Origin of the sequence: Mesorhizobium sp. L-8-10 (genome assembly GCF_016756635.1) — a bacterium.
Taxonomy (GTDB): Bacteria; Pseudomonadota; Alphaproteobacteria; order Rhizobiales; family Rhizobiaceae.
In genome coordinates this window covers 229269-342594 of the sequence record NZ_AP023263.1, presented here as the reverse complement: position 1 = coordinate 342594, position 113326 = coordinate 229269, and the positions used below count along the sequence as shown (strand labels likewise).

The window sequence follows — 113326 nt, the reverse complement described above, 5'->3', positions numbered from 1 at the left end:
TGCCGGTCGCTCATCGCCCCCGTGCCGCTGTCGGTCAGGAGGTCGATGGTGACGTCCTCGCTCCTGAGCAGGAAAGGATTGAGCCCGGCCGCGTCGAGCGCGGCCTCGCGATAGGGCCGGTCGGTCATCCGGATCGGCTCGATCATCTTGATGCGGAACGGTTCGGCAATGCGCCTGGTCATCGGACATGCTCCATGGTTGCGGCGCAGCGGCCGCCTGGTTTGATACAGAGGTGAAGATCTTGCGGCCGGCCGCGGCCTAGTGCCTGACGTCCCGTCCGGCGAAGGCCGCCCGGAAGGCGCCCGGCGTCACGCCGACACGCGCCTTGAAGATCCGGTTGAGATGCGCCTGGTCGCTGAAGCCCGTGGTCATGGCGACGGACAGGGGATCGGCCCCGCGCCGCAGCATATCTTTCGCGGCATCGACGCGGCGGTTCACGAGAAAGGCGTGCGGCGTGAAACCGGTTGCCCGCCGGAAGGCCCGGATCAGGCGCTGACGGGGCAGGCCGGCAGCCCGCGCGAGATCGTCGAGCGTCCGCCTCTCGGCGAAACCGTCCGACAGGAGAGCCACGGCCTTCCCTACGGGTCCGGCTTCGCTGCCGGCGACCGGAAAGCGGATCCCGGCATGCCGCGAGAGGCAATAGGCATAGGCGTGAACGAGGGCTTCTTCCGCCTCGAGCGCGCTGCAGCCGGCTTCCCAGCGGCGATGTGCGTCAAGGAAGAGGGCTGCGCCGGCGGGATCGTGCACGATCGGAGCAGCGAAACTCGGCGTGCTGGCGCGGTCGAAACCCAGTCCTTCGGAAGCGATTTCGCGTATCAGCGACACCGAGGGGTAGCTGACGCGATAGCTGAAACCGTCGCGCCGCGGGCTGCCGTCATGGACGTCGTGCGGATTGTAGAGTGTCAGGTCGTCGGCACGGGCCTCGTGCTGGCGGCCCCGGATGAAGATCCCGCCGGTCCCGTGCGCCAGCGCGCCGATGACGAACGTGTCATGTGCGTGCGGCGCGTAGTGGTAGCTGTGGAAGGTCGCAGACAGACATTCGACCGCCCCGACGGGAGCGGTGAAATATCTGGCTTCTTCGCACCGGTTCGGCTGCATCGATGGCTCCCAGTCTGATTTCGGGAGAGACTATCATGCGCGCCGGGCAGGGTATTGAACAAAGGTATCGGCCACCAGAGTGCTGCGTGTCCGAATGGACGCGCAAGGGTCTGCCGCTATTAGGTGCCGCATCACGCTTTCCGAAAATCGAGACGATTTTCGGGCCGATGCAGCAGCGCGAAAGCCACGCGGCCCGGAGGGGCCGCGCCGGCGATTGAGGTCGCGTGATACTACAGCTTTCCCAGCCGCTCCACCAGCAGCGCGAAGAACCCGTCGTGATCTATGTCGCGCATGACGAGGGCGTTCTTCGGCCGCTTGGTGACGCCCCACCAGTCGACGACGGTCATGCCCATGGTCAGTTCGGACGCGGTCTCCACCATGACGTTGCATTCGCGGCCCTTGAACAGTTCCGGCTTCAGCAGATAGGCGATGACGCAAGGGTCGTGCAGGGGGCCGCCGTCCGTGCCGTATTTACCCTCGTCGAAGCGCTCGAAGAACTCCAGCATTTCGGCCGTGGCGGTGCCGACGCGGGTGCCGAGCGCGCGGAAGGCGGCGATGCGCTTGGCGGTCGTCAGGGCCTTGTGGGTGACGTCGAGCGGCATCACAACTGTCGGCACCCCCGACGTGAAGACCACATCGGCCGCGTGCGGGTCGACATAGATGTTGAACTCGGCGGCGGGCGTCACGTTGCCGCCCTCGAAGAAGCCGCCGCCCATCAGCACGATCCGCTTGATGCGCGGCGCGATCCTCGGCTCCCGGATCATCGCCAGCGCGATGTTGGTGAGCGGGCCGAGCGGGCAGAGCGTTACCGTACCGGGCGCTTCGGCCATCAGCGTCCGCACGATGAAGTCGACGGCATGTTCGTCCACGAGCTGCATCGTCGGTTCAGGCAGTTCGGGGCCGTTGAGGCCGGTCTTGCCGTGAACTTCCTCGGCGGTCACGAGTGGGCGCACCAGAGGCCGGATGGCCCCGGCGAAGACCCTGGTTTGCGGCTTGCCGGCCAGTTCGCAGATCTTTCGGGCGTTCTTCTCGGTCAGCGCCAGCGGCACGTTTCCGGCGACCGCCGTGATGCCGAGAACCTCGATCTCGGGGCTTGCCAGCGCCAGCAGGATCGCCACGGCGTCGTCCTGGCCGGGGTCCGTATCGATGATGATCTTATGGCTGGTCGGCATGCTTGTCCTCTCTGTGGGGTGGCGCGGTTCCGTCTTGAACTTCGCGGCGCGGCGGACCATATCAGCAGTAACGGGAAGAATGCCATCCGGGTTTTTCCCTTCTGTCGCTCTTCTGGAGGACTGTAATGTCGCGTATGACGCCGTTTTCGAGCCCGCTTCTTCTGGGCTTCGACGCCATGGAAAAGACGCTGGAGCGCCTGGCGAAAACCGGCGATACCTATCCGCCCTACAATATCGAGCGGCTTCGGGCCGGCGAAGGCAAGGGCGAAAGGCTGCGCATCACGCTGGCGGTCGCCGGCTTCTGCGATGACGATCTTGAGGTCGTCACCGAGGAAAACCAGTTGGTCGTGCGTGGTCGCCAGAGCGATGACACCGAGCGCGAATATCTGCATCGCGGCATTGCCGCGCGGCAGTTCCAGCGGACCTTCGTGCTCGCCGACGGCATGCGTGTGCTTGCCGCCGAGCTGAAGAACGGCCTCCTGTCGATTGACCTCGACCGGCCGGAGCCGGAAAGACTGGTACGGAAAATAAACATATCGGTGAAAGACTGATCCGGTCCTGGACCGGAACCGATTGGCTCTATTGCGGGTTGGTTTAGGACGCCCCGCGTGAAGGAGGCTGAAATGACTGGCAGCGAAACAAGATTGACGGTGACCGAGGCGCAACTCGCCCATCTGGGCGAGGGTCAGGTCGCTTATCTCCGCAAGGTTTCCAGCGACGACCTGCGCGGGCGTTTCCCGGGGCTGACCAACATTGCGCCGGGGCTCGAAGTCTGGGCGCTGTTCGCGGCGAATGGGCAGCCGATCCTGCTCTCCGATGAGCGCGACCGCGCTCTGGCAGGTGCTTTCGAGAACGAACTGGTCCCGGTCAGCATCCACTGATACCAACTGCCGGCAGTTGGTATCAAACGACGAAGGGCGGCATCGCTGCCGCCCCCGAACGGTTTATCCTACACGATCCGTTTCAGGCCGCGTGTGAAGCCGGCGTTTCCGACAGGAGCGCATGGATCGCCGCGGCGTCGCGCGTGCCGCGGATCTTCGCCACCGTATCGCCGTCGCGAAGGACGCGCGCAATGCGCGACAGCGCCTTGAGGTGATCGGCGCCGGCACCCTCCGGCGCCAGCAGCAGGAACACGAGATCGACCGGCTGGTCGTCCAGAGCTTCGAAATCGACCGGCTGGTCGAGCCGCGCGAAGACCCCGGTGATGCGTTTCACGCCAGGCAGCTTCCCGTGCGGTATGGCGATGCCGTTTCCGACGCCGGTCGAGCCCAGCCTTTCGCGCTGCAGGATCGTGTCGAACACCTCCCGCTCCGGAATGCCGGTGATGCCGGCGGCCTTTTCGGCGAGGAGTTGCAGGAGCTGCTTCTTGGAATTGGCTTTCAAGGCCGGCATGATCGCCGAAACCTCGATCAGGTCGCTGAGATCCATTTTTGTGGCATCCTTTGACTTCCCGGCGGGCCGGATGGCCCCACGCCCGCGGCCCGCCCGGGATTGTTCTCGCTATCCGTTGGCGGTCTTGGCCGATGAAGGATCGATCCAGCCGATATTGCCGTCGGAACGACGGTAGACGATGTTGACCTCGTCACTGCCGGCATTGCGAAACACCAGGACGGGGCTGTCCTTGGCGTCGAGTTCGATCACCGCGTTGGCGACCGACATGGTTTTGAGCGTCAGCGTCGATTCGGCGACGACGGCCGGCGCATAGTCCTCCGGCACTTCCTCGTCTTCCTCTGCGACCGGCGCCATGACCGTATAGGCTATGGGCGTGTTGTTCTGGCCGTTGGGATGGGAGCGCAGCCGGCGCTTGTAGCGCCGCAGCCGCTTTTCGAAGCGGTCGGCGGCAGTATCGAAGGCAAGGGTCGGCTCTTGCGCTTCGCCGGTCGCCTGTAGCTCCATGCCGGAATCGAGGTGGATCATGCAGTCGGCAGAAAACCTGAAGCCGGACTTCTCCACGGTGACGCGGCCGGAGTAGCCGCCATCGAAATATTTGCTCACGAGTTCGGCGATTCGTCCTTCGATGCGGCCGCGGAAGGCGTCGCCGATCTCCATCTGTTTTCCGGAAACACGCAGGCTCATCTGAAAACCGACCTTCCCTGTCCAGACTTCGAACTGTTGCGAGTTTATACCTGTGGCCGGGGCGCACAAGGTTTGCGGCGACGACAGCGCCGATTTCAAGCCCGAACGTTCTGGTTGATGACAACCCTTCTCGAGGGGATGTTGTTTCGCATGGGCTCGTCTCGCCCGTCTCTTGCGGGCGGGCTTCTAGTCACTTCACGCGAAATTGTCAACGAAGCCGGTTTTCTGCGGGTTCCGGCCATATCCGACGGCCGGGCCGCCCTTGAGTTGTCCCCTTGCAGGCGTGCTGGCGTCCACCGGAGATCGTACTGGGCGCGGCGTTCTCGCGCGATCTCGATCTTCGCTGGAAACGTGTCCGACGTTTTCCGACAAGAACCTGCGTCAATGGAAGCTGACGGGCAGGTCAAGCGTGGGCGAAGCCACGCGAGCCTGCTCGGGGAAATCCGATGCGCGATCAAGGAGATGGGGCGGCGGCTGTGATCGCATTTCAGCGGCCGGCGGCGGCCGTCGCGCGCTTTTCACGTCGCCGCTGCACGGAGGACGGGATGTTCATGGCTTCGCGGTACTTGGCCACGGTGCGACGGGCGATGTCGACGCCGCTTTTCCTCAGGATATCCACAATCGTGTCGTCGGACAGGACATCGGCCGGCTTCTCATCCTCTATCAGCCGGCGGATCCTGTCCCGCACCGCTTCCGAGGAATGCGCCTCGCCGCCTTCGGCCGACGCGATTGCGGCGGTGAAGAAATAGCGCAGTTCGAAGACACCGCGCGGGGTGAGCATGTATTTGTTGGCCGTGACCCGGCTCACGGTCGATTCGTGCATGCCGATCGCATCCGCGACGGTGCGCAGGTTGAGAGGCCTGAGATGGCGCACGCCGTGCACCAGGAAGGCATCCTGCTGCTTCACGATCTCGGAGGCGACCTTCAGGATGGTCTTGGCGCGCTGGTCGAGGCTGCGGGTCAGCCAGTTGGCGCTCTGCAGGCACTCGCCCAGGAAGTCCTTCTCGGCCTGGTCCCTGGCCCTTGCGCTGACCTTGGCGAAATAGGCCTGGTCGACCAGAACGCGCGGCAGGGTGTCGGGATTGAGCTCGATCGCCCAGCTTCCGTCGCTGGCCGGGCGGACAAGCACATCGGGCACGATCGTGTCCGCCGCGCCGCTCGTAAAAGCCTGACCGGGACGCGGGTCGAGGGACCGGATCTCGGCGAGCATGTCGACGAGGTCCTCCTCGTCGACGCCGCAGATCCGTTTCAGCGACTGGAAGTCGCGCCGGGCGAGCAGGTCGAGATTGCCGATGAGCGCCTCCATGGCCGGGTCGAAACGGTCGCGTGCGGCGAGCTGTATCGCCAGGCATTCGGCGAGGTCGCGCGCGAAGATCCCGGGGGGATCGAAGGTCCGGCACGTCGCCAGCACGGCTGCGACGGCGGTGCCGTCCGCCCCGAGCCGTTCGGCCACCTCATCCAGATCGGCCCGCAAATAGCCTGCCTCGTCCAGTTCGTCGGCGAGTTCCGCCGCGATCAGCCGCGATGCCAGGTCGGCGAAGGCGAAGGAGATCTGCTCGCAGACATGATCCCTGAGCGTGACGGCGGCCGCTGCCATGTCCTCCGGATCGAAGCCGTTCTCGGCCGATCCCGTGCCGCTTGCCGATTTCCACTGAGCCGACAGATCGGGGCCGAGCCGGTCGGTGGTGCCGGGATCGTCCGGAAAAATGTTCTCCAAAGAAGCGTCGAACTTGTCGGCCATGGCCTCGGCGCTCAGTCCCGTCTCGGTCCCGGCGAACCAGTCGGCCTCGGGCGAAGGGGCTTCGTCGCCGCCGAGGGGCTCGGCAGGAGCATCGTCGCGCTCCGCGCGCTCCAGAAGGGGGTTACGTTCGATCTCTTCGTCGACGAAACGCTCGAGCTCGATATGGGTGAGCTGCAGCAGCCGGATCGACTGCATCAGCTGCGGGGTCATCACCAGCGACTGCGACTGGCGAAGCTGCAACCTGCCCGCAAGCGAGATCATCTCGGCTCGTTTCTCCCCGAATAGCCTCCGTGACCGCAAAGGCGACCGCGGTCACGGTATTTTTTGCCCCGAGGGATGAAACTGGCCCAGCTCTTGCTTGTCAAGCAGATTGCCTTGCCCGTTCGGATATACGCGCCTTGCTCGCGGGCAAGACGGTCATTGAGTCGTGGCCAACTGTCCGACGACGCACCCAAAGGTCAGCGCCGGCCCGGGCGTGATGCCTGGACCCGGATAGGCGCCGGCCATGGAAGCCACGCTGCCACAGGGGTGACACGCGATCCTTCGGCAGACGAATCCCCGTCAAGCCGCACTAAAGCGTGAAAGCCTCGCCGAGATAGAGCCGGCGCACGTCGGCATTGGCGACGATGTCGGACGGATGGCCGTGCGTGAGAACCTCGCCGGCGTGGATGATATAGGCCCGGTCGATAAGGCCAAGCGTCTCGCGCACATTGTGGTCGGTGATCAGGACGCCGATGCCGCGCGCGGTCAGATGCCTGACCAGTTGCTGGATGTCGGCCACAGCGATCGGATCGATGCCAGCGAAGGGCTCGTCGAGCAGCATGTAATGCGGCTTGCTGGCAAGGGCCCGGGCGATCTCCAGGCGTCGTCTTTCGCCACCCGACAGCGCGATGGCCGGTGACTTTCTGAGATGCGAGATGTGGAACTCGTCGAGTAGCGCGTCGAGCTCCTTTTCGCGCTCCTTGCGGCTCTTCTGAACCACCTCCAGCACCGCGCGGATGTTGTTCTCCACGGTCAGCCCGCGGAAGATGGACGCTTCCTGGGGCAGATAGCCGATGCCGAGCCGCGCCCGTCGATACATCGGCATCGAGGTGACATCGAAGCCGTCGATCTCGATCGTGCCCTGATCGACCGGCACCAGGCCCGTGACCATGTAGAAGCAGGTGGTCTTGCCGGCGCCGTTGGGACCGAGCAGCCCGACGGCCTCGCCGGCACGCACGCCGAGCGACACGCCGCTCACCACCTGGCGGCCCTTATAGGCCTTGGTCAGGCCGCGCGCGATCAGTGTGCCCTTCAACTGCTCGGCGTTCTTCGCCAGGGCGGGGCCGGAACGCGTCTTTGCGGACCGGCCTCTCAGCCGGGCGAGAAACGAGTGTGTTGTCGCCATTTACTGGCCTTGGGCCGCGGGCTGCTTCTGCGGGGTGAGCGACATGATCACCCGGCCGGTGCCGCCGCCTGGCTTGTCGCAGCCGTCGAAATTGGCCTCGCCGGACTTCATGTGCACCGTCAGCTTGCAGCCGACCAGAACATTGGGGCCATCGGTCAGAACCACCTTGTCGCCGGTGAGAGTAAGGATTTCCTTCTTCATGTCGAAGGTGCCGTGGTCGCCGGTGGCTTCCTGCGTCTCCGACTTCACATAGACCTTGTCGTCGACCTCCAGCTTGTCGATGTTGGCCGAGCCGGTCGCCGCCGAACCGGTGCCTTTTGCATAGAACACGGTCATCTTGCCGGCCTTCAGGAGGGTCTTGCCCTGCACGACGGTGACGTCGCCGCTGAACACCGCCATGTTCTCGTTCTGGCGCACCTCCAGCTTGTTGCTCTCGATCTGGATCGGCTGGTTGCCTGAGAGCTGCAGCCCCGGCACCTGTGTCTGCGTCGTCTGGGCGTACGCAGCGCCCGCCGCTGCCGTCGTCAATGCCAGCCCGGCCGCCCCGCCGACCCACAAAGATGTCCTACCCGCCATTGGTCTCTCCGGTGGTTCCCTGGCTGGTCTGCAGCCGCCCCGGCGCAATCTCCATGCGCACTCTTTTCTCGAATATCAAAACCTTGCCGTTTTCAAGCACGGTCATCGAATCGGCCGCAATTTGTGTGCCGTTGGTTTCGATGTCCACGGGGGCGTTGGTCTTCAGGTTGCCTTTTCCGATATCGAACAAGGCCTTGCTGAATTTGGCGGTCATGCCGTCCGTGGTCTTTATCAGCACGTCGGTCGTGAAGTGGATCGTGTTCTTGTCGCGGTTGTAGACACCGCGCGGCGCCTCGATCGTGGCCCAGCTGTCGGCGTCGAGCGGCAGCTTCGCCTTGATCGTGTCGAGTTCGAAGACGCCCGACGACTTCGCATTCTGCACGGCGCGCGCCGCCGTCATCAGATAAGGCAGCTCGCCCTTGGTGAAGCCTTCCAGCTTGGGGTTGGCCATCACCAGCTTGCCGTCGGCGAAGGAGCTCTTCGTCACGTCGAAGCTCACCTGGGCGGGCGTGGACCACCATGAATAGGCGACGAATCCTCCGGCGAGGGCCAGCGCCAGCACCGGCAGGACGAATTTCAGGAATCGGACCCGGCGCGAATGGTGCTGCGCCTTGCGGAACACGTCGGGCCGATGGCCCGTGCCGCCTTTCGTTCGTTCCGCTGCCGGATCGCTCGGTCGCCCCGTCATGGCCGAAGCCCTTCCGGCCGGGGTGTTCATCGTCGCCGCTGCCATGCGTTCAGATCCGTATTGTGCGCGAGGCCCCTCACCTGGAAATTTTCGGGCCCGATAGTCCGTGCAATTTCGCTCGATGGTTGCCGGCGTGTTCGCCGTGCCCGCCGAGGCTGCCTGCCGCAACTGGAACTCCAATATGGTTATTTTGCGAAGGATTGTAAGCCCTGGGCGGCAGCAAGTCCGAAAATAGCCGATTGCGCGAGCGAATGCGAGCAGCCGAGCAGGATCTCATCGGCGAATTGCCGAAGAATACCTTTCCTGCCGGCCTCGGATCTGAAGGTTCCAACCACCGATAAAGGCCGAAAGACAGGCACTCCGGCATGGACGGCCTGTCTATTCATCATCAATTCTGCCGGTCGGAGGGACTGCGAAAAGGCGTCGCGGCCCCGAACGCGACGGAACAGCTTCCATCCCGGCGGGAACCGCTCTAAAACGCCAGCTTCCGCCGGCGTCCGGCGCGCCATTTCCTGGCGCGCCGGACGCTTCGGTACCCTACCGGCGCACGCGCCTGTCCTGTCGGCAGGCCCGTATGCCAGGCTCGCAAGCGAGGCATCGATGGCCATACGCGCCGACGACATGATCGACCGCCGCCGGCTGCGGCGCAAGCTGACCTTCTGGCGGGTCCTGGCGATCCTGGTCGCCGCGCTCGCCATCGGCATCGGATCGTTGTGGCTTGCGGGCGACGACCTCGCAGGCGTCGCCGGGGATCATATCGCCAGGGTCAGGATCGAGGGCACGATCACCGAGGACGATGAGCTGATCGAGCGGCTGGACAAGGTTCGTACATCGTCCGCGGTCAAGGGCGTCATTCTGTCGATCGATTCGCCCGGCGGCACCACCGCCGGCGGCGAGGCCATATTCGACGCGGTGCGCCGGCTCGCCGCCGACAAGCCGGTCGTGGCCCAGGTCGGTACGCTCGCCGCCTCGGCCGGCTACATGATCGCCAGCGCGACCGACCACATCGTGGCCCGCAAGTCTTCGATTATCGGCTCCATCGGCGTCCTGGTGCAGTTCCCCAATCTTACGGGGCTGATGGACAAGCTGGGCATCACGCTCGAGGAGGTGAAGTCCTCGCCGCTCAAGGCCGAGCCCTCGCCCTTCAATCCCACCACCGAGCCTGAGCGCGCCATGATCCGTTCCATGATCATGGACAGCTACGACTGGTTCGTGGGCCTGGTCGTCGAGCGCCGCCCCCTGACGCATGCCGAGGTCATGGTGCTGGCGGATGGCTCCGTGTTCACCGGCCGCCAGGCCCTCACGAAGAAGCTGGTGGATGCGCTCGGCGGCGAGGAGCAGGCCATCAAGTGGCTTGCCACCAAGGGGGTCGATGCGAAGCTGAAAGTGATCGAATGGAAGCCGAAGAGCAAGAGCGCTTCGAGTTTCCTGTTCGCCGATGCTGCGGCGCGACAGCTCGCGCGCCTGCTCGGACTGCCCGACTATAGCGCCGACATCGTCCGGGAACTCGGCGGCGACCGTATCTTCCTTGACGGGCTATTGTCGGTCTGGCACCCTGAAAACGCCGTGTCAGGTCACTGAAAATTCAGCAAAATCATACCGGTAACAAGACCATAACAATCGGAGGGGACTGCGCGCATGATCAAGTCGGAACTCGTGCAAATCATTGCCAATCGCAATCCGCATCTCTTTCTGCGTGACGTCGAGAACATCGTGAATGCGATCTTCGAGGAGATCACCGATGCGCTGGCGGAGGGAAATCGCGTCGAATTGCGCGGCTTCGGCGCGTTCTCGGTCAAGAACCGGCCGGCGCGCACCGGCCGCAATCCGCGCACGGGCGAATCGGTCGAGGTCGAGGAGAAATGGGTGCCGTTCTTCAAGACCGGCAAGGAATTGCGCGAAAGGCTCAATGCCGACGGATGACCGCCCCCTGCGGGCCGCAGGACTGGCCCGGCGAAAGGCGCACGATCCGTCGAACTGGATCACGATATGCTCAATCGTTTCATACTCATCGTCGTTTTCGTGCCGCTGGCGATCATCCTGATCGCGCTGGCCGTCGCCAACCGCGGTCTCGTCGCCTTCACGCTCGATCCGTTCAATCCCGGCAATCCGGCGTTGACGGTGCAACTGCCTCTGTTCGTGCTGCTCTTTGCAGCCGTTCTTGCGGGTCTGCTCATCGGAAGCTCAGTCACCTGGTGGCGGCAGGGCCGGTACCGCAAGCTGGCGCGCCGGCGCGACCAGGAACTGCAGAGCCTGCGAGCCGTCGCGCCCGCCGGCCAGCAGTCGACGGCCGTGTCCAGGACTGCTGCCTGAAGCATGTCTTCCTGATGCGGGAACCGGTTTCGGGACAAAGACAGTGCGCAAAGCACAGACACCTGAAGCGCGCAAAGCGGATCTGAAAGGTTGCGACGTGTCTTAAGCGGAAAGGCCCGCGCCGTTTGAAGGGAGAAGCTTATCCATGCTGATGATTTCGGCCGACGGCGTCGACCGGGCGCTGAGTTTCGCCGGCCTGGTCGAGGCGCTGCGCGTCATGTTTCGCGAGGGCGCGATCCAGCCGGTGCGCCACCACCACACGATCGAACGACCCGACGGGGCGGCCTCCACCCTGCTGCTCATGCCTGCCTGGGGCGACTTCGGTGCTGCCGGCACCTCGGCGGGAGGCCATGTCGGCGTCAAGATCGTCACCGTGTCGCCAGACAACAATACTGTCGGGAAGTCGGCCGTCATGGGCGTCTATCTCCTGCTCGACGGCAAGACGGGCGAACCGCAGGCGCTGATCGACGGTCAGCGGCTGACATTGTGGCGCACGGCTTGCGCCTCCGCGCTGGCGGCGACCTATCTGGCCCGCGAGGACGCCTCCAGGCTGCTCGTCGTCGGCGCCGGCGCGCTCTGCCCCTTTCTCGTCAAGGCGCATTCGTCCGTGCGCCCGATCAAGCAGATCCGCATCTGGAACCGGACGCCCGCAAATGGCGAAAAGGCGGCCGAAGCCCTGCGCCGCGACGGATTCGAGGCGTCGACCGTTACCGACCTCGACGATGCGCTCGGCTGGGCCGACATCGTCTCCTGCGCCACCATTTCGAGCGAGCCGCTTGTCAAAGGGGCCCGGCTGAAGGCCGGCACGCATGTCGACCTCGTCGGCGGCTTCACGCCGCAGATGCGCGAGGCCGACGACGAAGCGATCCGCAGGGCCCGGGTGTTCGTCGACACGCGCGCGGGCGCCGGCAAGGAAGCGGGCGACATCGTCCAGCCGCTCGCGTCAGGGGTGCTCGCGGCCGATCGCGTGCTGGCCGACCTTTTCGAACTGACGCGCGGCGACAAGACCGGCCGGGCTTCGGCCGAGGAGATCACGCTCTTCAAGTCGGTGGGTGCCGCGCTCGAGGATCTCGCCGCGGGGATTGCCGTCTACACGGCGTCGCGGACATAATCGACCGAATCGAGAAAGCCGTCTCGTCGCCCGAGATTCGATGGCGTGTCGGCCGGGCCGCGCCGGCCAGCCGATTGGCGTGCCGCTCGGCGTCGCGGTCGGTGCAGACCAACAACGGCCGTGCGGTACGTTTCACCCGCGCCCGCGCCAAGCCGATTCCGGATCGGGGCTGATGTCGCAAACGATTGAGGGCGTCGTCAGGCTGGGCAATTGGCCCGCGGAACGATCGCGTGGAGAAAGCGTTGGACCCGCTCATGAAGACGAGCGGATCAATGGCCGCCTTGGTCATCCTCACCGCGACCGTGGCAGCTCTCAGTCTCGGTCCTTCATTCGCGCATGTCCTTGAGGCGATGCCGCGCCTTGCTGTCTGGTCGCCGGAACTCTGGCGCGAGGCCACGGTCTTCAACGGCCAGTTCCAGTTGTTCGCACCGGTTGGCGCAGTGCTGGACATTGCGGCCATACTCTGCCCGGCAGTTCTCGCCTTCCTCATCTGGGGCGACAGACCTGCATCCACCTTCGCGCTCGCCGCTGCAGTGCTTTATGCAGCGGCACTCGCGACCTGGTTTGCATGGGTACGGCCGGCCAACAACCTGTTGGCGACATGGCAACCCGGCCCCATACCGGCGGACTTCGAAGAAATCCGCCTGCGCTGGGAGACTGGTCACATGGCGGTGGCCGCTTTGAAGCTCGGCGGTTTCGTATCGATCGCCCTCTCCATGGCGTCGGCCACGCGTCGTGCCGCAGGCTGAAGGAACGCCGTCCTCGCGCCCATCGCCTTGCGATACGCGAACAGCCGATTCCGGGCCGTCATCGGTGTAGAACCGGCCGTGATCCGCCATTGGTTGCGCGGCGCATGGCGCTATGCCAAAAGCGGCCGATGCTTTCCGGAGGCTCCCCGATTTGAAACCGTCGCGTGACAAGCGACAACACCGCTCGCGGCCCGGCGCCAGGCCCGGCGAGGTCGCGCGCGACCGTCAGGCGCCGGAGCGGCAGCGGCCGGTTGCCGAAGCGCAGCGTGAGCCGCGCGCCGACAGGACCGTGTCTTCGCAGACGCCGTCCCGCGTGCTTGGCAGGCGCGAGGGGATGTTGCCGGCCGAAAGGCTGCCGCTGATCCTTGAGGTCGCGCCCAATGCCGACTACGCGCTGCTCGACAGCGGCGGCGGGGAGAAGCTGGAGCAGTACGGCCCCTATCGCATCGTGCGGCCGGAAGGCCAGGCGATCTGGCAGCGCGCGCTGCCGGCGCGCGAGTGGGAACGCGTCGACGCCGTCTTCACCGGTGACACCGACGAGGAAGGCATGGGCCGGTGGCGCTTCCCGGGCGCTCCGCTCGGCGAGACCTGGCCGATGCGTCATGACGGGATCGACTATCTCGGCCGCTTCACCTCTTTCCGCCATGTCGGCGTCTTTCCCGAGCAGGCGTCGCATTGGGACCACATGGCCGGGCTGATCGCCGGGGCAGGCCGCCCGGTGAAGGTGCTCAACCTGTTCGGCTATACCGGCCTCGCCTCGCTGGTCGCGGCCAGGGCCGGCGCCGAGGTCACCCATGTCGATGCCTCGAAGAAGGCGATCGGCTGGGCCCGGGAGAACCAGGAAGTCGCGCGGCTGACCGACAGGCCGATCCGCTGGATCGTCGAGGACGCCATGAAATTCGCAGAGCGCGAGGAGCGCCGCGGCAACAGCTACGACATCATCCTCTTCGATCCGCCGGCCTATGGGCGCGGACCCAAGGGCGAGGTGTGGCAATTGTTCGAGCACCTGCCGGCGCTGGCGGATATCTGCCGCTCGATTCTCTCTCCGAAGCCGTTGGCGGTCGTGCTCACCGCCTATTCGATCCGTGCTTCGTTTTTCGCCATCCATGCGCTGATGCGCGATACCTTCGCCGGCATGGGCGGCACGGTCGAGTCGGGCGAACTGGTGATCCGCGAGAAGTCGGCCGGCCGCGCGCTGTCGACCTCGCTCTTCTCGCGATGGGTGGCGCAATGAGTGAAGGACATCGTGCCGTAGGCCAGGTGAAGGAGGTCACCAGCCTCTCCAACCCGCTGGTCAAGGATATCAGGGCGCTGGCGCTGAAGAAGTTCCGCGACCAGCAGAACGCCTTCCTCGCGGAAGGGCTGAAGCTCGTCATCGACGCGCTCGACCTCGGCTGGACGATCAGGACGCTGGTTTTTGCCAAGTCGGGGCGCGGCAACGCCGCGGTGGAGAAGGTGGCGGCGCGCACTGTCGCGGCCGGCGGCCTCGTCCTGGAGGTCAGCGAGAAAGTGCTGTCGGCGATCACCCGGCGCGATAATCCGCAGATGGTGGTCGGTGTCTTCTCCCAGCGCTACGTGCCACTGAAAGATATCCGCCCCTCCGGCCAGGATGTCTGGGTCGCGCTCGACCGGGTGCGCGACCCAGGCAATCTGGGCACCGTCATCCGTACAGCCGACGCGGTCGGGGCCAAGGGCGTCATCCTGGTTGGCGAGACCACGGACCCGTTCTCGATCGAGACGGTCCGGGCCACGATGGGCTCGATCTTCGCCGTTCCGGTCGCCCGGGCCAATGCCGAGGCGTTTCTGCAGTGGCGCAAGGGATTTGCCGGCCTTGTCGCGGGCACCCATCTTAAGGGAGCGGTGGACTACCGCGCGATCGACTATGCCGGCCGGCCGGTGCTGCTCCTGATGGGCAACGAGCAGCAGGGCCTGCCCGACACGCTGGCGGAGGCCTGCGACCGGCTGGTACGCATTCCGCAGGCCGGTCGCGCCGATTCGCTCAATCTTGCCGTGGCCACTGGCGTGATGTTGTTCGAGGTCAGGCGCAAGGCGCTGGAACTCGGTCCGGAGAATACCGCGTGAAGCTCAAAGCGCTTTCGACCTATGCTGTCATCCTTGCCGTGGCGGTCGCGCTGGACCAGTGGATCAAGCATCTCGTCGAGACGCGGCTGGTGCTGCACGAGGCAGTCGAGATGCTTCCCTTTCTCGCTCTCTACCGCACCTATAACACCGGTATCGCCTTTTCGATGTTCTCGTCCTTCGGCGACACCGGGCTGATCCTGCTGTCGCTGGCCGTCATCGCCTTCGTGCTGTTCCTCGCTTTTCGCACCGACGGCAACCAGGTCGTTGCCAGGCTGGGCTTTACGCTGATCATCGGCGGCGCGCTCGGCAATCTCGTCGACCGTGCCGTCTACGGCCACGTCATCGACTACATACTTTTCCATACGCCGGTGTGGTCTTTTGCCGTCTTCAATCTGGCCGACACCTTCATCACCGTCGGCGCGGCTCTGGTGATCCTGGAAGAACTGCTGAATTGGCGGCGCGACAGGGCGGCGCAACGGTGAGCCGCGACGAGACCGTCTCATCGAGGTCTCGCGCTCAGCAGCTAAAATTGTAGCGATCGACCCAAAGCTTCCCTAATCCACCTCGGCTATACTCCGGCTCATGATTGCCGAGCGTGTGCGGGATGAAGCAGGGACCCAGGTCGAAGCCCATGGTGCGGCCATCGGCGGCGGTTCGCCGTCGCCTGTCCAGCCGCCTGCCGTGCCGAAGCCTTCAGGTCGCCTTTCCCATGGGTTGCAGGCGGCCCTCTGGTTCTGCGCTCTGCTATTGGCCGGTGCAGCCCATGTCGGCGGCGCGCCGCCATTCCTGTCGACAATGCTTCTGGTCTTGTCGTTCTGTGGGCTATCGTTGCTGGGCTGGAGTATTGCGCGTGAGCGGCGGCTGGTCGCGACCTTGGGCAAGAGCTCGGCCGCCGGCCGCGCAGAGATCGAGAAGCTTGCCGACCGCCTTTGGGAACTGCAGGAAAGCGAGGAGCGTTTCCGCGGCCTCATCGACGCGCTTGGCGACCTCGTCGTGCACCGCGACCGCGACGGCCGCATCGTCTACGCCAACCAGGTCTTCGCCGATCTCGTCGGCCGGGCGCCGCAAGAGCTGGCGGGGCTGACCCTCGTCGATCTCGGCATCGATGTCGGTGTCGTGCCCGACGCGGCCTTCGCCGAGGGCGAATGCCTGAGCTCGACCGATGTCGCCATCCGCGCCGGCGGAGACGTCCGCTGGTTCTCCTGGATCGAGCTGTCGGTCCGCGACGAAGCCGACAACTCCGTTTCGCACCGGGCGATCGCCCGCGACATCACCGACCGGAAACGCGCCGAGGCGGCGCTGATCAACGCACGCGAACGCGCCGAGTTCGCCAACCAGGCGAAGTCGCGCTTCCTGGCGACGGTCAGCCATGAGATCCGCACGCCGATGAACGGCATCATGGGCATGGCCAAGCTGCTGGCCGACACGCGGCTCACACCGGAGCAGCGCACCTATGTCGGCGCCGTGTCGACATCGGCCGGCGCTCTCATCGCCCTCATCGAGGACCTGCTGGATTATTCCAAGATCGAGGCGGGACGGTTCGAACTCGAGCCCCAGCCGATGTCGCCACGCGAACTGGCCGAGAATGTGGTCGAGCTGCTGGCGTCGCGGGCGCACGGCAAGGGCATCGGCATCGGATGCCACGTCGCGCCCGACGTGCCGACCACGATCCTGGCCGATCCCGGCCGGTTGCGGCAGGTTCTGCTCAATCTGATCGGCAACGCGGTGAAGTTCACCGACGCCGGAGGCGTGATGGTCGCCGTCGAGATGGCGGCGGACCGCATCAGCTTCACGGTGGCCGATACCGGTCCGGGCCTCGCGGAAGAAGATCTCGGCCGGATATTCGAGGAGTTCGAGCAGGCTGACGGCACTTCGACGCGCCGTCACGGCGGCGCAGGGCTCGGTCTGGCCATCTCCCGCCGGATCATCGCGTCCATGGGTGGCACCATCGAGCTTTCGAGCAAGCTTGGTCGCGGCTCGATCTTCACTGTCGACATTCCGGCGGCGGAGGCCAGGGACGCTCCCTTGGTGCGAGGGCCGGTGCTCGGCGATCGCCGCGTGGTGGTTCTCGCCAGGAGCGCTATCGAGGCCGAGGCCATCGCCAGGACCATCCGGACGCATGGCGGCACTGTCGGCATTGCGGGCAGCTTCGCCGAGGCGACCGCGCTCGCCGAAGGCTGCAACACCATCCTGATCGATGCCGGCCTGGAGCGTGGCGACGGCAGCACGCTGAAGCGCCTCAGGCAGTCCGGTTTCCCCGCCGCCGAGGCGATCACCATGATCGCGCCGACCGATCGCGGCATGCTGGCCGAGTTTCGCGCTGCTGGATATTCCACGTTCCTCGCGCGCCCGGTCCGCGGGGAGACGCTGATGCGGCTGCTCCTCAAGGAGCGGCCGTTCGCGGCACCTGCCGACCTGATTCCCGCCAGGGAAAAGCCGGCAAAGCGCCCGGGCGCCAAGGAGCGGCCGCTGTCCGTCCTGCTTGCCGAGGACAACGACATCAACGCCATGCTGGCCCGGGCTGCCCTCACCAAGGCCGGTCACCGCGTCGATGTCGTTGGCAACGGCAGGGCGGCTGTCGAGGCACTGACGGGGCCGGCGCGCAAACATCGCTACGACATCGTGCTTATGGATCTGCACATGCCCGTCATGGACGGGCTGGACGCAATCGCCGCCATCCGGCGCGACGAGGAGGACAAAGGCACGATCCCCGTGCCGATCATGGTGCTTTCGGCCGATAGCCAGGAAAAGACCCGCCACAATGTGCTTGCCCATGGCGCAAGCGGTTTCGTCGTCAAGCCGCTCGATCCCGCCGCACTGATCAGCGCCATCGAAGAGCAGGCTTCGGCCTGAGATACGTCCGCGAACGTCATGTCCCCGCAATGCCGCACCGGCAAAAGGGCAGGCCGCCGCAGCCGATCGTTGGCCGGCTTGGCGGGCACGCCGAGCCGGTTGAAGCCGCATAGGTCGACTGCCGGTCATGGTTTCGCCATCCTGGGACGAGCCGCCGAACTATTGCCCACCCCGGCGGTTCACGTTAGTGTCATAGTCCTGTTGCACTGCCTGCTTATCCCCGCGCCACGAGGGATGGCTCGAAGGAGAATCACCCGTGCAGACTGCGATGCCCGAGCGCGACAGTCTTACAAGCGCCACGGACACGGCACTGTTCGGCCGCAGGTTCGATGGAATCGACACCGGGGCGACCCTGGGACGCATCGGTTCGCTGGAGGTGCGACTCGCGCGCGATCCGTCCGAGATCGCCGCTGCCCAGGAAGTGCGCTATCGCGTCTTCTACGACGAACTTGGCGCCAGGCGCGACGTCGCACATGCGCTCGACCAGCGTGACGCGGATCGCTTCGATGCGATCTGCGACCATCTCCTGGTCTTCGACACTGCACTTCCCGGCCCCGAGCACAGGCGAATCGTCGGCACCTACCGGCTGCTGCGTCAGGAAAAGGCGACCGCCGCCGGCGGCTTCTACTCCAACGACGAATTCGAACTGGAGAAGCTCGTCGCGCGTCATCCCGGCCTGAACTTTCTTGAGCTCGGCCGCTCCTGCGTGTTGCCGGCCTATCGCTCGAAGCGCACGATCGAGGTGCTGTGGCAGGGCATATGGGCCTATATCAACCACTACACGATCGGGGTGATGACCGGCTGCGCCTCCTTCCACGGCACATCCCCGTCGGATCACGCCGAGGCGCTCTCCTATCTCGCCCATCATTGCCGGGCCGAGGGCGCTTGGCATGTCCGGGCCGTAGCCGAGCGCTACCATGCGATGGATCTTCTGCCCCCTGAGGCGGTCAGCCCTCGTGCGGCGATCGCCGCCATGCCGCCTTTGATCAAAGGGTATCTCCGCCTCGGCGCCAAGATCGGCGACGGCTGCGTGATCGACCACGATTTCTGCACGACCGACGTCTTCATCGTGCTGCCGGTCTCGGCGCTCAGCACGCGCTATATCAATTACTATGCCTCGGAAGCCGAGCGCTTCGCAGCCTGACACCTCGGGCAAAGCGGAAACTACCGGCGATCTTTCGCCGGCTTTCGACAGGCTGCGCAAGGCTGCCGAAGGCCTTCCCGGCATCGAGGAAGGCATCTCCTACGGCACGCCGGCGTTACGCGTCGGCAAGAAGCTCTTGTGCCGGGTCAAGAATGCCGACACCGCCGTGGTCATGGTCGACCTCAAGGAGAAGGAGATACTGATGGCGGCGGCGCCCGACATCTACTTCGAGACCGGTCACTACAAGGGCTGGCCCTGTTTCCTCGTGCATGTTCATGACATCGAGCCGCGGGAACTGGCGCACAGGCTCGAACGTGCCTGGCAGCGTTTGGCGCCGAAGAAGTTGCTCAAGATGCGCGGAAAACCAGCGGCGCGCTGACGCCACGCCGCCGTCCCCGAGCTGTCACGCGGCCGGCTTCGTCGCCTCGAACAGGCCGACATCGATCGAATAGCTACCGTCGGCTTCGGTGTCGAAATGCCGCGTGGCACGAGGCGACACGCTCGTCTGCAGGGCGCGGATCGCTTCGACCTGAAGCCTTGGCGTGTTCATTCGTTCGACCCAGGCCGTGAAATCGAGGTGCAGGCGGAACTGGCGCGTGCTGCCGGGAAGCAGCCCGGAGCGGCCGATCGCGGCCTCCCATTCGGCGCGCGAATAGTCGCGCACATGCGAGCAGTCGCGCAGCAGTTCGATCGCCTGGAGGAAGGTGTCGACGACGGCCATGCCCGATGTAACGGTGTCGGCGAAGGCGGCCATGCCGCCAGGCTTGAGCACCCGCGCCGCCTCACGCAGGCCTGCGTCGAGGTCGCTCCAGTGATGCGCGCTGAAGCGGCTGAGCACGACGTCGAAGCTGCCGTCCTCGAAGGGCAGCTTTTCCACCATGCCGCGCTCGGTGGCCACATTGGCGAGCCCGCGCTCCGCGGCTGAGCGGGCCACGACCTCCAGCATCTCCGGCGACAGGTCGTAAGCGACAACCTCGCGCACCAGCGGCGCCACGTTGAAGGTCACATGGCCGCCGCCGCAACCAAGGTCGAGCACGCGCGCGTCGGGCTTGTCCTCCAGCAATGCGGCGAGCGCCGAGAGATCGGCGCTTTGTGCATGCACGGAACTCCTCAGATAGGCTTCCGCGCGTGCTCCGAACTGACCGCCCACCAGGGCTTCGTGACTTTTCTCATTGGACATCGGTCCGTCTCCGCATGGCTGTCTGGCTGTCGCATCGGGCTTCGCAAAGCACGATGCCGGAGCGTCACCTGCGTTCCGAAAGGAAAACGCCCCGCTCCCCTCGTCTATGTCATCTTTCTGATACCGGTTTCAGGCCTGAATTTATACTGGTATGTTTTGCACCATGGTCAAGGAAAGATCCCCCGACCGCCGGCGCGAGCTCGGCGACTTCGTGCGAGCGCTGCGCGAAAAGCTGAAGCCGTCCGAGCTCGGCCTGCCGGCAGGCAGCAGGCGCAGGACGCCCGGCCTGCGACGGGAGGAGATGGCCCAGCTCTGCGGCCTGAGCGTTACTTGGTACACCTGGCTGGAGCAGGGACGGGACATGTCGCTGTCGGCTGCCGCGCTCGCGCGCCTCGCCACGGCGCTGCGTCTCGGCCGCGCCGAAAGGGCCTATCTCTTCGAACTGGCCGATCGCCGTGATCCCGGTCACGGTGGCGTGGACACCGACGCCGTTCCGCCTGCGGTGCTCGCCTCGGTCGAGCTGATCGCGGCGCCGGCCTATGTTCTCGACCGCAGCTGGACGGCCAGGAGCTGGAACGTCCATGCCGAACAACTCTTCTCCGGCTGGCTGGACGCGCCTGATGACCGCAACCTCCTGCGCTTCATCTTCCTTGCGCCGCCGGCCCGGTCTCTGATCTGCGACTATGAGGAGCGAGCGCGCCGTGTCGTCGCGGAGTTCCGCGCCGATGTCAGCGCCCATCTCGACGATCCCGCGATACGGCTGCTGGTCGAGGATCTCGGCCGGCAGAGCGCTTTGTTCCGGCGGTTCTGGCACGAGCACTGGGTGATGGGGCGGGAAGGCGGCGAGCGGACCTTTCGCCACCCCGAGCGCGGCTTCCTGCGTTATGAGCAGGTGACTTTCGCGCTCGCCGGCCGCCAGGATCTGAAGCTGACCATGCTGACGCCGGCGGCTGGCTAGCCGTGATCGCCTGCTACGCAGGTCTCGAGGTAATCATCCACGGCCTCATGAAAGGCGGCTATGAGATCGGCCACATTGTCGGCATGGAAGCCGACGACATCGAGAATGCCGGCGATGCGGCCGGTGAAGATCTCATCCTCCGCATCGAACTCGGTCCGGGCGGCGTAGCCCTTGTAAACCATCGATTTCATGGCTTCATTCCTGGCGCGGCATGAAATGCTTTCGCAACATTGTAGCACCTCTTGTTGCCGTGACGGGCTTACCGGATGGTATCGCTGCTCTGGCAGACCAATCGTCGCGGCCGGCTAATCCTCGACCTCGCCGGCCTGTCCCCGACGCCAATAGGCGGCGACAAGGTATTGTTTTCTAGGCAGCTGGCGTTCGGACTTGAGGAAGGAGCGGATGCTCCGCGCCGCCGTCTGCTCGCAACCGGCCCAGACATAGGTACCGTCTTGCCAATGCCCGGGATCAAGCGCGCGCAGGTGGTCGGCGAGCAGCGTCGTGGTGCCCGCCGGGCGGCCTTCGCGCGACAGCCATTCCAGTTCTATTCCCGGCCGCAGCGCAAGCTCCTGCCGTTCGGATGGATCGGCGATCTCGATGAAGGCACTGGCCCGCGCCTCTTCCGGCAATTCCTCCAGCATGCGCGAGATGGCCGGCAGCGCCGTCTCGTCGCCGAAGAAGAGATGATGCGGAGCCGGCGGGAGCGTGCCGCCGCCGGGACCCGTCATGCCGACGACGTCGCCCGCGCAAGCATCGCGGCCGAAAACCGCGCCCGGCATCTCGTCGCCTTCATGCAGCACAAAGTCGATGTCGACCTCGCCCGCCTCGACGTCGATCCTGCGGATCGTATAGACGCGCGCCACCGGCCGCTCGCCATCAGGCCAGGCTTGACGGCCATCGGCTGCCATCACCGGCCAAACCGGTGTTATGCCGGGCTTCGGCGCGAGCAGCAGCCTGACATGCAGCCCGTCGTGAACGAACCGGTCGAGCTTCTCGCCGCCCAGCGTCAGCCGGCGCATTGCGGGTGTGACCCGGGTCGCGCGCAGAACCCGCATCTCGCGAAAATAGGGCAGCGGCGCGCCGGGCTGTGTGCCGCCGTCCCACGCAATCTCGGGGGTCTCGCCGGGCGTGAATTCGCAGACATGCTCGGCGACGCTCCATTGCAGATAGGCAAGCGAGGTGTCGTCGCGCGCTTCCACGCTGAAGGCGATGCCACCGCCCTGACGGCTGGCGGTGGCCGTGCCGATGTCGAAGACGACGGACCAGCTTCCGTCGTCGCCGCTGATGACGCCATGCTCGCCGAAATGTTCGCGGAGTTGCGCCATCACCGTATCGGGCGAGCGCAGCGGCACGAGGGTGCGTGCGCTTAGTGGGCTTGTGGCGTTCATCCGCGTTCTCCGATCGGCAGCCTCTCGTCGCGCCGCCTTTGCTGTTCTATTGCCTGCGGCGCGGTCGTCCGGCCGACCACAAACGCGATCGCCGGCACGGCCGCCAGGGCGATCACACCCGCCCCGCCGAAGAATATGCCGTAGCCGAGATATTCGGCGGCATAGCCCGCCAGCACGCCGCCGATCATGCTGATCAAGGCGTCCATCGACTGGAAGAGCGTGAAGTCGACGCCACCCTGGCGAGGATCCGACCAATGCATGAACTGGGCGTAGAGCGCGACGAAGCCGAGCGCCATGATGCCGGAGGAACTGGCGATCGCGACGGCGACCAGTATCGGGCTGGGAATCTTCACGATCGAACCGTGGGCTGCGAACAGGAACAGCGCCGCAGCCTGCAGCAGAAGCGCGCCTACAAGCATGGCGCGCGCGCCGAAAACCCTAACCAGCGCGCCGCCGGCCAGCGCCGCGGCAAAGCCGACGATCAGGCTGCCGGCGCCGTTGACCAATCCGAGTTCCGCGAGACCAAGTCCGGCATCGATCAGGAAGGGCCCGAGCATCATCAGCGCTGCCTTCTGGGCCAGGACGTAGATTGCCGCCGCCGCAAGGCCCCGGCGTATTTCGGGACGACGCAGGGCGGCTGCGAGCGAGGGAACGTGCGGCCGCTTTTCGGCGGTTGTCCGGGAACGGACATGCAGGATGAAGGGCAGGCCGAGCAAGGCGATCAGCGCGGCCATGCTCCAGGTGGCCGGCGGCCACCCATAGGCGGCGACCAGGAGGAGGAACAGGCCGCCGCCGATGGCCGAGCCGAGATAGGCGCCGCCGACCTGGGCGGCGTTGCCCCAGCCGTGCTGCGCCCGGTTGAGGCTCTCGACGGCATAGCCGTCGCACGCGATGTCGACCGTCGCGGCGGCGAAGGCGACGACGGTCAGGCAGGCCAGCACTGTTCCCAGTGCCGCGGGGCCGATCGCGCCGACCAGGCTGAGGCCGGCCACGCAGATCGCGCCGCCGATGGCGACGATGAGGCCCGAGCGGTTCCGCCCGACAGGCGGCAGCCTGAACCTTTCCACCAAGGGTGCCCACAGGAACTTCAGCGCCCAGGGCAAGGCGATCAGCGAGAGCAGCCCGACGCTGTCGAGCGGCAGGCCCTGGTCGCGCATGACCGCCGGAAGCCCCGTCCACGTGATGCCGCCGATGACGCTCTGCGCGACATAGAGGCCGCCGACCGCCGCGACCACGGCGGCGGGAGACCGGGCGCCTTCGGAGAACGTAGCCATAGTCAGAACCGGTAGCGCAGGCTGCCGAAGACCGAGCGTCCCTCATCCCAGTAGCAGTTGCCGACGGTGCAGACCGGCTTTCTCTCGTCGAACAGGTTCTTCGCATTGACCTGCAGCGACACGCCCTCCCAGTCCGGGTTCTGGACGCCGAAGTCGTAGGACAGCGCCGCGTCGACGAAGGTGCGGGCCTCGTTCTTGAAGGTGTTGAAATCGTCGCCGTAGCTCTCGCCGACGTAGCGCACGCCGGCGCCCAGCCCGAGGCCGGCCGCCACGCCGTCGCGGAATTCGTAGTGGCCCCAGAGAGAAGCGATGTGGTTGGGCGTGGACGACAATTCCTTGCCGACAGTCCCGGCGGCGCCCTGGTCGATCGTCATGCGCATGTAGGTGTAGGAGGCGATGAGGCCGAAACCGTTGTCGAAGGTGGCGTTGGCTTCCAGTTCGAGGCCGCGGGAGTGCAGGTCGAGCTGGCGCTGCCGCTGGTTGCCGGCATCGTCGAATGTGCCGTCGAGAACGACGCCGTCCCTCTGCCGGATGTCGAAATAGGCCATGCTCAGGATCGCGTTCTGATCGGGGATCTCGTATTTGACGCCGAACTCCACCTGTTCGGCCTTTGTCGGCTTCGCGACGTTTCGCTCATTGGTCACGCTGTCATAGACGAAACCCAGATTGGGCGAGAAGGACGTCGAGTAGTTCGCATAGGGGATGATGCCCCACGGCGTCCGGTAGGAAAGGGCGAGGCGGCCCGAGAAGGCGCTGTCCCGCTGGTCGGTCTCGGTCAGCCGGTAGTCGGTGCTGTCGCTGTCGACCCAGTCCTGGCGGCCGCCCGCGAAGAGCGTCCAGTCGTTCCATTGGATCTGGTCGTGAAGATAGAGGCCGTACTGATTCATCTTCTGGCTGCCGGCGAAGTAGAACGGCGCCGTCTCGATATCGCCGATCGAAACGAGGGACGAGGCCGAGCGGGCGTCGTAGTCGGACCAGGCATAGTCGAAGCCGGCCAGGGCGACATGCGAGAGCGGACCGGTGTCGAACTCGAACTGCGCCATGTTGTCCACGACGAAGTTCTTCACGTTCTCCTTGTAGTGGCCCCAGCTCCGCGACGGCGGCGCGGGGTAGAAGCCGCTATATTTCAGGTCGGCGTCGACCGCGTTGAAGCGCAGGTTCTGGCGCACCGTCACGACGTCGTTGAAGCGGTGCTCGAATTCGTAACCGATACGACCCTGCTTCTGCTTGAAATCGTTCCAGTCCGGGTCGCCCTCATAGAGGTCCGATACCTTGCCGTAGGACGGATTGTTGAACCACGCCGTGCTGCCGGTGAGCGCCTGCGAATATTCGCCGAGGATGGTGAGACTGGTTCCCTCGTCAGGCTGGAAGGTGACGGCGGGCGCCAGATAGAGCGTGTCGTCGGAATAGCCCGGAAGGTCGGTGTCGGCGAGGCGGCCAAGGCCGGTGAAGCGGTAGAGGATGGTTTCCGCCTCGTTGGCCGGGCCGGAAAAATCGAAGGCGGCCTGGTAGCGGTTGTTATCGCCGAAGAGCAGCTCGACCTCGCGGAAGCGGTCCTCCTTCGGACGCTTGGTCACCACGTTGACGATACCGCCGGGGCCGCTGACGCCGTAGAGCGACGAGGACGGGCCCTTGAGGATGGTAATGCCCTCGATGCCGTAGGGCTCGGTGCGGAACCAGGCCGAGGGGCCGTTGTACTGGCGCAGGCCGTCGCGGAACATGCCGTTGTAATAGGCGGGAAAACCGCGCAGGTAGAAAGCATCGTAACGGGTGTCGAAGCCAAAGGCGTTGGGGTTGACGCCCGCCGTATAGCCGAGGGATTCGTTGAGCGTGCGCGGCTTCTGGTCTTCGATCTGGTCCTGGGTCACCACCGAGATCGACTGCGGGATCTCCACGATCGGCGTGTCGACCTTGGTGCCGATACGGTCCCGCGTGGCCACGTAGCCGTCCTGGACCAGGATGTCGTCGCTCTCGGCCTCGACGGTGATGCCTTCAAGCATGGTGGGCTCCTGGGCGATTGCGATCGACGCCTGGAGTGAGAGCATCGCCGTTGCGAGAACGGTGGTGCGGTTGACCTTGGTTTTGAGGGGATGAAGCACTGCGAGGGCCTTCGGACTTGCGCTGCGGATGCGGTGGCGGCTCGCCGAGGGCAGGCCTCCATAGAAGGTGCTGGTAATTAACATGATCGCATTAGTCAACTTAACGGCGCTGCTGGCTCCGGCTGCGCAAGTGTCCTCCCCAGAAAATGCACACCGACCTGCCGCCCTGCGTTGGACCCATAACCACATGGAATGGCTTCGCAGAACCATGTTATGATGTCCGGCCGCGCCGTGCGGACTATCCTGCCGATATCAGTTCGTTGCGCTTGTCCGACCGGAGGATAATGATGATCAGCCGACGTTCATTCCTGGCCGCCGCCGCGACCCTGGCCGTCACTGCCGGCGCTCTCGGTTTCGCCGGGCCTGCATCTGCCCAGGAAAAGCAGGTCAAGCTGCAGCTCGCCTGGCTCTACAATGCGGCCTCGGCCGGCGAGATCGTCGCCCTGAAGAAGGGTTATTTCGCCGAGAAGGGGCTCGACGTGGAGATCCTGCCGGGCGGACCGAATTCCAATACGGTTCAGGAAACGCTTTCCGGCGTGGCGCAGATCGCTACGACCTATGCGCCCGAGATCATGTATGCGGCGAACCAGGGCCTGCCGATCAGGACCTTTGGTGCTGCCTTCCAGAAGGCGCCGCTGACATTCTATTCGCTGGCGGAGTCCAACATCAAATCGGTTGCCGACTGGAAGGGCAAACGCGTCGGCGCTGGCCAGAACGCAATGGCGCAGGTGAAGGCCGTGCTGGACCACAGCGGCCTCAAATTCGAGGACATCACCTTCATCCAGGCGCAGGTGCCCGGCCTCCTGCAGGACCAGGTGGATGTCGTGGCCTCATGGCCAACCAATGTCGCCCAGAACGCGCCGATTATCCAGCACCCCGGCGGCTACAACACGCAGAGCATCTGGGACAACGGGCTGCAGTTCCAGTCCAATTACTATATTGCGCGGGCGGACCTGATCGCTGCCGACAGCGACATGCTGGTCAAGTTCCTGGAAGCCTGCGACAAAGGCTGGGCCTACGCGGCCGACCATCCCGAGGAGGCCGTCGACATGGTCGCCTCCATGTCGAGCGCCATCGAGAAGGACAAGGAACTGGCCTCCCTCAAGGTCATCGTCAAGGACTTCATCTACAGCGACGACACGCGTGAGCATGGCTTCGGCAACATCAGCAAGGATCGTTGGGATACCACGCTGCAGACCTATGCGAAGATTGGCGAAGTGAAACCGGACCTGACTGCGGATAGCGTCTTCGACGACCGCATTCTGAAGGCCGCGCAACGGACGAAACGGTGACCCGCATGGCGCGTCCGGCAACCGCGGCGATATCGCCGTCGGCCGGCCAAGCGCCGGTCCGCACGGCGATCGAGATCGACAATGTGGCGGTGACGTTCGGCGGCAGTGCGAAGGCCGTGCGCGCCATCGACAACGTCTCGCTCAGCATTCGCGAAGGCGAGTTCGTCTCCCTGATCGGCCATTCGGGCTGCGGCAAGTCCACGCTGTTGCGCACCATCGCCGACATCATCCAACCATCGGAGGGCATGGTTCGTATTTTCGACGGCGCGCCGTCGGCGGCGCGTGCGTCCCGCACCTTTTCGATGGTGTTCCAGCAATCGGTGCTGATGCCCTGGGCCAAGGTGATCGACAATGTCCGCCTGCCGCTCGAAGTCGGCGGCGCCGATCCCAGGGGAGGGAACTTCATGGACCCGCGCGAGGCGCTGAAACTCGTCGAGCTCGAAGGCTTCGAGGACGCCTTGCCCTCCGAACTTTCGGGCGGCATGCGCCAGCGTGTGTCGATCGCCCGCGCGCTGGTTACCCGACCGAAAGTGCTCCTGATGGACGAGCCTTTCGGAGCGCTCGACGAACTGGTGCGCGACACGCTCAATGTCGAGCTGCTGCGCATCTGGAAGCAGAGCGGCATGACGATCGTCTTCGTCACGCATTCCCTGCAGGAGGCCGTCTTCCTGTCGCAGAGGGTCGTGGTCATGAGCCGCCGCCCATCGCGGATCGGCGCAATCCTGGAAATCGAGCTGCCCGACGAGCGCGACCTCGCCTTGAAGGACGCCCCCGAACTGGGCAGCCACGTCGCCAAGCTGCGCGACATGCTGGGAGCAGGATGACAGCCATGAGCATGGAACGTTCCGTCGGCACCACCGGCCCATCGATGCCCTGGCTCTGGCACATTCTGCCCGGCCCGGAAGTGACACGCACGCTCGGCATGGCGGTGCTCGGCCTGCTGCTGGCCCTGACGGTCTGGCAACTCGTGGTGACGCTGTTCGGCGTGCCGTCCTATCTGGTTCCAGCGCCCACCGACGTCGCCGGGGCTCTGGTCCAGGACCGCGCCCTCCTGCTGGCTGCGGCCGGGCCGACGATCCTGGAAGCCTTCCTGGGCTTCCTCCTCGGCAACACCGTCGCGCTGCTCGTGGCGGTGTCCTTCGTCTACAACAAGGTCGTCGAGGAGATGTTCTACCCTGTCGCGATCCTGGTGAAGACCATCCCGGTCGTGGCGATAGCGCCGGTGTTGAAGATCATCCTCGGCAACGGCATCGAGCCGAAGATCGTCATCGCCGCACTGATCTGCTTCTTCCCGACATTGGTCAATTCGGTGCGTGGCTTCCGCGCCGTCAATCCGCAACTGCTCGAGCTGATGCATGTGCTCTCCGCGTCAAGGACCGAGGTGTTCCTGCGCATACGCATCTACAGCGCTCTGCCCTATGTCTTTTCGGCGCTGAAGATCTCGGTGACCATGTGCGTGCTCGGCGCGATCGTCGGAGAATGGATCGGCGCCAACCAGGGCATCGGCTACCTGCTTCTGCAGAGCATGTTCGATTTCAACGCGCCCCGGCTCTTTGCCACGATCCTGACTGCTTCGATCATCGCGATCGCGGGCTTCGCCATCGTTTCGATGCTTGAGAAATGGATCATCCGCTGGGATCCCGGCGTGGCCATGTGATGATCGGAGCGGCGTCCCGCCGGTGCGGGGCGCTCGTCGTCCGCGCGGCCTATCCCGGCTCGGCCGATGAACTGCGCAGCCCCCTGTCCTCGAACACCTCCATCATCGCCTTCATCAGCCCGTTATGCGGGGCGAGCCTCTCCAGCCCCTGGCGGAAGACGAAACCGAGGTCGAACTGGAAGATCGGCTTTTCGGTCTGGAGCGCGACGAGGCCGCGTCCGATCGGACTGCCGGCGACCATGGTCGATTCATAAAAGAGATAGTCACCGGAACGGGCGAGTTCGGCACAGGTGTAGATCGAACTCGTCTCGAGCAGGTAGCGCGGCGGCGGCGCACCCCGCTCCTTGAGCCAGTCCGAGAGCGATTTCAACACGTCCCGGTTCTGATTGAAAGACACGAAGGGATAGGCGACCAACTGCATGGGATCGAGCGGTCCATCGGCCTTGGCCAGTGGATGATGTGCGGCGCACATGATGCCGAGTTGCGCCTTGGCAACGCGGCGCGAGGTGAAGCCGGGTAGCCGGCTCTTGGCGATGACGGCGCCGGCAAAGATGTCGACGCGCCCGAGCCGCAGGTCGTCTATGAGTTGGTCGACGGGCCCGGTCTGCACGGAGAGGCGGTGGCGCGGAAAACGCCTGTGGAAGCGGGACGCGGCCGCCGGCACGATGGTCGACGACCAGATCGGCCCGGCCGCGATCCGAATCGTGGCGTCCTGCTCGGACAGCAGGTTTCGGATCTCCTGGATAGCATGCTCATATTCGAGCCCGATCACGCGGGCCCGGTTGAAGAAGGCGAGGCCCGTCTGTGTCAGGTCCGCGCCGCCTGAATGCCGTTCGAACAGCCGGGTGCCGAGCAGCTCCTCCAGCCGCTTAATGTTCTTGGACAGCGCCGGCTGGGAAATGCGCAGCCGCTTCGCCGCTTTGGAGATCGCCCTGTCCTCCGCGACGGTCACGAAGTGCTTGAGCAAAGTGAGATTGGGCACTTCGAACGACATCGGCGACCGTCCGGACCATAACCATTTGGAATTGCCATCGATCGGAAATGTATTGGCTGGCCCGGCACGCCTTGTCAAATAATCGCGTCCGATCTTCCCGGCGAAGCACCGCCGCAGGCTAGATCGATTCCAGCAGAAGCGCGCAGCGGTTTTGCGCCCGGAATTACGTGAAAACAAACAGATAGAGCATTTCCGCGATTCGAGGAGAGCCGAATTGCTCTAGGGGACCACAATGAAGCATGACAAGTTTCCGGGCAGCATCGGCCGGACGGTGGCCGAGTCGACGCCATGGTGGCCGGCAGGCCGAAACCACAAGCGGCTGAAACCCAACATCCTGGTCGTCGTTTTCGACGACACCGGCTGGGCCGACTTCGGCTGCTTCGGCTCCGAAATCCGCACCCCTGTTATCGACAGGCTGGCGCAACGAGGACTGCGCTACACCAACTTCCATGTCACGCCGCTGTGCTCGCCGACCCGCACCTGCCTGCTGACAGGCCGCAACCATCACGCTGTCGGCATGCGCTTCCTCTCCGACACGGATACCGGCTTTCCGAATTCGCGCGGCGGCATCGATCAGGATGTGGTCCTGCTGCCGGCCATGCTGCGCGAGCATGGCTATGGCAGCTATCTCGTCGGCAAATGGCACCTGACGCCGTCTCACGAAATCTCGCCGGCAGGACCCTATCACAACTGGCCGCTCGGTCGGGGCTTCGACCGTTTCTACGGCTTCCTGCCGGGCTGCACCGATCAGATGACCCCCGAACTGTGCGAGGACAATCATCAGGTGGCACGTGACTTCCCCGAGGGCTACCATCTCACCGAGGATCTGGTGGATCGGGCCATCGCCTATATCCGCGACCACACCGTCTTCCGCGACGAGGAACCGTTCTTCCTGCAGCTCGCCTTCGGCGCCACCCATGCTCCCTTCCAGGCTCCGCGCTCCTTCATCGAGCCCTATGTCGATGACTTCGCCAAGGGCTGGGATGCGACCCGCGAGGATCGCCTGAGGCGGCAGAAGGAACTGGGAATCGCCCCGCCCGAGACCGAGCTTGCGCCCCGCAACGAGGAGGTTGCGGCCTGGGCCTCTCTGTCCGACGACCAGAAGCGCCTCTACACACATCTTCAGGCGGCCTTTGCCGGCTTCCTGGAACATGCCGACACGCATCTCGGGCGCCTGGTGGACGAGCTCGAACGCCTTGGCGAGCTCGACAATACGCTTGTCATCGTGCTGTCGGACAACGGCGCCAGCCGCGAGGGCGGCAAGGATGGCGCCGTCGACACCAACGCTCCTTACAGCGGCCTCCCGCAACTCGTCGAGGAGCAGCTGAAGCACCTCGATCGGATCGGCACGCGCCATGGCGGCGCCCACTATCCGCAGGGCTGGGCCATGGCCGGCAACACGCCCTTCCGCCGCTACAAGCAACATGTCGATCTCGGCGGCGTGCGGTCTCCGATGGTCGTCTCCTGGCCGAACGGTATCGCCGCGGCGGGCGAGGTGCGGACACAGTTCTCCCATGTCATCGACCTCGCCCCGACCATCATGTCGCTGGCGGGGCTGGAACATCCGCTGCCTTGCGACGGCCGCAGCCTGGCGTCGACCTTCGACGATGCCGAGGCGCCGGCGCCGCGCGCCACCCAATACTGGGAGAATCTCGGCCATCGGGCCGTCTGGCACGAAGGCTGGCGCGCCGTGACCGAACATCGCCAGGGCGTCGACTATGACGACGACGACTGGCGGCTCTACGACACCGTGGCCGATTTTTCCGAGGCGCATGACCGCTCCGCCGAAGAGCCGGAACTGCTCAAGGAGATGGTCGGCCGCTGGTGGCAGGAGGCGGAGGCCAACAACGTGCTTCCGCTCGACGATCGCACCCTGGTGCAGCTGCTGCGTGCTCGTCCGCCCATCGGGCTCATGTCGCGCGACAGGCTGGTCTTCCGCCCCGGACAGAGTCATATCCCGATCAGCAGCATGATTACCGGCTCGGAGCGGTCGATGCGCGTCGCCGCCGCCTTCCGTGACCGCAGGGCGGATGAGGAGGGCGTGCTGGTCTCCAGCGGCGACAGCCGCGGCGGCTATGTGCTCTATGTCAGGCACGGACGTCTCGTCTTCGAGCATGTCCAGCTCGGTCAGCGTACGATCTGCATCGCCGACTCAGAACTGCCGGCCGGCACGCTCGAGGCAGGTTTCGTGCTCCATGCGCGCGTCGGACATTCGGCCGAAGCAGTTCTGGTGCAAGAAGGGCGCAAGGTCGGAGCCGCGCGCATCCCCTCCACCGCGACGCACCTTTCGTTCTGGGGGCTCGATGTCGGCGCCGACAAAGCCGACAGGGTGTCGAGCGCCTATCCCGCGGACTTCTCCTACCACGCGCGCTCTTTCGAGACGCTCACCTTCGACTTCCTCGAGAAACCGCTGCTCGAGGATGTCGCCGAGGCCATGGAAAGCACCGAATAATCGTTGGATTTCGGGTAGCTCTGATTCCGCCCGTCCAGCCGCCGCCCTAGAGTCGATGTTCGCAGCGCCGGCTGCCACGGGTAGGCGCTGGCCGGCGCCGGGGCCATCGAACAGGAATGGGTGAAGCATGAGGGTCTATCTTGCTGGTCCGGAGGTTTTCCTCCCCAACGCACGTGCGGTGCTGGACGAGAAGATCGAGCTCACGCGGCGATACGGCTTCACGCCGGTCTCTCCCGGCGATCTCGAGATACCGCAGACCGAGACGCGCAAGTCGCGGGGCCTGGCGATCAGCGCCATCGACGAGCGACTGATGTCGAGCGCCGATTTCATCATCGCCAACCTGACCCCGTTTCGCGGCATCGCCGCCGATGTCGGCACGGCCTATGAGCTTGGCTTCATGTGTGCGCGAGGCTGTCCGGCCTATGCCTTCACCAACAACTCGCGCGATCACTTCGCTCGTGTGCGGGATTATTACGACGGCGTGATCGTCAAAGACGACCAGGGCCACGCGCGCGGCCCCGACGGGCTGGCCGTCGAGGATTTCGGCATGGTCGACAACCTCATGCTGCATGGCGGTGTGGAGGCGCGCGGCGGCGTGGTCGTCGTCAGGGAGGTCACGCCAGACAGGCTGTTCCTCGACCTCGGCGCATTCGAGGAATGCCTGGCGATCGCCGCGGCCAGGCTTCTTGGCAGATAGGTCGGGTCGTCTATGCGACCGGCGCTGGCAACGCCTCAGTCGCCGCTTGCCGTCGCCCGAGCCGAGAAGCGTTCGCCGGTCGAGGCTGTTCGCTTCGCGTCGGCGGTAGCCGCGCTGTGCGTTCAGAAGCCGGGCACGGCTCCTTCCATGCCGATGCAGGTCGACATTGATTCATTTCTGCGGGCCAGATGTTTGGAACGATCCGCGAAACGCGGTGCACTGCTGTCTAACCCTGCTCGGTTGCCTCGGCGACGATATGAGCGGGGGCAACATCGGACAATTCCTTCCGCCGCGTCGCCGGCCCCGGGCCGCGCATGCAATGCTTCTCGGGATGGTATTTCTGGCTGCGAGCGCGCGAAGGGACGCCCTCAACGTCCTTCTCGAAGGGAGCAGGCCATGAAACCTCAGCATTGCGCATTTCTCCTCGACAGTCGCGGCAGGTTGTTTTCCGGAAAGCTAGCACCGGCGTAGGATCGCGTGCGCATAACGCTTCTTGCCAGGCGCATTCCAAAATGAGAATGGTGTCCGCTGACGCGCGGTCAGCTTCGCCTGTCCCGTATTTCCGGAGCAATTCCAGCAGAATTTTGCAGCGGTTTTGCGCCCGGAACTGTGCAAAACAAGAAAGTTGAGCATTTCCGCAATCCGGAGAAAGACCAAAATGCTCTGAGGCCGGGTGCATCAGAGGGATTGAATACCTATTATTAACTCCGGTTAAACAACATGGACCGGAACGCCGCGTGATACCAACCCCGGGGCGTTCCGGATGGATTTATGCGGGCCAAGTCCCCGAACCCGCCGACGCGTATCCGCACGAAAGTCGACCGCGATTGCGACCGGCAGGAAGAGGCTTTGCGTCAGGGCGGGAACGAGTTGCGGGCGCAGAACGAACGCTTCGTCGCCGCCGTCGAGACGATGTCGCACGGCCTTGCGATGTTCGACGCCGATGAGCGGATGATCATCTGCAACCGCTATTACCTTCAGATCTTCCGTCTCGACCCCGATGTCATCAAGCCCGGCGTGTTTTTCCTCGACATATTGCGCCACAGCGTCGACATCGGCGTCGCCTCGCAAAGCGCCGAGGAACTCTATGCCTATCGCCAGGAGTTCATCGGCTCGTGTCGCCCCGCGACCTATGAGGAGGTGCTTGCCGACGGCCGCGTCATCACCATCACCCATCGGCCGACCGCCGAAGGCGGCTGGGTCTCAGTCTATGAGGACGTCACGGAAAAGCGCCGGGTCGAACAGGCGCTGATCGAGCAGATCAGGCGCTTCGACGCCGCCCTCGGCAACATGTCCCAGGGGCTGCTCATGTTCGATGCCGACGCCCGGCTGATCGTGCGCAACGACCGTTTCCTCGACATCTACCGCTTCGGGCCCGAACTGGTGACGATCGGCCAGACCTATGCGGAGATTTTGGGCCGGCTGTCGGCGCTGGGCATCTATCCCGGCCTCGATGCCGAGCGCGAAGCCAGGATCATAGGGGCCGCCATGGAGGCCGGCCGCACCTATTCGGTCCAGCGCGAACTGTCCGACGGGCGTACCATCGCCGTCTCGCATCGGCCGGTGGCGAGCGGCGGCTGGGTCAGTACCTTCGAGGACGTCACCGAGCGGCGGCAGGCGGAAACGCGTATCCTCCACATGGCGCATCACGACGGGCTGACCGACCTCTCCAACCGTGTCGTTTTCCGCGAAAGGCTGGAGCAGGCGGCAGCGGCCGTACAGCGCGACAATTATCCCTTCGCCGTGCTCTCGGTCGATCTCGATCGTTTCAAGAGCGTGAACGACACGCTCGGACACCCCGCCGGCGACGCGCTGCTGAAGAGCGTCGCGGAACGCCTGCGCGGCTGCCTGCGTGCCTCGACCGACGCCGCGGCGCGGTTAGGCGGCGACGAATTCGCCATCCTGCAGCCCGGTATCTCCACTCCCCAGGACGCGGGCACGCTGGCGGCCAGATTGATCGAGACCATCGGCCGTCCGCATGAACTGGACGGCCGCCAGGTCACGGTCGGCGTCAGCATCGGGATCGCAGTCGCGCCGATGGACGGAGACAATCCCGACCAGTTGCTCAAGAATGCCGATCTCGCTCTCTACAGGGCGAAACGCGAAGGCCGTAACACCTATCGCTTCTTCGAAGCCGAGATGGACGCTACGGTGCGCAGCAGGCGTGAACTGGAGATCGATCTGCGTGGTGCGCTGTTGCGAGGCGAGTTCGAGCTCCATTACCAGCCGATCCAGGATCTCGGCAGCGGACGCATCAACGGCTGCGAGGCGCTGCTGCGCTGGTGTTGCCCCAAGCGCGGCCTGGTGTCGCCCGCCGACTTCATCCCCGTCGCCGAAGAGGCCAATCTCATAGGCCCGATCGGACAATGGGTGCTCGACCATGCCTGCACGGTCGCCGCCGGCTGGCCCGACCGGAAACGGATCGCCGTTAACGTGTCGGCCGTGCAGTTCCAGAACGGGTTGCTCTCGCAGAACGTGCTGTCGGCGATCGCGTCCTCCGGACTGAGCCCCGACCGGCTCATCCTCGAGATCACCGAGACCTCGCTGCTCGGTGAGAGCGAACTGGTGGCGCATACGCTGATGCAGCTCCGCTCAATGGGCGTCCGGATCGCGCTCGACGATTTCGGCACCGGCTATTCGTCGCTCAGCTATCTCAAGCGTTTTCCCTTCGACACGTTGAAGATCGACCGTTCCTTCGTGCGCGACCTCGACGATGTCGATACCGCTGCCATCGTGCGCGCCATCGTCGGCCTGGCCGGTCGGCTCGGCATCTCGGTCACCGCAGAGGGCGTAGAAACCGCGGCCCAGCGCAGCAAGCTGAAGAGGCTCGGCTGCAACGAGGCTCAAGGCTTCCTCATAGGCGCGCCCATGCCCGAGGCGGAGCTGTTTCAGGACCGCCGCAGGCGGCGGTCCTGGCTCAAGGCCCTACCCAAATAGGTCGGACATGCCTGGGCGGTTGCGGAGCACGCGGCAGTTCTGTTCGGCTAGGCCCCGGCGTTGTAGGCCGCGATTGCCGCCATGTTGACGATGTCGGAATCCTTGGCGTTGAGCGGCACGATCTGCACCGCCTTGTTGAGGCCGACCAGCAGCGGGCCGATCACGGTCGAGCCGCCGAGTTCCTGCAGCATCTTGGTCGAAATCGACGCGGAGTGGAACGCCGGCATGATCAGCACATTGGCCGGGCCCGACAGGCGGCAGAACGGATATTGCTGCATCACGCGGGGGTTGAGCGCGACGTCGGCCGCCATCTCGCCGTCGTACTCGAAGTCGACGCGGCGCTTGTCGAGGATCTTCACGGCCTCCTGCACGCGTTCGGAGCGCTCGCCGGCCGGATGGCCGAAGGTCGAATAGGCGAGCATGGCGACGCGGGGTTCGTAGCCCATGCGCCGCGCGAATCCGGCCGCCTCCTCGGCGATGTCGGCGATCTGCTCCGAATTCGGCATGTCGTGCACGGCCGTGTCGGCGACGATCACCGTGCGGCCGCGGCAGAGCGCGATCGAAACGCCGATCACCCGATGCCCCGGCTTGGCATCAATGACGCGGCGCACATCGTCGAGCGCCGTCGAATAGTTGCGGGTGACGCCGGTCACCACGCCGTCGGCATCGCCCAGCGCCACCATGCAGGCCGCGAAATGGTTGCGGTCGTTGTTGATCAACCGCTGGCAGTCGCGGAACAGGTAGCCCTTCCGCTGCATGCGCTCGTAGAGGTAGTCGGCATAGATGGCGTTGCGGCGCGACAGCCGCGCATTGATGATCTCGATGCCCGGCTTGTTCAGGTCGACGCCGGCATTCTTCGCCGTTTCCTTGATCTGCTCTTCGCGGCCGAGCAGGATCGCGGTGCCGAGGCGCTGGTTCACATAGGAGACGGCGGCGCGCATCATCTGCTCTTCCTCGCCCTCGGCGAAGACGATGCGCTTGGGCTTGCGCCGCACGCGGTCGTAGATGCGCTGCAGGGTCGAGGCGATCGGATCGCGCCGGGCCGAGAGTTCGTTGGCATATTTGTCGAGGTCGAGGATCGGCCGCCGCGCGACGCCGGTGTCCATTGCAGCCTTCGCCACCGCCACCGGTATCGCCGAGATCAGGCGCGGATCGAACGGCACGGGGATGATGTAGTTCGGGCCGAATTTGGGACGGTTGCCCTGGTACGCAGCCGCAACGTCGTCCGGCACGTCCTCGCGGGCGAGTGCCGCGAGCGCCCGGGCCGCCGCGATCTTCATCTCGTCGTTGATCGTCGTGGCGCGCACGTCGAGCGCGCCGCGGAAGATGTAGGGGAAGCCGAGCACATTGTTGACCTGGTTCGGATAGTCCGAGCGGCCGGTCGCCATGATCGCGTCGGTGCGGATCTCCGCCACCTCTTCCGGCGTGATCTCGGGATCGGGATTGGCCATCGCGAAGATGATCGGGTTCTTGGCCATGGCCTGCACCATGGCTGTCGTCAGCGCGCCCTTGGCCGACAGGCCGAAGACGACGTCGGCGCCTTCGAGCGCCTGGGCGAGGTCGCGCGCGTCGGTCTTGACCGCATGCGCCGACTTCCACTGGTTCATGCCCTCGGTGCGGCCCTGATAGACGACGCCCTTGGTGTCGCACAGGATGACGTTCTCAGGCGGGAAGCCCATCGACTTGATCAATTCGATGCAGGCGATGCCGGCCGAACCGGCGCCGTTGCAGACCAGCTTCGTCGTCTTGATGTCGCGGCCGGTGATCTCCAGCGCGTTGATGAGGCCCGCCGCGGCGATGATGGCCGTGCCGTGCTGGTCGTCATGGAAGACGGGAATGTCCATCAGTTCGCGCAGCCGCTGCTCGATGATGAAGCAGTCGGGCGCCTTGATGTCTTCCAGATTGATGCCGCCGAAGGAGGGGCCGAGATAGCGCACGCAGTTGACGAAAGCGTCGACATCCTGGGTATCGACCTCGAGGTCGATGGAATCGACGTCGGCGAAACGCTTGAACAGCACCGCCTTGCCTTCCATGACCGGCTTGGAGGCGAGCGCGCCGAGATTGCCGAGGCCGAGAATGGCCGTGCCGTTGGAGATGACGGCGACGAGATTGCCGCGCGTGGTGTAGTCGAAGGCACGGCTCGGATCCTCCGCGATCGCCTTGACGGGCACCGCGACGCCGGGCGAATAGGCCAGCGACAGGTCGCGCTGCGTCGCCATCGGCTTGGTCGGATTGATCTCGAGCTTGCCCGGCCGTCCCATGGCGTGGAATTCCAGCGCTTCCTGCGCCGTGACGGACGGACCTGTGGGCTCGGGCTTCTTGTTGTGGACGTTCATGACCTCTGGTCTTCCTCACCCGGATGCGGCTTCTTTTTGTGGAGCGTTTGGGATTAAGGCTACACTTTCGGCAGGTAAAGCGCCAAGCAGGAAACAACCTCACTTTTTTGGATTCTCCGCGTCCGTGAACGACGAGACCCCCATGCGCAGCGAAAGCTCCACCGTGCTGGTGCCCGGCACCGGCGCGACGCCGATGATGGAGCAGTTCATCGAAATCAAGGCGGCGAACCCCGACGCGCTGCTCTTCTACCGCATGGGCGATTTCTATGAGCTGTTCTTCGACGATGCGGAAAAGGCCTCGCGGGCGCTGGGCATCGTGCTCACCAAGCGCGGCAAGCATCTCGGCGAGGACATTCCGATGTGCGGCGTGCCGGTCCACGCCGCCGACGACTATCTGCAGAAGCTGATCGCTCAGGGCTTCCGTGTCGCGGTCTGCGAACAGATCGAGGATCCGGCCGAGGCCAAGAAGCGCGGCTCCAAGTCGGTCGTGCGCCGCGACGTGATCCGGCTGGTGACGCCTGGCACCATCACCGAGGACAAGCTCTTGGCGCCGCAGGAGGCGAACTTCCTCATGGCGCTCGGCCGGGTCAAGGGCGGCACCGAAAACCTCTATGCGCTGGCCTGGATCGACATCTCGACCGGCGCCTTCCGGGTCGCCGAGACGATGGCCGACCGGCTGCTCTCCGACATATTCCGGATCGATCCCAAGGAACTCATCCTCGCCGAGCCGGTGTTCCACGATCCCGAGTTGCGACCGGTCTTCGACACGATCGGTCGGATCGCCAATCCGCAGCCCGCGACACTGTTCGATTCCGCTTCCGCCCCCGGCCGCATCGCCCGTTTCTTCGATGTGGCGACCCCGGACAGCTTCGGCACCTTCTCGCGCGCCGAGCTTTCGGCGATCTCCGCGGCGATCGCCTATGTCGAGAAGACCCAGAAGGCCGAGCGGCCGCCTTTGTCGCGGCCCGAGCGCGAGCAGAGCGGTTCGGCCCTGTTCATCGATCCCGCGACCCGCGCCAATCTCGAACTGCTGCGCACCCTGTCGGGCGGACGCGAGGGCTCGCTGTTCAAGGCGATCGACCGCACCGTTACCGGTGCCGGCGCGCGGCTGCTCGCCGAGCGCATGATGTCGCCGCTCACCGACCCGCAGGCGATCAACGACCGGCTGGATTCGGTATCGCTCTTCCATGGCGAGCCGCGGCTCTCATCCGCGCTCGGCGAGAGCCTGAAGCGCGTCCCCGACATGCTGCGCGCCTTGTCGCGCCTGGCGCTCAACCGTGGCGGACCACGTGATCTCGCCGCCCTTTCGGCCGGCTTTGGCGCCGCCGGCGAGATCGTCCGGCTCCTGGAGGATGTGGTCCTGCCGGCCGAACTCCGCAAGGCGGTGGCCGCATTGGAAGCGCTGCCTGCGGCGTTCCGGGCCCATCTCGACCAGGCGCTCGCCGACGAGCAGCCGCTGCTCAAGCGCGACGGCGGTTTCGTGCGCGCCGGCTACGATGCCGAACTGGACGAGATGCGGGCGCTGCGCGACCAGTCTCGGCGGGTGATCGCCGAGATGGAGCGGGACCTGATCGAGGAGACGGGTATCCGCTCGCTGAAGATCCGGCACAACAATGTGCTCGGCTACTATATCGAGGTCACCGCCAACAATCAGGCCGCCATGAACGGCACGGACGAGGCCAAGGCGCGCTTTATCCACCGCCAGACCATGGCTAATGCCATGCGTTTCACCACGACCGAACTCGCCGGCCTCGAGACCAGGATCGCCAATGCCGCCGACCGGGCGCTCACCATCGAGCTCGGCGTGTTCGACCGGCTGGTCGCCGAGGCGGTCTCGCATGCCGAGGCGATCCGCGAGGGGGCCGCCGCACTCGCCGTCTTCGACGTCTCGTCCGCCCTTGCGCGGCTCGCGGCGGCGGAGAACCATCGCCGGCCCGCCGTCGACGACAGCCTCACCTTCCGCGTCGCGGGTGGCCGCCATCCCGTCGTCGAGCAGTCTCTGAGGCGCGCCGCCGCCGACCCCTTCGTCGCCAACGACTGCGATCTCTCGCCGGAGGAGAACGGCCGCTACGGCGCCATCTGGCTGCTCACCGGCCCGAACATGGGCGGCAAGTCGACCTTCCTGCGCCAGAACGCGGTCATCGCCATCCTCGCCCAGATGGGCGCCTTCGTGCCGGCCGAGAGCGCCCATATCGGCGTGGTCGACCGGCTCTTCTCCCGCGTCGGGGCTTCCGACGACCTGGCCCGGGGCCGCTCGACCTTCATGGTCGAGATGGTCGAGACCGCGGCGATCCTCAACCAGGCGGGTGAGCGGGCGCTCGTCATCCTCGACGAGATCGGCCGCGGCACCGCCACCTTCGACGGCCTGTCCATCGCCTGGGCGGCGGTCGAATATCTGCACGAGAAGAACCGCTGCCGGGCGATATTCGCCACCCACTTCCATGAGATGACGGCGCTGGCCGGCAAGCTGCCGCGGCTCCACAACGTCACCATGCGGGTCAAGGAATGGGAAGGCGACGTGGTCTTCCTGCACGAGGTCGGCAAGGGCGCGGCCGACCGTTCCTACGGCGTCCAGGTGGCCCGTCTCGCCGGTCTGCCGGAGGCGGTGGTGCATCGCGCCCGCGAGGTGCTGCATCAGCTCGAGGAAGGCGAGACCTCGGGCAAGGCCGAGCGCCTGGTCGACGACTTGCCGCTGTTCAGCGCGGCGATCCGCAAGGAAGCGGCCGCCGCCAGGCCGGTAAAGCCCGACGTCGTCGGCGACGCGCTCCGCGATCTCAATCCCGACGAGATGACGCCGAGGGAGGCGCTCGACGCGCTCTACCGGCTGAAGGGCCTGGCTTCATCGATTTGACGGGCGCATGCCAGCCGGCCCGGTTGCGCCGAAGCCGTCTGGGGATGGTCCAATCCGGCCGTTGATCGGATCGATCGCCGGTGGTGCGCCTGGCGGTGCGACTGGGATCGTCGGGATGGATCGGTATCCGGCCGCCTTGTCTTCAGAACCTGCCGAACTTGCGCTGGGCGTCGAGGGCGAGGCCCAGCCCGACGCTGCCGAACAGGTCGCCTTCCACGGCTGTCGCCTCGGGGAACAGCGCCAGCATGCGCCGCTTGAGCAGCGGGATCGCGGTCGAGCCGCCGGTCAGGAACAGTGTGGTGATGCTTCCTGCCTCGACGCCGGCGTCTTGGAGCGTCTGCAAGGCCGTGTCGCCGACGCGGCCAACGGCGGCCTCGATCGCTCCCTCAAGCCCGGCCCGGGTCATCGGTATCCGCAGCGTCTCGTCTGTCAGCGCGATCTCCATCATGGTCTCGGCCTGATCGGTGAGATCGATCTTCGCTGCCTCGATTCGGCCTGCCAACGCATGGCCCTGCCGGTGGCGCACGATGTCGATCATGCGCTCGACCAGTTCAGGACGCTCCGCCTCGTAGCGGATCTGGCGCAGGTCGGTCATAGCCTTGGCGGTGTAGAGCAGGTTGATGCGCTGCCAGGTCGCGAGATCGTGGAAATAGCCGGCCGGCAGGTAGCGCTTGCCGTCCCTGGTCTCGGTCTTGTAGCCGAGTTCCGGCATCAGATGGGTCATCGACAGCAGGCGGTCGAAATCGGTTCCGCCGATATGGACGCCGGTGCTCGCCAATATGTCGTCCTTGCGGTCGGCGGCGCGCGCCCGTTCCGGAGAGACGCGCACGATCGAGAAGTCCGACGTGCCGCCGCCGATATCGATGATCAAAGCGAGTTCCTCGCGGAGGACGGTCTGCTCATAGTCGAGCGCGGCCGCGATCGGCTCGAACTGGAAGGCGATGTGCCTGAAGCCGCGTTTGGTGGCGGCCTTCTCCAATTCGTCCTGGGCCCGCTGGTCGGCCTCGGCGTCGTCGTCGACGAAATGCACGGGTCGCCCGAGCACGACGTGATCGATCGGCTGGCCTACCTGGTTGTCGAGAGCCTCCTTCAGCGTATGGAGGAAAGAGCCGATGATGTCGGAAAAGGCGATCTGATGCGCCTTGATCCGCGTCTTCTCGTTGATCAGCGACGTGCCCAGCACGCTCTTGAGCGCCCGCAGCAGGCGCCCTTCGACATTGTCGGTGTAGTGGCCGATGGCCTGCCGGCCGAAATAGGTGCGGTTGTCCTCGAAATTGAAGAAGACCGCGCTCGGCATCGTCGCATTGCCGTTCTCGAGCGGCACGAGGCGCGGGCGCCCGGCTTCCATGTAGCCGACCGTGGAGTTGGACGTGCCGAAGTCGATGCCGCCGCTGATCGGCTTCATGATGATGTTCCTGTGCGTGATTGCGAACGTGGGAGGCGCGGGAAGGCAGGCGGTTACACAAGCGGGATGCGAATGTCGAGACTGGTCCCGAACTTTTGCGGCGCGCTCCGCTGCGGCCCAAAACGGCCGCGCCAGGCCACCCCATACCCATGGCGCGCAATTCGCGCTATAGACCGCGCGAAAAAGCGAGACCGGCCTGCATATATGGCGAAGATCCCCCTGAAGCTCGAGGAACTGATCGACGGCGAAGCCCTCCGCCGGGACCTGAGCGCTCTGACCGCGGCAACCGGCGGCGACGGCTCCGGCATGGCCGTGCGGAACCAGACATTGCAGCTCTTCAAGCAGCGGCTGGCCGACGGCCGGCGCATTGCCGAGGCCATGCTGATGCAGGATGGCGGCGGCACGGCTTGCGCGGCCCGCCTGTCCCATCTGATGGACGAGATCATCCGCGCGCTTTACGACTTCGCCGCGACACACGTCTATCGCTCCAAAAACCCTTCCTCCGCCGAGCGCATGGCGATCGTCGCGGTCGGTGGCTATGGGCGAGGCACGCTGGCTCCCGGCTCCGACATCGACCTCCTGTTCCTGCTGCCCTACAAGCAGACGCCCTGGGGCGAGCAGATCGTCGAATACATGCTCTACATGCTGTGGGACATGGGCTTGAAGGTCGGCCATGCGACCCGCAATGTCGACGAATGCATCCGCCTGTCGCGCGGCGACATCACCATCCGCACGGCGCTGCTCGAAGCGCGTTTCATCTGGGGCGAGACCAAGCTCTTCGGTAACCTGCTGTCGCGCTTCGATAAGGAAGTCGTCCGCAACACCGGGCCCGAATATGTCCAGGCCAAGCTCGCCGAACGCGACGAACGCCACTGCAAGGTCGGCGAGAGCCGCTATCTGGTCGAGCCCAACGTCAAGGACGGCAAGGGCGGGTTGCGCGACCTGCACACGCTGTTCTGGATCGGCAAATATTACTACCAGGTCCGCACCGGCGAGGAACTGGTGGAGAAGGGCGTCTTCACCCAGGCCGAATACAAGCTGTTCCTGAAAGCCGAGGATTTCCTGTGGGCGGTGCGCTGCCACATGCATTTCCTTGCCGGCAAGGCGGAGGAACGGCTGCATTTCGACATCCAGCGCGATATCGCCGAAAGGCTCGGCTACACCAGCCATCCCGGCCTGTCGGCGGTCGAGCGTTTCATGAAGCACTACTTCCTCATCGCCAAGGACGTCGGTGATCTGACGCGCATCTTCTGCGCGGCGCTGGAGGAAGAGCAGGCCAAGCATGTGCCCGGCTTCAACCGCCTCTTCCTGTCCTTCTCGCGTCGGCGCCGCAAGCTGGCCGGAACCGGCGACTTCATCGTCGACAACGAGCGCATCAACATCGCCGACGATCACGTCTTCGAACGAGACCCGGCGAACCTGCTGCGGCTCTTCTGGTTCGGCGACAAGCACGGGCTGGAATACCACCCCGATGCCATCAAGCTCGTCACGCGGTCGCTGAAGCTCGTCGACCGCAACCTTCGACGTGATCCGGAGGCCAACCGGCTTTTTCTCGACATATTGACGTCGGACCGGGATCCGGAGCTCAATCTGCGCCGCATGAACGAGGCTGGCCTGCTCGGCAAGCTGATCCCCGAATTCGGCCGGATCGTCGCCATGATGCAGTTCAACATGTACCACCACTATACGGTGGACGAGCATCTGCTGCGCTGCATCGGCGTCCTGTCGGAGCTGGAACGGGGCGACGGCGAGAAGCTGCACCCTTTGTCGCACCAGTTGATGCCGAGCCTCAAGAACCAGCGTGAGGTGCTCTATATCGCCGTGCTTCTTCACGACATCGCCAAAGGCCGGCCGGAGGACCATTCCGAGGCCGGCGCCCGCATCGCCCGGCGCATCTGTCCGTATATGGGCCTGTCGACAGCCGATACCGAAACCGTCGCCTGGCTGGTGGAGCAGCATCTCCTGATGTCGCTGACGGCCCAGACGCGCGATCTCAACGACCGCAAGACCATCGACGATTTCGCCGCCGTCGTGCAGTCGGTCGAACGGCTGAAGCTTCTCCTGGTGCTGACCGTCTGCGACATACGCGGCGTCGGCCCCGGCGTGTGGAACGGCTGGAAGGGCCAGCTCCTGCGCACCCTTTACTACGAGACCGAGCTGCTCTTGACCGGCGGTTTCTCGGAAGTGTCGCGGGCGCAGCGTGCCGAGGAGGCTCGCGACACCCTGCGCGCGGCATTGGCGGATTGGCCGGAGGCGGAGCGCGCGCGTCATGTCGGGCTCCACTACGACAACTATCTGCTCGCCGTCGATCCGGCCGACCAGCTTCGCCATGCCGCCTTCATCCGCGAGGCCGACGCTGCCGACCGGCGGCTGGCCACAATGGTGAAGACCCACGAATTCGAGGCGGTCACCGAGATCACCGTGCTCGCACCCGACCATCCGCGCCTGCTCTCCGTCATTGCCGGCGCCTGCGCGGCGGCCGGCGGCAACATCGTCGACGCCCAGATATTCACGACGTCGGACGGCCGCGCGCTGGACACCATCCTGATCTCGCGCGAGTTCGACCGCGACGAGGATGAAAGGCGGCGGGCCGAGCGGGTCGGCCGGCTGATCGAGGATGTGCTGTCCGGCAGGAGCTGGCTGCCCGAGATGATCGAGAAGCGCACCAAGCCCAAGCGCGGCTCCAAGGCGTTCCGCATCGTGCCGCGCGCCGATATCCGCAACACGCTGTCCAATCGCTTCTCGGTCGTCGAGGTTTCCGGCCTCGATCGTCCCGGCCTTCTTTCGGAGATCACCGGCACGCTGTCCGACCTGTCGCTTGATATCGCCTCGGCCCACATCACCACTTTCGGCGAGAAGGTGATCGACACTTTCTACGTCACCGATCTGACCGGTCAGAAGATCGAGAACGGCACCCGCCTCGCCACCATCCGCGACCGTCTCCTGGCGACGCTGGAGGGCGTAGCGCCGCAACGCGGCAAGCAGCGCGTCTCGGCTGCGGCCGAGTGACGGTTCAGAACCCGGAAGGCACGATTCCGATCCGATGAGTCTCGTAAAGAAATTCGCCACCGTCGCCTCGGGCACGCTGATGAGCCGCGTGCTCGGCTTCACGCGCGAGATGTTCATGGCCGCCGCCCTCGGCACCGGGCCGGTGGCCGATGCCTTCAACGCCGCGTTCCTGTTCCCGAACACCTTCCGCCGGCTGTTCGCCGAGGGCGCCTTCAATACGGCCTTCGTTCCGCTTTTCGCCAAGGAGATCGAGGCCAATGGCATGGACGGGGCCAGGCGCTTCTCCGAGGAAGTTTTCGGCGTGCTGTTCACCGTGCTGCTCGGCCTGACGATCCTGATGGAGCTGTCGATGCCGTTTCTGGTGTCGACCATCGTCGCTCCCGGCTTCGCCGACAATCCCGAGAAGTTCGACCTGGCGACGGCGCTCGCCACCATCATGTTCCCCTATCTCATATGCATGTCGCTGGGGGCGATGATGAGCGGCATGCTGAACTCGTTGCGGCGCTACTTCGCGGCCGCGGTCGCGCCGGTGTTCCTCAACATCATCCTGATCGGCGTGCTGGCCTACGCCTGGTATGAAGGCCATGACGGCCTGCGGGTCGGCTACGCGCTCGCCTGGGGCGTGCTCGCGGCAGGCCTCGTCCAACTCGGCATCGTCTGGATGGCGGTGCGGCACGCCGGCATTTCGATCGGCTTTCGCCGCCCCCGCCTGACCCCGAACGTCAGGCGCCTGCTGGTCCTCGCCTTTCCGGCCGCGATCACCGGCGGCATCACCCAGATCAACCAGCTAATCGGCACGGCGATCGCGTCGGGCAAGGACAGCGCCGTGTCCTCGCTCGCCTATGCCGACAGGGTCTATCAGCTGCCGCTGGGCGTCGTCGGCATCGCCGTCGCCATCGTGCTCCTGCCCGAACTGGCACGGGCCCTGAAGGCCGGCAATCTTGTCGAGGCGGCCAACCTGCAGAACCGGTCGGTCGAGTTCACCCTGTTCCTCACCCTGCCGGCGGCGGCCGCGCTTCTGGTCATGTCGGAGCCGATCGTGCGCGTGCTCTATGAGCGCGGCGCCTTCGCGGCGACCAACAGCACGCCCACCGTGTCGGCGGTCCTGGCGATCTTCGGGCTCGGCCTGCCGGCCTTCGTGCTGATCAAGGCCTTCACGCCGGGTTATTTCGCGCGCGAGGATACGCGCACCCCGATGTGGTTCGCCGCGATCTCGGTGGCTGTGAACATCTCCATCGCGCTGACGCTGTTCCCGTCGATCGGCGCGCCTGCCATCGCCACGGCGTCCGCGATCGCCGGCTGGGTCAATGCTGCCCTGCTGCTCGGCGTCCTGATCCGCCGCGGTCATTGGGGCCGCGACGTGCCGCTTTTGACACGCATCCCGCGGCTGCTCCTCGCGGCAGCGGTCATGGCAGGCTTCCTCTATTTCGCGATTCGGTGGTTCGCGCCGCAACTCGCCTCGGAAGCGCCACTCCATACCCAGGCCGCGACGCTGGGATACCTCATAGTGGCCGCCGCCATCATCTATTTTGCCGTCGCCTTCGCTACCGGCGGTGCCAGCCTCGGCATGCTGAAGCGCAATATCAAGCGAGGTGCGAAGACGGCGCCAGTACCCCTGGACGAATAGGCTCGCCTATCTCCTCCTGCCGGGACATCAAACAGGAAGGATTTCGCGTTGGCCATGTCGGGTGTCGCGCCAGAGGCTCCGACAAGATTTCCCTCGGTCGGGCTGCGGGAAAGCACCGATCTACTCCGGGCGCAGAGGCGGGCCGATCGTTGTTCGCGTTGTGGCGCTTGACCGCCGTTCACGGCTCCGCCATAAGCGCGCTTCGATTTTCGCCGCGCGCGAAACGGCCCTCCACAAGCCACGAGGAACAGCATGAACACCTTCCAGCCGCTCGTCTTCTCCGGCGTCCAGCCGACGGGCAATCTCCATCTCGGCAACTATCTCGGCGCGATCCGTAAATTCGTCGCGCTGCAGGAAAGCTACGACTGCATTTATTGCGTGGTCGACCTGCATGCCCTCACCATCGCGCCCGATCCCGTCGAGCTGATGAGGGCGACCCGCGAGGTCACCGCCGCCTTCCTCGCCGCCGGCATCGACCCGACGAAGCATATCGTCTTCAACCAGAGCCGCGTGGCGCAGCACGCGGAATTGGCCTGGGTGTTCAACTGCGTCGCCCGCATGGGCTGGCTGTCGCGCATGACCCAGTTCAAGGAGAAGGCCGGCAAGGACCGCGAGAACGCCTCGGCGGGGCTGTTCGTCTATCCGAGCCTGATGGCGGCCGACATCCTGGTCTATCGCGCGACCCATGTGCCCGTCGGCGACGACCAGAAACAGCATCTGGAGCTCACCCGCGACATCGCCCAGAAGTTCAACAACGACCATTCGGCGCGCATCGCCGACCTCAGGGTCGGCGTCGAGATGATGATGGGCGAGGAGAAGGTCAACGGCTACTTCCCGCTGACCGAGCCGCTGATCGAAGGCCCGGCACCACGCGTCATGAGCCTGCGCGATGGCCTGAAGAAGATGTCGAAGTCCGACCCGTCGGACCTGTCGCGCATCAATCTCACCGATGATGCCGACACCATCTCCAGGAAGATCCGCAAGGCCAAGACCGACCCGGCGCCACTGCCGTCGGAGCTGGAAGGCCTGAAGGAACGCCCGGAAGCGGAAAACCTGGTCGGTATCTATGCCGCGCTGGCCGACATGACGAGGGAGAAGGTGATCTCGGAATTCGGCGGCCAGCAGTTCTCGGTCTTCAAGCCTGCGCTGGCGGAACTGGCGGTCGAGCGGCTTGCGCCGATCGCCGGCGAGATGCGGCGTATCTCGGCCGATCCCGCTTATGTCGACGGCGTGCTGCGCGACGGCGCGGCCCGTGCCGGCGTGCTGGCCGAGGCCACCATGAAGACGGTTCGGGAGATCATCGGCTTGCTCGGCGACTGAGAGGGTCGACGGTCCGGCGTCTCCGGCAGGTCGGGGCTGCCGAAGGGGTAGCTTGCCCGTCGATGCGACCGGTGGCAAATTGCCGCCTGAATCGAGACGGACAGGAGAGCGATGGTTTCCAAACGCCTGAGCCGCGAGGTCGGCCACCGCCGCAAGTTCCTCGCCATCATCGATGATACGCCCGAATGCGAGCGCGCCGTCGCCTATGCGTCGCGTCGGGCCAAAAGCACCAGTGGCGTGCTGGTCATGCTCTACGTGATCGAGCCCGGCGACTTCCAGCATTGGCTGGGCGTGGAGAAGATCATGCGCGCCGAGGCCATGGAAACCGCCCAGGCCGCGCTGGACGGTTTCGCCACCACGGTGCGCGAGCAGATCGGCGTCGAGCCGGAGCTGGTCGTGCGCGAAGGCAAGCCGGCGGAGGAGATCCACAAGCTGATCGAGGAAGACCAGGACATCGCGATCCTGGTTCTGGCCGCAGGCGCCGGCAAGGAAGGGCCGGGGCCGCTGGTCGCGTCGATCGCCGGCAAGGGCGCTGCCTTCCCGATTCCGGTCACGGTCGTGCCGCAGAACCTGTCCGACGAGGACATCGAGAGCCTGGCCTAGGCAGGCATTCGTTGGCTTGCCAAGGAATGCCTGCCTAGCAAAAGAATCCGGCGAGAGGCGCCTGCGGCGAAGCGTTTCGCTTGAAGATCGCATCGTCTGAGCCTATTTAGAATTATTCCAAAGAAAGCGGCCTGCAGCGGCGGGCCTGGAGATTCGGACAATGTTCATCCAGACCGAGGCGACTCCCAATCCGGCGACGCTGAAATTCCTGCCGGGCAAGGAAGTCCTTGCCGAAGGCACGGCCGATTTCCGCGACGCCGAGAGCGCGCGACAGGCGTCGCCCCTGGCCGGCCGGCTTTTCGACATTCCTGGTGTGACCGGCGTGTTCTTCGGCTACGACTTCATCACCGTCACCAAGGATGGGCCCGACTGGCAGCATCTCAAGCCGGCCATCCTCGGCTCGATCATGGAGCATTTCATGTCGGGTGCGCCCGTCATGGCGGTCGGCGGCACGCCGACGGCCGCCGATGAAGACGGCGAGTTCTACGACAAGGCCGACGAGGAGATCGTCGTCACCATCAAGGAACTGCTCGACACCCGCGTACGGCCCGCCGTGGCGCAGGACGGCGGCGACATCACCTTCCGCGGTTACGAGAACGGCACCGTGTTCCTGCACATGAAGGGCGCCTGCTCCGGCTGCCCGTCGTCCACGGCCACGCTGAAGCACGGCATCCAGAACCTGCTGCGCCACTTCGTTCCCGAAGTGGAGCATGTCGAGCAGGTCGCCTGACGGTTTTTTTCGGCTCCAGGATCGGAGCCGCCTGCGAGGTGAACCCCTCATCCGACCGCGCTTCGCGCGGCCACCTTCTCCCACAAGGGGACCCACAAGGGGAGAAGGGAACGCGCTGCAGCAACGTCTCCGTCAATCGCAAACGCTGGCAATTTGCAACGGCCGCTAGGCCAGGCTCCGGCCTTCTCCCCTTGTGAGAGAAGGTGGGCTCGCGCAGCGAGGTCGGATGAGGGGTCGGCCGGCCGTGACATAGGCGCCCGCAATCCCGAAAAGCACGCAACAAAAAACCGGGCCCCCCAGCCCGGTTTTTCGCTTACGGACGTCGCTGTTGCCGAGACGGTCCGCTGCTTATTTCACGATGACCTTGGCGCCGACTTCGACGCGGTTGTAGAGGTCGATGATGTCCTGGTTCATCAGGCGGATGCAGCCCGACGACATTGCCTTGCCGATGGAGAACCATTCCGGCGTGCCGTGCAGCCGGTAGCCGGAATCGCCGCCCTTGTTGAAGAGATAGAGCGCGCGGGCGCCGAGCGGATTGGTCAGGCCGGGCGGCATGCCGCCCCTCCATTTGGCGAGTTCCGGCTGGCGCTGGATCATCGCTCCGGGCGGGGTCCATGTCGGCCATTCGCGCTTCAGCGCGATGCGGGCCGTGCCCGACCATTCGAAGCCTTCACGGCCGACGCCGATGCCGTAGCGCACCGCCTTGCCGTCCGGAAGGACGTAGTAGAGGAACTTGTCGCCGGTATCGACGATGACGGTGCCCGGCTTCTCGCCGGTATCGTAGCGGACGATCTGGCGGTGATACTTGCGGTCGACCTTGTAGATCGGGACCGATGGGAGCTGGTAGCCTGCGTCTCTCCTGGAGCCGTAGTCCGACGAAAATACCGAAAACGGAGCGCCGCTGATACAGCCTGAAAGGGCAGTGGTCATCGCCACTGCGGCCACGGCCAAGAAGGATTTCATCCGCATGCTTGGTCTATGTCCCCGAACTGAGCCGATGCAGCCCGATTCGGGCCGTATTTCCGCCTGTATTGTTAATTGGTGGTTTATTTGCTTGCCAAGGGCCGATGCCCCGGCATGACGTCGTCGACCGCCGGCTATGACATTTTGGCAACAGGTGTTCACAGGGCGTGAACGCTGCGCGACGAGCCTCTTGCCGCAAAAAGGGTTCAAAACGTGAACATTCGGTGGCATGGTGACCCCATGCCCATCGTTTCCCCGATTCTTGCCAACCCGCTCGCCGACGGCCGCCAGTCGGAACGCGCCATGATCATCCGCCGCGGCGTGCAGCGGCTGCTTACCGAAATGGGCGCGCATGTGCTTCCCGAACTGTCGCTGGCGACCGGGCGACGCGCCGATCTCGTCGCGCTCACCCGGCAGGGCGACATCTGGATCATCGAGATCAAATCCTCGATCGAGGATTTCAGGGTCGATCGCAAATGGCCGGACTACCGGCTTCATTCGGACCGCTTCTTCTTTGCCACGCACCCTGAGGTGCCGGCGTCGATCTTCCCGGAGGAATGCGGTTTCATCCTTTCCGACGGCTATGGCGCGGAGATCCTTCGCGACGCGCCCGAGCACCGGATGGCGGCAGCGACCCGCAAGGCCCTGATGCTCAGGATCGCAAGAGCCGGCGCCGCGCGCCTGCTGGCCGCCGAGATGGCCGGCGTGCCGGTGCCGGTTCTTGATGGCGAGAGTGAATGAAGGGAGCGAATAGCGAGTAGCCAATAGCGAATAGGGAAGAAGAGCTTGCCGGCCAACGCAACTGCGCCGGCTGACAGCATCAATCCCCCCTATTCGCTATTCGCTACTCGCTATTCGCTATTCGCTATTCGCTAATCTCACCTCGGCGCCCGCTTCGCCAGGATCCGCTGCAGCGTGCGTCGATGCATGTTCAGCCGGCGGGCGGTTTCGGAGACGTTGCGGTCGCACATCTCGTAGACGCGCTGGATATGTTCCCAGCGTACCCGGTCGGCAGACATCGGATTCTCCGGCGGCGCGGCGCGTTCGCCGGTCGTGCGGGTGAGGGCGGCGTAGATGTCGTCGGCATCGGCCGGCTTCGAGAGATAGTCGATGGCGCCGAGCTTGACCGCCGTCACCGCGGTCGCGATGTTGCCGTAGCCGGTCAGGATGATGGTGCGCGAATCGGTCCGCTTCTCGCGGATCGCAGCCACGACGTCGAGGCCGTTGCCGTCGCCGAGCCGCATGTCGATGACTGCATAGGCCGGTGCATTGGCACGGGCCTTGCCCACGGCCTCCTCGACGCTCTCGGCCGTATCGACGGCAAAGCCGCGTATCTCCATCGCCCGGGCGAGACGCGTCAGGAACGGCTTGTCGTCATCCACGATCAGCAGCGAAGTATCGCCTTCGAGCACGCCTGCCTGCGCGGCTTCGGGTTCCGTGGTCATAGCCTTGTCCGTCGTCTGTTGTCTTCCTGCCACATATATTGGTTTGTGCGCCAAAATCCAAACCGCCGGCCCGGTGGTGATTGCCGCAGTGGTCAGCCCGAACCGCTGAGAGAACGGGTAAGCCGATGCGCCCGTGATTCCCGGGTTTACGCCGGCATCTTCACCGCCGCCGCGACGGGGCCTGCAAAGACCTGCTTCGGCCAGACCACCGAAACGATGGCGCCCTGTCCCTGCAGGAAGGAATTGTGGAACTTCATTGTCGCGCCGGAGCGCTCCAGAAGGGTCTTGGCGATGAAAAGGCCGAGGCCCAGTCCGCCGCCGAGTTCGGAGCCGCGCCGCGTCGACATATAGGGCTCGCCGATGCGGTCGATGATGTCGGGCGGGAAACCCTGACCATCGTCGACGACGGTGATGGCGACGGTATCGGCGTTCCAGCTCCAGCTCAGCGTGACGGTGGATTGCGCGAAGTCGACGGCGTTCTCGACGAGATTGCCGAGCCCGTAGATGACGCCCGGGTTGCGGCGCGCGACCGGCTCCGGCCCGACGCGCTCGCCGGGTTCCAGCTTTATCGCGATGCCGAAATCCCGGTGCGGTGCGATCACCTCCTCGATCAGCGAGGTCAGCGGTAGCTGCGCCAGATGTTCCTCGCTTTCCGACGACAGGCTGGTGAGCCGCTTCAGGATCTCGCGGCAGCGCTCGCTCTGGCTGCGCAGCAGGGTGACGTCCTCCTGGAAGCGGGGGTCGGCGCCGAGCGCGCGCTCCATCTCCTTGGCGACCAGGGCGATGGTGGCGAGCGGCGTTCCGAGCTCATGCGCGGCCGCTGCGGCGAGGCCATCGAGCGCCGAAAGGTGCTGTTCGCGCTGCAGCACGAATTCGGTCGCCGCCAGCGCGTTGGCCAGCAGCCGCGCTTCCTGCGCCACCCGATAGGCATAGACGGCGGTGAAGGTGATGCTCGCAACCACGGCCACCCACATGCCCGCGACATAGATGAAGGGCATTACGAGCTCGTTGCCGGACACCCAGGGCAGCGGCAGGTGATAGAAGACCAGCGCCGTGGCCGCTGCGACCATCAGGCCGCCGATCGCCGCGGTCATGCGCAAGGGCAGCGACGTTGCCGAGATCACCACCGGCACCGCCATCAGCGGCGAGAAGGGGTTGGTCAGGCCGCCCGTGATGAACAGCAGCCCGACCAGCTGGAGGGCGTCGAAGATGAGGATCGACAGCGCCGCCGCCGGCCCGAGCCGATGGGCGGCGGGATAGCGGAAGGCCAGATAGAGATTGAGCCAGGCCGAGCAGGCGATCAGCGCGAAGCAGTAGCTGACGGGCAGGGGGAACTCGAGCCCGTAGGCCACGAAGACGACGGTCACGCTCTGGCCGACGATGGCCAGCCACCGCAGCCGGATAAGCGTGTTCAGCCGCAGCCCGTTGCTTTGCGGATCGTGAGGGCGAAGTTCCTGCATGGATCGTATATGCGCCACTGCCGGGACGAGGGCAAACGGCTATTTTATCCTCGGCTTGGCCCGGTTGGTCGCGGCCGTATTGATCGGGTCGTCGGGCCAGACATGCCTGGGATAGCGGCCACGCATATCGGTGCGCACATCGGCCCAGGAGCCGCGCCAGAAGCCGGGCAGGTCGCGGGTCGTCTGGATGGGGCGGTGCGCCGGCGACAAGAGTTCCAGCGTCAGCGGGACGGTGCCTCCGGCGATGGCCGGATGACGGTCGAGGCCGAACAGTTCCTGCACGCGTATGGCGAGCACGGGCGCTTCGCCGTCGTAGCGGATCGGCACATGGCTGCCCGAGGGCGCATCGAAATGTGTGGGGGCGAGGGCTGCGATCCTGCGCTGCAGGTCGTGCGGCACCTGCGACAGGAGCCCGGCCTGGATGGCGCCGGGATCGATGCGCGAGAAGGCGGCTTCGCCCGCGAGGAAAGGCAGCAGCCAATCCTCCAGCGTGTCAATCAATGCCTTGTCCGACATATCGGGCCATGGGGCGCCGAGGCCGCTGTGCAGCCATTGCAGCCGGTGGCGCAGCGTCTCGGCCTCCTTGCTCCACGGCAGGAGGCCAAGGGCATGGGTCCGGATCGCGTCCAGTATGGCCTGGTCGGCCTCGGCGCCGGTCGGCGCGGGCAGCATTCGTTCGGACAGCAGGATGGCGCCGAGCCTTGCGGTCTCGCGCACGCGGACTGCGCGCCGCGCCGGATCGAAGGCGCTTTCGGTCCTGCGTTCGACGCGATCGCCGAGCGCGGCAAGGATATCGGCTTCGGCCACCGGCGCGGCTGCCGCGATCCGCGCATTCTGGGCCCTGCCCTGCAGGTCGACGACCACGAGGAAGTCCTCGCCGGCGAGCGGATCGGCGGCGTCGACCACGGCACCCCGACCATTGGCGAGCACGAAGCGGCCCCGCTCGCCGCGGGCCCTGGCGACACGGTCGGGCCAGGCCTGGAGCAGAAGCGTTCCGGCGGAAGAGGGTTGCTGAGGTCGCGACCCGCCGCCGGCCTGCCGTGTCAGCCTTTCGACGAGCTGGCGCGCGGCGACGGCGCGCGGCGATTTCTCCGTACGGAACCGCGCGAGCCGCCGCTCCAGATCGGCGCCGTCGCCGCCGAGGCCGCGTTCGGTAAGCAGAACGGCCAGCGTCGCGGCCTCCTGCGCCTCGCCCGAACGGGCCGCTTCGGCCACCATATGCGAGAGCCTCACTGGCAGCGCCAGCCGGCGCATCGCTTCCCCGCCGGGTGTCAGCCGTCCTGTCGGATCGATGGCGTGAAGGGCGAGGAGCAAGGCTCGCGCCTCGGCCAAAGCGGGGGCCGGCGGCGGGTCGAGGAAAGCGAGGCTCGTGGGATCGGCGACGCCGAAGGCGGCGCAGTCGAGGAGCAGTCCGGAAAGGTCGGCTTCGAGGATCTCGGGCGGCGTGAAGGCGGGCAGCGCGGCGGTCTGCTCGGCCCGCCACAGCCGGATCGCGACGCCGGGCTGGGTCCTGCCGGCGCGGCCGGCCCGCTGGAGCGCCGACGCCTGGCTGACGCGCACCGTCTCGAGCCGGGTCAGGCCGGTCGCCGGCTCGTATCGCGGCAGGCGCGATAATCCGGAATCGATGACCACGCGCACCCCGTCGATGGTGATCGAGGTTTCGGCGATCGAGGTCGCCAGCACCACCTTGCGGCGGCCTTCGGGCGCGGGGCGGATCGCTGCATCCTGCGCCTTGCTGTCGAGCTGGCCGTAAAGCGGCACCACGTCGACGTGCTCGGGCAGCCTGCCGGCCAGCCGCTCGGCAGTCCGTTCGATTTCGCGCTGGCCCGGCAGGAAGGCGAGCAGGCTGCCGGGCTCGGCTGCCAGGGCCTCGCGGATTGCCTTCGCCATGGCGTCTTCGATCGCGACGCCAGCGGGGCGCTCGTCGTGGCGCAACTCGACGGGGAAGGAGCGGCCCTCGCTTTCGATGACCGGCGCATCGCCGACGAGCTGCGCCACGCGCGCTCCGTCGAGTGTCGCCGACATGACGACAAGGCGCAGATCCGGTCGCAACGCCCCCTGGACGTCGAGCGCCAGCGCCAGGCCGAAGTCGCCGTCGAGCGAGCGTTCGTGGAACTCGTCGAAGATGATCGCCGCGATACCGGAGAGCTCGGGGTCGTCGAGGATCATGCGCGACAGGACGCCTTCGGTGACGATCACGACCCGTGTCGCCTTCGAGATGCGGTTCTCCATGCGCATCGCGTAGCCCACAGTCTGGCCGGGCTCCTCCCCGAGCAGTGACGCCATGCGCCGCGCAGCCGCGCGCGCCGCGAGCCGTCGCGGTTCGAGAAGCAGGATGCGTCCGTCGCCGCGCCATGCTGCATCCAGCAGAGCGAGCGGAACCAGCGTCGTCTTGCCGGCGCCGGGCGGTGCGACCAGCACCGCGTTAGGGCCGTCCCGGAGCGCTTGCTGCAGTGCCGGCAGCACGGACGTGACGGGGAGTTCCGGCAGCCGGATCATGGCTGGTCCCCGATGCGCACGATCGAGCCGCCGGCGGCCATCGCATCGGCCTGGTCATGGGTCACGAGCACCACGGGAAGCCTCGCCTCCCTGGCCTTGGTGAAGACCAGCTCGCGCATCTGCTGGCGCAGCTCCTGGTCGAGCTTCGAGAACGGCTCGTCGAGCAGCAGCAGGCGCGGAGAGGAGACGAGCACGCGTGCCAGCGCCACGCGGGCCTTCTGTCCGCCCGACAGCGTGTCGGGGTCACGCTCGCCGAGGCCAGCGAGGCCGACGCCGGCCAGAGTCTCCTCGGCCAGCGCCAGGCGGTTCTGCCTGCCTTTAAGGCCGGGCGCCATGGCGAAGGCCACGTTGCCGGCGACTGTCATGTGTGGAAACAGAAGCGGGTCCTGGAAGAGCAGGCCGGCGTGACGATCCTCGGCGGGCAGCGCGCTTAGCTCGATGTCGTCGACGAACACCTTGCCGCTCGCCGAGAAGGCCGGGTCCAGAAAGCCCCCGATATAAGCGAGCAGCGTCGACTTGCCTGAGCCGGATGGCCCCATGACCGTCAGCACGGCGCCGGGCGCGACATGGCCGGCGACCGAAAGCAGGGTGCGCCCGTCGAGCCGTATCGACACATGATCGAGGAAAAGGCCTGATTTCGTCATTCTTCCCGGGGGCTCAGACGCGCAGCGCGCGACGGCGCCGGAATATCAATGCCGGCACGGCCGTGGCAACCAGAAAGCCCAGCGCCGGCAGCATCATCTGGAAGAAGGCGTAGACGCCGATGACGCGGCGATTGCCGCCCGAGGCGAGGGCGACCGCTTCGGTGGTGATCGTTTCCAGCCGGCCGGCGCCGATCAGCACAGTCGGCAGGTACTGGCCGACCGAGACGGCGAAGCCGACCGCCGCAGCCGTCAGCACGGCCGGCAGGAGCATCGGCAGGCGGACGTGGAAGAGCGTGGTCCGCCGCGATTTGCCGAGACCGGCGGCGACCGCGTCGTAGCGCCGGTCATAGGCCCGCCACGGATCGGACAGCGACAGGAAGACATAGGGCAGGACAAAGATCAGATGCGCGAAGACGAGTGCCGAGAGGCCGGCCACGGCGCCGGAAAACGCGAAGAGAAGCTGCAAGCCGAAGAGGAAGGCGACCTGCGGGACGATCAGCGGCAGATAGATGAGGACGAGGGCCAGGCGGCCGCCGGTGCGGCCGGTCTCGAGCTTGCGCACGAGGCATAGAATCGCAAGCAGCACTGCGGTAAGCGTCGCGGCAAATGCGACGAGCAAGGTCGTCGCCAGCGGCGCGGCGATGCGGGGCAGGGATTTCGCCCAGCCCGCCATGGTGAAGCTCTCGGGCAATGCGTCGGGAAATTGCCAGAGGCCGGCGACGGACCAGAGGCATAGCACGGCCAGCCCGCCCGATATCACCACTGCCGGAACGAGCATGGCGAACAGCGCCACCCGGCACAGCCAGGCGTCGTGCCGAAGCCTGAGGCCGGCGAGAGCCGCACGGTCACGGATCGCCGCGCCAAGCCGTTCCAGTCCGACCCATGCGAGAAGTGCGGTCCCCGTGACTGCGAGTTGCAGAACCGCGCCAGCCGATGCGACGAAACGCATGTCCAGATCCGGATCGTTCATCCAGCCGAGGAGCCGCACCGCGAGCGGCGGGGGCGCGGTCGGTCCGAGGATCGCCGCCACGTCGACCACCGACGTAGCGAAGGCGATGACCGCGAAGACGGCGAGCCGCATCTGCCGGTAGAGCGAAGGCCAGAGCCCGAACAGGAAGCCGGCGATGCGCCCGTAGCCGAGCGTGCCCGCGAGCGCTCGGGTCCTGGCGACGTCGAGTTGGGGCAGGGCGGCGAGTGCGATGAGGAGCAGGAACGGAATCTCCTTCACCGCCAGCCCGGCCATCATCGAAAGGCCGAAGGGGTCGTTGACGACAAGAAGGTCGGGCGGTCTCGACCATCCCGTCAGTTCCGGCGAGATCAGACGGGAGATCATGCCTGACGGCGCAATGAGGAAGGCGAGGCCGAAGGCCGCCGCGGCGTGCGGAACGGACAGCAGCGGCGAGATCAGGTGCCGAACCCTTGCGAAGGCGCGGGTTCCGGCCCAGGCCGCGACGAAGAGCATGACGACCAGAACCGATATTGCCGTCGTGACGAGGCCCGAGGCCAGAGAGAGCGCGACCGATGTGAGAATACCAGGCGCGGCGAAGAGCCTTGCCGCATGGTCTGATGTCAGGCGCGTCCCTCCGAGCGACGGCAGATAGCCCAGCGCGGGAAGCAGCGTGCCGGCGAGCCCGGCCAGGATCGGACCCGCCAGGAGCGCGATCGCCAGCGGCGGACCGAGGCGGGTCAGCATGGCAAAGCAGGTGGACGTGCTTTCATCTCGCGTCGCGCCGTGCCGTTGCTGTTAATCGTCTGAGGTGGACAGGAGGCTGAGCGCCAGCTTTCCCAACTATGGCCAAGCGGCTAGTTCTCGACGCCATAACGCCGCTTCCATTCCTCGTCGATGCGCTCCATCCAGCTCGGATGCGGCTCGTCCAGCGCCGGGCCGAGCCGGTCGGGCGGCAAGGTTGCGACGCCCAGATCCAGAGCCGCGAAACGCGCCCGGTCCCCGGCGCCGAGTTTCGACATGGCAAGCACGGTCGGATCGCCCCAGCCCTTCGGGTCCTGCTTGCGGGCCTGGGCCTCGGGCGACAGCAGGAAGTCGGCCACGACGAGCGCGCCCGCCTTGGCGGCGGCGTTGTAGGGTATGGTCACGAAATGCGTGTTGGCGAGCGTGCCGGCCGGGAAGGCGAAGGAGCGCGCGGTATCGGGCAGTTCGCCTGACGCGATCGCGTTCGAGGCTTCCGATGGATTGAAGGCGAAGATGATGTCCACCTCGCCGTCGGCCAGTAGCTGCTTCATCGCCGGATAGTTCTGCGGAAAGGCTCTTCCGGAACGCCAGAGAACGGGGTTCAGCGCGTCGAGATAGGAAAAGAGCGGGGCCGTCACCGCGGCGAAACGGGCTTCATCGACCGGCTTTGTCAAGGCCGAGCGGTCGGTGACCACCTCGGAAAGCACCTGTTTCAGGAAGGACGTGCCGGTGAAATCCGGCGGCTGCGGATAGGTGAAGCGGCCGGGGTGTTGCCTGACCCATTCCAGCAGGGCCTTTGCCGATGTCGGCATCGTCTCGGGTGCCGTCCTTGCCGTGTCGTGGAAGAAGACCAGCTTGGCCATGCCCCACGGGCTTTCGAGGCCCTCCACCGGTATTGTGAAGTCGGTGCGGATGGTCGGCTTGCCCTCGACGTCGACATATTTCCAGTTGGGCAGCTTCTCGGCCCAGCCCGGTGACATCAAGAGCCCCTGCCGCTTCATCGAGGCGAAGTTCTCGCCATTGATCCAGATGAGATCGACCGTGCCGCCTTCGTTCCTGCCGGCCGCCTTCTCTGCCACCACCTTGGCGACCGCATTGGCGGTGTCGTCGAGCTTCACCTGGACGAGCTTCACATCATAGCGGCGCGCCACCTCGTCGGCAGCCCATTCGATATAGGCGTTGACGTTCTCGGCTCCACCCCAGGCATTGAAATAGACGGTCTCGCCCCTGGCCTCGGCAAGCACTTTGTCCCATTGCGCCGGATCGGGATCGCCCGCAAAGGCGCGCAGCGTCACGGTGGCCAGGGCGGCGGCGCAAAGCAGCAGTCTTTTCAAGGATGGACCTCCGGCGATTTCAGCCCGGATTGAGCATGGCGCCCCGAGGCCGGTCAATCAAACCTGGCCGGCCGTCGCCTCAATTCGATGTGAGGTGCGTCCTTCGAGGCTCGCTTCGCGAGCACCTCAGGATGAGGAAGGTTGGCGCTTCGCACCTATCCTGAGGCGAAGGGCAATACGCCCCTCGTCATGAGGTGAAGGGCGCTACGTCTTTCTTCGTGAGCTGAAGCGCACCACGATCCTCATCCCGAGGATGAGGAAGGTTGGCGCTACGCACCTATCCTGAGATGAAGGACAATACGCCCGTCGTGAGGTGAAGGGCGCCACGTCTCTCTTCGTGAGCTGAAGCGCACTACGATCCTCATCCTGAGGAGCGAGCGAAGCGAGCCTCGAAGGACGCACCGCGGGATCCGCGCAAGAAACGCTAGCTCTGGACCGTCAGTTCCACGCGGTCGGCGGCGAACCTTGTCTCGGCAAACTGGATCGGGCGACCGTCGGTGTCGACATTGACCGCGACCGCGACCAGCACGATCGCGCCGGGCGAGAGCTTGAGGTCGGCCAAGTCGGCCGCGTCGGCATGCCTGGCGGAGACGAGCGTCGACTTGCGGAAATAGTCGTCGACGCCGAACCGCTTGAGCGCGAGCGTGATCGAACCGGTGTCGGCAAAGGCCGCCTCGAAGCCGGCAAAACGCTTCGCGTCGAACCAGCTCGCGGCGCGCGACACCGGGCGCCCGTCGGCTTCGCTCAACGTTTCCAGGCGGATGACCGGCGCGCCTTCGGCGAGATCGAGCGCCTCGGCGACCCGAGCCTTCGCGGGCTCGGTCGCATGTGCCAGAAGGCTGCCGCGCCGGTCGCGTGCCTGGCCCTCCAGCCCGGCCGAGAAGCGTGTCCGCGCCGAGATCGGATAGGTCAGCCTCTGGCGGCGTTCGATGAAGGTCCCGCGGCCCTGCTCCGCGCGCAGCACTCCTTCCTGGACAAGCGCGGAGATCGCCGCGCGCACCGTGTGGCGGTTGACGCCGAAACGCTCCGACAGCACCAGCTCCGGCGGCAGCCGGTCGTCCTCGCCCAGCGTGCCGGCAGCGATGCCCTGCCGGATGCGGTCGGCGATCTGCCGCCACAACGCCACGCCGCTTCGCCTTTCCATGTCGGATGGTTCAGTCTTGGTCATCTTTTCCCGCCCCTGTCACGAACGCGTCATGGACGCGCGCTAGAGGTCTGTTATAATTTGTTCGGTTGTATAGAACAATAGACAAATAACCGAATTCAGCGAGGCAGGAATGAAGACGGATCGTCGGCAGGAAAAGGAAATGGAGGCGGCGCGCAAGGCGGCGATGGCCGCCCTGGCGTCGGCGCCCGGCGACATGCTGAAGCGGGTCTGGGCCGAAGCCGGCTTCGAAGTCGAGGCGCATCCCGTGCGTGGCCCCGAGACCGGCCTGGTCACCGTGCGCGGCCGGATAGGCGGCGGCGGTGCGCCCTTCAACTTCGGCGAGGCCACGGTGACCCGCGCCACGGTCAAGCTTGCTACCGGCGAGGTCGGTCATGCCTATGCTCTCGGCCGCGACAAGGAGAAGGCGCTGATGTCGGCGATTGCCGATGCGTTGTGGCAGGACCCCGCCCGGCGGGCCGATGTCGAAGCCAGGGTCGTCGCGCCGCTGCGCGCAGCACTTGCCGAGGCCGATGAGCGCCGTCGCGCCGAGACCGCGGCGACGAAGGTCGATTTCTTCACCATGGTACGCGGAGAGGACTGATGATCGATCAAACGGTAGACGGCGGCTTCGAGAATCCGGTCTTCGATGCGCAGACCGTATTCCGCGCCGTGATGGACGCCGTGGCGCGGCCGGGAACGGTGCGGCCTCTGCCTGGTTTCGCCCGCCCGCCTGCGCCCTTGTCGCCGGCCGCCGCCGCGGTAGCCCTCACCCTTTGCGACCACGATACGCCGGTCTGGCTGGATCCGCCGCTGCAGGCTTCCCAGGCGGTGCGGTCCTGGCTCGGCTTCCACAGCGGCGCTCCGCTCGCGGACAGGCCAACAGAAGCCCATTTCGCCATCGTTGCGAACCCTGCGGAACTGATCGCGCTGGAGAATTTCGCGCAAGGCACGCAGGAATATCCGGACCGCTCCGCGACGCTCGTCCTGCAGGTTGCAGGGCTGTCGTCCGGTCCGGGGCTGCTGCTCGAAGGGCCCGGTATCGAGACGACGGCGACAATCTCGCCTTCGCCGCTGCCGCGCCACTTCGTCGAGCAGTGGAAGCAGAACAACCAGCGTTTCCCGCGTGGCATCGACGTGGTCCTGGCGGCGCCCGATGGCATCGCCTGCCTGCCGCGCACCACGCGCATCAAGATGATGGAGGGCTGACATGTATGTTGCCGTGAAGGGCGGCGAGGCCGCCATCGAGAACGCCCACAGGCTGCTCGCCGACCGCCGCAGGGGCGACCGCTCGGTGCCGGCGCTGCGCATCGACCAGATCGTGGAACAGCTCGGCCTCGGCGTCGACCGGGTGATGAGCGAGGGCTCGCTCTATGACAAGGAGCTTGCCGCGCTCGCCGTCATCCAGGCGCGGGGCGACCTGATCGAGGCGATCTTCCTCGTCCGCGCCTATCGCACCACGCTTCCGCGCTTCGGCTATACGCGGCCGGTCGACACCGGCGGCATGTTGGTCGAGCGGCGCGTCTCCGCCACCTACAAGGACCTGCCCGGCGGCCAGCTGCTCGGGCCGACCTTCGACTATACCCACCGCCTGCTCGATCCCGGGCTGGCTGCCGGTGCGCCGGTCGACGAGGCCGAGCGGCGCGAAGCTTCCCCCGAGCGCATGCCGCGCGTTTCCGAGATTCTTGCCCATGAGGGACTGATCGAGGCCGACGGCGAGCTGCCGGAGGATCACACCACGGGCGACATCACCCGTGAGCCGCTGGAGTTCCCGATGGAGCGCGACATCCGCCTGCAGGCCCTGTCGCGCGGCGACGAGGGTTTCCTGCTGGCGCTTGGCTACTCCACCCAGCGCGGCTATGGGCGCAACCATCCCTTCGTCGGCGAAATCCGCATCGGCGAGGTCGAGCTGGAGCTCGACGTGCCCGAGCTTCCGTTCTCCGTCCCGCTCGGCCGCGTCCGGGTGACCGAATGCCAGATGGTGACCCAGTTCAAGGGCTCGGCCAAGGCGCCGCCGCAGTTCACCCGGGGTTATGGGCTGGTCTTCGGGCAATCCGAACGCAAGGCCATGGCCATGTCGCTGTGCGACCGCGCGCTGAGAGCCCGCGAGTTCGACGAGGACGTCGTGGCGCCCGCCCAGGACGAGGAGTTCGTCATCTCCCACTCCGACAACGTCCAGGCCACCGGTTTCGTCGAACATCTCAAACTGCCCCACTATGTCGACTTCCAGGCCGAGCTCGACCTCGTGCGGCGCATGCGCGCCGAACACGACGCGCGGGAACGGACCGAAACGCGGGAGGCTGCGGAATGAACATCCAGGCGACTGATATCGCGTCCTACAACTTCGCCTATCTCGACGAGCAGACGAAGCGCATGATCCGGCGGGCGATCCTCAAGGGCATAGCCATTCCGGGCTACCAGGTGCCTTTCGCGTCGCGCGAAATGCCGATGCCCTACGGCTGGGGCACCGGCGGCGTACAGGTGACCGCCTCGATCATCGGGCCCGACGACGTGCTGAAGGTCATCGACCAGGGCGCCGACGACACCACCAACGCCGTGTCCATCCGGGCCTTCTTCCGCAAGGTGGCCGACGTGGCGGTGACGACTGAAACGGCCAGGGCGACGATCATCCAGACACGCCACCGCATCCCGGAATATCCGCTCAGCGAAGGCCAGACGCTGGTCTACCAGGTCCCGATTCCCGAGCCCTTGCGCTTCCTCGAACCGCGCGAGACCGAGACGCGCAAGATGCACGCCCTCGAGGAATACGGGCTGATGCATGTGAAGCTCTACGAGGACATCGCCAGGCATGGCCGCATCGCCACGACCTATGACTATCCGGTAAAGGTCGAGGGGCGCTACGTGATGGATCCTTCGCCGACGCCGAAATTCGACAATCCCAAGATGCATATGTCGCCGGCGCTCCAGCTCTTCGGCGCCGGCCGCGAGAAGCGCATCTACGCTATTCCGCCCTTCACCGAGGTGGTCAGCCTCGACTTCGAGGACCATCCCTTCGAGATCCAGACCTTCGACCAGCCTTGCGCGCTCTGCGGTGCGAACAACGTCTATCTCGACGAAGTCATCCTCGACGACCGCGGCGGGCACATGTTCGTCTGCTCCGACACAGACCACTGCGAGAAACGGCGGGAAGAAGGGCATGTGGGGCACCTGGCGGCGGAGACACAGCGATGACGGCGGGCGTGGATCACCCCCCTCTGGCCTGCCTGATATCTCCCCTCAAGGGGGGAGATCGGCTGTGGCACCGACTACCTCATTTTTCAACGTTCTCGATTGGCGACTGCAGTTCGGCCGTCGGATCTCCCCCCTTGAGGGGGGAGATGGCCGGCAGGCCAAAGGGGGGTGACCCCGCATACAGCACGAGGCTGGAGCAATGACCGACGAACCTCTTCTGCGCGTGACGGCGCTGTCGAAATATTACGGCTCCCGCATTGGCTGCGAGAACATCACTTTCGACCTGTGGCCGGGCGAGGTACTGGCGGTGGTCGGCGAATCCGGTTCGGGCAAGACGACGCTGCTCAACTGCCTGTCCACGCGGCTCTTGCCGACATCGGGCACGGCCAGCTACCGGATGCGCGATAGTGTCTTCCGCGACCTCTACCGCATGAGCGAGGCCGAGCGCCGGTTTCTCATGCGCACCGACTGGGGTTTCGTCCACCAGAACCCGGCCGACGGCTTGCGCATGACCGTTTCGGCCGGCGCCAATGTCGGAGAGCGGCTGATGGCGGTGGGCGACAGGCATTACGGCCGCATCCGCTCGACCGCGGTCGACTGGCTGTCGCGCGTCGAGATCGGCGAGGATCGCATCGACGACGAGCCGCGCGCCTTCTCAGGCGGCATGCGCCAGCGGCTGCAGATCGCGCGCAATCTCGTCACCGGCCCGCGCCTCGTCTTCATGGACGAGCCGACGGGCGGCCTCGACGTCTCGGTGCAGGCGCGCCTGCTCGATCTCCTGCGCGGACTGGTCACCGACCTCGGGCTCGCCGCGATCGTCGTCACCCACGACCTCGCCGTGGCGCGGCTGCTGTCGCAGCGCATGATGGTGATGAAGGACGGCCATGTGGTCGAGACCGGCCTTACCGATCGCGTGCTCGACGATCCGCGCGCGCCCTACACCCAGCTTCTCGTCTCGTCGATACTGCAGGTTTGAAAATGTTCGCCATGGAAAACGCCGGCCAAGCGGGGCGTTCCGTCGCGCCCCCCTCTGTCCTGCCGGACATCTCCCCCACAAGGGGGGAGATCGGCTGTCACCCCCACCTTCGCCAATCGTCTGCGTTTCAGAACAATTGCATCCGACGCGGCCGTCCGATCTCCCCCCTTGAGGGCTACGACATTCACACATCGTGGGGGGCGAGTTGCGGTGTCGGCGAAAGTCTGACTCCCTGTTGCTGTGATTCGGCTGATGGAGAGGCAGATGGACCTTGGTTTTGGGGAGTTCGGAGACGCTCGCCTGAAAGATGCGGGGTTTTTTTGCATGAGCGGCTGGTGTCGGCGGGTGGCTGGGGGAGCAGCGTGCGCGCGCTGGGCGGCGGCCGCTCCGGCGAGATGCGGATCACGCGCTTTCTGCACAACCCGAAGGTGACGGTCGGCGCGATGCTGGAGACGGCCTCGGCCCGCACGTGCTTGCAAGTTGGTGGCCGTCATGTGCTGGCGATCCAGGACACGACGTCTGTTCGGGTGGACGAAAAAGGCATCGGCCTGTCCGTGCACCCGCTGATTGCCGCGGATGCGACCAGCGGCTTTGTGTTGGGCCTTGTCGATGCGTTCTTTCTGGATCGCCGCGGTGGTGTGAAGGCGACGCGCACCAAACGGGACTTCGCGGACAAGGACAGCCGGCGCTGGCTCGACGGCGCCGAAAGCGCGCGCCGGCTGTGGGACGCCGGCGCGACCTGCGTGACGGTCGTCGAGGACCGCGAGGGGGACATTTACGAGTGCTTCGCCTTCAAGCCGGACCATGTCGAGAAGCTGGTACGGGCCGCGCAGGACCGGCTTCTGGCCGACGAGACCCATCTGTTTGCCGCCGCAGAGAGCTGGCCCGAAGCCGGGCAGATGACGGTCGCGTTGCCGGCCATTCCGGGCCGCAAGGCCCGCACGGCCACTCTCGGCGTGCGCTTCGGCCGTGTCGAGATCGCAAGGCCCAGGAACCGCAAAGCCCAGGCGGGAACCCGGGTGCTGCCGAAGACCGTCACGCTCAGCATGGTCGATGCCCGCGAAATCGATCCGCCGCACGGCCAGGAGCCGGCGCATTGGCGGCTGCTCACAACACATCAGGTCACCGATCTGGCCGATGCACGGCGCATCATCGGCTTTTATCGTCTGCGCTGGACCATCGAGCAGCTGTTTCGGACCACCAAGACAAAGGGCTTTGACATCGAGGCGCTTCGCCAGCAGGAGGGCGGGCCGCTGGAAAAGCTCGTAACAGCAACCCTCATCGCCGCCGTCACGGTGATGCAACTCGTTGCCGAGCGCGACGGCAAGCTCGAGCGGCCGCTCAGCGACGCCTTCGATCCCGACGACCAACCGGTGCTCGAACGCGTCAGCCACAGCCTTGAGGGAAAGACCCAGAAGCAGAAAAACCCCCATCCCAAAGGCACATTGGCCTTCGCTGCCTGGGTCTTCGCACGGCTCGGTGGATGGACCGGATATTACGGAAAGCCCGGCCCCATCGTCATGCTCAGAGGCCTCACCAAATTCCACGCAATCAAGCATGGCTGGACCCTCCGAGATGTGTGAATCTCGTAGCCTTGTGGGGGAGATGTCCGGCAGGACAGAGGGGGGCAACGTAGAGCGTCACGCAAGAAAGGAAGGGGAGGCACGCTGATGCCGACGCCGCTCGTCGTTTCCGAAGTCGCCAAGAGCTTCACCATGCATCTGCGCGACGGCATCCGCCTGCCTGTCGTGGCCGGCGTCTCCTTCGCGCTGAGATCGGGTGAATGCGCTGTGCTCGGTGGCCCTTCCGGCGCGGGCAAGAGCTCGATCCTGAAGATGGTCTACGGCAACTATGCCGTCGACGAAGGCCAGATCATCGTCAGCCATGACGGCCATCTGGTCGACCTCGCCGCCGCAACGCCGCGCACGGTGCTCGCCATCCGCCGCAACACGATCGGCTATGTCAGCCAGTTCCTGCGCACGGTGCCGCGTGTCTCGGCGCTCGACGTCGTCGCCGAGCCGCTGGTCGCGCGCGGCGAGGAGAAGGAGGCCGCGCGATCGCAGGCCCGGGAATATCTGGCGCGGCTCAACCTTCCCGAACGGCTCTGGTCGCTGCCGCCCGCCACCTTTTCGGGCGGCGAGCAGCAGCGCGTGAACATCGCGCGCGGTTTCATCACCGCCCATCCGATCCTCCTGCTCGACGAGCCGACCGCCTCGCTCGACGCGAAGAACCGCGAGGTTGTGATCCGGATGATCGAGGAGAAGAAGAAGGCCGGCGTCGCGCTGCTCGGCATCTTCCACGATGCGGATGTGCGCGAAGCGGTCGCCGACCGGATCATCGACGTCACCGAATTCGCGGCCGGGAAGATCGCTGCATGAGAAAGAAACTCTCGGAAACGCCGCTCGTCCACGAGACGGCGGACGTGCAGGCCTCCACGCTCGGCCGCTACACGGAGATCGCCGAGCGCTGCCGGGTGCAGGAGACCGAACTGGGCGACTATTCCTACATGATGCAGGACTGCTCGGCCTGGTGCGTCACGATCGGCAAGTTCTCCAACATCGCGGCAAGCGTCCGCATGAACGCGACCAATCATCCGGTGTCGCGCCCGACGCTTCATCACTTCACCTACCGGGCCTCGGACTATTGGGACGATGCCGAGCACGAGGCGGACTTCTTCGCCATGCGCCGCGCGAGACGCGTGACCATCGGCCATGACACCTGGCTCGGCCATGGCGCGACCATCCTGCCGGGCGTCACCGTCGGCGACGGCGCGGCGGTGGGGGCAGGCGCGGTCGTGTCGAAGGATGTCGCGCCCTACACGATCGTCGGCGGCGTGCCGGCCCGGCCGATCCGCGAGCGCTTCGACCGCCGGACCGCCGAACGCTACCAGGCACTAGCCTGGTGGGACTGGGACCATATCAGGCTGCGCGCCGCGCTCGACGATTTCCGCGGGCTGTCCGCGGAGGCGTTCCTGGAGAAATACGGCGGATAGAATAAGCTCGATGCGGAGATAGGCTCGACTAATATCCGCATCCTTGCGGATATTAGTCTTGTTAAGCTCCGCATCGGCGTCTAGTTTCGATGGATGGCCTACATCTGGCAATCGCCTGACTGGCCGGCTTTCCGCTGGCGCGATGAAGAGCTGACGACGCAACTCGTCGCGGTGCGCCACGAGCAGGGCAGACTATTCGGCCGCATTGAGGTGCTCGGCTTCAAGGTCCGGGAAGACACGCTGCTTCAGACGCTCACAGAAGACGTCGTGAAGAGTTCCGCAATCGAAGGTGAGCGGCTGGACGAACAGCAGGTACGATCCTCCCTGGCGCGCCGGCTCGGCATCGACATCGACGGCTTCGTGGCGCCCGACAGGTCCGTAGAGGGCATCGTGCACATCACGCTCGACGCGACGATGAACTGCTGGAAGCCGCTGACGGCCGAACGGCTTTTCCAGTGGCACGCCGCCCTCTTTCCGACCGGCCGCAACGAATGGGGACAAAAGCTCCGTGTCGGCGCCTGGCGCAACGATTCGAGGGGGCAGATGCAGGTGGTGTCCGGCTCGTTCGGCCGCGAGAAGGTGCATTATGTCGCCCCTCCCGCTGGTCTGCTGGAGGCCGAGATGACGGCCTTTCTCAATTGGTTCAATGCCGCGCCTGCGATCGATCCGACCCTGAAAGCGGCCGTCGCTCACCTCTGGTTCGTCGCGATCCACCCATTTGACGACGGCAATGGTCGTATCACGCGCGCCATCGCCGACATGGCGCTCGCACGTGCCGACGCCGGACCACAACGGCTCTACTCGATGTCGGCCGCCATCGAGCGGGCGCGGCGCGACTACTACGATGTTCTCAAGGTGACTACGAGCGGCGAAGACCTCGACGTGACGCGGTGGAACCGATGGTTCGTGGATCGCCTCGGCCACGCCGTCTCCAACGCCATGGCCACCCTGGACAATGTGATGTTCAAGGCCCGTTTCTGGCAGACATATTCGGCGCTCGATCTGAATGCCCGCCAGGCAAAGGTGCTCGATCGCCTGCTCGAGGGCGACTTCGAAGGCAAATTGACGTCAACCAAATGGGCGAAGCTGGCGAAGACCTCGCAGGATACGGCCGCACGCGACATTGCGGATCTTGTCGCCAAGGGTCTGCTACAAAAGAGCGCTGCAGGCGGGCGCAGCACCGCCTACGAGTTGATCGCGAGCCTGCCGTCAACGGACTGAACGACGCAGCCCTGCCAATTCACCGGCTGCGGCCGTCGAACGGTATGCGCTGCAGGGTCGAGAGGTCGATCTCCTCGATGCAGCGCACATTGATCGAGGCCATCTCCCGTCCCTTCGGATCGACCCCGAAGCCGAATGGCGCGCAGCCGCAGTTCCTGCAGAACAGATGGTCGATGAAGTGCTTGTTGAACTTGTATGTCGCCAGCGCCTCGGGCGGCGTGTGGAGCGTCAGCTTGTCACGCGGCACGAACCACAGGAGGTAGCCCTTGCGGCTGCAATGCGAGCAATTGCATTCGATGACGCTGCCCGGCTCGCCCTCGACGTCGAACGCGACATTCCCGCAGTGGCAGCTTCCCTTGACCATGGGCTTCCTCCATCGGTTGCATGAGCTGCCAGTCCTACGATTGGCTCCGACCGCAGGCAAACCAGACGCGGCCCTTTCGCACTGTTGAACGTAACAAAACTGACATCATACTGACACCGCCGCTTCATGCTGGTCCGGTAGCGGGTTGTTCCCGACGGGACCGAAGAGTTCCGGGTCAGGGAAGCTGTCATGCTTGAGATCCGCAACGTCACTCGCCGCTTCGGCGCGAACACTGCTGTCGGCGGCGTCGTCCTCGACATCCCGCAGGGCCAGATGGTCGGCATCATCGGCCGCTCCGGCGCCGGCAAGTCGACGCTTCTTCGCATGATCAACCGTCTCATCGACCCCAGCCAGGGGTCGATTCTGTTTGAGGGGACCGACGTCTCCAAGCTGGCGGGCTCGGCGCTGCGCCGGTGGCAGCGCGACTGCGCCATGATCTTCCAGCAGTTCAACCTCGTTCCCCGGCTCGACGTGCTGACCAATGTGCTGCTCGGCCGCCTCAATCACCGTTCGACCGCCCTCAACCTTCTCAACATCTTCTCCCGCGAGGAACGCGCCATGGCCATCTCGGCGCTGGAGCGCCTTGATATCGCGCGCACCGCGCTGCAGCGCGCCGGCACGCTTTCGGGCGGCCAGCAGCAGCGCGTCGCCATCGCCCGCGCCCTGATGCAGCAGCCGAGGATGATCCTCGCCGACGAGCCGATCGCCTCGCTCGATCCGTTGAACGCCAAGGTGGTGATGGATGCGCTGGCCGACATCAACCGCCGCGAGGGGATCACCGTCATCACCAACCTGCATACGCTCGACACGGCCCGTGCCTATTGCAACCGCATCATCGGCATGGCCGCCGGCCGGGTCGTCTTCGACGGCGCCCCAAGTGATCTCGACCGTGACGCCGTGCGGCTTGCCTATGGCGCCGACGGCGACGGCAACGAGATTTCAGAGGCCATCACCTCGACCAGCATCCACAGCGGAAAGCCCAGGAAATTCCAATCCGCCGGACCGCTCGAACCCGCCTTTGCCGGGCTCTGAGCTTCGCGATCGCCTTGCCCGCGTAACGGGCCTCAACACGACATCCGGTCCGGCATCGCGCGGACGACAACAGGAGAGACATCCATGTTCAGGAAGATTCTTTTCGGCGCCGTATCTCTCGTGGCCATGGCCGTGGGCGCGGCCCAGGCCGAGGACCTCAAGGAGTTCCGCATCGGCCTGATCGGCGGCGAGAACGAAGCCGACCGCCTGCGCAACTTCCAGTGCCTGGTCGACCAGCTTCCCTCGGTGCTTGGCGTCGAGAAGGTGTCGCTGTTCCCGGCCGCCGACTATGACGGCACCGTCCAGGGCCTGCTCGGCGGCACGCTCGACTATGCCGAACTCGGCGCTTCGGGCTATGCCAAGATCTATCTGCAGAACGACAAGGCGGTCGAGCCGATCCTGACCACCGTCCAAACCGACGGCGCCACGGGCTACTACTCGATCATGGTAGCCCGCAAGGATTCCGGCATCAAGTCGCTCGCCGACCTGAAGGGCAAGAAGCTCGGCTTCGCCGATCCCGACTCCACCTCGGGCTACCTGATCCCCGTCACCTCGCTGCCGGCCGATCTCGGCAACACTCCGGTGAAGGACTATTTCGGCGAGACCGGCTTCGGCGGCGGCCATGAGAACCTGGTGCTGGAGGTGTTGAAGGGCACCTTCGCTGCTGGCACGACCTGGGGCTCCGGCGTCGGCGAATTCTCGGAAGGCTATACTTCCGGCAACCTCAGGAAGATGGTCGACAAGGGCATCCTCGACATGGACGACCTCGTCGAAATCTGGAAGTCGCCGCTGATCCCGAACGGTCCGATCGTCGTGCGCACCACGCTCGACGCCGACATCAAGGCCAAGTTCAAGGACTTCATGCTGAAGCTGCCGGAAACCGACGCGGCCTGCTTCTCGGCGATCCAGGGCGGCGACTTCAAGAGCTTCACCGAGGTCACGCCGGAGTTCTACGCGCCGATCATCGCCGCCCGCAAAGCGCAGATCGGCGGTTGAGCCGTCAGGCTTTTCGAGCGCGCCGCGGGGCAACCGCGGCGCGCTTGTCTTATGTCGAGGGAGAGAGCTTTCGACCGTAGTTTGGCCCCTCATCTGCCTGCCGGCATCTTCTCCCCGTGAAGGACGGGGAGAAGACGGCTTGCCGCAATGACGGAACTCTTCCTTGCAGCCGTGACGATTGGCGAAATCGTGGAAGACATCAGTCTTCTCCCCGTCCTTCACGGGGAGAAGATGCCGGCAGGCAGATGAGGGGCGGAGTGACGGTCAAAGTCCGAATCGAAGTCGACTGGACGTTTCCACATCCTGTCGGCAAGCATTGAGTGGACATTTCATGAGCGTGACCCTTTCGGATACTGGCCTTGCCGTCGAGCGCCACTGGCGCGAGCTTGCCGCCCGGCGGCGTCTCTACACGATCGGCGGCGTGCTCTTCATGGTGGTCGCGATGGCCGGCTCGCTCTGGTTCGCCAATGAGAGCAATGCCGGCAAGTTCTGGGACCGGCTGCCCCATCTGTTCGATTTCATCGGCGACATGATCCCGCGCGACGGCTGGGAGGTCTGGCGCGCTCTGTTCGATCTTCCTTCGCCCTATGCCGACGGCAGCCTGAAATACGACTATCCGGAGGGCCGGGTCTATCTGACCCGGTCGCTCTATCTGCCCGAATATTTCTACAAGATGCTCGAGACGCTCAACATCGCGCTCGTCTCGACGCTGGTCGGCTTCGCCCTCGGTTTCGTTCTCTGCTTCCTGGCTGCCTCAAATCTCGTGACGCGGCGCTGGCTGCGCTTCTTCGTGCGGCGTTTCATGGAGATCCTGCGTGCCTTTCCGGAGATCGTCATCGCCGGCTTCTTCCTGGCCGTTCTGTCGCTCGGTCCGGTGCCGGCGATCATCGCCGTGATGATCCACACGATCGGCGCGCTCGGCAAGATGTTCTTCGAAGTGGTCGAGAACGCAGACATGAGGCCGGAAGAGGGGCTGCGCGCTGCCGGCGCCAACTGGATCGAGCGCGTCTGGTTCGCGATCGTGCCGCAGGTCATGCCGAACTTCCTGAGCTATGCCCTGTTGCGACTGGAGATCAATGTGCGCGCCTCCACCATCATCGGCGCGGTCGGCGGCGGCGGCATCGGCGAGGAGCTGCGCCTGTCGATCAGCCGCAACCATGAGGCCAAGACGCTCGCGATCATCCTGCTCCTGCTCCTGACGATCATCGCGGTCGACCAGTTCTCGGCCTGGCTGCGCAAGAAGCTCGTCGGCGACCAGGCTTTCGCTTTCGGCAGGGGAGCTTGACCATGACCGCGCTGACCCGGAACGAGATCGCCGCGATCGCCGCCCGCCATCCCGAAGCCTTCGCCGGCTCCGGCCGCAAACGCCTGATATCCTGGGCCGTCGGGATAGGCATCGTCGGCTACCTGATCTTCGCCTGGTGGCTGTTCTCGATCGGCAGCGTCTTGACCTCGGGCAACTGGAGCATCGCCGGCAGCTATCTCGCCGACTGGGTGAGCTACGAGACCCGGCCCAATATCGACTTCAAGGACGGCGGCGCGACAGTCTCCTATCCGCGCTTCTCCGCCTACAATCCCGAACGTCATCCCGACTGGATCGTGCTCGACCCGAAGCCGACCGGCGAGGCCAAGCAGATCTTCTCGCATATCGCCATGTCGATGGGCCGCAGTGCCACGATCGACGTCACGCCCGGCCGCGTGACGGTCACCCGGGCCGGCGAGACGCTCGACGTCACCATCATCCCACGCGAGCGCGTGGATGCGGCCGGACCGCTGCCGGCCTGGGCCGTGCAGAAGGCCCCCGGCGACAAGATCATTGTCGATTTCGGCTTTTCCGGCCGGGCAGACATCGAGGACGACGAGATCAAGGTGCGGCGGCGCTTCTGGGGCTGGGAGAATTTCTTCTTCGATGCCAACTCCCCGTTCTGGGGAAAGTCCTTCGGCGAGGTCGCCGGGCTGGTATTCTCCTCGGAGCGCATCCGCCCCGATATGTCGAACGCCGCCCTGGCCTTCGACAACATCCTCAACAATGCCGAATGGCAGCATGGCGACGTCTGGCTGAAGCTGATGCAGACGATCGTCATGGCTTTCGCGGGCACCGTGCTGGCGACGATGCTCGCCTTCCCGCTGGCATTCATGGCTGCGCGCAACATCACGCCCAACCGGATCGTCAACCAGGTCGCCAAGCGCTTCTTCGATTTCCTGCGCTCCGTCGACATGCTGATCTGGGCACTGTTCTTCACGCGGGCCTTCGGTCCCGGTCCGCTCGCCGGCATCTCGGCGATCTTCTTCACCGACACCGGCACCTTCGGAAAACTCTATTCCGAGGCGCTGGAGAACATCGACGACAAGCAGCGCGAGGGCATACGCTCCGTCGGCGCCAACCCGGCGCTCGTGCAGCGCTACGGCGTGCTGCCCCAGGTGCTGCCGGTCTTCCTCAGCCAGTCGCTCTATTTCTGGGAGTCGAACACGCGCTCGGCGACCATCATCGGCGCGGTCGGCGCTGGCGGCATCGGCCTCAAGCTGTGGGAGGCCATGCGCACCAACACCGACTGGGAGAACGTCGCCTATATGGTGCTGCTGATCCTGATCGTGGTCTTCATCTTCGACAACATCTCCAACGCGTTGAGAAAGCGTTTGATGTCGGGCAGCGCTTGAAGAGGGATTGAGAGGCGCCGGCCCCTCACCTGAGCCCTTCCGTGACTTGCCGGCTAAGTTTTGCTAGCGCTGGGAAATCACGCATAGCTTCGTGAATCTGTCATGCAAATCGCCTATGGCATCGGGCTTGCGAGGAATAACCATGCGTTACGCGATCTATTTCACGCCAGCGCCCGATGATCCGCTGACCCGGACCGCGGCGAAGTGGCTGGGCAGGGACCCCTTTACCGGCGACGTCACCCCGGCGCCCGCGCTCGGTCGTATCTCGGCGGCCGAAATCGCCTTCCATACGGCGGCCGCGCGCCGTTACGGCTTCCATGCGACCCTGAAGGCGCCGTTCCGCCTGGCCGAAGGCGAGACCGAAGCCTCTCTCGGCAAGGCGGTCGACGCCTTTGCCGAGGGCATGGCGCCGGTCGTGCTGCCGCGCCTCGTGATTGCCCAACTCGACAGTTTCTTCGCGCTCATGCCGGAGGGCAAGCCGGCGGCGCTGCACAAGCTCGCCGACGACGTCGTGGTCGCCTTCGACCGCTTCCGCGCGCCGCTCACCGAGGCCGAGATCGAGCGGCGCAACCCGGATGCGCTGCGCCCCGCCGAATTCCGCAATCTCTGCCAGTGGGGCTATCCTTACGTCTTCGAGGCGTTCCGCTTCCACATGACGCTGACCGGCAGGGTCGGCGCCGAAGAGGCTCCGCGCATCCGTGGCGCGATCGAGGAGTTTTTTGGTACCATGCTCGAGGGCCCCGTCGCAGTGGACGGGCTCGCCGTTTTTGTCGAACCCGAGGCCGGAGCGCCGTTCAAGGTTCAATCCTACCATCCGCTGGGACGACAGCGGGAAAGAAAGTCCGCCTGACATGACTGCCGAAACCGTTCTCTCCAATGCCCGCCTCGTTCTCGCCGACGAGGTGGTGACAGGGTCGCTGCTGATCCGCGACGGGCTCATCGCCGACATCGCCTCCGGCTCCTCCCGCAGCGGCGAGGATATGCAAGGCGACTTCGTCATTCCGGGCCTTGTCGAATTGCACACCGACCACCTCGAAGGCCACTACGCTCCGCGGCCGAAGGTGCGCTGGAACCCGATCGCCGCGGTCCTCGCCCATGACGCTCAGGTCGCCACCGCCGGTATCACCACGGTCTTCGACGCGCTGCGTGTCGGTCTCGACGAGGATGCCGACATGACCGCCGTCGAGATGCGCAAGCTGGCCGACGCCATAGAGGACAGCGTGCGCCAGGACCGGGTCCGTGCCGACCATTTCATTCATCTGCGCTGCGAGGTGTCAGCTCCGGACTGCCTCGACGGCTTCGGCTATTTCGACGGCGACGACCGCGTACGGCTCGCTTCGCTGATGGACCATGCGCCGGGCCAGCGCCAGTTCGCGCAGCTTTCGGCCTATGCGACTTACTACCAGGGCAAGCTCAAGATGTCCGACGAGGCGTTCCGCGTCTTCTGCGAGCGCCGGATCGCCGAATCCGAGGCCAATTCGCCGGCCAATCGAGCGGCGATTGCCGCCGCCTGCCAGGCGCGCGGCATCGTGCTCGCCAGCCATGACGACGCCACCGTCGCCCATGTCGAGGAAGCTGTCAGCCAGGGCATCCGCGTCGCCGAATTCCCGACCACCGCCGAGGCCGCCCGCGCTTCCAGGGAAGCCGGGCTCGGCGTGCTCATGGGCGCCCCCAATGTCATGCGCGGCGGCTCGCATTCCGGCAACGTCTCGGCGCGCGCACTGGCCGAAGGCGGCCTGCTCGACATCCTATCCTCCGACTACATTCCGTTCAGCCTTATCCAGTCGGCCTTCTTCCTCGGCGAGGTCGTCGACCAGGTCTCCCTGCCTCAGGCGGTGGCGATGGTGTCGCGCAATCCGGCCGAGGCCGTCGGTCTCACCGATCGCGGCGTCATCGAACCCGGCCGCCGGGCCGATCTGGTGCGCGTGCGCGTCGACGATCATGTGCCGGTCGTGCGCACCGTCTGGCGCGAAGGAAGGCGCGTCGCATGATGGTCTCGGCCCTGATCGAGCGCGAACTCGACAGCGTCGCGTTCCCGGTCCGCAACGGCGTGTTCGTCGCCGTGGTGGGCCCGAGCGGCGCCGGCAAGGACACGATCCTCGATTTCGCGCGCCGCCACTTCGCCGACGAATCTGCCGTCGAATTCGTGCGCCGGGTGATTACCCGGCCGAGCGATACGGCCGCCGAGGACCATGACACGCTGGCCGACGCCGCCTTCGACGAGGCCGAGGCGCATGGCGCCTTCGCGCTCTCCTGGCAGGCGCATGGGCTGAAATACGGCCTGCCCGCCAGCGTCGACACGGCGATATCGGACGGCCGCGTGGCTGTGGCGAACCTGTCGCGCGGCGCGCTTCCCGCGCTCAAGGAACGCTATCTCAATGTCTTTGTCGTCGAGATCACCGCGCGGCCCGAGATCCTGGCCGAGCGGCTCGCCGCGCGCGGCCGAGAGTCGCGCGGCGAGGTCCTGGCGCGGCTCGCCCGCCAGGCACAGTTCGACGCGTCGGCGATCGGCGCCATAACGATCGACAACAGCGGCGACAGGAAAGAGGCAGGCGAACGCTTTGTCGCGGTGTTGCGCAAGGCGATCGCGCTTTCCGACGTGGCCGGCGCCGTGGAGTAAGTTGCCGTTTTTCGAGTGGCGAGAGGACGGGCTCGGAATGGCGGCGGTCCTGTAAACAACTGGAAGTTTACAGGACGGGCCTGTTCTTTCGGCGTGGTGCCGGAGGTGGGCGTGCCGGAGGTGCTTTTGGCCAAACATACCCTTCACAAGGTGGCCGCTGGAAGCGCGGTCGGATGAGACACACCGCCAGTCACCGGGCCTGGATGAAAGCGTGGATCTGATCGCGGCAAACGGGTTTCGGCGCTTTATTGGTAGCAGGCGGGGAAGAAGCCGAGGTATCGGGCTTGGCTGCTTCGACCGTCGCGAACTGCCCCTCATCCGGCTGCCGCCACCTTCTCCCCGCATTGCGGGGAGAAGACCGATGTCGCCACCGGCTTCGCCAATCGTCAGCGTCGCAGATTGAGCGCCGTCATCGCGGCAGGCGCTCTTCTCCCCGTCCTTCACGGGGAGAAGGTGGCGGCAGCCGGATGAGGGGCCTTTCGCGGCGTCGCCGAATCCCTTAACCGACTGCAATCAAAAGGCTTTCAACTCTATTTTCATGGCAGGGGTACTGCCAAGCGAAAACCGGTGAGAGCGTCTGGCCCTTCCGAAATCCCGGCGACGAATCGGAGGGCGCGGTCCGTCACGTTGAAATCGAGCGTCAAGAATCCATCGCGGCGGAGCCGGTGTCAACGGAATTGGCAGGGGGGTCATCAAGGTTTGATCGGCCAAGGCACATCATGCCGGTGGGGAGCCGAACTCGATGGTGGGTGCCTGTCCTGCTTCCGCTTCTCGGGAGTGTCACCGATCGAATGGACTTTGGGAGCTACGAGGAGAGCCTGGGTGAAGATTGGCCTGCGGGAAGCAGCCCGGTCCGGATGGGCTGCCTCCCGAAAGATCACATCTCGTTCGCCGGGCGGGCGTCGGGCCTAGGGCATCTTCCGCGTCGCTCCGAATCGCGGAAATGCCCTGGCTCTTTTTTGCGCAATTCCGGACGCAAGACCGCGGCGCAGTTTTGCTGGAATTGCTCTATGCAACTGCATCGACTATTCCCACCGCTGCGAAACCCGCGTCGACCGCGGCGATCTTGGCATCCTTGTTTGCATCGTTCGAAAAAAGGCTTCGTGCGGACTGGAGGGCTCCGCGGCGGCTATCGAGGAATCCGGAGGTTCGGCTGAGCTGGCTCGTCAGTGTCATGTAGAACACGCGCGCTACTTCCACCGCGTTGAACAGAAACTGACCATCCTGCTTGGTGACGATGATGTTGTGCGCGGCCTTGTTGTGAATGCCGCTGTTGATGTGGACGCCTCCGTGGTCCTCGTCTTCGGACAACTCCCTGTAATCGTTCATATGGGCCGGCTGATTCCGGCGCGTGGGATCGCTCATGTCCCGCAACGGGATCCCCGTGGCATTCAAATCCTCGCCAATCTCCCAGTTCCATTGGCCGATATCCGGCTCGGAACGGTTCGCCACGATGATTCCGAAAATGTCCGAATAGGATTCGTTGAGCGCGCCGGACTCGAAGACATATTCCAGACGCGCGGTGTGGTCGGTCAAGCCATGCAGCAATTCGTGCGCAACAACCTCGAGTGATGCCGCATAGGATCGAAGTTCACCATCGACCAGGCGCTGGCCATAGATCATCTGATTTGGCAGGCGCGCGGCATTGCGCCATTCTCGGCCGAACGTCTCCCCAAACCATGTGCAGTTTACCGAGGAGACGATCTTTCCGCCCATGCCGTCCAAGCCATTCCGCATGAGCACCGTCTTGAGGAAATCGACGACCTCGGTCGAATTCGCATGCGCACTCACCGCTCCTGAGTCCCAGGGCGATGGAGGATTGCCGACATATTTCCCGGGCAAACTGCCGAATTGAAGCCGCGCGTCCCGGAACTCGAAATTGTGAGTATGTATGTTGCGAAGCGCGTCGAACAGACGGCTCTCATTCGTGCTGCTGTCGGTGGCCACAAAAAACGTCCGGGGCCTGCCGAGGCTATCGGCCGCCTGAGCCTCCACGCTCGTCTCGGCCATGGTCTGAGTCCGGGGCAACTCGGCAACCTTTTCCCCGGTGTGAGCATCGACGACGAAGTCGGAAAACTCGGGAACGCCCGTCGGCGCAGCAGGCTGAGCCGACCTGCTCGGCTTGCGCCGTTGCACATCCTCGACGATATAGACCAGCCTCCAGCGGCTGTGCTCGGCGTCGAAATAGAAGTTGAGCCGCGCCGGTTGGCCAGGCACACCGCGTTCGTAGCCGGCCCACTTGGCCACCACCTGCAGGGCCTTTGCCGGGCTCAGTTTGGCGACAGGATCGACATTGGCCGGTTCACCGACCGACGTATTGATCGAAACGAACTGATTCTGGCCGCTGAGTTCGACGGTCACCAGAGACCCGTAAACCGGTACCTTGTAGTAGTACTGCCGGAATTTGACCACTGAATTGCCGGTGAAGGGGATCTTGTCGATTCCCACGCTCTTGAACTCGGCGTGAGAGCCTCCAACATCGCTGGGAGCCACTGCCGCGCCCTCCGATGTGCCCACGAATGATCTCAGGATCTGAAGAGCCGCTCGTTCCGGATCGAGTTCGGCAGCCGACTCGGCGGTCTCTGCTCCAATCGATTCCAGCACCGTTCCTGCACCAAGTTCATCGCGGTGAACCGCGCTGGATTTCATGCCTTTTGCCATGGTTGCCTCCTGTGGAACGGAACGGCGCAGGCACCGTTGCCGTCACCATTCATGTTGACTCGAAGACCATTCTGGTCCGCCAGGTCGACTTCTCCCGTTTGCACTCATGGCTGCCTGGGCCGGGCCCTGAAGAACGACCAGACGAAGTCCAGTTGAGTGAAGGAACGATTGCCGGTCGCGGCGTCGCCAAACGCTGCAGGATCGGGCGGACCGACGAAACCTTCTCCATTCGGCTTGAAGAACTCCAACCGGTCGCCGTCGCCGTTGACGGAGGCTCGCGCATGGCAGGAAATGCATGACGATGTCATCTGGAAACCCTGCTCCGGCTGGGAGTTCGCGAGCAGTGTGATGTTGCCCCGGCTGTCGATGAAATCCGTCTGCGCGCCGCGCAGCCTGTAGTTCTCCCATTTGGTACCCTGAAGGCCGATATTTTCGGGGATGCCTTCGCAGTCGTAGGGCGATGCCGGGCATGCGAATTTGTCGACGGACGGCAGTTTCCAGCCTTCGTTTCCTGGCCGCCCTCCGGCGTCTTCCGGCAATTTGTTGTCGATGTGTTCGAAAGTTGCCCAAAGCCAGTTGGGCAGGTCCTTTGTCGTGATGTGAAGGGCCGTGAGCCCGAAGATCGTCACCGTCCCGTCAGGCTCCGTATGAGTTGCCCAGTGATATCTGGGCTTGTCCGTTTCACTGATCTTTCGCCACTGCGCCTTGATCTCCTTGGCCATCGCGGGAAAGACGATGTCTACGGCGCCGCTTTCGAACAGGTCCTTTTGCCCGTCGAGATTGTAGAGTTCGTTCTCGCGGATGAATTCGTAGGTCTCCTTGTTGAGCCGCGTTTCGTTGATGGAAAACAACGCCGAGTCCACGTCGAAAGTCGGGATCGCGGCGTTGGAACCACCCATTGTCCGAATCCGTTCGAGTTGCTGGAGCGGCAACGCATCCTCGGGCGAGAGCGGGAGCTCAACCATGCTCACCGCCGGCGGCGCCAACCACTCTCCGGGGTCCGTGCCGTTGGGCGGAAAGGCGGTGTCGGATGCCCGGTTGTTCGCATTTCGCCATGTCTCCCACACGACCGGACCATCCGCGCCAAAGGCGGCGTTCTGATTGGGTGCTTTGGCTGGAATGTCGGCCGGCCAGTTCAGCGCGAGGAAAAGTCGCCACGAATAGCAGTGCGGCTCGATAAGTGCCATTGCGGTGTCTTGCGGCTCCTCCCATTTCGATGCGCCGCTTGCGAACCAGCTTGCGCAGGATTGCGCGGCCATGCTCTGCAAGGGAAACAAGGAAAAGCAAGCAAGGGCCAGCGCGAGAGTTGTGGCTCCAGGCAACGCAGGATGCTTCCGCATTTCTTTCTCCTTCCTCATCGGGTCCAGCAACGCCCGTCAATGTGCGGTCATGCGGCCATCCCGCCTTTGATCCAGGCCTCGAACCTTGCGACATCTTCGGCAGGCCACAGTCCATCGCAGGGCATGTTGGTTCGCAGGCGGTCCAGGATCTTGTCCGCCTTGGCGCGCACGTCCTCCAGCTTGTGAAGATTGAAGCCAGCGATCGCTTGCATGACGTTGACGTCCATCGGGCGAAACAGCGGCTTGATGTCTGCTTCGAACGAAATGACGTCCGCGTCCGGTATCGGACAGACATAGATGGCCTTCGATCGCGACATGGGTTCGGCACTGGCGGCCATGGCTTCCGAGCGACCCAATATGTCGACTTCCTTGCGGTTCGAAACCGCATGGACCCGGATGCCCCTCAAAGGCATCTTGCTTCCCCAGTAATCCTTTATGCCGACATCAGGCAATTCGAGCTCGGTCGAGACAGGCGTGAGGACCGGCAGCTGCGCATTTCCCGGATCGGGCCTCAGGGCGACGAAATCAAATTCCTGGACGCCGTCGGCGGGAGCCGTCAGATAGGTGTAGGCGACAAGCTGCGCTTCTCGCCACCCCGTCGAGTTGACCCGCCCCCGAGCGGTGATCAGCAGCCATGGCTTTTTCGTCGTCGTGATGCGTACGCCCAGTTCGTCAACGGCATAGACTTTCGCCACGCTAGCGGTTGCCATCTCGTTCCTCCCGGACAGCGGCCGCGGATCTTGCGACCGGAGCCGCGGCCTTCAATCCATTCATTTGCGGCGTTCTCTGTAGATCAGTTGACTCGTGGATTCGTCGTCACATGTGAACCGGACAATGAAGCCGCCGGGCGGCTGCCTGGCGCCCGTCCGGTCGCTGAAATCCCACAACAGATTGCGAGGCCCTGCTTGCGGATTTCGCTCGTCGGCAAGCATTGCCACCTCGCGGCCGAAACGTTCCCAGACCCTGACCTGGAACAGCTTGCAGCCAACCGGCACGACCGTCTCGAGCACCACCTCGTTTTCGCCGATCGTCTCACGCCGGGAAGTCGCGGCAATCGCGGCGATGGACGGTGCGACCGGTTCGTCGGAGTATTTGTAGACGGTATCGCCGGAAGCATAGGCGATGGCAGGCGGGCTGCCGATGAACCTGAATCGGTTCAGGCGGAACCCGACATCGTTGGCCGCCTGCCAGTTCTTTCCGCCGTCCTCGGTGACGCTGGTGAAGCCGCCGACAAACATCCGGTCTCCCCATCCGCCGATCCAGCCGTGCTGCTCGTCGAGAAATCCGATGCCTTCGAGGTTGGAATTGCGCTGACTGTCATTGACCCGCAGACGGGACCAGGTCAGGCCGCCATCGTCGCTTCTCAGGATCGCGCCGTCGAGGAAGTTCTCGCATGAAACGAACAGCACGCGGTCATTGAGCTTCTGGAATTTCCATCCCCACTCGCCGCGCGGAAATTCGCCGGCTGCGGCATTCGACTGGACCAGGTTCGTCCAGGTCTCGCCGCCGTCGTCGGTGTGGAACACTCCTGGTACGATGTCGGCCCTTACAGGCGCCCGGTCGGGGTGACGGACGTTGTCGACACCGCCGACGACCCAGCCGCGCTGCGGCGATTCGAAGAAGATATCGACCAGCAGGGCCGCTCCGGGCACGTCAAGGACCTGCCAGGTCTGGCCGGCATCGCGCGAACGCAAGATCGCGGCATCCTCGTTCGGATAGTTGGTGCCCGACGCAAAGACGGTCTGTTCGTCAACGGCGCAAACGCCGCAGATACGACCCGGCGCGCCGGACGGCAGCGACGTGACGGCGCTCCAGTCAAGACCACCGTTCCTGGTGGCGTACAAGCGGTTCGGGCCGGACAGTGCGCCGACCCAGCCGATATCCCTGCCCGCGAATGAAACACAGCGAAGATAGCTTTCGGCAAGGTGCGCCTGTCGCGTCCAGGCGTCGCCGCCATCGGCCGTGCGCAGTATGAGGCCGTCGGAGTTGACCGCCCAACCATTCAGGGCGTCGGCAAACCAGATGTCGTCGGTACGAGACCCGGCGGCAGGAAGGTTTACCGGCCTCCACATTCGGGTGGCGGTCATGGCCGACCCCTTTCCCGCAGCACAGGATAAAACTGCACCCAGACGTTGTCGCGACTGGCGTGGCTGCGATGGCAAGCAAAGCACGCGGAATCGGGCTGTGCTTCAGCGCTGGCCAAAGGGTCGCTTTCCGCATCCCCCGGGAAAATGTAGTAGGCCCAGTTTTCCTTCGAACCCTCCCGGGTGGGGCGCTGTGGATCCTTTACGGCCAGTTCGACCAGCAGGCGTTCCCCCGGAAACGTACCCTCCTTGAGCGCCCCGTTCGCGTCCCTCGTCTCGCCCCGGAAAACTTCCATGGCCAGCACCGTGGGGTCAGGGAAGGTCCCGGTTTCGAGAAAGGCCGCATAGGCCGCAGGATCAATGTAGACAGTGTGAAACGCCATCGTCTCCGCTCGCGCGGCCTCACGTGAGGTCATCGCCTGGATCTCAGGCCTGTAGACGAGGCCGAGATTGGCTCCGACAAAAACCCAGCTGCGATAGCCTTTCGGGAGAAGGATGTTTCCGGCGGCATCGTAGGCGGGGCCGGTACTTTGGGCCGTGCCCTCGGTCGCCAAAAGAAAACCCAGAAGAACAGATAAGGTGGTAGATTTCAAAGATAGAAAGCGGCTGAATATTGCCGAAAGCAAGCGATAGCTGCTTCGGTAGCAAAACAGACGGTTCGCGAATAATTCATCTCTTCGCGTATTCGCAAAATTGTATAGAAAACACATTTCAAGCGACTTTCGCGCAGCCGATGAAAATGCAGAACGAAACTCTACGGCATGCGAAGATATAAGTAAAGGATAAAGTAGTATGGTCACCGTTCGGAATCGTGAATTGCTGACCTGTTGGAAAAATTCACGATTCTCTTGATCGAGGCAGGATTAGCCGACATCGGATGCGAATGGCGACTACAGCGTGTCGCGTGAAAACGGAATCGCACAACACGCTGTAGGTCTTTGATTTGACGCATGTCTTTGTCCCGAAACCGGTACCCCCTTTCGGGAGACATGCTTCAGGAACGCAGCCTGTCCTGGTTCCATGCGTGGCGCTCGGAAAGGCCGTATGGCTGGCGGCACGTCCTTCCTGAGGGCGGCGATTTCCTCCTGGTCGCCCGCCAATCGTCACTGACGGTCCGATCGAGGGCATTGCGCGGCAGGCGTCCGCCGTTGCCGGCATGGACGGGGAATTCCCACAGCTGCATATCGCCCGGAGGATGACCTTGTCATCCGTAGTCGATTTCGGTGAACAGGCCGGCAGCGTGCTGGCGGTCCCAGTAGAGATCGTGGATACGGCGGGTGAGCGGCCCGGGCTTGCCGTTGCCATGGATGCGGCCGTCGAGAACGGTCACCGGCATGATGCCGCCGGCGGTGCTCGTGATGAAGATCTCGTCGGCTGCCCGCAACTCGTCGGCGGGCACGTCGCGAACCTCGCATCCTATGCCGACTTCCCTGGCCATCTCGATGACCGTGCGGCGGGTCATGCCTTCGAACACGCCGCGATCGGGTGTCGCAAGCCTGCCGTCACGGACGGCGAAGACGTTGAAGCCCGCGCCCTCCGTGACGTTTCCGGCACGGTCGGTCAGCACCGCCACGACGGCGTCGTTCTCATAGGCCTCGAAGATGCCCATGGTCAGGTCGAGCCAGTGGAAGTTCTTGATGCGCGGGTCGACCGCCTCCGGCTGGATGCGCTGCACGGAGCTGACGATCATGCTGAGCCCCTCGCGGCGCTGCTCCTCATTGGCGATCCAGACGAAGGGCTGGGCGAAGGCATAAAAGCGGTTCCGGCACAGGCGCGGGTCCCGCGTGCCCCTGGGCGGCACGCCGCGCGTGCAGGTCATCTGGACATAGGCGTCGCGCAGCCCGCTGCGGCGCACGCATTCGGTGAGGATGCCGGCGATGTCGGCTTTCGAATGGGGGAGGCTCATATGCAGCCCCTGCATCGAGGCGTGGAAGCGCTCGATATGGTTGTCGAGGCGGAAGAACCGTCCCTGCCACACATGCACCACGTCATAGGTGGCATCGGATCGGACGAAGCCGCGGTCGATCAGCGGCACGCTGGCCAGGGCAAGCGGAACATAGGCGCCGTCGACGAAGGCTATGCCATCGGCCGGATCATGGTCTTGCGTCATCTGCATCCTCCTGATGATCTGTCGCTGCTCAGTGCGGCTTCAGCGCCCGCTGGCGCCGCCAGCGCAGGAAACCGACGAGGCCGGCGACGCACAGCGTGCCGACGATCATCAGGAAGGCGGCCGCCGCGACCGCCGGGCTGATGTTCTCGCGGATGCTGGCAAACATCTGGCGCGCCAGGGTGCGCTGGTTGGGGCCGGCGACGAACAGCGTCAGCACCACCTCGTCGAGCGATGTCGCGAAGGAAAACACCGCGCCGGTGAGCATTCCGGGCATGATGATGGGAAGGGTGACGCGCCCGAACACGCTGAGCGGCGGCGCGCCGAGGCTGCTCGCCGCGCGCTCCAGCCAGGGATCCATGGCGTTGAGCGAGCCGGACACGCTGACGATGACGAAAGGGATGCAAAGCACGGCATGGGCGACGATGACGCCGAGATAGGAGTTGGCGAGGCCCATCCGGCCATAGAGCATCTGCATGCCGACCCCCAGCACCACAGCGGGCACCACCATCGGCATCAGGAAGGTGGTGCGGACGGCGTTGGCGAAGGGCAGCTGGCTCATGCGCAGGCCGAGTGCGGCCAGCGTGCCGAGCACGGTTGCCACCATGGTGGCGCCGGAGCCGATGATCAGGCTGTTGACGATGGAACGCCGCCAGACATCGTTGTCGCGCAGTTCGCCGAACCAGCGCGAGGAGAAGCTCTCGATCGGGTAGTTGAGGAACACGCTCGAATTGAAAGCAAGCGGCAGGATCGCCACGATCGGCGCCAGCAGGAAGAAGACCACGGCGAGGCCGAAGACGATCTGGAGGGCCCGCAACGCCGGGTTGGTCCTGCCGCCCATGGTCAGGTTCCCACCATGGTCGGCGACCGCGACAGCCGCCCATAGACGAGATAGAGCACCGTGGTGACGACGAGCAGGATCAGCCCGAGCGCGCCGGCCATGCCCCAATTGGCCGTTCCCGTGGCGAAGAAGGCGATGACGGAACTGATCATCTGGTCGTTCGGCCCGCCGACCAGCGCTGGCGTGATGTAGTAGCCGAGAGCCACCATGAACACGAGAAGCGAGCCCGACATCAGGCCCGGAAAGGCGAGCGGCAGGAGCACGTATCGGAACGCCTTCAGCCGCGTCGCGCCGAGCGAGGCAGCCGCCGGCATGAGGTTCGCCGGGATGGTGAGCAGCCCGCTGTAGATCGGCAGCACCATGAAGGGCAACAGCACATGCGTCATCGCGATGACGACGCCGGTGCGGTTGAAGATGAGCGGCAGCGGCTCGCCGATGAGCCCGATCGCCCGGAGCGCATCGTTGATCAGACCTTCGTTCTGCAAAAGGATGAACCAGGCGGCGGTGCGCACCAGCAGCGACGTCCACAAGGGCAGGAGCACGGCGACGAGCAGCACTGCGCGCATCCAGCCGCCGGCCGAAGCCGCGATCAGCGCATAGGGCAGGCCGATGGCCGCGCACAGCAACGTGACGGTCGCCGAGATCAGGAAGGTGCGCAGCATGATCTGACGGTTGGCCGAGGTGCCGGCCTCGACCGAGGCGATGCCGCCCCCGGCGTCGCGTTCGAGATCGGCGGAGGCGAGCAGATAGCGGTCGGTATAGAGCGGCATGGCTCGCTTCATCGCCTGCCAGTATTTCGCCTCGCCCCAGCGCGGGTCGATGGCATCGAGCTCGGGAAGCTGCCCCTCGGGAGCATCCCTGACCGCGCTCGCGGTGCGCGACATCAGCGAACGGAAGCCGGAGAGTTCGCTGTTCAGCCGCCGCACCATGTCGCCGAAGGCGAGTGAATCCGTCGGCCGCCTCAGGTCTTCGGCGAGTGCCGTCTGCATGGCCGGAGTGGGCGGGCCAGTGCCGTCCCAGTCGGCCATCGCCGCGGCGGTGTCGGGCAACACGCCGCGCACCGTGCCGTCGGTCACCGAGGCCATCATCATCGTCACCAGCGGCCAGAAGAAGAAGACGACGAGGAAGGCGACCAGCGGCGCGATCAGTCCCAATGCTGTGAGCCGCGCGCGCACGGATGACGACATCATGGCCGGATCACCGTGCATTCGTCGGGCTGGAAGGTGGCGAAAGCTTCGGCGCCGACCGGCCAGGCGCGCGATTTGCGCGCCAGCTTGGCGACGAACTCCAGGCCTCCGCCGGAGACGCGCGCCCGCAGATGGTCGCCCTGGTATACGGTGTCGAGCACCTTCACCGGCACCGCGTTGCCTCCTCCGGCTGTCTCGGCCAGTCCGATCCGCTCCGGGCGGATGCTGACCAGCGCGTCGCTGCCGGCCTCGAAGCCGGCCGGCGCCATGGCTTCGAGGAGCGGGCCGTCGTCGATCCTGATCCTGGCCCTGTCGCCGTCGCGGGCCTCCACCTTGCCGGCGAAAAGATTGGTCTCGCCGATGAACTCGGCGACGAAGCGCGTCTGCGGCCGGTCGTAGATGGCGTCGGGCGATGCCAGCTGCTCGATCCGTCCGGCATTGAAGACGGCGATGCGGTCCGACATGGTCAGCGCCTCGCCTTGGTCATGGGTGACGAAGATGATGGTGAGGCCGAGCCGGCGATGGAGTTCGCGCAGTTCGAACTGCATATGCTCGCGCAGCTGCTTGTCGAGAGCGCCCAGTGGCTCGTCCATCAGGACCACGCTCGGCTCGAACACCAGCGCCCGGGTGAGCGCCACGCGCTGCTGCTGGCCGCCGGAAAGCTGCGCCGGCTTGCGCTCCCTGATCTGGCCGAGCTTGACCATGTCGAGGGCCCGCTTCACGCGCTCGGCAACCTCCGCCCTGGGCGCGCCGCGCATGAGCAGCGGGAAGGCGACGTTCTCGGCAACGGTCATATGCGGAAACAGGGCATAGTTCTGGAACACCACGCCCATATTGCGCCGAAAGGCCGGCAGATGGTCGATGCGGTTGCCGTCGAGCCGGATCTCGCCGCCGCTCGGCTCGATGAAGCCCGCCACCATCATCAGGATCGTGGTCTTGCCCGAGCCGGATGGCCCCAGCAGGCTGACGAACTCGCCCTTGCCGATGGCGAGATCGAGCTCGTCGACGACCTTGTGGAGGCCAAAGGATTTGGAGATGCGTTCGAGCTCGATGAAATCAGCCAAATGTTCCTCGCATCGGTGACGGTGTTCGAGCCTCGCCGGGCCACGTCCGATAGTCGGAGAATCGCGTCTTGGGCGGCCTCAGAATGCGGCTGTCGACGCTGCCCCTCATCCGGCTGCCGCCACCTTCTCCCCGCGAGCGGGGAGAAGACCGATGTCCTCGACGGTTTCGCCAATCTTCGACGTTGCAGGACCTGGCGCCGTCATCGCGGCAGGCCGTCTTCTCCCCGCTTGCGGGGAGAAGGTGGCGGCAGCCGGATGAGGGGCAGCGGCTAGGTCGCAAGGCTGGTCCGCACGCTTATCCCACCCTGCGCAGACGAGGCGGGATGCACATCACGGAGCCGCGGTGCCGGCTCCTACTGCGCCAGCCAGGCATTGAACCGGCTGGTCAGCTCCTCGATGTTGTCGACCCAGAACTCGCCGTCGAGCGCGACGGCGTCGGTCAGATTGGCTTCCGCGGTCGGCAGCTCGGCCGCGAGATCGGCGGGCACGGCGGCGGCGGCTTCCTTCTGCGGCAGGCCATAGGCGACATATTCCGGCAGCTTCGACTGGTTCTCCGGCGCGCTGGCGAAGGCGATGAAATCCATCGCGTCGTCCTTGTTGGGGCTGTCGCGCAGGATCACCCAGCTGTCGATGGCGTAGATGCTGCCCGGCCAGACCACCTTGAAATTCTTGCCTTCGGTCTTGTTGATGCCGGTGATGCGGCCGTTATAGGCCGACGTCATGACCACCTCGCCCGAGGCGAGCAACTGCAGCGGCTGGGCGCCGGCCTCCCACCAGACGACGTCCTTCTTGATCTCGTCGAGCTTCTTGAAGGCGCGGTCCACGCCTTCGGGCGTGCGCAGCACGTCATAGACCTCGGCCGGCTTCACGCCGTCGGCCATCAGCGCGAATTCGAGCGAATATTTGGGGCCGCGGCGCAGGCCGCGCTTGCCCGGGAACTTCCTGGTGTCCCAGAAGTCGGCCCAGGAGGCCGGCACCGCATCCTTCAGCTTGTCGCCGTCGTAGCTCACCAGCGTCGACCAGACGATGGCGCCGACGCCGCAGTCATGCACCCCCGCCGACAGGAACTTGTCCTTGCCGCCGAGCTTTTCCCAGTCGATCTTCTCGTAGAAGCCGTCCGTGCAGCCGAGCTCCAGCTCCTCGGTTTCCACCTGGACCACGTCCCAGTTCGGCTGGCCGGCTTTCACCTTGGCGGCGATGACGCCGATGCCGCCGTCCCAGCTCTCGTCGAGCACAGGCTTGCCGAGCTTCTCGGCGAAAGGCTCGAAATAGATCTTCTTCTGCGCATCCTGATAGTTCCCGCCCCAGGAGACGATGGTGAGATCGCGCGCCGATGCAGCGCCCGCCGCAACCGCGACGACGAGGCCGGCCGCACCGATGGTGCTGATTGCCCTCTTGAAAGTCATGTTCTTATCCTTGTCCTGTTCCACCTCTGGACTTCTTATATGAGCGACCTCAATCGCCGGCGCGGCCCCTCCGGGCCGCTTGGCTTCGCGCCAACAGCCGCGGCGCGCGGTCGCGCGCTCCATCGGTCGATCCTATCGACCGATGGCATAGACAAAAGCACAAGTCCGGTCGGGGCAACAGATTTGATGCCGTGGGTCAGCTTCCGGTGAATATATTGAACGGAATGCTGGAAGCGGCGCTATTCAATAAGTGGGCGGCGTAACAGCGCTGACGATCTCGCTGGGCCCGTCGTGGACATTCCGGAACCGGTGACCCGAATTGCTGTCGAAGTAATAGCCGTCGCCCGACCTCAGTACGCGGCGCTCGTCGCCGACGGTGATCTCGACGGCGCCCGCTATGACGAAGCCTGCCTCCTGGGCATGGTGGCTGAGCGTTTCGCCGGTGTCGGCGCCGGGCGCATAGGTTTCGTGCAACATCAGGATCGCACGGTTGGGATAGTTGACGCCCGCCATGCGGTAGGAGATCGCGTCGTGCTTGCCGATCTCGATGCAGTCCCGCGCGGCGTAGAAGGGCGAGGACGGCACCTGGGATTTCAGGCCTGAGAAGAAGCCGGTGAGCGTGCTGCCCAGCGCGTCGAGAATGGCGCTCAGCGTGTCGACCGACGGGCTGATGCGGTCACGCTCGATCAGCGAGATCGTCGAATGCGAGATGCCCGAGCGTACAGCGAGTTCCCGGATGCCCAGATGACGGCGGCGGCGAAGCTCCCTGAGGTGTTCTCCGATTTGCGACATGGCGGTTTCTCCTTGGCCGATCGTAGCACCGGCTGGTCGGAATACTAGACAGGACTTTCCGATCCGATTGTCTGGCAGTGTGGCGTCGGCCACTCTCCGCGCCGACGCACCCACCGGAACCCCGACATGTCATTGCCAGCCGACCTCGCCGCCCGCATCCGTTTCATGAAGGCGCCGCGTCCCGCCGCGACCGCCGACGCCGGCGGTATCGAGGAGACGGTAAAGGGCATCCTGGCTGATGTCCGCGAGCGCGGGGACGCCGCGCTCCGCGACTTCAGCCGCGCCTTCGACCAGGTCGATATCGAGACCTTCGAAGTGAGCCTCGCCGAACGCGAGGTCGCGGTCGCGGCACTCGATCCGCAGACGGCCGCCGATACGCGTTTCGCCATCGAACGGGTGCGCGCCTTCGCCGAGGCTCAGTTCGCCACCATGCTGCCGCTCGAGGTCGAGCCGCTGCCCGGGCTGCATCTTGGGCACCGCATCATCCCGATCGCCCGCGTCGGCGCCTATGTTCCCGGCGGCCGCTACCCGCTCCTGTCGGCACCGGTCATGACCATCGTTCCGGCCAAGGTGGCGGGCTGCGACGAGGTGATCGCCTGCCTGCCGCCCAATGCGCATCAGGCAATGATCGCCGGCTGCCATCTTTCCGGCGCCGACCGGATTTTTCGCGTCGGCGGCGCCCAGGCGATCGCCGCCATGGCCTGTGGCACCGGGAGCATTCCGGCCGTCGACAAGATCGTCGGGCCCGGCAACGCCTATGTGAACGAGGCCAAGCGCCAGGTGTTCGGGCCGGTCGGCATCGACCAGCTGGCGGGGCCGAGCGAGATCTTCGTGGTCGCCGACGCCTCCGGCGAGGCGGTCATGATCGCCACGGATCTCCTGGCCCAGGCCGAGCACGACGTCCGCACCCGTGTCGGCCTGATCACCACCGACGCCCCGCTCGCCAATGAGACCATAGCCGAGGTTGAGCGGCAGCTCGAAGGCCTGCCGACCGCGGCGGTTGCCGGTCCCGCCTGGCGCGACTTCGGCCAGGTCGTGGTCTGCGAGGACGAGGCCGCGATGATCGCCTATTCCGATTTCATCGCCGCCGAGCACCTGCAGGTCCACACGGTCGACCCGCAGGCGACGGCGAAGAAGCTCAGGAACTACGGCTCCCTCTTCATCGGGACGATGGCGAGCGTGGTCTATTCGGACAAATGCTGCGGCACCAACCACACGCTGCCGACCATGGGCGCCGGGCGCTACACGGGCGGGCTCTGGGTGGGCTCCTATGTCAAGGTCGCAACGCATCAATGGCTGGAGCGGGCCGGCGTCGAGTCCGTGGCGCCGCCGGCGGTGCGCCAGAGCGCCAGCGAAGGGTTGGAAGGCCATCGCCGCGCGGCGGCGCTGAGGCTGGCGCAGCTGCAGGCGGGTGTCTGACGGCGCCCGAGAGAGGAGGCCCGGATGTCTGGCAAGAGAACCATACTGATCGCCGGCGGCGCGGGCGGCATGGGCATGGCGACCGCGCTGCGCTTCGCGGCCGATGGCGAGCGCATCGTCATTGCCGACCTCGACGGGCCGAGACTTGGCGCAGCGCGGGACCGGGTGGCGGCGGCCGGGGCCGACGCCCTTGCCGTCGGCCTCGACATGCGTTCGGTCGCTTCCTGCCGGCAAGCGGTGAGCTCGGCTGCTGATTGGGGCGGCGGCATCGACGTGCTGGTCAATGCCGCCGGCGTCTGGCTGGAGGGCCCGTCGGCGGAAGTCGCCGAGGAGGACTGGGATCGCGTGCTCGACGTCAATCTCAAGGGCGCATTTTTCCTGATCGCTGCGACGACGCCGCATCTGGTCGCATCGAGCGGCGCGATCGTGAATATCGCCTCCGACGCCGGCCTCGTCGGCAACAACGGCGCGGCGGTCTATTGCGCCTCCAAGGGCGGGCTGGTGCTGCTGACGAAGGCTCTGGCGCTGGAACTGGCGCCGCAGGGCGTGCGGGTCAACGCGGTCTGCCCCGCCGATGTCGCCACGCCGATGATCGAATATCAGGCGGCGACCTATGGCGGGGGCGATCCTGATGCATACAAGCGCCGGCTTCTCTCGCACTATCCGCAAGGCGACCGCGCGCGATTCATCGAGGCCGACGAGATTGCGGCACTGATCCATTTCCTGTGCCAGCCGGGTGCGGCGCCGATGACGGGCGCGGCCCTGCCGGTCGATTTCGGCGTCACGGCGGGTTACTGATCGGTTTCGACGGGAGGAGGAGAGATGGCGGCAATATCGAGGATGGCGCTGGTGACGGGGGCAGGCGCGCCTGACGGCATCGGTTTCGCCATCGCGCGTGCGCTGGGCCGGGCCGGGCTGTCGGTCGCCGTCACCGCGTCGTCTGCGCGCATCTTCGATCGGGCGGCCGAGCTGCGGGCGCAGGGCATGGAGGCGAAGGCCGTGGCTGCCGACCTCACCGACGCCAAAGAGGTCGACAGGCTGCGCGCCGAGATCGGCGACGTCGACGTGCTGGTGAACAATGCCGGAATGGGTAGCGTGACCCAGCCGGCGCTGCAGCGGCGTTTCGTCGAATTGTCCGAGGCCGACTGGGATCGCGGCATCGATGTCAGCCTGAAGACGGCTTTTCTCGTCACCCGCGCGTTCCTGCCCGCCATGGTGGAGAAGGGGCACGGCCGCGTGGTCAACATCGCCTCCGTCACCGGCCCCTATGTGTCGAATGTGGGGGAGGCCGCCTATTCCGCGGCGAAGGCCGGCATGGTCGGCATGACCCATGCGCTGGCGCTGGAGGTGGCGCGGCACGGCGTGACCGTCAATGCGGTGGCGCCCGGCTGGATCGAGACCGGCGCGCTGACGCCGGACGAACGCGAAGCCGCGCGCCGGACGCCGCCGGGCCGGGGCGGAACGCCCGACGAGGTGGCCGCGGCCGTCGCCTTCCTCGCCTCCGACGGCGCGAGCTACGTCAACGGCTCGGTGCTGGTGGTCGACGGCGGCAACATCCTACAGGAGCGCAAGGGGTAAGGGGGCCCGAGCACTTCCGGACGCAAGACGGGTGCCCACTTCGCCGGGAACTGCTACCCGATTCTCAGCAGGTGGTTGTCCCAGGCATAGTCGTCGAGCACGGTTTCGGAGCCGTCGGCAGCGAGAATGTCGCCGGTGCCCGTCGTTGCGCGGAACCCTCCGTCGTCGGGGGCCAGGCCACAGACCTCGACCAGCGGCTTGTCGGCAAGAACCCGGCCCGACCGCGCCTCGATGACGGCGTAGCGGTTGCCCTGCGGCGAGGACACCGCGATCGTGCCGGCCGCCGGATTGGCTGCGACCGAGCCGATATAGTTGCGGAAGCCGGCGAGCACGTCGTCGGGCATCTCGACGAGGACGAGTTCCTCGCCCTGTCGCGCCTTGCCGACCAGCAACGGGCGTTCCGTCGCTGGCCCCTCATGCTGGCAGCCGAACCAGACGGCGCCGTCGCCGTCGAGCGCGATGTGCCGGATCGACAGTTTATGCAGCGCCGGCGGCAGGAAATGCTGTTCCATCAGCGCCCCGGTCAGGCGGTCCACGAAGGCGAAGGACGGCTTCATCGTCGGCAGGTTGAGCTTGGCGCGGCCGAAATCCGGATGGGTCTCGATGCCGCCATTGGCGATCGCCAGGGTGCGGCCGTCGCCAAGAAGCAGCAACTCGTGCGGGCCGACGCCGTAGGTCGGGAATTCGCCGATCCGGCGGAAGCCGTCCCGGGCGTCATAGACGCCGACCATGCCGGCGGCATTGTCGAAGTCGTTCTCGGTGGCGTAGAGCAGGGCGCCGTCGCCCGCGAAGACGCCGTGGCCGAAGAAGTGCCTGTTTTCGACGCTGGCGATGGTGCGGGTTTTCTCGCGGCCGGAATGGTCGAACACCACCATGAAGGTGCCGGGCTGGCGCGCGAAGACGACCGAGCGGCCGGAGACCGGGTCGAAAGTCACGTCATGGCCGCGGTCGGGCAGGGCGGTGGAATAGACGATCTCGCGGGCCTCCGACAGCACCGCCACGCCATAGCCGCCGTCGCGCCGCTGGAAGGCGGTGGCGAAGACGGCGTCCGTCCTGTCGAGGGCCATGGTTTGATGCGGCAGCAGCGCGGCCGCGAAGCCTGCGCCTGCGGCTTTCAGGAATCCGCGGCGGTCGATGAGCGAGGGGGGGAGGAGGGTGGTCATAGCGCGTTCGGATATGGGAGCAAGGGGGTGGTTGTGTTGGTCCCAAGGCGAGCACCCCTCATCCGACCGCGCTTCGCGCGGCCACCTTCTCCCACCAGGCCGTGTGAAAACTCGGGCATTGGTTTTTTGGATGTGTCGAGGAGCATCTTGGGCTTCCCAAATCAACCTGGATCGGATTCAAATTGTTGATCCAAAGCAGTGATTTGCCGGATTTTTGGCAGTTTGAGACGAGGCCGAAATGGCGCATATGACAGGCCAGTCGCGGGAGCAAACGAGCTTGTTCCCGGAAACCTTGGACGAGGCGGTCGGTGCCGATCATCCGGTGCGGGTCATCGATGCCTTCGTCGACAGCCTCGATCTGGCGCAGCTCGGTTTCTCCAAGGTTGTTCCCGAGGCCACGGGCCGGCCACCCTACGATCCGGGCGATTTGTTGAAGCTTTATGTGTACGGCTACCAGAACCAGGTGCGGTCGAGCCGCCGGCTTGCGGCGGAAGCGCGGCGCAACATTGAAGTGATGTGGCTCACCCATCGCGCGGCGCCGGCCTTCAAGACGATTGCGGATTTCCGCAAGGATCATCCGGAAGCGATCGTTGGGGTGTGCCGGGCCTTCGTGCGCTTCTGCCGGGAGCAGGCGCTGGTCGGCGGCACGTTGCTTGCGATCGACGGGACCAAGATCGATGCGGTGGCGAGCCGCAAGCAGGTGGTGACGGCCAAGGAACTGGAGAAGGCGACGGCGGCCGTGGACCGCAAGATTGCCGCCTATCTTGCGCAGATGGACGAAGCCGACCGGGACGAGCGCGCGGCGCAGACGGATGGCGTGGACGTTGCGGCGGCGGTGGCGGCCTTGCGGGCGCGCCGCGAGCAGATCCAGCAGCAGGCCGAGGCTTTGACCGGACGCGGGTTGAGCCAGTGGGTTCGCACCGAGCCCGAGGCCAAGCTGATGCGCACGGCTCGGCACGGCCATCAGGTGGCCTACAACGCGCAGACCGTGGTCGACGCAAAACACAAGCTGGTGGTTGCCTTCGACCTGACCAATGACGGCAACGACCAGTGCCAGCTCCACCCGATGGCGGTGGCCGGCCGCGAAGCCGTGGACGGTGACAAGGTAGCGGTGGTGGCCGATGCCGGCTATTCGAACGGCGAGCACGGCCAGCGCTGCGAGGACGACGGCATCACCGCCATCGTGCCGCGGGCCGAAACCGTCAACCCGGAAGGCAAAGAGTACTTCACCCGCGACCAGTTCAGCTACGACGCCGAGAGCGACAGCTGGCGCTGCCCGGCCGGCGAAACGCTCACCCACCGGGAGACCTCGTGGACGGAACAGAAGAAGAAGTACGGGACCAAGGCCTGTGCGGACTGTGCCTTGAAGCCGAAGTGCACGCAGGCCGCCAAGCGCACCATCATCCGCCACTTCCATGAAGATGCGCGCGAGGCGATGCACCGGCGCGCCATCAGCGACCCCGAGTGGATGGCGCAGCGGCGCATGCTGGTCGAACACCCTTACGGCACCATCAAATGGATGATGGGCCATCCCCGGTTCCTGGTCCGCGGGCTGAAAAAGGCCAGGTCCGAGTTGGCGCTCAGCGTCCTGGGCTACAATCTGAAGCGGGTGGTGAACATTCTGGGTGTGCCGGCGCTGCTCCAGACCCTGCTGTCCTCGCAAGCATAGGGGGGCATGAACTCGTGCCGCAGCTTCCAAACCACTCACCAAGCTATGCCTCCGTCCAGTTCTCACACGGCCTGCCACAAGGGGAGAAGGGAACGTCTGCCGCGAGGTTTCGGCCAAATGCGAAAGCCGGCGATTTGCAGGGCCGGCTAAGCCAGGTACCGGCCTTCTCCCCTTGTGGGAGAAGGTGGCCTCGCCCGTCAGGGCGAGGTCGGATGAGGGGTAGAAGGGCCAGCGGTGCAAGACTAGTCGCCGTCCAGCGAGGAAAATCCGGCGGTCAGGCCGAGCTCGGCGGAAAGCCGTTTGCCGAACAATTCCGACAGGCTGGTGGTGACCAGCTTGAAATAAGAGAGCTTCGAGCGCCGCGTGGGGTCGGCCAGGACATCGCCGATCGGCCCTTGCGCGCCGGTTGCGGCGTGGATCGCGTTGCCGAATTCGAAGTCGATCGAGCTTGCGATCCAGCCCGCGCTCTCGGGCAAGGTGCCGGCGAGGCCCGAAGCGTCGAACAGCGCCTTCATGCCGGCCAGGTTGCCGGCCAGTGCGACGGCCGTGCCCTCGGAGCGCCAGAACAGAGCCTGTTTCGGCTTGTCCTCTGCCGCTTCAGCGCCGAGGACGCTGTTGACGCGCTGGTCGCGCACCAGTTCGAGCCCGTTGATGAAGACTTCGAGCAGGTCGGTCAGGGACTCCGTGTCGTCGCGATAGAGGGGATTGTCGGCCGAGGGCTTTGCCCAGATTGCGCCGAAGCCTGTGGTACCGGTCCAGCCCGCCGCCACCGTGTCGGCGATGTCGTCGAGATTGCCCGATATGGCCGCGCCATAGGCGCAGCGGAAGGCGTCATCCGCGGCGAGCTTGTCGGAATCCGTTCCGAACAGGACGAATTCCAGCGCCCCGAGCCCCTGCATGGCGACGCTCTTGCCCGCCAGTGTCGCCGTATCGGTGACGCTCGAGTCCTGCCCGGCGAGCGCGGCCTGGACCTGCCTGAGGCCGATGCCCTTGCGGTCCGGCCAATAAAGGACGCGTTCGAGACGGTTCTCCTCCGTGATCGGGCCGATGCGGATGATCTCGGCACGCGACCAGGCGTCGGTGGTCTTGCGGAAGGCATCGCGGGCGGCGTCGAGATTGGCGGGCGAGGGTGTGGCGCAGAGGGTCGCCAGGGATGATTTCAGGTCGCCGGTGGCGTCGTGGAAGGCGGCGTAGGCGGGCTTGACGAAGTTTTCGACGGATTTGCCGATGATGGTCTCTGCGGTTTGGGGGGCGGAGAGGGCGGGGCTTACGGAACAGGCGAAGGCCAGCAAGGCGGCGCCGACGAGGTCGATGATAGAGCGTCGGCGGTGAAATCCGAGGACTGACATCACCGAAGCGAACGGCTGATCCATCAGAGCGACTCCAGGAATTTCACCAGAGCGGCGCGATCTTCGGCCGGGAGCGCGGCGAAGCGGTCGCGCGATTTCTGCGCCTCGCCGCCGTGCCACAAAATGGCCTCGACCAGGTCGCGGGCGCGGCCGTCATGCAGGAAGAAGGTATGGCCGTTGACGGTCCTGGTGAGGCCGATGCCCCAGAGCGGCGGCGTGCGCCATTCGTTGCCGCCGGCATCCCCGACCTTCTGCCCGTCGGCGAGGCCGTCGCCCATGTCGTGCAGCAGGAAGTCGGAATAGGGCCAGATGAGCTGGAAGGCCTGCGCCATGTTGGGCGCGTCGCGGCGGGTCACGAATTTCGGCACGTGACAGGAGGCACAGCCAATCTCGTAAAAGGCCTTCTTGCCGGCGAGCACGGCCGGACCATTTACCCTTCGGCGCGCCGGCACGGCGAGGTTCTGCGAATAGAAGGTGACGAGGTCCATGACCGGCGGCGGCGCCTCGACCTCGCCGAGCCGCGGCTGGACGCCGTCGGGCTTGGCGAGGCAGGCGGCCTCGGCCTCCGTGCAGTCGCCCCAGTGCTTCGGCACGTCCGGCGTCGAGATGCCGATGTCGCCGGCAAAGGCGTCGGCGGTCTGCTGGCGGATCGAGGGCGTCTGCGCCTTCCAGCCGAAGCGCCCGAGCACGAGTTCCCCGCTCTGCGGGTCGCGCACCATCTGGGCCCTGCCGGAGATGTCGTCGCCGTCGCTGTCGCCGGGATCGGCATGCGCCAGTATGTCGGCGGGGTGGATCTGCTCGACAAGGCCAAGGCCGATCATCGGTGGTGTGACGCGCGGCGAAAGCGTCGTGCCCGGATGGAGTGGGCCGTAGGCGAGGCCTTCGACCGCATAGGACGGCTTGCGCAGGGAAAGCTGCGTGCCGTCGGGAAGCGCGACCGGTACCTGCTCGTAGGCGATCTTCATACGGCCTTCGCCGGCGAGGCCCGGCACCGCGAGGTCCTGCAACTGGCCGCCATAGGTCGGATCGGGGAAATTGAGCGCTTGTCTGTCAGCGAGCTTCGCCTTTTCCTCCTCGGTCTCGGCGTCGCGGGCGAGCCTCAGGAACATCGAGGTGGCGTCGGGACTGGCCTCCGGCGGATGGCCGCGGCCGTCCTTCAGGTGGCAACTCTGGCAGGCACGGGCATTGAACAGGGGGCCGAGGCCGTCGGAAGCCTGGGTGGAGGAGGGAGACGACACCCACAGCTTGCGGAAGATGCCGTTGCCGAGCTTGAAGGTCCCTTCTTCCTCGAAGGTGATGTTGGCGGAGGACTGCGAGAAGGCGTCCTGGTTGACCCGCTTGCGCGAGGTGCCGGCGCCACCCTGCATGATCTCGAATTCTTCGGCCTTCGCGAAGTCCGTGGTCGGCCGGGTGACGGCGACGACCCGGGCGAGATCCTCGGGCGTCAGGTCCTCGCGTATCCCGACCTCCCGCATGCCGGCAAAAGCAGCAGCGGAAGCCAGGATTGTGGCGCCGGCAAGCAGGGCGCCCCGAAAAACCATCGCGCGGCGCGGCGTGGCGGCCGGCCGCGAGATGTCGTCTTTTTGCGCGCGGCGCGTCAGAAAGGCGATGCGCCGCATGATGTCATCGCTTATTCGGCCTCGTCCGCGGAGGCGGCGTTGAGGAGGCCGTAGCGCTCCTCGCCGATCGAGGTGAGCAGGCCGAGCTGGGTCTCGAGGAAATCGATATGGCCCTCCTCGTCGGCGAGCAGGTCTTCGAACAGCTCCATGGTCACATAGTCGCCGAGGTCATGGCAGATCTCGCGCGACTTCTTGTAGGAGGTGCGGGCGTCATATTCGCCGGCGAGGTCCGATTCGAGCACTTCCTTCACATTCTGTCCGATGCGCAGCGGCGCCACCGACTGCAGGTTGGGATGTCCCTCGAGGAAGATGATGCGCGCGACGATCTTGTCGGCGTGATGCATCTCTTCGATCGATTCGGCCCGCTCCTTCTTGGCCAGTTTGGTATAGCCCCAGTCTTCCAGGAGCCTGTAGTGCAGCCAATATTGGTTGACGGCGCCGAGTTCCAGAAAAAGAGCCTCGTTAAGCCGCTCGATGACCTGCTTTTCGCCTTTCATGGGTCCTGCTCCCGTATTGGACGCGCAATTCCCTGACGCGATCCAAGTGTGAAACGACATCCCCCTCGCTCGCCTCCGAGCAAGAATGATAGCTCTCGGTTACCCGAATGATCGTTTCGACCACATTTGGGAAGCAGCCGCAACAGCGTCCTCGCTTTTGCAGCGTATGGTAGACCTTCGCGGGCACGATCAGTGTCCACGGATCCTGTTCGAGCAGTTCGACGATGACCTCTTCGATCTCCTTCTGGGTGATCAGGTTGCAATGGCAAATCAGCATTTTCCACTCTGCACTGGCTGGAGGCGCCGCGGCGCCGTCTGGCTGAATGTCGGGCCGCCCGGCCTTGCCAAAAGACGCCTTACTGGAAAACCTTGTCCGGGGAGTCGAGGCTGTCGGACCCTTCGAAGGCGATGGCGTCGAGCTTGAGCGCGGCGACGGCACGCTCGATCGACCTGGTCTGGTCGACGAGCGCATCGATGGCCGCCTGGACCGCGGCATTGCCTTCGGAATTGCCCTCGCCGATCTGCTGGTCATAGGCCTCGCCGCCGACCGCGCGTGCCTGGATCGCCTCCATCTTCGCGACCGTCGCGTCGAGCTTGCCGGAAAGCTCGGCGTCGACGGCGGGATCGGCCGCCTTGACGAGATCGGCCACCGACGGTCCCTCGACGAGGCTGCCGTCCACGCGCTTGTAGCTGCCGAGATAGACGTTGCGGATGCCGACCGCGTCGTAGAGATGAGAGATATGGGTGTTGTCGGAGAAGCAGTCATGCTCCTCCTCGGGATCGTGGAGCAGCAGGCCGAGCTTCATGCGCTCCCCTGCGAGCTCGCCATAGGAGAGGGAGCCCATGCCGGTCAGGATGGTGGAGATGCCGGCCGCCGGATCGCCGTCGAGCAGGTTCCTGCGGGCCGCGCCGTCGTCCTTCCAGTTTCCGACCATCTCCTCGAGATCGGAGACCAGGAGTTCGGAAGCCGCCGCCAGGTACCGGGCGCGACGGTCGCAATGGCCGCCCGTGCAATTGGCGGTGTCGTAGTCGGTATAGGGACGGCTGCCGGCGCCGGGGTCGGTGCCGTTGAGGTCCTGACCCCACAGCAGGAATTCGATCGCGTGGTAACCGGTCGCGACATTGGCCTCGATGTCGCCAGCTTCCTGCAGTGTGCCGGACAGCAGGTCGGGCGTGATCGTCGAGACGTCGACCTTCCGGCCGTTGATCTCGATCCCGGTGTTGGCGATCACATTGGCGGTGTAGAGCGTGTTCTCGTCGGATTCGGTGCCGTAGCTCTTGTCGACATAGTCGATCAGCCCCTCGTCGAGCGGCCAGGCATTAACACGGCCTTCCCAGTCGTCGACGATGGCATTGCCGAAACGGAAGGCCTCGGTCTGCTGATAGGGAATGCGGGCCGCCTTCCATGCCGCGCGCGCGGCGTCGAGCGTCTCGGCGGAAGGCTTGGCGATCAGCGCATCGGTCGCCTCGTCGAGTTTCTTCGCCGTCGCCAGCGCATCCTCATAGCCGGCCAGCGCGATGTCGGCATAGGTCTTCAGCACCGCCCTGGGATCGGTCTCCGCCTTGGCCGGCAGCACGAACACCGCGGCCGTCAGCGCGCCCGTGGCCAGGATCGCCGCGAGGCGGCCCGAATGCCGGGGCAATGCTGGAAAAATGCTCATTCTGTTCTCCTCAGTGAACGGTCGCGTGCCCGGCGCGGGCAAGCACATCCTCGATGGCATGCACGGGAATGGGCAGAAGATATTGGCGCAGGCCCGCCAGCGTGTCGGCAAAGCCGGCGGCCGCCTCGCGCACCTCGGCCCGGCGCGCCGGGCACGACATGGCGTCGAGGCATGCGGAGGCAGCCGCGGCGTCGTCATGCTGCAAGGCGGCTATGAGACCGAGCGCCAGGCATTCGTCGCGGCAGACATGATGCGCGCCGAAGGGGAAGCTCAAGAGCGGGCAGGCGGCGCAATGGCGCAGCGTGCGCACGAAGTGCGACAGCTCCGAAAGCGCCCGCCGGCCCTCGGCGCCGCCCAGGAGCTGCGTGTAGAGCGCCCAGCTCATTTCCCAGGGCGTTACCGAACCCGTGTCGTAGCCGGCCAGCCAGCGGCGATAGCCTTCCAGCACCAGCTTCTCGGGCACGCGGTCGAAATAGCAGCCGTTGTGGCCGTTGATGTCGCCGATCCGGATGGTCATGAACGCCGTTCCGTCCGACCCGCGCGAGCGGTCGCACGCGTGCTGAAACGAAACACGCTCGATCCTCGTGGGCAGGGTACTGGCAGGAAAACCGCGCAAGGGCGCGATCCGGGTACGGCGGACACCTCATCCTCCAATCGAAAGGGTTCAAGGCCCAGACATCAAAGGTTCATATCGGGGTGTTTATGCCGCGGCGACCCGAAAAGTCAATCCAATTCGGCAAAACCGCCTTCAAATCAATAGCTTAGAATAATTCTAAACTGGGGCCTTCAAGTTTACGCGTTTGGAGGACTGTAGGTCCGGCAGCCATGGCCACGGCCGCAATTTCGACATCCCTGGGCCGCCGGCCGAAATTCAACCGGAGGTCGGCCGTGCCTTGAGGTTGGTCTGCGGCAGCAAACGCCGGCGCTCGCGGTGCATCCCCGATGCGGACGCGATACCGCCGTGCGCTCTTGCCTGAACATCCCGCTTCGGGATGCGGCCCGGACATCGCCACGGGCCGCGCCGGTTCGATCAGGCGCTCGCCTTGTCCAGTTCTTCGATATCGGCGGCCGAAAGAGCGATCGAGGCCGAGCGGATCAGGCTATCGACCTGCGGCAGCGAGGTGGCGCTGGCGATCGGGGCGGTGACGCCGGGGCGGGCGATCAGCCAGGCGAGCGCGATCTCGGCCGGCTTGGCCTCGTGCCGCGCCGCTACCGCCTCGAGCGCAGCCACGATGCGCCAGCCGCGCTCGTTGAGATATTGTTTCACGCCCTCGCCGCGGGCGCTCCGGCCGAGATCCGCCTCGCTGCGGTATTTGCCCGACAGGAAACCCTTGGCCAGGCTGAAATAGGTGATGACGCCGATCTCCTCGGCTATTGCCAGGTCGCGCAGCGGCCCCTCGAATTCCGCCCGATCATAGAGATTGTAGCCGGGTTGCAGCACCTCGTAGCGCGGCAGGGATTTCGCCTTCGCCACGTCGAGCGCTTCCCGGAACTGGGCGGCGTCGAGGTTGGAGGCCCCCGCATGACGGATCTTGCCCTTGGCGATGAGACGCTGATAGGCGCCGAGCGTCTCCTCATAGGGAACGGAAGCATCCGGCCAGTGCGAGAGATAGAGGTCGATCACGTCGGTCTGGAGCCGCTTCAGCGACGCGTCGACGGCCTCTTCGACATAGGCGGCCGACAGGCCCTTCCTGCCTTCGCCGAGATCGGAGCCGACCTTGGTGACGACCACGACCTTGTCGCGGTTGCCGCGGGCCTTCATCCATTTGCCGATGATGGTCTCGGATTCGCCGCCGGAATTGCCCGGCGCCCAGCGCGAATAGACGTCGGCCGTGTCGATCGTGTCGAAGCCGGCGCCGGCGAAGCGGTCGAGCAGGTCGAAGGATGTCTTCTCGTCGGCCGTCCAGCCGAAGACGTTGGCGCCGAAGACCAGCGGGGCGATGTGAAGGTCCGTGCGGCCGAGCCGTCGTTTTTCCATTGTGGATCTCCGGGATTTCTTTACTTCGCGAGGACGCCATCCGGCGTTGGTTTCGATCCTTGCATGCAGCGGGGATCGCGCAAAGGCCCTCTCTCCGCGAACGATGCGGCCAGCGGATCGCGTTTCGGGGTGCAGGCGGCAGCCCGGATGGGCCGCGCCCGCGACTGACGTCGCGCGCCATCTGATATGTCGACATCCGGCCTTCGCAAACGTCTCGGCTCTGTCTGTTTGACTTTTGTCAGTGCGCGTGACTATTGTCGAGAACGGGAGAAGACCGCCATGCCGATCCGGCCGGCCGAACAGATCATCCATAAAGCCGCCTGGCTTTATTATACCCACGGCCTGCGCCAGGACGAGGTCGCGAGGAAGCTCGACATCTCGCGTGCTTCCGTCGCCATGTATCTGCGCAAGGCGCGCGAAACGGGCATCGTCAGCATCTCGACCTCCACGCAGCTCTTCGCCGAGGACGTGCTGGCGCGCGAGCTCGAGGATGCTTTCGGGCTCGACGGCGTGTGGGTCGTGCCGCATGCGGATGCGTCCGGCGACCAGGCCGAGGTACCGCTGGTGGCTTCAGGAGTCTTCCTGGAACTGGTGCGCCGAGGCGACAGGATCGGCATCGCCTGGGGGCATACCGTCTATAGGATCGCCGACGTCATGTCCTATGCCGACCTGCAGGACGTCACCGTCGTCCAGCTCTGCGGCAATCTGGGGGCGCCCTATTCCTATCGCCCGGACCAGTGCACGATGGAGATCGCCCGCCGCCTCAACGCCAAGGGCCTCAATTTCTATGCACCGCTCGTGCTGACCACGCAGGGCCTGGCCGAGGCGCTGCGCGAGGAGCCGGTCATCCGCGAGCAGCTCGCCGGGATCGCCGAATGCAACCTTGCGCTCTATTCGGTGGGCAGCGTCGACGAGGACAGCCACCTCATGAAATGCGGCGCCCTCACGCCGGCCGAGATCCGCGCGCTGAAGGCGGAAGGAGCGACCGGCGTGATCGCCGGCCAGCTGATCGACCGGGAGGGCAAACTGCTCGACTGCAGCTACAACAGGCGCGTCATCTCCGCAGACCTCGCCTCGATCCGGGCCATTCCGAGGCGCCTCATGGTGGCGCATGAAGCCGCCAAGCTGGAGCCGCTGGGTGCCGCGCTCGCCGGCGGCCTCTGCACGCATCTCGTGACCACCGCCTGGATGGCCCGCAAGCTGCTCGACCGGGCGGGCAAGAATTCGGTCACGGTCAGGGAGTATGTTGGCGGAGGCAAGGTTTGACTGCGGCGCTTACCCCTATCTGTGCACCCATGAATTGCGTCAGGCGATCGGCGCGTCCGTGCTTGATTCGGAGCTCCCGAAGGACCCCTCATCCGACCGCGCTTCGCGCGGCCACCTTCTCCCACAAGGGGAGAAGGGAACGCTGCAGCAGCGTCTCGGCTAATCGCAAACGTTGTCGATTCGCAGAGCCGGCTAAACTGGTTCCAGCCTTCTCCCCTTGTGGGAGAAGGTGGCCGCGCGAAGCGCGGTCGGATGAGGGGTATCTCTGCGATGTGTGCACACGCTGGCCGCCTACGGGGAGAAGGTGGCGGCAGCCGGACGAGGGGCGGGCAGGAGGCCCAGCCTGACAGCTATCGCTATGTTTTCGCTCCGGTTTCCGCCTAGGGGCCGGCCAATGAACGATCAGCAAGAAGAACGGACATGAAGAATCTCTGGAACGATGCCACAGCCGAAGCCCTCGTCGCGGACTACGCCAAGAAGGGCGTCGACCGCGACCTCGCGCTGCGGGTCTACACAACCCGGCTGCTCGGCGGCGAGCCGCGGCTGGTGCTGCATGGCGGCGGCAACACGTCCGTGAAGAGCCGCGTCACCGACCTCGTGGGCGACAGCTGGGATGTGCTCTGCGTCAAGGGCAGCGGCTGGGACATGGCCGTCATCGAGCCGCAGGGCCTGCCGGCGGTGAAGCTCGGGGCGCTGCTGAAGGCGCGCGCGCTGGACAAGCTCTCCGACGAGGATATGGTGGCCCTGCAGCGCGCCAACCTGATCGATCCGTCCTCGCCCAATCCGTCGGTCGAGACGCTGCTCCACGCCTTCCTGCCGCACAAATTCGTCGACCACACCCATTCGACGGCGATCCTCGCGATCGTCGACCAGCCCGACAGCGAGGCGCTGAGCCGCAAGGTGTTCGGCCCCAGGATGGGCTTCGTGCCCTATATCAAGCCGGGCTTCGACCTCGCCAAGGCGGCCGCCGACATCTTCGACGCCGACCCCTCGGTGGAAGGCCTGATCCTCGACAAGCACGGCATCTTCACCTTCGGCGACAACGCCAGGCAAGCATATGACCGGATGATCCACTATGTCACGGTCGCCGAGGACTATGTGGCCCGGAACGGCAAGGCCGCCGCGAAGCCGATAGAGCTGCCCAAAGAGGTCGCCGGGGCGGCGGACTTCGCCTCGGCGCTGCGCGGCGCCGTGGCCTTCGACCGCGGCGAGGGCGCCTACGACCGAATGGTGAGCGACTTCCGGACTTCGCCCGCGATCGTCGAGTTCCTTTCTTCGCCGCGCCTCGCCGAACTCGCCAGGACGGGTGTCTCGACACCCGACCTCTCGATCCGCATCAAGACCGGGCCGATGGTGCTGCCGTCGCCCGATGCCGGGAAGATCGAGACCTATCCGGCCGAGATCCGCAAGCATGTCGCCGGATTCGTGGCCGGCTACACCAGCTATTTCGAGACCAACGACAAGCTCGACGACGTCAGGCGCACCATGCTCGACCCCATGCCGCGCCTGACCCTGGTGCCCGGCCTCGGCATGTTCGGTCACGGCCGTACGCTGAAGGACGCGAAGATCGCCTCGGATGTCGGCGAGATGTGGATCGAGGCGGTGCGCGGGGCCGAGGCGGTCGGCACGTTCCAGCCGCTCACCCATGCCGAGCTGTTCGGCCTCGAATACTGGTCGCTGGAACAGGCCAAGCTCGCCTCGAACAAGCCGAAGCCGCTCACCGGCCAGGTGGTCCTGATCACCGGCGGCGCCGGCGCCATCGGCGCGGCCACGGCAAAGCTGTTCGCCGCCAACGGCGCGCATGTGGTGGTTGTCGACCTCGACGCCGACAAGGCGGCCGAGGTCGCCAGGAAAGCGGGGAACGATTCCATCGGCGTCGGCTGCGACATCACCGATCCGGCGGCGCTGCGCACGGCTTTCGACCGGGCGGTGGCGGTCTATGGCGGTCTCGATATTCTGGTGTCCAATGCGGGCGCTGCCTGGGAGGGCGGCATCGGAGAGATCGACGACGCCCTGCTGCGCAAGAGCTTCGAGCTGAACTTCTTCGCCCATCAGAATGCCGCGCAGAATGCGGTGCGCATCTTCAAGCAACAGGGCACCGGCGGCGTGCTGCTCTTCAACACCTCGAAGCAGGCCGTCAACCCGGGTCCGAAATTCGGCGCCTATGGCCTGCCCAAGGCGGCGACGCTTTTCCTGTCGCGGCAATATGCGCTGGAATATGGCGCGATCGGCGTGCGCTCCAACGCGGTCAATGCCGACCGCATCCGTTCGGGCCTCTTGACCGACGACATGATCGCCAGCCGTTCCAAGGCGCGCGGCCTGTCGGAGAAGGACTACATGTCCGGCAACCTGCTGGGCCTGGAGGTAACGGCCGAGCATGTGGCGCAGGCCTTCCTGCACCATGCGCTTGCCGATCGCACCACCGGCGACGTCACCACGGTCGACGGCGGCAACATCGCGGCGGTGCTGCGCTAGGCGCGGCCGGCTCCGACTCCAAGCCCGGGCTCCATCTCCATTCCTGATCGAAGGGAAATGGAGCCCGCCGGGGCTTCATGCTAGTCCATCCGGGTCGTCGCGCAACGCGGCGCTCTCACCTCGCCCGGAGAAGCATGTCATGGCCGATGAAACCATTCCCGTCGCAGGTCTCGCGGAGCCCGCGAGCATCGTGCTCGACCGCTGGGGCATTCCCCACATAAGGGCCGAAAGCCTGATGGACATGTTCTTTGTCCAGGGCTTCAACGCCGCGCGGGACCGGCTGTGGCAGATCGACCTCGGCAGGAAGCGCGGGCTCGGCCAACTCGCCGCCGATTTCGGGCCGGGTTATCTGGAGCAGGACCGGGCCGCGCGCCTCTTCCTCTATCGCGGCGACATGGAGCGGGAATGGTCGTCCTATGGCGACGACTCCAGGGCGATCTGCGAGCGCTTCGTCGCCGGCATCAATGCCTATATCGGCCTGTGCGAGCGCGAGCCCGAACGGCTGCCGCCCGAATTCGCCGCCATGGGCACGCGGCCGGCCCGCTGGCAGGCCGAGGACGTGGTGCGCATCCGCAGCCATGGCTGGGTGCGCAATGCCGTCTCGGAGGTGGTGCGCTCGAATGTCGTCGCCGCGAGCGGTGCGGCGGCGGACCTTTTGCGGCAGAACATCGAGCCGGCCCATGATGCGACCGCCGGGCGCGAGGTGGAAGCACTGCCGCTGGAATGCCTGGATGCGCTGGAACTCGCCACCGCCCCGGTGACCTTCAAGCCCGAGCGACTGGCGGCGAGGCTCGAGGATGCAGCCGCCTGGCGCAAGGTGTCGCCGCTGGGCGAGGTGATGCGCGAGGCGGCGGCGCAAGGCTCCAACAACTGGGCCGTGCACGGCAGCCGCACGGACACCGGCCGGCCGATCCTGGCGGGCGACCCGCACCGTACCCATGTCGTGCCGTCGCTCCGCTACATCATCCACATGTCGGCGCCCGGCTTCGACGGCATCGGCGCAGGCGAGCCTTCGCTTCCGGGCATCTCCATGGGGCATAACGGCACGGCCGGGTTCGGCCTGACCCTGTTCTTCGGCCACGACCAGGAGGACGTCTACACCTACGAGACCCATCCCGACGACCCGCATCTCTATCGTTACGGCGACGGCTGGGAGCCGATGCGCGTGCTCACCGAAAAGGTCGCGCTCAAGGACGGCGGCGAGGCGGAACTGGTGCTGAAATTCACGCGCCACGGGCCGGTGCTTGCCGAATATCCCGGGCAGCGCAAGGCGATCGCCATGCGTACGGTGTGGCTGGAGCCGGGCACTGCGCCCTATTTCCGCAGCATCGTGACCATGCATGCCGATAGTTTCGACGCATTCCGCCGCGGCATGGCGGGGTGGGGCGTCCCGGCGACGAACCAGGTCTATGCCGATATTTCGGGTGCCATCGGCTGGGTTGTGGCGGGTTTCAGCCCGGCGCGGCCGAACTGGGACGGACTGCTCGCCGTGCCGGGCGACGGGCGCTTCGAATGGGACGGCTATCTCGCCGCCGAGAGCCTGCCTTTCACGCTCGATCCGCCGGAAGGCTATGTCGCGACCGCGAACGAGATGAACGTTCCCGATGCATGGCATGATGAAAACCGCCCGATCGGTTATGAATGGGTGGAGCCGTCGCGCGCCCACCGCATCGGGGAAAGTTTCGCCGCCGAAAAGATCCATTCGGTGGAAAGCGCCAAGGCGCTGCAGACGGATGTGCTGTCCATCCCGGCGCGCCGGCTGTGCGGGCTGCTGGCCGGCGTGGAGCCCGAGGCGCCGGAGGCGCGGGAAGCGATGACGCTGCTTGCCGGGTGGGACCATCGCCTGAGCGAGGCAAGTGCGGCGGCTGCGCTGTTCGAGGTGTGGTGGACGCGACATTTGCGGCCGGCGGTGATCGAGAGGCTGGTTCCCGATCCGGCATCGCGCCTGCTCATCGGGCTGGGTGATGTGGCCAGCGTCATCGCGGTCCTGGAGGCTCCCGCCGACAGGATGAGCATAAGCGATCGGGACCGGCTGCTCGCCGGCACGCTGGCAGCCGCCTTCCGCACCTGCCGGACGCTGATGGGCGACGACGCGGTGGGCTGGGCCTGGGGCAGGATCCATGTCGCGCACTTCGAGCATGCGGTCGGCGCGGCGCGCGACGGTACGTCTTTCGACGTCGGGCCGTTTCCGATCGGCGGCAGCGAATCCACCCCGATGAACGCGGCGTTCCGGCCGGACGATTTCCGCCTGGTCTCGGGTGCCTCCTTCCGCATGGTGCTCGACGTCGGCGACTGGGACCGGAGCGTGTGCATCAACACGCCCGGCCAGTCCGGCGACCCGCGCTCGCCGCATTATGCCGACCTCGCACCGATCTGGGCCGCCGGAGACTATGTGCCGATGCTCTACAGCCGGGCGGCGGTGGATGCGGCGGCGGTCAGGACCATCAGGCTGCAGCCGGTAGTCTGAAAAGCGCTAACTGCCCCTTGTGGTCAGGTCCCGTTGTCGTTTCAGTTGGCTCGCGTGGTCGGGCGACACGTGCCCTTCGTCATTGCGGTGGCCGTTTCCAATAGGTCCAGATCGGATGTTGATTCCGGCTGCAGATCGAATCTTCCTTCCCGGGCCAATTTGACGGCGGCTGCGTCGAATTGCGCTCGCGCTATGGCCTAATCCAGATTCGCGGGAGTCTTGTTGGCCATTGTTATTTCCCTCTTGGCTTGCCGTCATATCCTCTCAACCAGTGGTCCGCATAGTTTTGCCAGAACCTGACACGTCCAGGTCCTTGCCGTAGACCCGACATGAGGGTCCTGCCGACGGTTCTTCGCGACGAGAGTTCGGCACGCCGATGCTTTCCCAAAAAGCAAAAGGGCGGCTCGCCGGCCGCCCTCTCCATCGATCCGATGTTCGTTCGCGCCTCACTTCGACGGCAGGGGCATCCAGGCGGGAACCGCGACATCGGCATGGGCGAATTGCGGCATCTTGGCCGACAGCTCTTCCATGTTCTTGATGTCGTTGTCGTTGAGGTCCTTCTGGGTGATCAGCGTCGGCGGCACGATCACGCTCTTGCCCGGCTCTTCGCCGGCGAGCAGCATGGCGAGCGCGCGGACCGCGACCTGGCCGACGACGGCGGGGTTGGTGGCCGCGGTCGCTGCCCAGGCGCTGCCCGCCTCGCGCATGGCGGCGATATCAGAGGTCGAGATGTCGGCCGAATAGATCTTGATGTCGGAGGACAGGCCGGCCTCGTCGACGGCGATCTTCACGCCCTTGGCGAACTCGTCATACGGCGCGAACATCACCTTGATGTCAGGGTTGGCCGTGATCACCGAACGGGCCTGGTTGGCGACCGAATTGGCGATCGGATTGTCCAGGGTGCCGAACATGGCGGCTTCGTTGATGCCCGCATACTTCTTCTTGAAGTCGACCCAGGTCTCGTTGCGGCGGTCGAGCGGCGCGATGCCGGCGACATAGACGTAACCCGCCTTCCAGTTCTCGCCATTGTCCCTGATCGCCTGCTCCAGCGCGAGGCGGGCGAGGTCGCGGTCGGACTGCTCGATCTGCGGGATCTTGTCGTTCTCGACATTGACGTCGAAGGCGACGACCTTGATGCCGGCGTCGACCGCGCGCTGGGCGGCTTCCTTCATCGATTCGGTCAGGCCGTGCTGGATGATGATGCCCTGAACGCCGAGCGCGATCGCCTGGTCGACCATGTCGGCCTGGAGGGCGGCATCCTGGCGGCTGTCGAGGACGCGCAGGTCGACGCCCAGCGCCTTGGCCTGCGCCTCGACGCCGGACAGATAGGCCTGGAAGAAGTCACCGGTCGAGAGATATCGCACGAGCGCGATCTTGACGTCGCCGGGCTTGTCGAAGGGCGCGGGCATGCCTCCCGCTGACGCCGGCGCCTGCATCAGCGCCGTGGCGCCGAGCAGGCCGATCGCCAGCTTGCCGAGTGTTCTGCGTGTGAAGTTCATGAACCGTCCTCCAATGTGGTTTTTCGAAACAATTGTTTTCTGGGCGCCGGCTTTCCGGCGCCGGGAGCGGCGGCACCTATGGAATCGGTGCCGCCGCTCCAACTGTTGTTCGAGCATCGGAATTATCCCGAAACCGGTACCCACTTTCGGGTCCGATGCTCTAGCGTTTGCCCCTGTTCGACAGAGCGAAGGTGAAGACGAGGGCGACGACGAGCACGCCGCCCTTGACGAAGTCCTGCGTGTAGTAGGGCGCGTTCATCATGGTCAGGCCCTGAAGAAGCACGCCGACGAAGAGGGCGCCGACAGCCGTGCCGAAGGCGTTTGGTTTGGCCGCGCCGAGCACGGCGAAACCGATCAGCGCCGCCGCGACGGAATCGAGCAGGAGATTGTTACCCGAGGCGATATCGCCGCGTCCAAGTCTGGCGGCGAGAAGAATGCCGCCGATCGAGGCGAAAATGCCCGAAATGACATAGGCCCAGATCTTGTATGCCTTGACAGGCGCGCCGGCGAGTTCGGCCGCCCTTTCGTTGCTGCCGACGGCATACATCATCCGCCCGAATCGTGTGTATTCGAGGAAGAACCAGATCAGCAGAGCGAGCACGATCAGGATCACCACCGAGACCGGCAGGAGATTGGGAAGGAAAAAGTCGAAGCGGTGCCGGCCGAGCGCCAGGAAGGCGCTGCTGAAGGTGCCTTCCGCGACCGATCCGTCCGGCATGGTCATGCCGGTCGCGATCGAGCGGCCCTCGGTCGGGATGCGCTGCAGGCCGACCAGCAGGAACATCATGCCGAGCGTGGCGAGAAGGTCGGGCACCCGCATATAGACGATCAGGAAGCCGTTGATCAGCCCGACCACGGCGCCGATCAGCAGGCAGACGACGACCGCCACGAACGCGTTCTGCTCCAGCACCACCATCACATAGGCCGCGGCCATCATGGCGCTGGTGGCGACGGAGCCGATGGAAAGATCGAAGCCGCCGATGACGAGGGTCGCCGTCACCCCGAGCGCCAGGATGCCGGTGATGGCGACCGACTGGAAGATGAAGACGGCGCTCTGCGGCGAGACGAAGCCGTCGGTCGATGCGGCGAAGAAGGCGATCAGCCCGGCAAGCAGCGCCAGGAAGCCGTAGCGGATCACGATGGTCTGCAGGTCCATGGTTCGACCGGCTCCCGCGGCATGTCTCGTCGTTTCGGATCCGGTCGTCATGCAGCGTTCCTTTGTCCTGCCACTTCGGCGAGCAGGCGTTCCATGTCGATGCCGGCGTTGCGGTGCTCGCCGACGATCGTCTGTTCCGACATCACCAGGATGCGGTCGGCGGTCTCCAGCGCCTCGTCGAGTTCGGTCACGAAGATGAGCGTCGTGCGGCCGGCCGCACTGGCGCGCAGCTTGGCCGCGATGTCGCGGCGCGCGGCGATGTCGACGCCCTGGAAGGGCTCGTCGAGCATGAAGAGCGACGCCTTCTGCGTCATCCAGCGCGCGACCATCACCTTCTGCTGGTTGCCGCCGGACAGCGTCGACATGTCGTCCCTCTCGGAACGGCAGACGATGCCGAGTTCCCGGATCTGATCGCGCGCGATGGCGCGCTCGGCGCCGCGCCGCGACACGCCCAGGGCCGAGATCCGCTTCAGGAAGGGCAGGCTCATATTCTCGTAGATGTTGAAGTCGCGGACGATGCCGCTTTCGGCGCGGTCCTTGGCGACGAGGAAGGCGCCGGCCTCGATCGCCTGGCCGGGCGATGCCGGCGCGTAGGGCCGGCCGGCGAGCGACATGCTGCCGCCATGCGGCCGTCTTGCACCGAACAGGGTCTCGGCGAGCGCCGTCTTGCCGACGCCGACGAGACCGGTGACGGCCACGATCTCGCCGTCGCCGAGCGAAAGCGAGATCGGCCGCGCGCCCTCGGCGATGACGAGGTCTTGCGCTTTGAAGACGGTCCGGCCGGGCGGGCGCGCCTTGATCGCGGCGTGATCGCTGCGATGGCCGAGCATGGCGTCGACCGCACCCTGATAGTCGAGCGGTTTTTCGGCGAAGGTGCCGACGATGACACCGTCGCGCAGCGACACGATGCGGTCGGCGAGGCGGCGGATGTCGGACATGCGGTGCGAGATATAGAGGATGGCCACGCCATGCGCCCGAAGCCGGTCGATCAGCGCGAACAGCCGGCTGGCCTCGGCGCT

The 113326-nt window shown here is 65.4% G+C and carries 98 protein-coding genes and 1 pseudogene (2 of these 99 only partly in view); 51 read left to right on the top strand and 48 right to left on the bottom strand.

The window, feature by feature from the left end:
• Nucleotides 1-182, bottom strand: the beginning of a protein-coding gene (locus tag JN280_RS01490; RefSeq protein ID WP_202309780.1) for a tryptophanase. It extends 1243 nt beyond the left edge of the window; only the first 182 of its 1425 coding nucleotides appear in the window; it begins with the start codon at nucleotides 180-182; the stop codon falls past the left edge of the window.
• 76 nt (nucleotides 183-258) lie between these two features.
• On the bottom strand, nucleotides 259-1098 hold the full coding sequence (locus JN280_RS01485; protein ID WP_202309779.1) for an AraC family transcriptional regulator: 840 nt from the start codon (nucleotides 1096-1098) through the stop codon (nucleotides 259-261).
• A 35-nt stretch (nucleotides 1099-1133) separates the two neighbouring features.
• Here JN280_RS01485 and JN280_RS01480 point away from each other — a divergent pair, with 35 nt between their 5' ends.
• Nucleotides 1134-1316 carry a hypothetical protein gene (locus JN280_RS01480; RefSeq protein ID WP_202309778.1) on the top strand — a complete coding sequence of 61 codons (183 nt, stop codon included), beginning with the start codon at nucleotides 1134-1136 and terminating at the stop codon, nucleotides 1314-1316.
• Nucleotides 1317-1328: 12 nt separating this feature from the next.
• On the opposite strand, the gene JN280_RS01475 is transcribed toward JN280_RS01480, so the two are convergent.
• Complete coding sequence (locus JN280_RS01475) at nucleotides 1329-2270, bottom strand: nucleoside hydrolase (protein ID WP_202309777.1); 942 nt, start codon at nucleotides 2268-2270, stop codon at nucleotides 1329-1331.
• A 125-nt stretch (nucleotides 2271-2395) separates the two neighbouring features.
• On the opposite strand from JN280_RS01475, the gene JN280_RS01470 reads away from it, so the two are divergent.
• Nucleotides 2396-2821, top strand: a complete 426-nt coding sequence (locus JN280_RS01470) for an Hsp20 family protein (protein ID WP_202309776.1) — start codon at nucleotides 2396-2398, stop codon at nucleotides 2819-2821.
• A 72-nt stretch (nucleotides 2822-2893) separates the two neighbouring features.
• Nucleotides 2894-3151: a BQ00720 family protein gene (locus tag JN280_RS01465; protein ID WP_202309775.1), complete on the top strand. Its 258-nt coding sequence runs from the start codon at nucleotides 2894-2896 to the stop codon at nucleotides 3149-3151.
• 82 nt (nucleotides 3152-3233) lie between these two features.
• Here JN280_RS01465 and ptsN read toward each other — a convergent pair whose 3' ends face one another.
• From ptsN to lptC, 6 genes are all read right to left on the bottom strand, one after another.
• Entirely contained in the window at nucleotides 3234-3698 is a 465-nt protein-coding gene (gene ptsN, locus JN280_RS01460; protein WP_202309774.1) for a PTS IIA-like nitrogen regulatory protein PtsN, read from the bottom strand.
• Nucleotides 3699-3770: 72 nt separating this feature from the next.
• Entirely contained in the window at nucleotides 3771-4346 is a 576-nt protein-coding gene (hpf, locus tag JN280_RS01455) for a ribosome hibernation-promoting factor, HPF/YfiA family (RefSeq protein ID WP_202309773.1), read from the bottom strand.
• Nucleotides 4347-4833: 487 nt separating this feature from the next.
• Complete coding sequence (rpoN, locus tag JN280_RS01450) at nucleotides 4834-6345, bottom strand: RNA polymerase factor sigma-54 (RefSeq protein ID WP_202314443.1); 1512 nt, start codon at nucleotides 6343-6345, stop codon at nucleotides 4834-4836.
• 313 nt (nucleotides 6346-6658) lie between these two features.
• Entirely contained in the window at nucleotides 6659-7474 is an 816-nt protein-coding gene (gene lptB, locus JN280_RS01445) for an LPS export ABC transporter ATP-binding protein (protein WP_202309772.1), read from the bottom strand.
• Complete coding sequence (locus tag JN280_RS01440) at nucleotides 7475-8050, bottom strand: LptA/OstA family protein (RefSeq protein WP_202309771.1); 576 nt, start codon at nucleotides 8048-8050, stop codon at nucleotides 7475-7477. It lies immediately after the preceding gene.
• Entirely contained in the window at nucleotides 8040-8783 is a 744-nt protein-coding gene (lptC, locus tag JN280_RS01435; protein ID WP_244742782.1) for an LPS export ABC transporter periplasmic protein LptC, read from the bottom strand. Before lptC ends, JN280_RS01440 begins: the two co-directional genes overlap by 11 nt.
• 555 nt (nucleotides 8784-9338) lie before the next feature.
• Between lptC and sppA the strand changes: the two genes are divergently transcribed.
• From sppA to JN280_RS01380, 11 genes are all read left to right on the top strand, one after another.
• Nucleotides 9339-10319, top strand: a complete 981-nt coding sequence (gene sppA / locus JN280_RS01430; protein WP_202309770.1) for a signal peptide peptidase SppA — start codon at nucleotides 9339-9341, stop codon at nucleotides 10317-10319.
• Between the two features lie 57 nt (nucleotides 10320-10376).
• Complete coding sequence (locus JN280_RS01425) at nucleotides 10377-10661, top strand: integration host factor subunit beta (protein WP_202309769.1); 285 nt, start codon at nucleotides 10377-10379, stop codon at nucleotides 10659-10661.
• Nucleotides 10662-10727: 66 nt separating this feature from the next.
• Nucleotides 10728-11051 carry a LapA family protein gene (locus JN280_RS01420; RefSeq protein ID WP_202309768.1) on the top strand — a complete coding sequence of 108 codons (324 nt, stop codon included), beginning with the start codon at nucleotides 10728-10730 and terminating at the stop codon, nucleotides 11049-11051.
• 145 nt (nucleotides 11052-11196) lie between these two features.
• Nucleotides 11197-12162, top strand: a complete 966-nt coding sequence (locus JN280_RS01415; RefSeq protein ID WP_202309767.1) for an ornithine cyclodeaminase family protein — start codon at nucleotides 11197-11199, stop codon at nucleotides 12160-12162.
• A 272-nt stretch (nucleotides 12163-12434) separates the two neighbouring features.
• On the top strand, nucleotides 12435-12911 hold the full coding sequence (locus JN280_RS01410) for a DUF1772 domain-containing protein (RefSeq protein WP_202314439.1): 477 nt from the start codon (nucleotides 12435-12437) through the stop codon (nucleotides 12909-12911).
• Between the two features lie 151 nt (nucleotides 12912-13062).
• Complete coding sequence (locus JN280_RS01405; protein WP_202309766.1) at nucleotides 13063-14145, top strand: class I SAM-dependent rRNA methyltransferase; 1083 nt, start codon at nucleotides 13063-13065, stop codon at nucleotides 14143-14145.
• Complete coding sequence (locus JN280_RS01400; RefSeq protein ID WP_202309765.1) at nucleotides 14142-14993, top strand: TrmH family RNA methyltransferase; 852 nt, start codon at nucleotides 14142-14144, stop codon at nucleotides 14991-14993. The genes JN280_RS01405 and JN280_RS01400 overlap by 4 nt, the downstream gene beginning before the upstream one ends.
• Nucleotides 14990-15475 carry a signal peptidase II gene (gene lspA, locus JN280_RS01395; RefSeq protein ID WP_202309764.1) on the top strand — a complete coding sequence of 162 codons (486 nt, stop codon included), beginning with the start codon at nucleotides 14990-14992 and terminating at the stop codon, nucleotides 15473-15475. Before JN280_RS01400 ends, lspA begins: the two co-directional genes overlap by 4 nt.
• 100 nt (nucleotides 15476-15575) lie before the next feature.
• Entirely contained in the window at nucleotides 15576-17846 is a 2271-nt protein-coding gene (locus JN280_RS01390) for a hybrid sensor histidine kinase/response regulator (RefSeq protein WP_202309763.1), read from the top strand.
• Between the two features lie 268 nt (nucleotides 17847-18114).
• Nucleotides 18115-18990, top strand: coding sequence for a GNAT family N-acetyltransferase (locus JN280_RS01385; protein ID WP_202314437.1), 876 nt, complete (start codon nucleotides 18115-18117; stop codon nucleotides 18988-18990).
• Nucleotides 18959-19369: an MmcQ/YjbR family DNA-binding protein gene (locus tag JN280_RS01380; protein WP_202309762.1), complete on the top strand. Its 411-nt coding sequence runs from the start codon at nucleotides 18959-18961 to the stop codon at nucleotides 19367-19369. Before JN280_RS01385 ends, JN280_RS01380 begins: the two co-directional genes overlap by 32 nt.
• 24 nt (nucleotides 19370-19393) lie before the next feature.
• On the opposite strand, the gene JN280_RS01375 is transcribed toward JN280_RS01380, so the two are convergent.
• Nucleotides 19394-20170, bottom strand: coding sequence for a class I SAM-dependent methyltransferase (locus JN280_RS01375; protein WP_202309761.1), 777 nt, complete (start codon nucleotides 20168-20170; stop codon nucleotides 19394-19396).
• Between the two features lie 163 nt (nucleotides 20171-20333).
• Between JN280_RS01375 and JN280_RS01370 the strand changes: the two genes are divergently transcribed.
• Nucleotides 20334-21128, top strand: coding sequence for a helix-turn-helix transcriptional regulator (locus JN280_RS01370; protein WP_202309760.1), 795 nt, complete (start codon nucleotides 20334-20336; stop codon nucleotides 21126-21128).
• A gap of 17 nt (nucleotides 21129-21145) precedes the next feature.
• Here JN280_RS01370 and JN280_RS01365 read toward each other — a convergent pair.
• The 4 genes and pseudogenes from JN280_RS01365 to JN280_RS01350 form a co-directional block, all read right to left on the bottom strand.
• Nucleotides 21146-21319: pseudogene (locus JN280_RS01365) on the bottom strand (toxin-antitoxin system HicB family antitoxin); the annotation flags it as partial.
• Nucleotides 21320-21433: 114 nt separating this feature from the next.
• Nucleotides 21434-22516 carry a siderophore-interacting protein gene (locus JN280_RS01360; RefSeq protein WP_202309758.1) on the bottom strand — a complete coding sequence of 361 codons (1083 nt, stop codon included), beginning with the start codon at nucleotides 22514-22516 and terminating at the stop codon, nucleotides 21434-21436.
• On the bottom strand, nucleotides 22513-23790 hold the full coding sequence (locus JN280_RS01355) for an MFS transporter (RefSeq protein WP_202309757.1): 1278 nt from the start codon (nucleotides 23788-23790) through the stop codon (nucleotides 22513-22515). The genes JN280_RS01360 and JN280_RS01355 overlap by 4 nt, the downstream gene beginning before the upstream one ends.
• A gap of 2 nt (nucleotides 23791-23792) precedes the next feature.
• On the bottom strand, nucleotides 23793-25973 hold the full coding sequence (locus JN280_RS01350) for a TonB-dependent siderophore receptor (RefSeq protein ID WP_202309756.1): 2181 nt from the start codon (nucleotides 25971-25973) through the stop codon (nucleotides 23793-23795).
• 203 nt (nucleotides 25974-26176) lie between these two features.
• Between JN280_RS01350 and JN280_RS01345 the strand changes: the two genes are divergently transcribed.
• Genes JN280_RS01345 through JN280_RS01335 form a run of 3 tightly spaced genes read left to right on the top strand, consistent with a single transcriptional unit; the run spans nucleotide 26177 to nucleotide 28838 of the window.
• Nucleotides 26177-27181 (top strand): ABC transporter substrate-binding protein, encoded by a 1005-nt coding sequence (locus JN280_RS01345; RefSeq protein ID WP_202309755.1) that lies wholly within the window; start codon nucleotides 26177-26179, stop codon nucleotides 27179-27181.
• A 5-nt stretch (nucleotides 27182-27186) separates the two neighbouring features.
• Nucleotides 27187-28005 carry an ABC transporter ATP-binding protein gene (locus tag JN280_RS01340; RefSeq protein WP_202309754.1) on the top strand — a complete coding sequence of 273 codons (819 nt, stop codon included), beginning with the start codon at nucleotides 27187-27189 and terminating at the stop codon, nucleotides 28003-28005.
• A 5-nt stretch (nucleotides 28006-28010) separates the two neighbouring features.
• The gene (locus JN280_RS01335) at nucleotides 28011-28838 is read left to right on the top strand and encodes an ABC transporter permease (protein WP_202309753.1); all 828 of its coding nucleotides are present in this window, start codon (nucleotides 28011-28013) and stop codon (nucleotides 28836-28838) included.
• 49 nt (nucleotides 28839-28887) lie between these two features.
• Here JN280_RS01335 and JN280_RS01330 read toward each other — a convergent pair whose 3' ends face one another.
• The gene (locus JN280_RS01330; protein WP_202309752.1) at nucleotides 28888-29832 is read right to left on the bottom strand and encodes a LysR family transcriptional regulator; all 945 of its coding nucleotides are present in this window, start codon (nucleotides 29830-29832) and stop codon (nucleotides 28888-28890) included.
• A gap of 232 nt (nucleotides 29833-30064) precedes the next feature.
• On the opposite strand from JN280_RS01330, the gene JN280_RS01325 reads away from it, so the two are divergent.
• The 3 genes from JN280_RS01325 (at nucleotide 30065) to JN280_RS01315 (ending at nucleotide 35918) form a co-directional block, all read left to right on the top strand.
• Complete coding sequence (locus tag JN280_RS01325) at nucleotides 30065-32284, top strand: arylsulfatase (RefSeq protein WP_202309751.1); 2220 nt, start codon at nucleotides 30065-30067, stop codon at nucleotides 32282-32284.
• Nucleotides 32285-32411: 127 nt separating this feature from the next.
• Nucleotides 32412-32981, top strand: coding sequence for a nucleoside 2-deoxyribosyltransferase (locus tag JN280_RS01320; protein ID WP_202309750.1), 570 nt, complete (start codon nucleotides 32412-32414; stop codon nucleotides 32979-32981).
• A gap of 771 nt (nucleotides 32982-33752) precedes the next feature.
• On the top strand, nucleotides 33753-35918 hold the full coding sequence (locus tag JN280_RS01315) for a putative bifunctional diguanylate cyclase/phosphodiesterase (protein ID WP_202309749.1): 2166 nt from the start codon (nucleotides 33753-33755) through the stop codon (nucleotides 35916-35918).
• Between the two features lie 47 nt (nucleotides 35919-35965).
• On the opposite strand, the gene JN280_RS01310 is transcribed toward JN280_RS01315, so the two are convergent.
• Nucleotides 35966-38254, bottom strand: a complete 2289-nt coding sequence (locus JN280_RS01310) for an NADP-dependent malic enzyme (RefSeq protein ID WP_202309748.1) — start codon at nucleotides 38252-38254, stop codon at nucleotides 35966-35968.
• A 142-nt stretch (nucleotides 38255-38396) separates the two neighbouring features.
• On the opposite strand from JN280_RS01310, the gene mutS reads away from it, so the two are divergent.
• Nucleotides 38397-41105, top strand: a complete 2709-nt coding sequence (gene mutS / locus JN280_RS01305; protein WP_202309747.1) for a DNA mismatch repair protein MutS — start codon at nucleotides 38397-38399, stop codon at nucleotides 41103-41105.
• Between the two features lie 142 nt (nucleotides 41106-41247).
• On the opposite strand, the gene JN280_RS01300 is transcribed toward mutS, so the two are convergent.
• On the bottom strand, nucleotides 41248-42510 hold the full coding sequence (locus JN280_RS01300; RefSeq protein ID WP_202309746.1) for an Hsp70 family protein: 1263 nt from the start codon (nucleotides 42508-42510) through the stop codon (nucleotides 41248-41250).
• Between the two features lie 204 nt (nucleotides 42511-42714).
• Here JN280_RS01300 and JN280_RS01295 point away from each other — a divergent pair, with 204 nt between their 5' ends.
• The 5 genes from JN280_RS01295 to JN280_RS01275 all read left to right on the top strand — a co-directional run bounded on the left by JN280_RS01295 (nucleotide 42715) and on the right by JN280_RS01275 (nucleotide 49799).
• A complete protein-coding gene (locus JN280_RS01295; RefSeq protein WP_202309745.1) occupies nucleotides 42715-45519 on the top strand; it encodes a [protein-PII] uridylyltransferase in 2805 nt (934 codons plus the stop codon).
• Between the two features lie 34 nt (nucleotides 45520-45553).
• Nucleotides 45554-47146, top strand: a complete 1593-nt coding sequence (murJ, locus tag JN280_RS01290) for a murein biosynthesis integral membrane protein MurJ (RefSeq protein WP_202309744.1) — start codon at nucleotides 45554-45556, stop codon at nucleotides 47144-47146.
• 252 nt (nucleotides 47147-47398) lie between these two features.
• Entirely contained in the window at nucleotides 47399-48466 is a 1068-nt protein-coding gene (gene trpS / locus JN280_RS01285) for a tryptophan--tRNA ligase (protein WP_202309743.1), read from the top strand.
• Nucleotides 48467-48577: 111 nt separating this feature from the next.
• Nucleotides 48578-49069: a universal stress protein gene (locus JN280_RS01280; RefSeq protein ID WP_202309742.1), complete on the top strand. Its 492-nt coding sequence runs from the start codon at nucleotides 48578-48580 to the stop codon at nucleotides 49067-49069.
• Nucleotides 49070-49229: 160 nt separating this feature from the next.
• The gene (locus tag JN280_RS01275) at nucleotides 49230-49799 is read left to right on the top strand and encodes a NifU family protein (RefSeq protein WP_202309741.1); all 570 of its coding nucleotides are present in this window, start codon (nucleotides 49230-49232) and stop codon (nucleotides 49797-49799) included.
• 348 nt (nucleotides 49800-50147) lie between these two features.
• Here the strand turns inward: JN280_RS01275 and JN280_RS01270 are convergent, their stop codons facing one another.
• Nucleotides 50148-50768, bottom strand: coding sequence for a L,D-transpeptidase (locus tag JN280_RS01270; protein WP_202309740.1), 621 nt, complete (start codon nucleotides 50766-50768; stop codon nucleotides 50148-50150).
• Nucleotides 50769-51002: 234 nt separating this feature from the next.
• Here JN280_RS01270 and JN280_RS01265 point away from each other — a divergent pair, with 234 nt between their 5' ends.
• Entirely contained in the window at nucleotides 51003-51503 is a 501-nt protein-coding gene (locus JN280_RS01265) for an MmcB family DNA repair protein (RefSeq protein ID WP_202309739.1), read from the top strand.
• Between the two features lie 137 nt (nucleotides 51504-51640).
• On the opposite strand, the gene JN280_RS01260 is transcribed toward JN280_RS01265, so the two are convergent.
• The 7 genes from JN280_RS01260 to phnF form a co-directional block, all read right to left on the bottom strand.
• Nucleotides 51641-52207, bottom strand: a complete 567-nt coding sequence (locus tag JN280_RS01260; protein ID WP_202309738.1) for an ActR/PrrA/RegA family redox response regulator transcription factor — start codon at nucleotides 52205-52207, stop codon at nucleotides 51641-51643.
• A gap of 146 nt (nucleotides 52208-52353) precedes the next feature.
• Nucleotides 52354-53667 (bottom strand): ActS/PrrB/RegB family redox-sensitive histidine kinase, encoded by a 1314-nt coding sequence (locus JN280_RS01255; protein ID WP_202309737.1) that lies wholly within the window; start codon nucleotides 53665-53667, stop codon nucleotides 52354-52356.
• A 39-nt stretch (nucleotides 53668-53706) separates the two neighbouring features.
• A complete protein-coding gene (hrpB, locus tag JN280_RS01250; RefSeq protein WP_202309736.1) occupies nucleotides 53707-56166 on the bottom strand; it encodes an ATP-dependent helicase HrpB in 2460 nt (819 codons plus the stop codon).
• Nucleotides 56163-56810, bottom strand: a complete 648-nt coding sequence (locus JN280_RS01245; RefSeq protein ID WP_202309735.1) for an ATP-binding cassette domain-containing protein — start codon at nucleotides 56808-56810, stop codon at nucleotides 56163-56165. The genes hrpB and JN280_RS01245 overlap by 4 nt, the downstream gene beginning before the upstream one ends.
• Before the next feature lie 13 nt (nucleotides 56811-56823).
• A complete protein-coding gene (locus JN280_RS01240) occupies nucleotides 56824-58503 on the bottom strand; it encodes an ABC transporter permease (RefSeq protein ID WP_202309734.1) in 1680 nt (559 codons plus the stop codon).
• 110 nt (nucleotides 58504-58613) lie between these two features.
• Nucleotides 58614-59834 (bottom strand): ABC transporter substrate-binding protein, encoded by a 1221-nt coding sequence (locus tag JN280_RS01235; protein ID WP_202309733.1) that lies wholly within the window; start codon nucleotides 59832-59834, stop codon nucleotides 58614-58616.
• Nucleotides 59835-60258: 424 nt separating this feature from the next.
• Nucleotides 60259-61002: a phosphonate metabolism transcriptional regulator PhnF gene (gene phnF / locus JN280_RS01230; RefSeq protein WP_202309732.1), complete on the bottom strand. Its 744-nt coding sequence runs from the start codon at nucleotides 61000-61002 to the stop codon at nucleotides 60259-60261.
• A gap of 109 nt (nucleotides 61003-61111) precedes the next feature.
• Here phnF and phnG point away from each other — a divergent pair, with 109 nt between their 5' ends.
• The 9 genes from phnG to JN280_RS01185 all read left to right on the top strand — a co-directional run bounded on the left by phnG (nucleotide 61112) and on the right by JN280_RS01185 (nucleotide 69359).
• The gene (phnG, locus tag JN280_RS01225; RefSeq protein ID WP_202309731.1) at nucleotides 61112-61582 is read left to right on the top strand and encodes a phosphonate C-P lyase system protein PhnG; all 471 of its coding nucleotides are present in this window, start codon (nucleotides 61112-61114) and stop codon (nucleotides 61580-61582) included.
• Nucleotides 61582-62187 (top strand): phosphonate C-P lyase system protein PhnH, encoded by a 606-nt coding sequence (phnH, locus tag JN280_RS01220; protein ID WP_202309730.1) that lies wholly within the window; start codon nucleotides 61582-61584, stop codon nucleotides 62185-62187. Before phnG ends, phnH begins: the two co-directional genes overlap by 1 nt.
• Before the next feature lies 1 nt (nucleotide 62188).
• Nucleotides 62189-63289, top strand: a complete 1101-nt coding sequence (locus tag JN280_RS01215) for a carbon-phosphorus lyase complex subunit PhnI (RefSeq protein ID WP_202309729.1) — start codon at nucleotides 62189-62191, stop codon at nucleotides 63287-63289.
• Nucleotides 63286-64170, top strand: a complete 885-nt coding sequence (locus tag JN280_RS01210) for an alpha-D-ribose 1-methylphosphonate 5-phosphate C-P-lyase PhnJ (protein WP_202309728.1) — start codon at nucleotides 63286-63288, stop codon at nucleotides 64168-64170. The genes JN280_RS01215 and JN280_RS01210 overlap by 4 nt, the downstream gene beginning before the upstream one ends.
• A gap of 199 nt (nucleotides 64171-64369) precedes the next feature.
• Nucleotides 64370-65146, top strand: coding sequence for a phosphonate C-P lyase system protein PhnK (gene phnK / locus JN280_RS01205; RefSeq protein WP_202309727.1), 777 nt, complete (start codon nucleotides 64370-64372; stop codon nucleotides 65144-65146).
• Between the two features lie 2 nt (nucleotides 65147-65148).
• Nucleotides 65149-66729: an IS4 family transposase gene (locus tag JN280_RS01200; RefSeq protein ID WP_244742775.1), complete on the top strand. Its 1581-nt coding sequence runs from the start codon at nucleotides 65149-65151 to the stop codon at nucleotides 66727-66729.
• A gap of 87 nt (nucleotides 66730-66816) precedes the next feature.
• On the top strand, nucleotides 66817-67524 hold the full coding sequence (gene phnL, locus JN280_RS01195) for a phosphonate C-P lyase system protein PhnL (protein ID WP_202309726.1): 708 nt from the start codon (nucleotides 66817-66819) through the stop codon (nucleotides 67522-67524).
• Nucleotides 67521-68138: a DapH/DapD/GlmU-related protein gene (locus tag JN280_RS01190; RefSeq protein WP_202309725.1), complete on the top strand. Its 618-nt coding sequence runs from the start codon at nucleotides 67521-67523 to the stop codon at nucleotides 68136-68138. Before phnL ends, JN280_RS01190 begins: the two co-directional genes overlap by 4 nt.
• 93 nt (nucleotides 68139-68231) lie before the next feature.
• Nucleotides 68232-69359: a Fic family protein gene (locus JN280_RS01185; protein WP_202309724.1), complete on the top strand. Its 1128-nt coding sequence runs from the start codon at nucleotides 68232-68234 to the stop codon at nucleotides 69357-69359.
• A gap of 19 nt (nucleotides 69360-69378) precedes the next feature.
• On the opposite strand, the gene JN280_RS01180 is transcribed toward JN280_RS01185, so the two are convergent.
• Nucleotides 69379-69723, bottom strand: a complete 345-nt coding sequence (locus JN280_RS01180; protein WP_202309723.1) for a GFA family protein — start codon at nucleotides 69721-69723, stop codon at nucleotides 69379-69381.
• A gap of 189 nt (nucleotides 69724-69912) precedes the next feature.
• Between JN280_RS01180 and phnC the strand changes: the two genes are divergently transcribed.
• From phnC to phnN, 7 genes are all read left to right on the top strand, one after another.
• Complete coding sequence (gene phnC / locus JN280_RS01175) at nucleotides 69913-70755, top strand: phosphonate ABC transporter ATP-binding protein (protein WP_202309722.1); 843 nt, start codon at nucleotides 69913-69915, stop codon at nucleotides 70753-70755.
• Nucleotides 70756-70839: 84 nt separating this feature from the next.
• Nucleotides 70840-71751, top strand: a complete 912-nt coding sequence (phnD, locus tag JN280_RS01170; protein ID WP_202309721.1) for a phosphonate ABC transporter substrate-binding protein — start codon at nucleotides 70840-70842, stop codon at nucleotides 71749-71751.
• Nucleotides 71752-72082: 331 nt separating this feature from the next.
• Nucleotides 72083-73036 carry a phosphonate ABC transporter, permease protein PhnE gene (gene phnE, locus JN280_RS01165; RefSeq protein ID WP_202309720.1) on the top strand — a complete coding sequence of 318 codons (954 nt, stop codon included), beginning with the start codon at nucleotides 72083-72085 and terminating at the stop codon, nucleotides 73034-73036.
• 2 nt (nucleotides 73037-73038) lie between these two features.
• Nucleotides 73039-74409 carry a phosphonate ABC transporter, permease protein PhnE gene (gene phnE, locus JN280_RS01160; RefSeq protein ID WP_202309719.1) on the top strand — a complete coding sequence of 457 codons (1371 nt, stop codon included), beginning with the start codon at nucleotides 73039-73041 and terminating at the stop codon, nucleotides 74407-74409.
• 142 nt (nucleotides 74410-74551) lie between these two features.
• Nucleotides 74552-75259 carry a DUF1045 domain-containing protein gene (locus JN280_RS01155; protein ID WP_202309718.1) on the top strand — a complete coding sequence of 236 codons (708 nt, stop codon included), beginning with the start codon at nucleotides 74552-74554 and terminating at the stop codon, nucleotides 75257-75259.
• A gap of 1 nt (nucleotide 75260) precedes the next feature.
• Entirely contained in the window at nucleotides 75261-76400 is a 1140-nt protein-coding gene (locus JN280_RS01150) for an alpha-D-ribose 1-methylphosphonate 5-triphosphate diphosphatase (RefSeq protein WP_202309717.1), read from the top strand.
• A gap of 59 nt (nucleotides 76401-76459) precedes the next feature.
• Complete coding sequence (gene phnN, locus JN280_RS01145) at nucleotides 76460-77029, top strand: phosphonate metabolism protein/1,5-bisphosphokinase (PRPP-forming) PhnN (protein ID WP_446720707.1); 570 nt, start codon at nucleotides 76460-76462, stop codon at nucleotides 77027-77029.
• Nucleotides 77030-78037: 1008 nt separating this feature from the next.
• Here the strand turns inward: phnN and JN280_RS01140 are convergent.
• From JN280_RS01140 to JN280_RS01090, 11 genes are all read right to left on the bottom strand, one after another.
• On the bottom strand, nucleotides 78038-79690 hold the full coding sequence (locus JN280_RS01140) for a M4 family metallopeptidase (RefSeq protein ID WP_202309715.1): 1653 nt from the start codon (nucleotides 79688-79690) through the stop codon (nucleotides 78038-78040).
• Nucleotides 79691-79794: 104 nt separating this feature from the next.
• A complete protein-coding gene (locus JN280_RS01135) occupies nucleotides 79795-80877 on the bottom strand; it encodes a hypothetical protein (protein WP_202309714.1) in 1083 nt (360 codons plus the stop codon).
• A gap of 200 nt (nucleotides 80878-81077) precedes the next feature.
• Nucleotides 81078-81740, bottom strand: a complete 663-nt coding sequence (locus tag JN280_RS01130; RefSeq protein WP_244742771.1) for a hypothetical protein — start codon at nucleotides 81738-81740, stop codon at nucleotides 81078-81080.
• A 60-nt stretch (nucleotides 81741-81800) separates the two neighbouring features.
• A complete protein-coding gene (locus JN280_RS01125) occupies nucleotides 81801-83117 on the bottom strand; it encodes a WD40/YVTN/BNR-like repeat-containing protein (protein WP_202309713.1) in 1317 nt (438 codons plus the stop codon).
• On the bottom strand, nucleotides 83114-83914 hold the full coding sequence (locus tag JN280_RS01120; RefSeq protein WP_202309712.1) for a cytochrome P460 family protein: 801 nt from the start codon (nucleotides 83912-83914) through the stop codon (nucleotides 83114-83116). The genes JN280_RS01125 and JN280_RS01120 overlap by 4 nt, the downstream gene beginning before the upstream one ends.
• Nucleotides 83915-84318: 404 nt before the next feature.
• Nucleotides 84319-85224, bottom strand: a complete 906-nt coding sequence (locus tag JN280_RS01115; protein ID WP_202331312.1) for an aminotransferase class IV — start codon at nucleotides 85222-85224, stop codon at nucleotides 84319-84321.
• A gap of 28 nt (nucleotides 85225-85252) precedes the next feature.
• Complete coding sequence (locus JN280_RS01110) at nucleotides 85253-86062, bottom strand: ABC transporter permease (RefSeq protein ID WP_202309711.1); 810 nt, start codon at nucleotides 86060-86062, stop codon at nucleotides 85253-85255.
• A gap of 2 nt (nucleotides 86063-86064) precedes the next feature.
• On the bottom strand, nucleotides 86065-87252 hold the full coding sequence (locus JN280_RS01105; protein WP_202309710.1) for an ABC transporter permease: 1188 nt from the start codon (nucleotides 87250-87252) through the stop codon (nucleotides 86065-86067).
• On the bottom strand, nucleotides 87249-88313 hold the full coding sequence (locus tag JN280_RS01100) for an ABC transporter ATP-binding protein (RefSeq protein WP_202309709.1): 1065 nt from the start codon (nucleotides 88311-88313) through the stop codon (nucleotides 87249-87251). The genes JN280_RS01105 and JN280_RS01100 overlap by 4 nt, the downstream gene beginning before the upstream one ends.
• Before the next feature lie 353 nt (nucleotides 88314-88666).
• Nucleotides 88667-89719, bottom strand: coding sequence for an ABC transporter substrate-binding protein (locus JN280_RS01095; RefSeq protein WP_202309708.1), 1053 nt, complete (start codon nucleotides 89717-89719; stop codon nucleotides 88667-88669).
• 243 nt (nucleotides 89720-89962) lie between these two features.
• Nucleotides 89963-90511: a cupin domain-containing protein gene (locus JN280_RS01090; RefSeq protein WP_202309707.1), complete on the bottom strand. Its 549-nt coding sequence runs from the start codon at nucleotides 90509-90511 to the stop codon at nucleotides 89963-89965.
• Between the two features lie 165 nt (nucleotides 90512-90676).
• Here JN280_RS01090 and hisD point away from each other — a divergent pair, with 165 nt between their 5' ends.
• Genes hisD through JN280_RS01075 form a run of 3 tightly spaced genes read left to right on the top strand, consistent with a single transcriptional unit; the run spans nucleotide 90677 to nucleotide 93508 of the window.
• Nucleotides 90677-91930, top strand: coding sequence for a histidinol dehydrogenase (gene hisD / locus JN280_RS01085; RefSeq protein WP_244743443.1), 1254 nt, complete (start codon nucleotides 90677-90679; stop codon nucleotides 91928-91930).
• A gap of 24 nt (nucleotides 91931-91954) precedes the next feature.
• Nucleotides 91955-92728 carry an SDR family NAD(P)-dependent oxidoreductase gene (locus JN280_RS01080; RefSeq protein WP_202309705.1) on the top strand — a complete coding sequence of 258 codons (774 nt, stop codon included), beginning with the start codon at nucleotides 91955-91957 and terminating at the stop codon, nucleotides 92726-92728.
• Nucleotides 92729-92752: 24 nt separating this feature from the next.
• On the top strand, nucleotides 92753-93508 hold the full coding sequence (locus JN280_RS01075) for an SDR family oxidoreductase (protein ID WP_202309704.1): 756 nt from the start codon (nucleotides 92753-92755) through the stop codon (nucleotides 93506-93508).
• Between the two features lie 53 nt (nucleotides 93509-93561).
• On the opposite strand, the gene JN280_RS01070 is transcribed toward JN280_RS01075, so the two are convergent.
• The gene (locus JN280_RS01070; protein ID WP_202309703.1) at nucleotides 93562-94671 is read right to left on the bottom strand and encodes a DUF1513 domain-containing protein; all 1110 of its coding nucleotides are present in this window, start codon (nucleotides 94669-94671) and stop codon (nucleotides 93562-93564) included.
• 238 nt (nucleotides 94672-94909) lie between these two features.
• Here JN280_RS01070 and JN280_RS01065 point away from each other — a divergent pair, with 238 nt between their 5' ends.
• The gene (locus tag JN280_RS01065; protein ID WP_202309432.1) at nucleotides 94910-96340 is read left to right on the top strand and encodes an IS1182 family transposase; all 1431 of its coding nucleotides are present in this window, start codon (nucleotides 94910-94912) and stop codon (nucleotides 96338-96340) included.
• A 242-nt stretch (nucleotides 96341-96582) separates the two neighbouring features.
• Here JN280_RS01065 and JN280_RS01060 read toward each other — a convergent pair whose 3' ends face one another.
• The 7 genes from JN280_RS01060 to JN280_RS01030 all read right to left on the bottom strand — a co-directional run bounded on the left by JN280_RS01060 (nucleotide 96583) and on the right by JN280_RS01030 (nucleotide 103444).
• Nucleotides 96583-97713: an imelysin family protein gene (locus JN280_RS01060; protein WP_244742768.1), complete on the bottom strand. Its 1131-nt coding sequence runs from the start codon at nucleotides 97711-97713 to the stop codon at nucleotides 96583-96585.
• Nucleotides 97713-99308: a di-heme oxidoreductase family protein gene (locus tag JN280_RS01055; RefSeq protein WP_202309702.1), complete on the bottom strand. Its 1596-nt coding sequence runs from the start codon at nucleotides 99306-99308 to the stop codon at nucleotides 97713-97715. Before JN280_RS01055 ends, JN280_RS01060 begins: the two co-directional genes overlap by 1 nt.
• An 11-nt stretch (nucleotides 99309-99319) precedes the next feature.
• On the bottom strand, nucleotides 99320-99805 hold the full coding sequence (bfr, locus tag JN280_RS01050; RefSeq protein WP_202309701.1) for a bacterioferritin: 486 nt from the start codon (nucleotides 99803-99805) through the stop codon (nucleotides 99320-99322).
• Nucleotides 99771-100082 (bottom strand): (2Fe-2S)-binding protein, encoded by a 312-nt coding sequence (locus tag JN280_RS01045; RefSeq protein WP_202309700.1) that lies wholly within the window; start codon nucleotides 100080-100082, stop codon nucleotides 99771-99773. Before JN280_RS01045 ends, bfr begins: the two co-directional genes overlap by 35 nt.
• A 79-nt stretch (nucleotides 100083-100161) precedes the next feature.
• Nucleotides 100162-101466 carry an imelysin family protein gene (locus JN280_RS01040; RefSeq protein WP_202309699.1) on the bottom strand — a complete coding sequence of 435 codons (1305 nt, stop codon included), beginning with the start codon at nucleotides 101464-101466 and terminating at the stop codon, nucleotides 100162-100164.
• Between the two features lie 10 nt (nucleotides 101467-101476).
• Nucleotides 101477-101983, bottom strand: coding sequence for a hypothetical protein (locus JN280_RS01035; protein WP_202309698.1), 507 nt, complete (start codon nucleotides 101981-101983; stop codon nucleotides 101477-101479).
• Between the two features lie 513 nt (nucleotides 101984-102496).
• Nucleotides 102497-103444, bottom strand: coding sequence for an aldo/keto reductase (locus tag JN280_RS01030; protein ID WP_202309697.1), 948 nt, complete (start codon nucleotides 103442-103444; stop codon nucleotides 102497-102499).
• Between the two features lie 279 nt (nucleotides 103445-103723).
• Between JN280_RS01030 and JN280_RS01025 the strand changes: the two genes are divergently transcribed.
• From JN280_RS01025 to JN280_RS01015, 3 genes are all read left to right on the top strand, one after another.
• Complete coding sequence (locus JN280_RS01025; RefSeq protein ID WP_202309696.1) at nucleotides 103724-104710, top strand: sugar-binding transcriptional regulator; 987 nt, start codon at nucleotides 103724-103726, stop codon at nucleotides 104708-104710.
• Nucleotides 104711-105130: 420 nt separating this feature from the next.
• The gene (locus JN280_RS01020) at nucleotides 105131-107185 is read left to right on the top strand and encodes a bifunctional aldolase/short-chain dehydrogenase (protein WP_202309695.1); all 2055 of its coding nucleotides are present in this window, start codon (nucleotides 105131-105133) and stop codon (nucleotides 107183-107185) included.
• A gap of 139 nt (nucleotides 107186-107324) precedes the next feature.
• Nucleotides 107325-109652 (top strand): penicillin acylase family protein, encoded by a 2328-nt coding sequence (locus tag JN280_RS01015; protein ID WP_202309694.1) that lies wholly within the window; start codon nucleotides 107325-107327, stop codon nucleotides 109650-109652.
• A 446-nt stretch (nucleotides 109653-110098) separates the two neighbouring features.
• Here the strand turns inward: JN280_RS01015 and JN280_RS01010 are convergent, their stop codons facing one another.
• From JN280_RS01010 to JN280_RS01000, 3 genes are all read right to left on the bottom strand, one after another.
• The gene (locus tag JN280_RS01010; protein WP_202309693.1) at nucleotides 110099-111151 is read right to left on the bottom strand and encodes a substrate-binding domain-containing protein; all 1053 of its coding nucleotides are present in this window, start codon (nucleotides 111149-111151) and stop codon (nucleotides 110099-110101) included.
• A gap of 160 nt (nucleotides 111152-111311) precedes the next feature.
• Nucleotides 111312-112307 (bottom strand): ABC transporter permease, encoded by a 996-nt coding sequence (locus JN280_RS01005; RefSeq protein WP_202314429.1) that lies wholly within the window; start codon nucleotides 112305-112307, stop codon nucleotides 111312-111314.
• A gap of 47 nt (nucleotides 112308-112354) precedes the next feature.
• Nucleotides 112355-113326, bottom strand: partial view of a sugar ABC transporter ATP-binding protein gene (locus JN280_RS01000; protein WP_202309692.1) — the 3' portion only. 534 nt of this gene lie beyond the right edge of the window; only the last 972 of its 1506 coding nucleotides appear in the window; its start codon lies beyond the right edge, outside the window; the stop codon is at nucleotides 112355-112357.

What these genes read in the sequence shown, in the direction of transcription:
- JN280_RS01485 (WP_202309779.1), bottom strand. Translation starts at nt 1,098, where the DNA reads ATGCAGCCGAACCGGTGCGAAGAAGCCAGATATTTCACCGCTCCCGTC.
- JN280_RS01480 (WP_202309778.1), top strand. Translation starts at nt 1,134, where the DNA reads ATGCGCGCCGGGCAGGGTATTGAACAAAGGTATCGGCCACCAGAGTGC.
- JN280_RS01475 (WP_202309777.1), bottom strand. Translation starts at nt 2,270, where the DNA reads ATGCCGACCAGCCATAAGATCATCATCGATACGGACCCCGGCCAGGAC.
- JN280_RS01470 (WP_202309776.1), top strand. Translation starts at nt 2,396, where the DNA reads ATGTCGCGTATGACGCCGTTTTCGAGCCCGCTTCTTCTGGGCTTCGAC.
- JN280_RS01465 (WP_202309775.1), top strand. Translation starts at nt 2,894, where the DNA reads ATGACTGGCAGCGAAACAAGATTGACGGTGACCGAGGCGCAACTCGCC.
- ptsN (WP_202309774.1), bottom strand. Translation starts at nt 3,698, where the DNA reads ATGGATCTCAGCGACCTGATCGAGGTTTCGGCGATCATGCCGGCCTTG.
- hpf (WP_202309773.1), bottom strand. Translation starts at nt 4,346, where the DNA reads ATGAGCCTGCGTGTTTCCGGAAAACAGATGGAGATCGGCGACGCCTTC.
- lptB (WP_202309772.1), bottom strand. Translation starts at nt 7,474, where the DNA reads ATGGCGACAACACACTCGTTTCTCGCCCGGCTGAGAGGCCGGTCCGCA.
- JN280_RS01440 (WP_202309771.1), bottom strand. Translation starts at nt 8,050, where the DNA reads ATGGCGGGTAGGACATCTTTGTGGGTCGGCGGGGCGGCCGGGCTGGCA.
- lptC (WP_244742782.1), bottom strand. Translation starts at nt 8,783, where the DNA reads ATGGCAGCGGCGACGATGAACACCCCGGCCGGAAGGGCTTCGGCCATG.
- sppA (WP_202309770.1), top strand. Translation starts at nt 9,339, where the DNA reads ATGGCCATACGCGCCGACGACATGATCGACCGCCGCCGGCTGCGGCGC.
- JN280_RS01425 (WP_202309769.1), top strand. Translation starts at nt 10,377, where the DNA reads ATGATCAAGTCGGAACTCGTGCAAATCATTGCCAATCGCAATCCGCAT.
- JN280_RS01420 (WP_202309768.1), top strand. Translation starts at nt 10,728, where the DNA reads ATGCTCAATCGTTTCATACTCATCGTCGTTTTCGTGCCGCTGGCGATC.
- JN280_RS01415 (WP_202309767.1), top strand. Translation starts at nt 11,197, where the DNA reads ATGCTGATGATTTCGGCCGACGGCGTCGACCGGGCGCTGAGTTTCGCC.
- JN280_RS01410 (WP_202314439.1), top strand. Translation starts at nt 12,435, where the DNA reads ATGGCCGCCTTGGTCATCCTCACCGCGACCGTGGCAGCTCTCAGTCTC.
- JN280_RS01400 (WP_202309765.1), top strand. Translation starts at nt 14,142, where the DNA reads ATGAGTGAAGGACATCGTGCCGTAGGCCAGGTGAAGGAGGTCACCAGC.
- JN280_RS01390 (WP_202309763.1), top strand. Translation starts at nt 15,576, where the DNA reads ATGATTGCCGAGCGTGTGCGGGATGAAGCAGGGACCCAGGTCGAAGCC.
- JN280_RS01385 (WP_202314437.1), top strand. Translation starts at nt 18,115, where the DNA reads ATGCCCGAGCGCGACAGTCTTACAAGCGCCACGGACACGGCACTGTTC.
- JN280_RS01380 (WP_202309762.1), top strand. Translation starts at nt 18,959, where the DNA reads ATGCCTCGGAAGCCGAGCGCTTCGCAGCCTGACACCTCGGGCAAAGCG.
- JN280_RS01375 (WP_202309761.1), bottom strand. Translation starts at nt 20,170, where the DNA reads ATGTCCAATGAGAAAAGTCACGAAGCCCTGGTGGGCGGTCAGTTCGGA.
- JN280_RS01370 (WP_202309760.1), top strand. Translation starts at nt 20,334, where the DNA reads ATGGTCAAGGAAAGATCCCCCGACCGCCGGCGCGAGCTCGGCGACTTC.
- JN280_RS01360 (WP_202309758.1), bottom strand. Translation starts at nt 22,516, where the DNA reads ATGAACGCCACAAGCCCACTAAGCGCACGCACCCTCGTGCCGCTGCGC.
- JN280_RS01355 (WP_202309757.1), bottom strand. Translation starts at nt 23,790, where the DNA reads ATGGCTACGTTCTCCGAAGGCGCCCGGTCTCCCGCCGCCGTGGTCGCG.
- JN280_RS01350 (WP_202309756.1), bottom strand. Translation starts at nt 25,973, where the DNA reads ATGTTAATTACCAGCACCTTCTATGGAGGCCTGCCCTCGGCGAGCCGC.
- JN280_RS01345 (WP_202309755.1), top strand. Translation starts at nt 26,177, where the DNA reads ATGATCAGCCGACGTTCATTCCTGGCCGCCGCCGCGACCCTGGCCGTC.
- JN280_RS01340 (WP_202309754.1), top strand. Translation starts at nt 27,187, where the DNA reads ATGGCGCGTCCGGCAACCGCGGCGATATCGCCGTCGGCCGGCCAAGCG.
- JN280_RS01335 (WP_202309753.1), top strand. Translation starts at nt 28,011, where the DNA reads ATGAGCATGGAACGTTCCGTCGGCACCACCGGCCCATCGATGCCCTGG.
- JN280_RS01330 (WP_202309752.1), bottom strand. Translation starts at nt 29,832, where the DNA reads ATGTCGTTCGAAGTGCCCAATCTCACTTTGCTCAAGCACTTCGTGACC.
- JN280_RS01325 (WP_202309751.1), top strand. Translation starts at nt 30,065, where the DNA reads ATGAAGCATGACAAGTTTCCGGGCAGCATCGGCCGGACGGTGGCCGAG.
- JN280_RS01320 (WP_202309750.1), top strand. Translation starts at nt 32,412, where the DNA reads ATGAGGGTCTATCTTGCTGGTCCGGAGGTTTTCCTCCCCAACGCACGT.
- JN280_RS01315 (WP_202309749.1), top strand. Translation starts at nt 33,753, where the DNA reads ATGCGGGCCAAGTCCCCGAACCCGCCGACGCGTATCCGCACGAAAGTC.
- JN280_RS01310 (WP_202309748.1), bottom strand. Translation starts at nt 38,254, where the DNA reads ATGAACGTCCACAACAAGAAGCCCGAGCCCACAGGTCCGTCCGTCACG.
- mutS (WP_202309747.1), top strand. Translation starts at nt 38,397, where the DNA reads ATGCGCAGCGAAAGCTCCACCGTGCTGGTGCCCGGCACCGGCGCGACG.
- JN280_RS01300 (WP_202309746.1), bottom strand. Translation starts at nt 42,510, where the DNA reads ATGAAGCCGATCAGCGGCGGCATCGACTTCGGCACGTCCAACTCCACG.
- JN280_RS01295 (WP_202309745.1), top strand. Translation starts at nt 42,715, where the DNA reads ATGGCGAAGATCCCCCTGAAGCTCGAGGAACTGATCGACGGCGAAGCC.
- murJ (WP_202309744.1), top strand. Translation starts at nt 45,554, where the DNA reads ATGAGTCTCGTAAAGAAATTCGCCACCGTCGCCTCGGGCACGCTGATG.
- trpS (WP_202309743.1), top strand. Translation starts at nt 47,399, where the DNA reads ATGAACACCTTCCAGCCGCTCGTCTTCTCCGGCGTCCAGCCGACGGGC.
- JN280_RS01280 (WP_202309742.1), top strand. Translation starts at nt 48,578, where the DNA reads ATGGTTTCCAAACGCCTGAGCCGCGAGGTCGGCCACCGCCGCAAGTTC.
- JN280_RS01275 (WP_202309741.1), top strand. Translation starts at nt 49,230, where the DNA reads ATGTTCATCCAGACCGAGGCGACTCCCAATCCGGCGACGCTGAAATTC.
- JN280_RS01270 (WP_202309740.1), bottom strand. Translation starts at nt 50,768, where the DNA reads ATGCGGATGAAATCCTTCTTGGCCGTGGCCGCAGTGGCGATGACCACT.
- JN280_RS01265 (WP_202309739.1), top strand. Translation starts at nt 51,003, where the DNA reads ATGCCCATCGTTTCCCCGATTCTTGCCAACCCGCTCGCCGACGGCCGC.
- JN280_RS01260 (WP_202309738.1), bottom strand. Translation starts at nt 52,207, where the DNA reads ATGACCACGGAACCCGAAGCCGCGCAGGCAGGCGTGCTCGAAGGCGAT.
- JN280_RS01255 (WP_202309737.1), bottom strand. Translation starts at nt 53,667, where the DNA reads ATGCAGGAACTTCGCCCTCACGATCCGCAAAGCAACGGGCTGCGGCTG.
- hrpB (WP_202309736.1), bottom strand. Translation starts at nt 56,166, where the DNA reads ATGATCCGGCTGCCGGAACTCCCCGTCACGTCCGTGCTGCCGGCACTG.
- JN280_RS01245 (WP_202309735.1), bottom strand. Translation starts at nt 56,810, where the DNA reads ATGACGAAATCAGGCCTTTTCCTCGATCATGTGTCGATACGGCTCGAC.
- JN280_RS01240 (WP_202309734.1), bottom strand. Translation starts at nt 58,503, where the DNA reads ATGCTGACCCGCCTCGGTCCGCCGCTGGCGATCGCGCTCCTGGCGGGT.
- phnF (WP_202309732.1), bottom strand. Translation starts at nt 61,002, where the DNA reads ATGACCAAGACTGAACCATCCGACATGGAAAGGCGAAGCGGCGTGGCG.
- phnG (WP_202309731.1), top strand. Translation starts at nt 61,112, where the DNA reads ATGAAGACGGATCGTCGGCAGGAAAAGGAAATGGAGGCGGCGCGCAAG.
- phnH (WP_202309730.1), top strand. Translation starts at nt 61,582, where the DNA reads ATGATCGATCAAACGGTAGACGGCGGCTTCGAGAATCCGGTCTTCGAT.
- JN280_RS01215 (WP_202309729.1), top strand. Translation starts at nt 62,189, where the DNA reads ATGTATGTTGCCGTGAAGGGCGGCGAGGCCGCCATCGAGAACGCCCAC.
- JN280_RS01210 (WP_202309728.1), top strand. Translation starts at nt 63,286, where the DNA reads ATGAACATCCAGGCGACTGATATCGCGTCCTACAACTTCGCCTATCTC.
- phnK (WP_202309727.1), top strand. Translation starts at nt 64,370, where the DNA reads ATGACCGACGAACCTCTTCTGCGCGTGACGGCGCTGTCGAAATATTAC.
- JN280_RS01200 (WP_244742775.1), top strand. Translation starts at nt 65,149, where the DNA reads ATGTTCGCCATGGAAAACGCCGGCCAAGCGGGGCGTTCCGTCGCGCCC.
- phnL (WP_202309726.1), top strand. Translation starts at nt 66,817, where the DNA reads ATGCCGACGCCGCTCGTCGTTTCCGAAGTCGCCAAGAGCTTCACCATG.
- JN280_RS01190 (WP_202309725.1), top strand. Translation starts at nt 67,521, where the DNA reads ATGAGAAAGAAACTCTCGGAAACGCCGCTCGTCCACGAGACGGCGGAC.
- JN280_RS01185 (WP_202309724.1), top strand. Translation starts at nt 68,232, where the DNA reads ATGGCCTACATCTGGCAATCGCCTGACTGGCCGGCTTTCCGCTGGCGC.
- JN280_RS01180 (WP_202309723.1), bottom strand. Translation starts at nt 69,723, where the DNA reads ATGGTCAAGGGAAGCTGCCACTGCGGGAATGTCGCGTTCGACGTCGAG.
- phnC (WP_202309722.1), top strand. Translation starts at nt 69,913, where the DNA reads ATGCTTGAGATCCGCAACGTCACTCGCCGCTTCGGCGCGAACACTGCT.
- phnD (WP_202309721.1), top strand. Translation starts at nt 70,840, where the DNA reads ATGTTCAGGAAGATTCTTTTCGGCGCCGTATCTCTCGTGGCCATGGCC.
- phnE (WP_202309720.1), top strand. Translation starts at nt 72,083, where the DNA reads ATGAGCGTGACCCTTTCGGATACTGGCCTTGCCGTCGAGCGCCACTGG.
- phnE (WP_202309719.1), top strand. Translation starts at nt 73,039, where the DNA reads ATGACCGCGCTGACCCGGAACGAGATCGCCGCGATCGCCGCCCGCCAT.
- JN280_RS01155 (WP_202309718.1), top strand. Translation starts at nt 74,552, where the DNA reads ATGCGTTACGCGATCTATTTCACGCCAGCGCCCGATGATCCGCTGACC.
- JN280_RS01150 (WP_202309717.1), top strand. Translation starts at nt 75,261, where the DNA reads ATGACTGCCGAAACCGTTCTCTCCAATGCCCGCCTCGTTCTCGCCGAC.
- JN280_RS01140 (WP_202309715.1), bottom strand. Translation starts at nt 79,690, where the DNA reads ATGGCAAAAGGCATGAAATCCAGCGCGGTTCACCGCGATGAACTTGGT.
- JN280_RS01135 (WP_202309714.1), bottom strand. Translation starts at nt 80,877, where the DNA reads ATGGCACTTATCGAGCCGCACTGCTATTCGTGGCGACTTTTCCTCGCG.
- JN280_RS01130 (WP_244742771.1), bottom strand. Translation starts at nt 81,740, where the DNA reads ATGGCAACCGCTAGCGTGGCGAAAGTCTATGCCGTTGACGAACTGGGC.
- JN280_RS01125 (WP_202309713.1), bottom strand. Translation starts at nt 83,117, where the DNA reads ATGACCGCCACCCGAATGTGGAGGCCGGTAAACCTTCCTGCCGCCGGG.
- JN280_RS01115 (WP_202331312.1), bottom strand. Translation starts at nt 85,224, where the DNA reads ATGACGCAAGACCATGATCCGGCCGATGGCATAGCCTTCGTCGACGGC.
- JN280_RS01110 (WP_202309711.1), bottom strand. Translation starts at nt 86,062, where the DNA reads ATGGGCGGCAGGACCAACCCGGCGTTGCGGGCCCTCCAGATCGTCTTC.
- JN280_RS01105 (WP_202309710.1), bottom strand. Translation starts at nt 87,252, where the DNA reads ATGATGTCGTCATCCGTGCGCGCGCGGCTCACAGCATTGGGACTGATC.
- JN280_RS01095 (WP_202309708.1), bottom strand. Translation starts at nt 89,719, where the DNA reads ATGACTTTCAAGAGGGCAATCAGCACCATCGGTGCGGCCGGCCTCGTC.
- JN280_RS01090 (WP_202309707.1), bottom strand. Translation starts at nt 90,511, where the DNA reads ATGTCGCAAATCGGAGAACACCTCAGGGAGCTTCGCCGCCGCCGTCAT.
- hisD (WP_244743443.1), top strand. Translation starts at nt 90,677, where the DNA reads ATGAAGGCGCCGCGTCCCGCCGCGACCGCCGACGCCGGCGGTATCGAG.
- JN280_RS01080 (WP_202309705.1), top strand. Translation starts at nt 91,955, where the DNA reads ATGTCTGGCAAGAGAACCATACTGATCGCCGGCGGCGCGGGCGGCATG.
- JN280_RS01075 (WP_202309704.1), top strand. Translation starts at nt 92,753, where the DNA reads ATGGCGGCAATATCGAGGATGGCGCTGGTGACGGGGGCAGGCGCGCCT.
- JN280_RS01070 (WP_202309703.1), bottom strand. Translation starts at nt 94,671, where the DNA reads ATGACCACCCTCCTCCCCCCCTCGCTCATCGACCGCCGCGGATTCCTG.
- JN280_RS01065 (WP_202309432.1), top strand. Translation starts at nt 94,910, where the DNA reads ATGGCGCATATGACAGGCCAGTCGCGGGAGCAAACGAGCTTGTTCCCG.
- JN280_RS01060 (WP_244742768.1), bottom strand. Translation starts at nt 97,713, where the DNA reads ATGGATCAGCCGTTCGCTTCGGTGATGTCAGTCCTCGGATTTCACCGC.
- JN280_RS01055 (WP_202309702.1), bottom strand. Translation starts at nt 99,308, where the DNA reads ATGCGGCGCATCGCCTTTCTGACGCGCCGCGCGCAAAAAGACGACATC.
- bfr (WP_202309701.1), bottom strand. Translation starts at nt 99,805, where the DNA reads ATGAAAGGCGAAAAGCAGGTCATCGAGCGGCTTAACGAGGCTCTTTTT.
- JN280_RS01045 (WP_202309700.1), bottom strand. Translation starts at nt 100,082, where the DNA reads ATGCTGATTTGCCATTGCAACCTGATCACCCAGAAGGAGATCGAAGAG.
- JN280_RS01040 (WP_202309699.1), bottom strand. Translation starts at nt 101,466, where the DNA reads ATGAGCATTTTTCCAGCATTGCCCCGGCATTCGGGCCGCCTCGCGGCG.
- JN280_RS01035 (WP_202309698.1), bottom strand. Translation starts at nt 101,983, where the DNA reads ATGACCATCCGGATCGGCGACATCAACGGCCACAACGGCTGCTATTTC.
- JN280_RS01030 (WP_202309697.1), bottom strand. Translation starts at nt 103,444, where the DNA reads ATGGAAAAACGACGGCTCGGCCGCACGGACCTTCACATCGCCCCGCTG.
- JN280_RS01025 (WP_202309696.1), top strand. Translation starts at nt 103,724, where the DNA reads ATGCCGATCCGGCCGGCCGAACAGATCATCCATAAAGCCGCCTGGCTT.
- JN280_RS01020 (WP_202309695.1), top strand. Translation starts at nt 105,131, where the DNA reads ATGAAGAATCTCTGGAACGATGCCACAGCCGAAGCCCTCGTCGCGGAC.
- JN280_RS01015 (WP_202309694.1), top strand. Translation starts at nt 107,325, where the DNA reads ATGGCCGATGAAACCATTCCCGTCGCAGGTCTCGCGGAGCCCGCGAGC.
- JN280_RS01010 (WP_202309693.1), bottom strand. Translation starts at nt 111,151, where the DNA reads ATGAACTTCACACGCAGAACACTCGGCAAGCTGGCGATCGGCCTGCTC.
- JN280_RS01005 (WP_202314429.1), bottom strand. Translation starts at nt 112,307, where the DNA reads ATGGACCTGCAGACCATCGTGATCCGCTACGGCTTCCTGGCGCTGCTT.